Genomic DNA, 108,351 nt, shown 5'->3' on the forward strand with positions numbered 1-108,351 from the left:
CTACATCGATTTCTCGAAGATGACCCTGAGCCTCGTGGCGGTGGTCACCGACGTGATCCGCGACGGCAGGCCCGTCGTCGGCTACGGCTTCAATTCCAATGGCCGCTACGGCCAGGGCGGGTTGATCCGCGAGCGCTTTTTGCCGCGCCTGCTGGAGGCCGACCCGGCCTCGCTGCTCGACGAGACCGGCGACAACCTCGATCCGCACAAGATCTGGGCCCGCATGATGATCAACGAGAAGCCCGGCGGCCATGGCGAGCGCTCGGTGGCCGTGGGCACCATCGACATGGCCGTGTGGGACGCCACCGCCAAGATCGCGGGCAAGCCGCTCTACCAACTGCTGGCCGAGCGCTACGGCACCGGCAAGCCGGACCCGCGCGTGTTCGTCTACGCGGCGGGGGGCTACTACTACCCCGGCAAGGGCCTCGAAGGCCTGCAGCGCGAGATGACCAGCTACCTGGAGCGCGGCTACTCGGTGGTGAAGATGAAGATCGGCGGCGCCACGCTGGCCGAGGACTGCGAGCGCATCGAGTCGGTGCTGAAGATCCTCGGCCCCGGCCAGCAGCTCGCGGTGGACGCCAACGGCCGCTTCGACCTGCCCACCGCCATCGACTACGGCCGCGCGCTCTCGCAGTACCCGCTCTTCTGGTACGAGGAAGCGGGCGATCCGCTCGACTACGAACTGCAGGCCAAGCTGGGCGAGGTGTATGCCGGCCCGATGGCCACGGGCGAGAACCTGTTCTCGATGCAGGACGCGCGCAACCTCATCCGCCACGGCGGCATGCGCCCCGACCGCGACTGGCTGCAGTTCGACTGCGCGCTGAGCTACGGCCTCGTCGAGTACCTGCGCACGCTCGACATGCTGAAGGAAAACGGCTGGTCGCCCTCGCGCTGCATCCCGCACGGCGGCCACCAGATGTCGCTGGCCATTGCCGCCGGCCTCGGCCTGGGTGGCAACGAGAGCTACCCCGACCTGTTCCAGCCCTACGGCGGCTTCCCCGACGGCGTGAAGGTGGACAACGGCTACGTCACCCTGCCGCCGCTGCCGGGCATCGGCTTCGAGGGCAAGGCCGATCTGATCTCCGAGATGCGGGCGCTCGCCAGCTGACGAGTCGAAGGGAACGCCCTCCGGGGCGTTCGGTCCTCAGGGGTGGAAACCGGAGCGGCGCACGACCGGCTCCCACTGTGCGCGGTAGGCCTTCAGCATCTGCGTCGTTTCCGCCGCGTTGCTGGAAACGGGCGTGATGAAGAGCGCGTCGGCCGCCTTGTGCAGGCCCGGGTCCTTCATCACGTCGCGGATCGAATTGGCCAGCAGCTGCACCTTGGCGGGCGGCATGGCCGCTGGCGCGAAAAAGGTGTTCCAGCCGTCGGCGTCGATCTTCATGCCGGCCTCGCTGAAGGTCGGGATGTTGGGCGCGAAGCTCGCGCGCTTCTTGCCCGAGGTGGCCAGGATGCGGATCTTGCCGGCCACGTGCTGCGGATAGAGCGAGTCGAGCGTGTCGATGGCAATCGGCAGGCTGCCGTTGACCAGGTCGGCCGCCAGCGGCGCCGAGCCGCCGTAACCCTTGATCTGCGGCTGCACGCTCAGCGCGTCGCCCACCATCAGGCCGAAGAAGTGCGGCAGGCTACCGGTGGCGGGCACGCCGAAGATGGCTTCCTCGGGGTGCGCCCACAGCCGGCCCACGAGGAACATCGCGCGGTCGAGCTGGAGCTTGCTGCCGACGGCCAGCGCGAAGTCGTAGCTGCTCACCTGCGAAACGGGCACGAAGTCCTTGTCGGGGTCGTAGCCCGCGTCCTTGATGACCAGCGGCGCAACCACCATCACGGCGGGGTTGCCCAGCATCAGCACGTTTTGCGTGGCGGGCGCGCGCTTCACTTCCTTGGCCGCGAGACGGCCGCCCTCACCCGGACGGTTTTCCACGCTCACCTGCACGCCCAGCTTCGGCGTGAGCCGCTCGGCGATCAGCCGCGCGATGCGGTCGGTGCTGCCGCCCGGGGCATAGCCGACCACGAGGGTGAGCGGCCCACCGTCCAGCGCGGCGGGCGCCTGGGCCTGGGCCAGGGGAGCGCAGGCGGCCAGGGCGACGCCCCATGCCATGATGAGCTTGCGCCGGGAAAGGAATGCGGGCATCGGATCGGGTCTCCTGCGGAGGTGGGCACGAACGGAAGGACGGGCAGGCGCGGTTTCGCGGCGAAAATCGCGCACCAAGACTGTTTCCGGTCGTTCAAATTTGTTACTGGTTTATACGTACAGGGAAACAGTTGATCTAATCAATCAAGTGCCTGCCGAGGCGGGCGAACCACACTTCAACCGCTCGCGCCCTTCACGTTCCGTCACCTGTATGCAACAAGCTTTCCCCAATGCAGGAGCGTTGCGCGCGCCCCATTCACTGGACGACCTGCTGCTCTACCGCATGGCGCGCGCCGTGCGCGCGGGCAGCGGCATGGCGACGCGGCTGGTCGAGGGCGGCTTCGGCATCACGCGCCGCGAGTGGGGAATGATCGCCACGCTCGCCCAGGAGGGCGAGATGACGTCATCGGCGCTGGCCACCCAGCTGCACCTGGACCGTGTGCGCACCTCGCGCGGACTGCGCAGCCTGGTCGAGAAGAAGCTGGTGCAGCGCCGGCAGAACGCGGAAGACCGGCGCGAAGTGCATGTGCGGCTGAGCGCCTCGGGCCAGCAGCTCTTCGGCAGGCTCTTTCCGCGCATCGCGGGGCTGAACACGGAACTGTTGGAAGGCGTGGCGCCCGCGGACCTGGACGCCCTCCTGCGCTGCCTGCACCACCTGGAGCAGCGCGGCGAGGAACTGCTCGCGCAGGGCGTGGTGGCGGAAAAGGCAGACCGGCGCTCTGGCGGAACGCGGCACCGCTGGCCCGAGCGCGGCGGCTGACCCCGCGGGCGATCAAGCGGACAGTCAGGCCTGCACGTCCACCACGCTGCCGAGCGTGCCCGACGCACCGCGACTGGCGCGCTGCGTGCCCGCGGCGCTTTCCTCCAGCGAGGCCATCGCGCTCTGCTGGACGCCGGCGTTGCGCAGCGCATTCATCTGCTGCTGCAGCATCGCGAGCTTCGCCGCGAGCGCCTCGAGCTGCATCCGGATCGCATCGCGGGCATCCTCGGGCGCGGCGAGCAGCTGGGCCTGCGTCTCGCCGATCTGTTTCTGCGTGGCGGTGATCTGCCGCTGGATCTTCGCGATCTCGGCGTTCACGTTGACCCCGCTGCCTGTTGCGCCGCCGCTCGCGCCGATGGTATTGAGCATCTCTGTCCTCCTCTGGTTGTCCGCAAGGGAAAGAAGCTATATCGGCAGCCGGCGCGAAAAATAGAGGGCCGCCTCTGATCGCGCCGCAATTGCCCGCGACCGCTTGCACCGCCGCCATGGCCGACTAGACTGGAATTCGAGGGCACCCGCGGTGCCGGGGGCCAAGGAGCCTGCCATGTACAAGCGTGTTCTCGTGGCAACCGACGGCTCTGCGCTGTCGGAGCAGGCGGTCAATGCCGCCATCGATCTGGCCCTGCTCTGCAACGCCGAACTGGTGAGCGTCACCGTCGCGCACATCGAGCCCGTCGGCTACTTCGAAGGATCGCTGATGCTGAGCCAGCGCGACATCGAGGCCGCGCAGGAGCAGTCGGACCATGCCGCGCGCCGGCTGGTCGACAAGTCGGTCGCCGCCGCCACCGCCAGGGGCGTGCGCAATCCGAGGGCGGTGGTCATGAAGTCGAACCAGGTGGCCGAGGCCATCATCGCGGCCGCGAAGAACCAGCAGTGCGACCTGATCGTGATGGCCTCTCACGGCCGGCGCAGCCTGGCGCGCCTGCTGATGGGCAGCGAGACGCTGCATGTGCTGACGCACTCTCACATCCCGGTGCTGGTGCTGCGCTAGCGGCGCCAGCCCTTGTCCTGCCTTCTCCCGCCTTCTCCTGCTCAGCTCGCGTACCGCTTCTCCAGCGCGTCGAGTTCAGGCTTGCCCACCAGCCGCTGGCGTTCCGCGAAGGGCACGACCAGCGCCGGGTCTTCGTCCACGCGCTTCGTGTCGCGCAGCACCGTCAGCGCCTTCTGCATGCCGGCGACTGCCCCCTGCAGCGCCGCGTTGGCATACAGCACGATGCCGTAGCCCAGCCCGGCGAGTTCCTCGGCGCCGAAGATCGGCGTCCTGCCGCCGATCACCATGTTCATGAGCTGCGGCTTCTTCAGCCGCTGCGGCAGCGCGCGGATCTCGTCGGCCGTGGTCACGGCCTCCACGAAGAGGATGTCTGCACCCGCCTCGCTGAACTTCTGCGCGCGCTCGATGGCGGCCTCGAAGCCCAGCGTGGCGGCGGCGTCGGTGCGGGCCATCACGAGCAGATCGGGGTCGGTGCGCGCATCGACGGCAGCCTTGATCTTGTTGACTGCCTCCTCGGTGGAGATCACGTCCTTGCCCGAGAAGTGGCCGCAGCGCTTGGGTGCGATCTGGTCCTCGAACTGGATGCAGTCGGCACCCGCGCGCTCCAGCACGCGCACCGTGTGGCGCACGTTGAGCGCGTTGCCGAAGCCGGTGTCGGCGTCCACGATCAGCGGCAGGCCCACCGCGTCGCGGATGCGCGCCGTGTGGTCGGCGATCTCGTGCAGGCCCATGAAGCCCTGGTCGGGCAGGCCGAACCACATGTTGGTGACGCCTGCGCCGGTGACGTAGATGGCCTCGAAGCCCAGGTCCTCGATCACGCGCGCCGACAGCGCGTTGAAGGCACCCGGCACCAGCATGCCCCGGCGCGCTTCGGCCAGGGCTCGGAGGGTCTTGCGAGTCGACATCGGTTCTTCCTTGTTGTCTGGTTGTCTTGTGATTCTGGAAAGTCAGAGGGTATCGCCGGGCACGCGCACCCAGCCTTCCATCAGCACGCGGGCGCTGCGGCTCATCACGGCCCTGGTCACGCGCCATTCGCCATCGACCCGGCTGGCCTGCGCGCCCACGCGCAGCGTGCCCGAGGGATGGCCGAAGCGCACCGCCGAGCGCTCGCCGCCGCCGGCCGCGAGGTTGACCAGCGTGCCCGGAATGGCCGCCGCCGTGCCGATGGCCACCGCCGCCGTGCCCATCATGGCGTGGTGCAGCTTGCCCATGGACAGCGCGCGCGCCAGCAGGTCGACATCGCCCGCCGCGACCGGCTTGCCGCTGGAAGCCGTGTAGCTCGCTGGCCTCGCGACGAACGCGACCTTGGGCGTGTGCTGGCGCCCTGCCGCTTCGCCGATGTGCCTGATGAGCCCCATGCGCACCGCGCCGTGCGCGCGGATGGCTTCGAACTTCGCGAGCGCGGCGACGTCGCCGTTGATCGCGTCCTGCAGCTCGGTGCCCGTGTAGCCGATGGCCTCGGCCTCCACGAAGATGGTCGGGATGCCGGCGTTGATCATCGTCGCGCGCAGCCTGCCGACGCCCGGCACTTCGAGTTCGTCGACCAGATTGCCGGTCGGAAACATCGCGCCGCCCGCGCCCTCTTCTTCCGCCGCCGGGTCCATGAATTCGAGCTGCACCTCGGCGGCCGGGAAGGTCACGCCGTCGAGCTCGAAGTCGCCGGTCTCCTGCACCGCGCCGTCGCTGATGGGCACGCGCGCGACGATGGTCTTGCCGATGTTGGCCTGCCAGATGCGCACCACCGCCACGCCGTCGCGCGGCACGCGGCTCGAGTCGACGAGGCCATTGGAAATCGCGAAGGGCCCGACCGCCGCCGACAGGTTGCCGCAATTACCGCTCCAGTCGACGAAGGGCTGGTCGATCGACACCTGGCCGAAGAGGTAGTCCACGTCGTGGCCGGGCCTGTCGCTCTTCGAAAGAATCACCGCCTTGCTGGTGCTCGAGGTGGCGGCGCCCATGCCGTCGATCTGCTTGCCGTAGGGGTCGGGGCTGCCGATGACGCGCAGCAGCAGCGCATCGCGCGCCTTGCCGGGCACCTGCGCGGCCCTGGGCAGGTCCTGCAGGCGGAAGAACACGCCCTTGCTGGTGCCGCCGCGCATGTAGGTGGCGGGAATCCTGATCTGTGGTGCGAAGGAAGCCATGGGCTGCGATTCTCGGTTCATGCGGCCACGGGCGCGGCCGAGGCAAGGAAATCCTGTGCGAAGCGCTGCAGCACGCCGCCCGCTTCGTAGATCGACACCTCCTCGGCGGTGTCGAGGCGGCAGGTCATCGGCACTTCGAGCCGTTCACCGTTGCAGCGGCGGACCACCAGCGTGAGGTCGGCGCGCGGCTCGCGCGCGCCGGTCACGTCGTAGGTCTCGGTGCCGTCCAGGCCCAGCGTGAGGCGACTGGTGCCGGGCTTGAATTCGAGCGGCAGCACGCCCATGCCGATCAGGTTGGTGCGGTGGATGCGCTCGAAGCCCTCGGCCGCGATGGCCTCCACGCCCGCGAGGCGCACGCCCTTGGCGGCCCAGTCGCGCGAGGAGCCCTGGCCGTAGTCGGCGCCCGCCACGATGATCAGCGGCTGCCCGCGCAGCATGTAGGTTTCGATGGCCTCCCACATGCGCATGACCTGCCCTTCAGGCTCCACGCGCGCCAGCGAACCGACGCGCACGCTGCCGTCTTCCTTGCGCACCATCTCGTTCCTGAGCGTCGGGTTGGCGAAGGTGGCGCGCTGCGCAGTGAGGTGGTCGCCGCGATGGGTGGCGTAGGAATTGAAGTCCTCCTCGGGCAGGCCCATTTTGTGGAGGTACTCGCCGGCGGCGCTGTCCATCAGGATCGCGTTGGAGGGCGAGAGGTGGTCGGTGGTGATGTTGTCCGGCAGGATCGCCAGCGGCCGCATGCCCCTGAGCGTGCGCTCGCCGGCCAGCGCGCCTTCCCAGTAGGGTGGGCGGCGGATGTAGGTGGAGGCGGGGCGCCAGTCGTACAGCGGCGCCACCTTGTCGCCCGCATCGGGCCGGATCGCGAACATCGGCTCGTACACCTCGCGGAAGTGCGCGGGCTTCACGCTGGACTTCACGATGGCGTCGATCTCCGCGTCGTCGGGCCAGATGTCCTTCAGCCGCACTTCCCTGCCCTCGACCACGGCGAGCACGTCGCGCTCGATGTCGAAGCGCACGGTGCCGGCGATGGCGTAGGCCACCACCAGCGGCGGCGAGGCCAGGAAGGCCTGCCGCGCATACGGATGGATGCGGCCGTCGAAGTTGCGGTTGCCCGAGAGCACCGCCGTCGCGTAGAGGTCGCGTTCGACGATCTCCTGCTGTATCGCCGGATCGAGCGCGCCCGACATGCCGTTGCACGAGGTGCAGGCATAGGCCACCACGCCGAAGCCGAGCTTTTCGAGCTCGCCCATCAGGCCTGCTTCCTGCAGGTAGAGCGTCACGGCCTTGGAGCCCGGCGCCAGCGAAGACTTGACCCAGGGCTTGCGCACGAGCCCCAGCCGGTTGGCATTGCGCGCAAGCAGGCCGGCGGCGATCACGTTGCGCGGGTTGCTGGTGTTGGTGCAGCTGGTGATGGCCGCGATGATCACGGCGCCGTCGGGCATGCGGCCCGGTTCGTCGCGCCACGGCGCCGCGATGCCGCGCGCCGCGAGATCAGCGGTGGCCACGCGCGCATGCGGATTCGACGGGCCCGCCATGTTGCGTACCACCGTCGAGAGGTCGAAGTGCAGCACGCGCTCGTACACCGCGTCCTTCAGCGCATCGGCCCACAGGCCGGTGTGCTTCGCATAGGTTTCCACCAGCCGCACCTGCTCGTCGCTGCGGCCGGTGAGGCGCAGGTAGTCGATGGTCTGCTGGTCGATCGCGAACATCGCGGCCGTGGCGCCGTATTCGGGCGCCATGTTGGAAATGGTCGCGCGGTCGCCCAGCGTGAGGCTCGCGGCGCCTTCGCCATGGAACTCCAGGTACGCGCCCACCACCTTCGACTGGCGCAGGAACTCGGTGAGCGCCAGCACCACGTCGGTGGCGGTGATGCCCGGCCGCGGCCGGCCCGAGAGCTTCACGCCGACGATGACGGGCAGGCGCATCCACGAGGCCCGGCCCAGCATCACGTTCTCGGCCTCCAGCCCGCCCACGCCGATGGCGATGACGCCCAGCGCGTCGACGTGCGGCGTGTGGCTGTCTGTGCCGACCAGCGTGTCGGGGTAGGCCACGCCGTCCTGCGCGTGCACCACGGGCGACATCCGCTCCAGGTTGATCTGATGCATGATCCCGTTGCCCGGCGGTATCACCTCCACATTCCTGAAGGCCCGCTTCGTCCAGTCGATGAAGTGGAAGCGGTCTTCGTTGCGCCTGTCTTCTATGGCGCGGTTCTTGGCGAAGGCATCGGGATCGAAGCCGCCGCACTCCACCGCCAGCGAATGGTCGACGACGAGCTGCACCGGCACCACCGGGTTCACCTGCGCCGGGTCTCCTCCCTGCTCCGCGATGGCATCGCGCAGGCCGGCAAGGTCGACCAGCGCGGTCTGCCCCAGGATGTCGTGGCACACCACGCGCGCCGGAAACCACGGAAAGTCGTGCTCGCGCTTGCCTTCGACGATCTGCCGCAGGCTCTGTTCGAGGATGGCCGGATCGCAGCGGCGCACAAGATTCTCGGCGTGCACGCGCGAGGTGTAGGGTAGCGTGGCCCATGCGCCTGGACGCAGGGACTCGACGGCCTCGCGCGCGTCGAAATGGTCCAGCGAAGTGCCGGGAAGGTTCTTGCGGTACTGGGTGTTCATGGGGCGGCGCTCGGGCCTCTTGCCTTCTTGTCTTTTTACTTCCGATCCTGGATCGGCGCGAACTCCAGGTCTTCCGGCCCGGTGTAGTTGGCGCTGGGCCGGATGATCTTGTTGTCGACGCGCTGCTCGATGATGTGCGCCGCCCAGCCCGAGGTGCGCGCGATGACGAAGAGCGGCGTGAACATGGCCGTGGGCACGCCCATCATGTGATAGCTCACGGCGCTGAACCAGTCGAGGTTGGGAAACATCTTCTTGACTTCCCACATCACGCCTTCGAGCCGCTCGGCGATGTCGAACATCTTGGTCGAGCCCGCCTCCTGCGACAGCGACCTCGCCACGCCCTTGATGACCACGTTGCGTGGATCGCTCACCGTGTAGACCGGGTGGCCGAAGCCGATCACCACCTCCTTGGCCTCCACCCGGCGGCGGATGTCGGCCTCGGCTTCGCCGGGCGAGTCGTAGCGCTTCTGGATCTCGAAGGCCACCTCGTTGGCGCCGCCGTGCTTGGGCCCGCGCAGTGCGCCGATGGCGCCGGTGATGGCCGAGTACATGTCGGAGCCGGTGCCCGCCACCACGCGCGCGGTGAAGGTCGATGCGTTGAACTCGTGCTCGGCGTAGAGGTTGAGCGAGGTGTGCATCGCGCGCACCCAGGCCTCGGAGGGCTTGCGGCCATGCAGCAGGTGGAGGAAGTGGCCACCGATGGAGTCGTCGTCGGTTTCCACGTCGATGCGCTTGCCCTGCGTGGACCAGTGGTACCAGTACAGCAGCATCGAACCGAGCGAAGCCATCAGCCGGTCGGCAATGTCGCGCGCGCCGGGCAGGTTGTGGTCTTCCTTCTCGGGAAGCATGCAGCCCAGCGACGACACGCCGGTGCGCATCACGTCCATCGGATGCGCGCCGGCGGGCAGTTGCTCCAGCGCCTCTTTCAGGCTCGCGGGCAGGCCGCGCATCGACCTGAGCTTCGCCTTGTAGGCGCGCAACTCCGCCGCCGTGGGCAGCTTGCCGTGCACCAGCAGGTGCGCGATTTCCTCGAACTCGCAGACCTCGGCGATGTCGAGGATGTCGTAGCCGCGGTAGTGCAGGTCGTTGCCGGTGCGCCCGACGGTGCACAGCGCAGTGTTGCCGGCCGTCACGCCGGACAGGGCCACGGACTTCTTCGGCTTGAAGCCGGTGAGGGCTTCGGCAGGGGAGGCGGTGTCGTTCATGCTGCTTCCTTTTCTGGGTTCGGTTGTGCGTTGGGGATGCGCCTGGGCCGCCCGCTCTTGTCGACGGCGACCATCTCGAAGAAGGAGCGCAGCGCCTCGCGCGGCGCCTGCCCCAGTTGCTCGAAGCTGCCGGTGACGCTGACGGTGAGCGAGCTGCGGCCCCGCCGGCTGATCCATGCGCGCAGCCGCAGCACGCTGCCGACCGGCACGGGCGCGAGGAACTGCGCGTCGCCGCAACCGGCCATGACCACGTCGGCCTGCGCGAAGTCGCGCGCCGCCAGGAAGGCTGCCTTGGACATCAGCATCAGCGCGTTGCCGCCGAACAGCGTGCCGTAGTGGTTCGCATGCTCCGGAAACACGATTTCCGTGAGTTCGAGCGCCGTGTTCCGGTTTGTCATGATTCGCAATTTACGCAAATGCGTACCCATAATGAAGGACTGAATTTGCCAATCATTGCGAATAGAAAACGCCAGATTTGCAAATATTGCGAATACCACAGATGCAGCAAGGAGCCGCACGATGAGCAAGACCTTCATGGGCGTGCGCCTGCGCAAGCTGCGCGCCGAGCGCGGCATGACGCAGGTGGCGCTGGCGCAGGCGCTGGGCCTGTCGCCCAGCTACCTGAACCAGCTTGAGCAGAACCAGCGGCCGCTCACCGTGGCCGTGCTGCTCAGGATCAGCCGCACGCTCGGCGTCGACGTGCAGCAGTTCTCGGAAGACGAGGAAGCCCGCCTGGTCTCTGGCATGCGCGACGCTCTGGCCGACAACCCCGGCGGTGAACCCGTCGCCCTGCCCGAGCTGCGCGAGGTGGCCTCGCAGATGCCGGCCGTTGCGCGCGCGCTGCTCGCGCTGCACCGCCGCCACCAGGAAGCGATGGAGCGGCTGGAGATCATGGCCGCCGAGCTGGGCGACGGACGCGGCGAACTCACCAACGCGCGGCCCATGCCCTTCGAGGCGGTGCGCGACTTCTTCTTCGCCCACCAGAACCATTTCGAGGAGCTGGACCTGCAGGCGGAAAAGCTCGCCGACGAAGCGCGCGCCCGCGGTGGTCCGCTGTCGGAATGGCTGCAGCAGCGCCTTTCGAAGCAGCACGGCGTGCATGTGGTTCCCACCGATGACGACGCCATCGACAGCCAGCGCCGCTACGACCCCGCCAGCCGCGTGCTGCACCTGTCGGCCGGCCTGGAGCCCGGCCAGCAGGCCTTCCAGCTCGCGACCCAGCTGGCGCTGCTGGAGCAGGCGCGGCTCATCGAGTTGCTGCTGCAGGGCGCCGACTTCAACGACGACGCGCCCACGCATGCGCTGGCCCGCATCGGCCTGGCGAACTATTTCGCCAGCGCCATGCTGCTGCCCTACGGCCTGTTCCTGAAGACGGCGGAATCCCTGCGCTACGACATCGACCTGCTGGCGCGCCGCTTCGGCGTGGGCTTCGAAACCGTCTGCCACCGCCTGAGCTCGATGCAGCGGCCCGGCGCGCCCGGCGTGCCCTTCTTCTTCATCCGCGTGGACCGCGCGGGCAACATCTCGAAGCGGCAGTCGGCCACGCACTTCCACTTCTCGAAGACCGGCGGCACCTGCCCGCTGTGGAACGTGTACGAAGCCTTCGCGCAGCCCGGGCGGGTGCTGCGGCAACTCGCGCGCATGCCCGACGGGCGCACCTACCTGTGGGTGGCGCGCACCGTGTCGCACGGACAGCGCGGCTTCGGCTCACCGAGCAAGACCTTCGCGATCGGCCTGGGCTGCGACATCCGGCATGCGCCGAGGCTGGTCTATTCCAAGGGCCTCGACCTCGCGGACCAGGAAGCGCCCACGCCCATCGGCATGGGCTGCAAGGTGTGCGAGCGCACGGCCTGCCCGCAGCGGGCGTTCCCGTTCATCGGGCGGGCGCTGGACGTGAACGAGAACGAAAGCCGGTTCACGCCCTACGCGGTGGCGAATTCCTAGACGGCCGACATGGCGGCCGGGGCCTAGACCGCCGATACGGCGGCCGATGCCGCAGCGCTGCCGTCGCCATAGACCGGTGGCGCCTTGACGATCGAAGTCAGCGCCGGCTCGGCCGCGCGCAAAGCGGTGAGATCGGGACGCGGCCTGCGCAGCTGCGCGCTGGACGAGAACGCCGCCTCCATCGCATGGGCTGCACCCAGCACCTGGTGGTCGGCCCTGAAGCCGCCCACCACCTGCAGCCCGAAGGGCATGCCCGCATGGTCGAGGCCGCAGGGCAGCGTGATCGCGGGGTGCGTGGTCAGCGTGACCACGTAGGTCAGCGCCAGCCAGCGGTAGTAGTTGGCCTGCGGCTCGCCGTTGATGGCGGCTGCGTACAGTTGCGTCCACGGGAAGGGCGAGACCGGCGTGGTCGGCGACAGCACGAGGTCGTAGTCGGCGAAGGTGGCCTGGAAGCGCTTCAGCAGCCGGGTCTGCTCGGCCTGCGCCCAGGCACTGTCGAGCAGGCTCATCTTCGCGCCCATCTCGTAGTTGGCGCGCGGGTTGGGGCCGAGGCTGTCGGGGTCGCGCTCGTAGGCCGCCTGCACGCCGGCCACGAAGGCCTCGGCGCGCAGCACGTCGAAGCAGCGGTGCGCCTCGCCCATGTCGAACTCGACCCTGTCGCAGCGGCCGAACAGGTGCCGCATCGCTTCGATCTTGCGGCGGAAGGTGGCGCGGATGCCGTCGTCCACGGCGCAAGTGCCGAAGTCTTCGGTCCATGCCACGCGCAGCCGGCCCAGGTCGACGGGCGGCGGCGTGAGGAACGACATCGGGTCGAGCGGATAGCTCAGCGGATCGCCCGCGCACATGCCGGCCGATGCCGCCAGCTGCAGGCAGGCTTCTTCCACGGTGCGGCCCATGGGGCCGACGACAGAGATCGGCGTCCAGCCCAGCGGCTTGCGCACGCTGGGCACCACGCCGGGCGATGGCCTGAAGCCGACCACGCCGCACTTCGCGGCGGGAATGCGCAGCGAGCCACCGGTGTCGGAGCCAGTGCACACGGGCAGCATGTCGCAGGCCAGCGCGGCCGCCGAGCCGCCCGAGGAGCCGCCCGCGTTGAGGTTCGGATTGAAGGGGTTGCCGGTGGCGCCCCAGACGTCGTTGCGCGAGTTGGCGCCCGCGCCCATCTCCGGCACGTTGGTCTTGCCCGCGACAACGGCGCCCGCGCGGCGCAGGCGCGCTACGAGCTCGATGTCTTCCGTCGGCACATGGTCGCGGTAGATCGGCGAGCCCCAGGTGGTGAGCAGGCCCTCGGTGGGCTCCAGGTCCTTCACGCCCATCGGCAGGCCGTGCAGCAGGCCCAGCCTGTCGCCGCGCATCACGGCGCCTTCGGCCGCCTTCGCTTCAGCGCGCGCGCGCTCGAAGCAGGTGGCTGTGACTGCATTGACGAAAGGGTTCACGCGCTCGATGCGCGCGATGCATGCCTCCAGCAGCTCGACGGGCGAGACCTGCTTGCTGCCGATGAGGCGGCGCAGTTCGACGGCGGATTTTTCGACGAGTTCGCTGGCGGAATCGTGGGTTGTCTTGGCAGAGGTCATGGATGTCTCTTGTTCTGGGCATGGCGCTGCGAATTCGCGGGACACCACGGAACCGGCTTCGCCGGGCCGTGGGTGTCGCCCCGGCGAGGGGGTTGGCGCAGCAACACGAAGTGCGCGAAGCCTGGTGGAGTGCCAAGTCAATCTGCAGTGATGTTGGCTCTTGCGGCGACGGCCCGCATGATGGGCAGTTCGCGGTTGATGAGCTCCACGCCCGCCGCGGCGCTGCTGTAGCTCGGCTCGAGCCCCGCGGCCAGCAGCTTGCTCTTCGTTTCCGGGTCGGCGATGGTCGCGGCCAGGGCCTTCTCCAGCTTCGCCTTCACGTCGGCGGGCACGCCCTTCGGCGCGGCCAGCATGAGCCAGGAATCCATCTCGACCTCGGGGTATCCGCTCTCGGCGAAGGTGGGCACATCGGGCAGCAGCGCCGAGCGCTTCGCGGTGGTCAGCGCGATGGCCTTGATCTTTCCGCTCTTGAGCTGCGGGACAGCCGCGCTCACGGTGTCGATGCTGAACGGGATCTGGCCGCCCATCAGGTCGGTCATGGCCGGTGCGCTGCCCTTGTAGGGCACATGCGTCATCTTCAGGCCGGTGGCATGCAGCACGGTTTCGCCCGCGAACTGCGCGGTGGTGCCGGTGCCGAAGGAGCCGTACGAGTATTTGCCCGGCGCGGCTTTCACGTAGTCGACGAACTGCTTCACCGTCTGCACCGGCACTTCGCTGTTCGCCAGAAGGATCAGCGCGACGCGCCCGGCGATGCCGATGGGCTCGAAGCTCTTCACCGGATCGTAGGGCAGGTTGCTGCGGATCGCGGGGTTGACGGTGAAGGTGGAGCCCGAGCTCAGCAGCAGCGTGTAGCCATCGGGCGCGGACTTGGCCACGTAGCTCGCGCCGACCACCGTGCCGGCGCCGCCGCGGTTCTCGATCACCACCGGCTGGCCCAGTTCCTTGCCCAGGCGCTGCGCGATCACGCGGCCGTTGACGTCGGTGGCTCCGCCGGGCGGGAAAGGAATCACCAGCGTGACCGGCCGTACGGGAAACCCCGTCTCGGCAGCGAGCGACGCCAGCGGTACGGCGCCAAGTCCAAGGCTGCAGCAAAGCAATGCGATGCGCGCCACGAGCGGGAGACGGTTCATCGGGACTCCTGGAATATCGACTGGAAGACGAGGTTCAGCGGGGTTCAGGGTGCAGACGGGCCGATCCTAGGAGCGTCATGACGGTGTCACAAGCGCAATGTTTAGAATTCTGCGTTGCCGAATCGGCAATCGACAGCATCCATCCAGACCACGTGCAGGAGCAAATCCATGGCGCCTCGTGCCTTGCAGGAAACCGCGGTGCGCTACTTTCTCGAGGTCGTGAAGACCGGCTCGGTGAAGGAAGCCGCGGTCAAGCTCAACGTCGCGCCCTCGGCCGTGAGCCGGCAGGTGGCGCGGCTCGAACGCGAGCTCGACACCCTGCTCTTCGAGCGCCATGCGCGCGGCATGGTGCCCAACGCTGCGGGCGAGCTGCTGGCGGCGCACGCCAAGCGCGCGCAGCAGGACATCGAGCGCGTCGCCAACGAGATCGCCGGCCTGCGCGGACTACGCAGCGGCCATGTGCGCGTGGCGAGCACCGAGGGCTTCGCCTTCGACTTCATTCCCCGGCTGATCGCGCAGTTCCGCCTCAAGCACGCGGGCATCCGCTTTCACCTGGAGGTGTGTGCGCCCGCCGACATCTCGCGGCTGGTGCGCGATGGCGAAACCGACGTGGGTATCACCCTCAGCGCCCTGCCCGAGCCAGGCATCGAGGTCGAGCTGCGGCACCCGAGCCCCATCCTTGCGGTGATGGCGATGGACCATCCGCTCGCGCAGCAGCGGCAGCTGTCGCTTCGCCAGGTGGTGGCCTATCCGCTGGGGCTGCCGCAGGAAGACAGCTCCATCCGCCGGCTGCTCGATGCCAGCTGCTCGCGGCAGGAGCTGCGCTACGAGCTGGCCATGTCCAGCAACCATGCGAACTCGCTGCTGAGCTTCGCGGCCGCGGGCGGCGGCAGCATCGCCTTCTACGGGCCGCTGTCGATCCGCACGCTGCTGCAGAGCAAGGCGCTGGTCGCCATTGCGCTGAAGGACCGCGAGATGCACGAGCGGCATCTCGCCATCGAGACCATGGCGGGCCGCTCGCTGCCCGATGCAGCGAAGGCCTTCGTGCGCTTCCTGGTGGATGCGGTGAAGGCCTCGGGCTGAGCGTTCAGCGCTCAGCGCTCAGCGCTCAGCGCTCAGCGCTCAGCGCTCCATCAGCGTATTCGACGGCAGCGTCTCGTCGAGCAGCTTGCGCGCCGTCTCGATGCCGGCCACCGGCAGCAGCTTCGGGTCGAGCAAGCCCACCTGCACCAGCACGCTGGCCTGGTCCCAGTAGATGTGCTCGTGATAGAGCTTGTCGCCGCGGAACTTGATGACCGCGAGCAGCGGAATCTCCACGCGCTTGCCGGTGGGCGCCACGCCCGGCAGCATCCACGGGATCTCGGTGGTGTGGGTGAAGCAGAACAGCATCTCGTCGACCACCTGCGTGGCGCCGATGGTGCGCGAGATCGGCACCAGCGAGGTGTCGGGCGGGTTGCTGTTGACGAAGTGGTTCGAATAGAAGGCGTGCAGGTTCCTGTAGCCCACGCCGCCGGTCATGGTCGGGATGTGGTTGACGTAGGGCTCGGCCACCATGGTGCTCATGGTGTCGTCGACGTTGCGCGTGCCGAACTCGTACTCGCAGTGCTTGTCCCAAAGCGCCGAAAGGTCGTAGTGCGGGCCGATGGCGTCCTTCAGCGTGGCGATGCTGCGCTCGTGCGCCATCAGCGCCGAGGGCTTGTGGTAGTGCTCGCCGCCCAGGCGAGCGAAGGCGTGGTCCATGCCCGGGTACACGTGCAGCGAGACGCCGGGGCGGCCCTTGAGCGCCGCGACGATGCGGTCGCGCGCCTCGGGCGGGCAGAACTTGTCGAGCTCTGCGATGTGCAGCGTGAGCGGGCGCCTGATCTTGTCGGCCTCGTCGAGCGCGGCATCGATGCCCACGCCGTAGTAGCCCACGGCCACGTCCGCGTCGGTGCGGCAGGCCGCGAGGTAGGCCAGCTTGCCGCCGAGGCAGAAACCGAGCACGCCGACCTTGGCACCCTGCACTTCGGGGCGCTGGCGCAGGGCGGTGATGGCAGCCTGCATGTCCTCCATGCCCTTGGCCTCGTCGAAGCCCTGGTAGAAGCCGAAGGCGCGCTGCCAGTCCTCGGGCGAGTAGCCCAGCTCCACGTCGGGCTGCTGGCGCCAGAACAGGTCGGGCACGAGCACCACGTAGCCTTCTTCCGCGTAGTAGTCGGCCACCTCGCGCATCGTGGAGTTCACGCCGAAGATTTCCTGCGCGATGACCAGGCCAGGGCCGGTACCCGAGGCCGGCAGTGCGAGGTAGCCGCTGAAACTGCCGCTCGCGTCGGTGGCCTCGATGCGGATGCGTTGTGGTGCCGCTGCTTGAGGTGCTTTCTGCTGCATGTGTTTTGCTCCGTTCATGGGATGGTGGTTGATGCGGGCCGCGCGCTCATTGCATGCATTCCGGATGTCTTGTGGTCACCTGGTAGTAGCCCGAATGAAAGACCAGCGGCTCGCCGTCGAAGCGGTCGTAGCGCTCGACCTCGCCGATGAAGATGAGGTGGTCGCCGCCATCGTACTGCCTGACGTTGCGGCACACGAATCGCGCGATCACGCCGTTGAGCAGCGGCACGCCGGACGTGCCCTCGCAGCACTCCACGCCGCCGAACTTGTCCGCCTGCGGCGTCGAGAACTGCCGCGACAGGTGATGCTGGTTCGCCGCCAGCACGTTGATCGCGAAATGGCTCGCGCCGGTGAAGTCGGCCAGGCTCGGTGCCTGCCGCGCGAGGCTCCAGAGCACCAGCGGCGGATCGAGCGAGACCGAGGAGAACGAGTTGGCGGTCATGCCCACTCGGCGGCCGTCCATCGCGCGGGTGGTGATCACAGTGACGCCGGTGCTGAACTGCCCCAGCGCCTTGCGGAAGTCGCGCCGGTCGAAGCGGTCCACCACGGCCTCGCGCGCCCGATCTTCGAGAAAGCGATCCGCCTCGGCGGCATCGAACCACCAGGGCGCGAAGGCGCGCGGGTCGTCGAAGCCGTTGACCACGATGCTCGCGACCGCGGGCATGCTGGCGGCGCTCTGCAGCAGCTTCTGCAGATGAGGTTGGGGCGGCGCGAGCAGGCTGTTGGTCCAGCCTGTGGCCCAGCGGGCATAGCCTTCCCAGTAGCGGTCGAAGGTCTGCTGCATCCATGCGGCGTCGAAGGGCGCGTCACCGTGTTCGAGAATGCGCTTGAGGTAGATGTCGGCGCACTTGGCCGCGTTGTTGGAGCCCTGTCCGGTGATCGGATCGTTGAGCACCACCGCGTCGGCCAGGCCCAGAACCTTGCGGCCCGACGGCAGCCGCGCCACCGGCTTGCGCACCGTGGGCGTGAAGCGGCCCGAGAGGATGCCGTTGTCGTCGGTCAGCTCGATGTCGCGGCAACGCTCGGCCTCCCAGGGCAGGAAGGTTTCCAGGATCCACTTGCTGCGGGCAAGGTGCTGCTGCGGTGTCTTCACGTCGGCCCAGCAGTCCATCGGGCCGCCAGGCACGCCTTCGAACACCATGATCTCGCACGGCCCCGTGGTCGTCAGCGCCGGAAACACGAAGTACTCGCCCACGCCGGGAATCAGGTTGAAGCACACCGCCGATTGCGACGCGCGCGGCTTCATGCCCTTCACGTAGGTCAGCGCCAATGCGCGCTGCGGCTGCTCGTACGGGGAGCGCTCGTCGTCGCGCTCGAAGAGCCTGGAGATCTCGCCCTTGCCGCTCGCGACGACCACGAGGTCGTTCATCCGCGCGCAGGTCTCCAGGTCGTCGATGCCCATGTCCTGCAGCACCAGCCGGCCGCCGCGCCTCTCGAACTCGGCCATCCACGCGGGAATCTTGAGCCGCTGGTCGACCGACTGCGCGGGGCCGTCGAGCTTCGCGCTCCATTCGATGGCCTTGCCGCCCTCCGGATTGCGCACCGCGATGCCGATGCCCTCCACCGGCGGACACTCGTCCGCCCACCAGTCCAGTCCCAACTCGCGCTCGGTCTGCAGCGCGGTCTCGAACATGCACTGGCTGGACATCACCGGCCCTTCGCCGATCTCCTGCGCGCTGCGGTTGGAGAAGACCGTCACCTCGAACCCCGAGCGCTGCAGGCCCAGGGCGAGCTGCATGCCGGACTGGCCGGCGCCGACGATGGCCACGCGTCGCTTCATGATGGGCTCCGCTCCAGGCTATGCGACGGCGGCGCAGGTGTCGATGAAGCGCTGCGCCTCGGTCGGGTCCGCGAACCAAGGGAAGTAGGTGCGCGGATCGTCGAAGCCGTTGGCGAATGCGCTGGCCAGCGGCGGCATCGCACCGGCCGCGCCGAGCAGGTTGAGCACGTGGGGCGGCGGCGGTGCCAGCAGCATGTTGGTCCACTGCGAGACCCATTGCGCGTAGCCGAACCAGTAGCGGTCGAAGGTCTGCTGCATCCAGGCCGCGTCGGCCGGGCCGTCGCCGCGCGCGAGGATGCTCCTGAGGTAGGTGTCCGCGCACTTGGCCGCGTTGTTCGAGCCCTGCCCCGTGATCGGATCGTTGAGCACCACCACGTCGGCCAGGCCCAGGACCTTGCGCCCCGATGGCAGGGTTGCCACCGGCTTGCGCACCGTGGGCGCGAAGCGGCCCGCGAGGATGCCGTTGTCGTCGGTCAGCTCGATGTCGTGGCAGCGCTCGGCCTCCCACGGCGTGAAGGTGTCGAGGATCCACTTGCTGCGCGCCAGATGTTCCTCGGGCGTCTTCACGTCGGCCCAGCAGTCCATCGGGCCGCCGGGCACGCCTTCGAACACCATGATCTCGCACGGGCCCGTGGTCGTCAGTGCCGGGAACACGAAGTACTCGCCCACGCCGGGAATCAGGTTGAAGCACACCGCCGAGTGCGGCTCGCGCGGCTTCATGCCCTTCACGTAGGTCAGCGCCAGTGCACGCTGCGGCTTGTCGTAGGTGGATTTGTGAGCGTCGCGCTCGAAGAGCTTGGAGATTTCGCCCTTGCCGCTGGCCACCAGCGTGAGGTCGTGCGTCTGCGTGCAGGTCTCGAGCTCGTCGATGCCCGCATCCTTGAAGACGAGCTCGCCGCCCTTCTTCCGGAATTCGTCCATCCACGCCGGAATCTTCACGCGCTGGTCGACCGACTGTGCGCTCGAATTCAGCCGTGCCACCCAGTCGATGGCCTTGGAGCCCTTCTGCTCGGGATGCGGCACGGCCAGGCCGATGCCTTCCACCGTGGGGCACACGCTGCCCCAGTGGTCGAGCCCCAGGTCGCGCTCGATCTGCAGCGAGGTGTGGAACATGCACTGGCTCGACATGACCTTGCCCTGGCGGATGTCCTCGCCCGTGCGGTTGCTGAACATCGTGACCTCGTAGCCCGCGGCAAGCAGGCCCAGCCCCAGTTGCAGGCCCGACTGGCCCGCGCCGACGATTGCGATTCGCTTCATTGCCTTGCTCCTTGCTTGGTTGCTTGCTAGTCCATCAACTTGGGAATGGCCGGCACGGCCTGCTCGGGGCCCATGGCGGAGTAACCGCCGTCCACCGCATAGTCGGCGCCGGTCACGAAGCTCGCGTGGTCGGAGCACAGGAACAGCACCACCTGCGCCACCTCATCGGGGTCGCCGACGCGGCCCAGCAGGTGGAAGGGCGCGGCCACGCGGTCGGTCTTGGCGCGGTCGCCATTCGTGAGCTGGTTCATCACGGCCGACCAGGTCCAGCCCGGCGACACGCTGTTCACGCGGATGCGGTCGGGCGCGAGGTCCATCGCCATGTTGCGCGTGAGCTGCGCCATCGCGGCCTTGCTCACCGGATAGAGCCAGCGGCCCGTCTGCGCCACGCTCGACGAAATGCTCGTGAAATTGACCACCGCTCCGCCACCGGCCGCCACCATGTGCGGATGCACGGCCTGCAGCATCGCCACCGCGCTGGCCACGTTCACGTTGAACGAGGTGAGCCAGTCGGCGCGGGGCGACTTGAAGCCATCGTCCACGTAGGAGCACGCCAGGTTGACGAGAAAGTGCACGCCGCCGTGCCGCTCGGCTGCCTCAGCCACGCAGGCCTTCACCTGCGCGTCGTCCGTGATGTCGGTGCGCACGAAGCGCACGCCGGTGCCCAGCGAATCGGCCAGGGCCTGGCCGTTGCCGGCGTCGATGTCGGCGATGACGACCTTCACGCCCGCCGCATGCAGGGCGCGCACCACGCCCGCGCCTATCAGTGTGGAGCCACCGGTGACGATGGCGCTCTTGCCTTCGAGTCCCTTGAACATGACGCTTGCTCTCCTCGGTTGATCGGGCAGGCCCGGCTGGTGCCTGTGAAGCGAACGTTAGGGGCAAGGGTTGCCAGGACGAGTCCCGCAAACGCAGGCGCTGTCCCTGGCGCGCAGATTTCTGGGGAGACGGCTCTCGCGGGCTCCCGAGGGGAGGCCCGAATTGTGGGTAGGGATGGTTTTTGCTACGGTGCCCTGGCCCTGTACTCGCCCCATGGAAACCCTCACGACCCCACCGTTGCCGTTGCAGCGCTACCGGCTTTTCGAGAGCCACGACGTGGACGAGGCTCGTGAAAGCGTGGCCCGCATCTTCTGTCCGCACGGCCTCGTCATGCTCAGGCCGCGCACCACGCTGGACGCCTGCCACCACAGCGCGCGGCTGCACCGGGACGTGAGCCTCAACTACGTGCAGTACGGCCCCGGCGTGCAGATCGACCCGGGCTACCTGCAGGATTTCTTCCTGTTGCAGATTCCGTTGCGCGGCGGCGCCGAAATCCGCTGCGGCGCGCAGCAGATCGACGCCACGCCCCGCCTCGCATCGCTGCCCTCGCCCACCGAGCCGCTGTCGATGCGCTGGGCCGACGGCAGCCCGCACCTCATCGTGCGGCTGGCCCGTTCGGCGCTGCATTCGCGGCTGGAGTCGCTGCTGCAGGCGCCCCTCGGACGGCCGCTGGTGTTCGACCTCGGCGTGCCGCTGGACAGCCCCACGCTCGCGCCGCTGGTGCATTTCATCGACTACCTGCGGCTCACGCTCGACGCCGGCAACGGGCTGGAGGCCGGCGGCCCGCTGGCCGAGCATGCGGAGGCGTACCTGATCTCCAGCCTGCTGATGTCTGCCGGGCACAACCACTCGAAGGCCCTCGCCGGGGACAACCAGCGGCGCCTGCTGCCGCGCGTGGTCAGAAAGGCGCAGGAATACATGTCGGCGCATGCGGACCAGCCCCTGTCGCTCGCCGACGTCTGCCGCGAGGTCGGCTGCAGCGCACGCGCCCTGCAGCTGGCGTTTCGCCAGCATGCGGGTCAGGGGCCGATGGAGTTCCTGCGCGAGACGAGGCTCGACAGGGTGCGCACCGAGTTGCAGCGCACATCGGGCGGCGCCGCCGGAGCCGGCGTGCGCGAGGTGGCGCAGAAGTACGGCTTTCTCCACCTGGGGCACTTCGCGGCGCAGTACCGCGCGCGCTTCGGGGAGCGGCCCTCGGAGACGCGGGCTCCGCGCCCCTGCTGACCGCGCGCCCCCTGGGCGTGGATCAGACCGCCAGCGTCTGCTCCACGTCCTGCGTCTTGCGGCGCGCGAGCGCGAGGTTCGACTTCGACTTGTCGAGCACCAGGTAGATAAACAGGCCTTCGTGCTTCTGCAGCGGGCGAATGATGTGGTACTGGCGCCCCAGGGTGATCAGGATGTCCTCGATCACGTCGTTCAGGCCCAGTGCACGCATCGTCTTGTGCTTGGCGCGCACCACTTCGGTATTGCCGGCGGCGGCGACTTCCAGGTCGACGCCCGAACCGATCTGCCCAAGGATCATGCCGCTGCCCGAATCGACCAGTGCCGCGCACAGTGCACCGTCGATCGTCATGAGTTCGTCCATGGATTGCTTGATGTTTGCCATCGGAGTCTTTCGTAGGTAGTCCATCGCCCTGATGATCGGCCGCCGCCCGGGCGAATGATGAGCGGCGGCCGCTTGTAAAAAGGCTGGGTGCTCAGGCTCGCTGTAGCGCGAGCGTGGCCTGCTTGGAGAAGTACAGCGCCTGGCCGATGACGGCGTCCTTGCCCGTCACCACGCTCACGATCAAACCCGCTTCCTCGTGGCGGGCCTGCAGCATCAGGATGTGGCCCAGCGCGGTTTCGATGGCGACGTTCTCGCACTGGCCGAGGCCGCTCTCCTCGCCCGCCACCGCGCCGAGCGCGGCCAGCGAGCTCGCGATGGCCGACATGCGCGCGACCTGCGCGGTGTTCTCGGCGCGCGCGGCGAGCTCCATGCCGTCCTCGGTGGCGATCACCACGGCCTTCACGCCCTTGATCTCGCGCATGAGCGTGTCCACGACGGTCTCGGCGGCGTCCTTGATGCGGGGTGCGATGTTCATGTGGGTGGGGTCCGGCGTTGCGGCAGGAAGAGAAGAAAAGGGAAGAACAGGAAAAAAGAAAGCAGTCCGGTGCTCGCTCAGGCTTCGAGCTGGATCAGCAGCAGATCTAGCAACTGCACCACCTGCTGCGGATCGGTCACGTTGGCGGGCAGCACGGGGCACAGCACGCCCTTGTCCTGCATGCGCTGGGAGTAGGCCTCCAGCCCGGGCTCGGGGTGCGTCTCCATGCGGCCCACCGCGACCACGCAGGCGGTCTTCTCGATGAGTTCGGCGAAGCCATCGAGATACACCTCGAGATCGGCCAGCGGATCGGGACGGCTGTTGTCGACCAGGACCACGAGGCCCAGCGCGCCGCGCGCCAGGATGCGCCACATGAAGTCGAAGCGCATCTGCCCGGGCGTGCCGTACAGGCGCAGCCTCTCGCCGTTGTCGAGCGTGAGCTCGCCGTAGTCCAGGCCGACGGTGGTGGTGGCCTTGGCGACCGAGGCGTCGTTGTTGCGCACCTCGGTGCGCACCGGTGGAATCTCGCTCACCGCGGCGATGGCGGTGGTCTTGCCCGCACCCATGGTGCCGGTGAAAAGAATCTTGTGCTCCACGCTGTTCAGGCCCTCGGTCCGGATGACAGCAGCCCCAGGCGGCTGCGGATGCGCGCGAGCAGTCCCGGCTCCACGGTGGCTCGCGGCGCGGAAGGTGCGGCGTGAGGCGCCTCGTTGCCGGTCGCGATGTGCGAATCGGGCCAGATCGACTCGGGCGCGCGGCTATTGGCGAAGCCGGTGGCCCCATGACCACCACCACTGCTCGCGACGAAGCCCGCGCGCTCGAGCGCGGAAATGAAATCCGCGCACTCCTGCGCGCTGGCGTTCGAGCGCTGCTGCAGCGCCTGCAGCGAGGCCGGACGACTCGCGAGCAGCGTGGCGAGCTTCATGCGCATGGTGGTGTCGAGCAGCGTCGACGAAGGCCAGCGCAGCAGCCGGTATTCCTCGCTGCGCGCGGCCTGCTCGTTGCGGCTGCGCGAAGCCGCGGCCAGCCCGAGTTCGCGGGCATGGACCACCATCGCGCCGAGGCGGTTGAGCATGGCCTCGAGCGCATCTGCATGCAGCGGCAGGCGCAGGAACGGGCCGCGCGAGGGGGGTGTGTCGCCGATGGTCAGCAACGGCACCGGGCGGTCGGCCGGGTCTACTTCAGGCGGCGCCGCAGCGAGCTTGTCGCCCACCACGCGGAGGTCGGCGTCCTCGACCTGCCAGGCCCAATGCTGATGGGTGCGATGGTCCAGCAGCCGAACCAGGGACTTGAAGAGCAGTTCGTCGCGGGCCGGCAGGCCCTCTACGCTGAAGCTCAACAGCGGCCGGCGGGCACGCGAGGCGGCGACCGGCGTGTTCATGGACAGCCCCGGGACAGGCATGCGACGGCCGAAGCTGGCCGCACCAAATTGGGGCTTTCTTGCGGCTTGAACTGCAATTCCGGAGCTCCCCATGATGAACATTCACAGGGCGACGCGACGTCTGCCCTGGACTGAATGCCTAAGTGTTATGAGAATGTTTCTGGGAAAATATAACATTCGTTGCAAATAAAAACACTAGATTACAGAACCCGACTGCGGCCTACGGGAATCGGTGGGGGAGAGAGGGTGTGATGAGAGGGCGACGGGATGCTCCCTCCGCGCGCAAGAGTCAGGACGCCGCGTCGATGCGGGAGCCTCGAAGCCAGCGACCGAGGGCGTTCGCATTGCCATGAGCACGAGCAAAAGGACGGCTGCGAGCTTCTCTCGACGACTCCGCAGTTCACGACCAGCGGGCTGTCGGTGGCCCTGATCTACGACGACGGCCAGCGGAATCTGCTGAACGAACAAGATCGTCGCCGACCAGAAACAGCGCGACCTGATTCGGCGCCGCTGAGGTCTCGCAACATGAAGCGCTCGGGCTGGAGGAGCGCGAAGACAGATGCCTCTTGCGGTGAAAAGACATCTGCCAATGAAAAAGTCCCGTCGCAGGAACTGCGCGGGACTTTTAAAAACTGCCAGAGATTGATCCTGGCGGAGAGTGTGTCCCCCAGTTAACTAAGACTGATGCGGGTTTTGAGACCTTCATTGCTTCTACCGGCCATCCTACCGGCCATTACGCTACTGCCGCGCCGCTAGAACTGGCCTGCACTGAACTCAGACCTCTACCAGTTCCTCTTCAGCTTCTGGCGCCCCATCATCAGAGGCCGGGCCGGCGTCGATCACGCCCACCGAGGGCAGCACTAGCATTTCGCGCGCCTCTTCAACGGTGCAGGTCAACCAACGATCGAAGTCGTGCTCTTCGAGCGGCACCACCGAACGCTTGTCGAAGATCTCCAGCCCAGTCGCTTTGTCAATCTCGATCCTGTGCATGCGCGACATCAGCGGGTGCAGGTTCGCGTTGATGGTCAGCATGGTGTAGCTGTCCCAGACCTCGCCGGTTTTCAGGTCGGTCCAGGTGTCCCACAGGCCTGCGATGCCCCAGGGCCTGCCGTCGGCGCGCTTGAAGCGCCACCACTGGTTCTTCCCGGACTCCCAGTTCGGCTCGTCGAAGCTGCTGGCCGGGATGATGCAGCGCTGGCCCTTCTTCCAGGCGCTGCCGTAGGTCGGCGATTTCTCCATGCGGTCGGTGCGCGCGTTGACCGTGCTCAGGCGCTTGCCCTTCACCTCGCCCTTGCGCGGCTTCGTCTGAGGGATGTTGGAGGTTGACCAGGGCGGAATCATCCCCCACTGCCCAACCGCCAGTTCCCGCTCGTACTCGGTCACGTCCCGCGCGCGGCGAATGAAAGGTCCCTTGCGAAGCGGATTCATGCTGCGCAGCCAACGCTCGGCGCTGCGGGCTCCGATGTACCAGGCCGCCTCGATCTCGCGGTCTTCGGGGGATATGTAACGAGTACACATGACTGACATTCTGCGTCGGGAAATCTGTTGACGGTCATAAACCCTGGGAAGATACTGTAAATCCATACAGTATTTTTAGGAGCTTGAAATGCCTGAAATCACCCCGCAGCCGGACTACGTCGCCTGGGCCTCACTCTTCGCCTCTGAGTGGCTGCTCCTGGCCAAAGGCCATGGCGACTACGAAGACCTGTTCTCCCAAGGCCTCGCGCTGTACCGGGTCGTCGGTGGCCAGCCTGCCCAAGAGATTGCCGCCGTCCACTTCAAGAGCTGCAGCTCCGATCACGAAGACCTCGTTCGCGACCCTGCGGGCGAGTTCGAGAAGCTGGCGACGCGCGCCGAGATCATCATGAATGGCGACAAGCTGGATCCTGCCCTGCAGGAATTCGCTTTCAATGTCGTCGAGCTGTGCGCCTCGACGGCCGACGGGTTCGGGCACCCGAAAAAGGGCAACGCTGGCGACCGCATCAGAGCGCTCTATGGACGCCTGCCCTTCTAGCCCTGCCCAGTGAGTACGTGATGGAAATTGAGGTTGAGCTGGTGGAAATGGCACGCAGGGCCGGTGAACTCGGCCCTGACGATCCGATGCGCCCCACCCTGCGTGATTTCGCCGATGAGGTCGCCGGGCGCTGTGCGCGCATCGGCGACCTGTATGGCGACTGGGACCGCAACGCCGGTGACCACATCCGCGCTGTGATGCATGAGCTGCCTGGGCTCATGCCCAGGCCTGCTGAGAAGCTTTGAGGCCAGCATGCGAGTGAAGATGCGCCGCCGTTATCGAGGCGGCACCAGACTCAGCAAGCGCGAATTCGTAGATCAGGAGTGGGTCTGCGGCATGCTGTTGCTGCAATCGGTGGAGGGCCGTTTGCAACTCGGGCTCTGGCACGCCCGACCAGGCGACCCCGTGCCGCCATTGGGAATCTTGTGGCGCCCCGAGATTGTTGCTTGCGCGAACGACACGATTAGCTTCGCCGGCGCAGAACATGTCTCAGGGCGCTGGTGCTATCAAGTGTGGTTTTGCGAATGTCATAACCTGCCCAGCTCGCTCTCCTTGGAGTTGTTAGCGCACGCGGCTGGAGAACATCATGATCCAGGTTGAAATCGCAAGATCTCAGGTACTCGTTTGCAATTCAAGTGACACCCGACGCGCGCCCCTCGACCAAGGCCTATTCAATTAGTACGACACGCAGCCACGACTTATTAAACGTGGTACTTCGCAGAAATAGTCTGAAGAGTCACAATCGCCAAAAAGCTCAAAATAACAGGATTTATCTTTCCAAAATACTCATCGGAATCAAGCATCTCATTGGCTGTTATATTTTCCCTCCCATCACCGGTACGCAGATGGAAGAACCTATTTCTTATGGTTATTAGGAATTCAGGAATATCAGAGAATTTAATCTCAACCTGATGAATTGCAGGATCTTTGCTCGAAAAATTGGAAAATCTATTGCAAGTCAAGTCGTAGTACGCAGCACCTCCTACGGCCGTCGAAAGTGAAACCTTTTGAACAACCTGCAATTTAAGGGGATCAATAAATTTACCCTTGCCAAGAAACTTTTTAAATAACCCAAGCTCGCCCTCGACATCGGCATTAAGAATCGCTTTGAGATCCTTAAATGTGCCTCGAAAATCGCTTTGCGTAGATGTGTAGAGCAAGGGGACCGAATAGGAGATTCTTTCTAGAATTCTATAAAGAAAGACGAAAGCACTTGTATTATTCCCTCGTGCCGCCTGAATATAGTAATTGAGAAATTCAGAAAGTATGTCTCTATAGAAATCTCGGTTGTCTGCGCGAGTCAGCTTTACAAAGCGAGCAACACTGCCGCCGACCGCATAACTCACAAGGAAATCTTTTACTGCGACCGCTGGGGTCTTAGTTTGGGTAGATGCCGGGAGCGAGGAATAATCCATAGACTGCTTAGCACGCGTACTCCCTCTAGACGCTGTTGCAGTTCCCAGAAGAAGTCGGACTAGCAAGTACTGGAATGAATGCTCGGCGTTTTTCGGAATATTTCCCAGGGCTCCGACGCTGGTACCGGATACTTGAACAAGCACGCTCAGATCCGATCAGAGATTCTATCCAGAAGTTCGAATTCATCCAGTTTACTTAGTGTCGCGTAATTTTGGAAAAAATAGGCAACTAATTCGCGACGAACCTTGCCAAGGTTAACTTTACTAACGTTGATCGAAGAGAACGCTTGCTCGAAGTTATTAAGAGACTCCGCAATACTGTTAACTTTTACGGACTTCAGACCGGCGGCCGATGATTTTGCACCAACACAAAATCCGATAAAATTATTCTGAACTCTAATCCAATCACGCAAATCGTCCGACTTGCTGAACTTGTTGACCAGTTCAACGACATCCATGAACTCAACATTACTAGTAGGGATGTCTGAATCAATGATTTTCGAGGCGATCAGCTCGTCCATCTTTTCTTCAATAATTTTTTGATTGTCAATATTGACTGATCCACTCAAATAGGCAACATAGCCTTTTACGAAATCAGCCTTCTTGAACGACTCTGGCGCGCGAACCCGGCCCTTGCCCTTTTCGGCAACAAGTTTTAAATCGATTCCATCAAAATCAAAAAATGCATCGGCCAACACATCAATTTGATGCCGCGCCGACATTGGCTTCTGCCCGTTGTTGAGCGTTATCATCCGATAAAGCAACCTGTCTCGGGAGCTTGCGATGACGAAGTTCACATGTATGGCCCGATTAAAATCAAAGCCATCTCGCTCACAAGCGCGACGCAAAGTGTTCAAGCGCTGTATGCCATCCAAAACGAATGCATTCTCGATATTCTTGGAGATAAATTCCTCGATATCGGAGGGACTTCTTTTTTTGGCGGGAAACGAATGAATCAGCGCAATGGTGATCGGCGGCATCACGCAGCCTCGCACGATGTCATCCTCGAGACGATTATAAAATTTTGTATTTAATGCATCTCGCTGAATATCCAAACGGCCGATTAGCGGAACAAAATTATCAAGCGCGAATTGATATTGAGTCGATGCGGTAACAACAAAACCATCAATTACGGTATCTGTGTCTAACCTATAAAAATCAAGACTCATATGCTTTTTGATTAACTTTCAACAATTTTCTGATGTTAGCGGCCATGGCATACATGGTCAAAGCACGAAAGTAGACGGCTGCCAGCGGGTCGCCGTATACGACAAAGCTGGCTGATCAGTGCGGCTACGGGTAGCGCGTGAGCGTGATGATGCCTCGTGCTGCGGATACATACACCCGAATCGGCATCGCAAGATGATCCGCTGCTCCCCGAGAGCGTTGATTCGCCTGAGGCAACTCCCATGGGCCTCAGGGGTCCCTCTTCCCCGCACATACAAGCCCAGAACACGTAAAAACGGGAAACCGTAAGGGGGCCCCACATCATCATGGGGCCCATGCAGGCACAGGATCAGTATCAAGGAACATGAGCTCGTAAAAACCGCTACCCAAAGCGCGCGGGCTCGGTGGGGGCTAGACCGCGCGCCAGGGGGCACGGGTGGCCCGCGGACCGCGGCCGGCGGAGGTCGAGGCAGGAAGGCTGCGCCAAGGCGCCAGGAAGGGCCGCAATGGGCCGAAGCGGCGCGCGGCAGGGCACGGAGACACCGGGACGAAAAAAAGGGCGCTATGCGCGCCCTTGGGTCTGTGTGATGAGGGTTCAGGCTGCCGCGGCAGTCCCCGGCGTGTCGATGAACCGCACCAGTTCCTCCCCTGCCCACTCGTTGAGTTCGCGAAAGCGCTGCATCAGAGGCCGGATCTCGTTGTCGATGAACACCCCCAGAGCTTCCGGCGCATTGCCGAACCCACCGGCGTTAGTCGGCACGATGCCCAGCAAGCCCGGCGGCACGCGGTGGGCGGCGAGCACGTCGTCCTTGCTCACATTCTTGATAGCCGCGAAGTCGTCCTTTGCTGCCACCTCGCTGACCGGAATCAGCTTCAAGCCATCGGACTTGCCACCAGGCGCATGCAGGAACAGATTCCGGAAGTTGCCCGGCCCCTTCGCTCCCTTCAGCGCCTCACGCAACGCGTCCGCATCGGTGGTGCTGACCTGGGCATCCGACAGGTACAGGATGAAGCCCGCGTGCGAGCCGTTCGCGTAGTACTTGCGCCGGAACATCGTGGCTGACTCGTTGAGCCAGGCCGACTGCAGCGCGCTGATGTACTCGGGCAGACCATAGACCTCCTGATTGACGTCGTCCTCGCGAAGATGGAAGACCGAACCGGCGGGGAACTCATGCTCCTGATGCCAGCCACGCACGAAAAAGTAGCGGCCCGCCTCTTCCCCGCGCCGCGTGAATTTGGCCAGCGCATGCTGCAGCGCCAGAGGCCGGCCGGTGACGGCACGCGGCTGCTCGACGTAGGCATTGCCGAACACCAGAAAATCCAGCGCCATCGCGCCGAACGTCGCGCTCGACAGCCGCGGGTGCGGGATGAACATCGTCTTCAGCAGGTTGCGCTTCAGGAAGATCGCGGAGCCATGGTGCGGCGACGCCCGGAACGCGCTCGCCAGCCCTTCCCATGGAAGCGGTGGCTCGTACCAACGGCCGTTGAACATGCTCTCGACATAGTCGAGCAACTGGATGCGACTCACCGGCTCGGGATCGCCGAAGCTGAAGGCCGCGACGGCACCACCGCCAGGCTGTGTCATCAGGTCTGCACCAGCGTCGGCCAGCGGCACGGCGTGCGTCGATCGATGGGCCAGGTTGCCCTTGCGTTTGCTCATCCAAAAATCTCCATGCGAGAGCCGCCGCCGACGACGTCGCCGGCGAGTGTTTCGTTATCGAGCGCGTGCATCGTTGCCCACGCAAGATCCGCGTGTCCTGTCTCTTCCGAGCGGCCCGAGTCGTAGGTCACATTCCGGCCGCTGGCCGTGAGCACGCGTTTGATGGCCATGAACGACGCCGCGATGTCAGTCCACCCTGCATCGAATTCGAGCCTGCCCTTGTGAATCACCTGCTGCGCCTTCAGCACGAGGCGTTGCTTCACCTCGATGCTGTACTGGTAGCCCTTCACCTGGGGGAAGAACTTCTCCACGATCTGGAACACGCCGGCGCCAAGGCCCGTCTTGTCGATCCCGATATGCACGACGTTGTATTGCTGGGTGACACGCCGGATCGCCTCGGCCTGGGCCTCGAAGTCCGAGCCCTTGAACTGCTCGCGGTGCAGGATGCGGAACTTGCCGCCGGGCACTCGCGGCGGCGCGACAACCACCAGCGCAGCCGCATCACCCTTGTCCGAAGGGTCATAGCCAAGCCACACAGGGTGATGCGCATAGGGCCGAAGCCATAGTGGCTTGACGTCGCTCCACGTCTCCCAGCTGTCGACCATGCAGGCCTGCATCTGTGCCAGCGTGAACAGCGAAAGACTGTCGTCGATGAATTGGCACATGAACAGGTTCGCGAACTCGTCGACGCTGTATTCCTCGCGCAGCTCGGCAATGTCGAAGAGATCGAAGCCCAGCGCGACCGCGTCTTCCACCGTGACGATGTCGCGCCACTTCCGGTCGAGGCCCAGCGCGCCGCCGCGCAGCGCCCTGTGCGTCGTGTCGATGCGGACATGGTCTTTCTTCGCGCGGCCCTTGTTCCTGTCGTCGCCGGTCCAGAAGCCATAGGCCTCGTGCGACATCGCCGACGGCGTCGAAAAATACGTCTTGCGCCAGTGCTTGTGCGAGGCCATCGCGCTCGCCAGCTTGTTGATCGTGCGAAAGCGCGGAACCCAGAAGAACTCGTCGAAGTAGAAGTCGCCGTGATACGACTGGGCCGTCATCGCGTTCGTGCCCAGGAAGATCAGCTCGGCGCCGTTCCAAAGCTTGATGTTCTCGCCCTTCAGCTCGACGTCGACCTCCTTGGCGAAGTCCACGATGTAGCTGCGGAACTGATGCGCCTGCGCCTTCGAGGCTGACAGAAAGAGCTTGTTGCGCCCCTCCTTCGCGGCCGACAGCAGCGCCTCGCGCGAGAAATAGAACGTCGCACCGATCTGCCGCGACTTGAGAATCGCGCGCAGCCGCTGGTACTGCTGATCGAACCACGTCTGATGGAACGGGAAGTTCGATTCGCGCAGCTTCGATTCGAGCAGTGCGATCTGGTCCTCGCTGAACTCGTTGCGTTTGGGCTTGCGCTTCGGCGCTGCGTTGCGCGCCGCAATGTTCGGATTCAGGTCGCCTTCGCGCCCGGTCTGCTGGTACTTCTCGACGCGGGCCGTGCGCTCCAGCTGACGGCCCAGCAGGTCGATCTCCTTGTAGTCGCCGCCGGTCTTCTCGGTCTTCAGGATCAGCTGGATGAGCCGCACTTCGAGCGCGCCGTTCACTCGGTCGAGCGGCTGCGCGTCATCCCACTTGTCGGCCTCCTTCCAGCCGTAGACCGTCGACGCCGGCACGCCCAGGTGCTCGGCGATCTGCTTGACCTTCCAGCCCGTCCACGCGAGGAACCGGGCCGCGGTGCGGGGTTGCGCCTGCGGCGTCAACGTGGCAATCTGGCCCGTCGCAGTGCTTGCAACGCTGCCGACATCGGCGACAGGCGCCGCCGCTTTGGCGACGTTCGAAGCCCGTCCACGCTTGTGCGACGCGGACTTCTTCGCAGCGACAGAAATAGTCCGGCGAGTGCGGCCGGACGCAGCGGATTTCAGGGGCATGCCGCCGAGATTGCCCGCGCGCGCGAAGCATCGCCACCACGTCCAACAGTGCCCGCCACTGCCACATGCGCAGCGGCTTGAGAGCGGACGTACGCGCCGACACCATTGGCTCACCGCATCGCGAACACCACGCGATTCCCCGTTCAACCAGCAGTGAGCCTCCCCATGTCCACACCCGCAAAGAAGCCGGTCTCCAAGTTCTTCCGCGTAGCTGTCGAAGGCGCGACCAGCGACGGCCGTGTCATCGACCGCGCAATGCTGGAACAGATCGCCGCCAGCTACGACCCGAACCTCTATGGCGCCCGCGTCAACATCGAGCACATGCGCGGCTACAGCCCGAACAGCGACTTTCGCGCTTATGGTGATGTCACCGCTGTAAAGACGGGCGAGGTCGAGATCGGCGGCGTCAAGAAGCTCGCCCTCTTCGCGCAGATCTCCCCCACCGATGAGCTGGTCGACCTCAACAAGAAGCGCCAGAAGATCTATTCATCGATGGAAGTCCGGCCGCGCTTCGCCGACAGCGAAAAGGCCTATCTCGTCGGCCTGGCCGTCACCGACAACCCCGCCAGCCTCGGCACCGAAATGCTGGAGTTCGCGGCCAAGAACCCGAACTCCAACCCCTTCGCCGCGCGCAAGGAAAAGCCCGACGACCTCTTCACGGCCGCCGAAGAGTTCACCCTCGAACTCGAGGACGCACCCGACGAAGGCGCCCTGGCCAAGTTCCGCGCGGCCGTCGCGGGCGCCCTGGCGAAGTTCGGCGCGAAGACCGCCACCGACGACGCGCGCTTCGCCGCCATCGCGGAAGGCTTCGAGCAGATCGGCGACGCCTTCGCGGCCCACGTCACCGCCACCGAACAGAAGCTGTCCGCTCGCGACAAGACCATCGGCGACCTGCAGGCCACCGTGGCCGACCTGAAGGCCAAGTACTCGGTCCTCGACACCACGCCCAGCGGCACCACTCGCCCGCTGGCCACCGGCGGCCACGGCACCACGAAGACCGACTGCTGAGCCACGTCGACCCACCGCAAGCACCTCATCCGCAACACCACACAGGCAGCACACACCATGCGCAAAGAAACCCGCCAGGCCCTCGACGCCTACTTCGGCCAGCTGGCCACCCTCAACGAAGTCGCCAGCGTCGTTCAGAAATTCAATGTCGTGCCGCGCGTGCAGCAGACCCTTGAAGCGAAGATGCAGGAGTCGAGTGCGTTTCTGCAGCGCATCAACATCATCGGCGTCACCGAGCAGATCGCCGCAAAGGTCGGCGTCGGCGTCACCGGCCCGGTGGCCAGCCGCACCGACACCAGCGGCAATCTCACGCGCAAGCCGCGCAACGTCGCGGCGCTCGACGACAACCAATACCGTTGCGTGCAGACCAACTTCGACACGGCCATCCGCTATGCGCAGCTTGACGCCTGGGCCGGCTTCCCCAACTTCCAGACGCTGCTGCGCGACGCGATCCTGCGGCGTCAGGCGCTGGACCGCATCTGCATCGGCTTCAACGGCACCAGCATCGCCGCCACCACGGACCTCGCCGCAAACCCGCTGCTGCAGGACGTGAACAAGGGCTGGCTGCAGCAGATGCGTGAGCACGCCCCGGAGAACGTGCTCGCCGCGGGCGGCAAGCAGGCCGGCAAGGTCATCGTCGGCCCCGACAAGGCGACCAGCGACTACGCCAACCTCGACGCCGTGGTCTACGACGCCGTCACGATGCTCGACCCGTGGAATCAGGAAGACCCGGACCTCGTGGCCGTGGTCGGTCGCGGCCTGATGCACGACAAGTACTTCCCGCTCGTCAACAAGGACCAGCCGCCGACCGAATCGCTCGCGGCCGACATCGTCATCAGCCAGAAGCGCGTGGGCGGCCTGCAGGCCGTCACCGTGCCATTCTTCCCGGCAGGCACGGTGCTGGTTACCAAGCTGAGCAACCTGTCGATGTACTGGCAGCGCGATGCGCGCCGCCGCAACATCAAGGACGTGCCCGAGCGCGACCAGATCGAGAACTACGAGTCTTCCAACGACGCCTATGTCGTCGAGGACTACGGCAGCGCCGCCCTCGTGGAACACATCGAGATCGTCGACTAAGCCCGCGCCAAAAGTCTGACGAAAGACCGCGCGGGCCCGCCCGGCCCGCGCCCTCCTCCACCAGCCCGGAACATCACCATGCGCCCACTCAGCCCCGCACAGCGTCACCGCGCGCGCGTCCTGCAAGAACAGGCCCAGGCCGCCAGCCCCTACGGCGTCGAGCTGCAGGGCGACGCCTACGGCCTCATGCGCGTCAAGCTCTCGCAGGACAAGACACGCCTGTCGCAGATCCAGTCGCACGAGCGACGCGCCGAAATGAAGGCCCGGCTGCTGCCGGAGTACTTCGACTGGATCTATACATCGATCGACACAGGCAAGGGCGCGGTGGATCAGGTGCTCACCACTGTGATGGTGTGGGCGTTCGACGCTGGCGCCTACCGCCTGGGCCTGGACATCGCGGCCTATGTCATCCGCCATCGCATGGCCATGGCCGACGACTACAGGCGCAGCCCGGCCGCCATCGTGATCGACGAACTGGCCAATGCCTACCTGAAGGGCCAATGGTCGCCCCTGTTCGTGCTGCTCGATGCCGAGAACGTGCGGCATCTGGCGCCCGTGCCACTCGACGATGACCCCGCCCGCGCACGGGCGCAAGCGGCAGCGCTGCTCATCGAGGCCGACACCTTGACGGCCGAGCAGGACGCGCCCGATCAGGCGCGCGCCAAGCTGCACAAGGCCATCGCCTACGCGGCGCTCGGCAAGGTGCAAACGGCAGAAGAGCCCGACCTGTCCGCAATCGAACCGGGGGCGCTGTCGCTGGCCCTCGCGCGCCTGCAGCGCGCCCTGGAGCTGGACAGCAATGCCGGCGTGAAAAAGGACATCGAGCGCGTCGAGCGAGCGCTCAACAAGGCCGGCGCGAACGTCGACCCGAAAGCCGAGGCGGCGACCACCGCCCCACCCGAACAACCCGCTACGGCCTCGCTGGCCAGCAGCCGCAAGAACGCGGCGCCGGCGAGGAAGTCGACGGCGCCCGCGCGCAAGCGCGCCGCCGCGAAGTAGCGCAACCGAGCACCCCCGCGTGCCGGGCGGCCCGTGGCGCTGCGTGAAAGGCTGATTCCTCACCACAACGCGCCACGGCCACCGCCCACCTATTCCAAGCCAGACCTCAAGCCCGAGACCGACCATGTCCCTCATCGCGGCAGCCCCGCCCCTCGTGCGCACCACGCCGCCCAGCGACCCCGCGCCGCTGGGCAAGGTCTCCGCGGGCGCATGGTGGCCCGAGATCGACCTCGCGGCCCTGCGCGACGCCATGCGCCTCGACGGCACCATCACGCCCCAACGCCTGCTGCCGGCCGTGCAGGAAGCGGTCGCGGCCACCATCGGCCAGCTCGCCGACTGGGCGAAGAGTCGCGAGGAAGATGGCCACGCCTCGCTGGCCGCCGTACCCGCCCTGAAGGTCGATGGCGAGTCGATCAACGTGCAGCGCTTCCGCCGCGCCGTGCACTGCCATGCGAAGGCCAATCTGATCGAGCGCTACAGCGACTACGACACCACGGGACGCGAGCGCCGCAAGGATCAGGACGAAGCGCGCGAAGACCAGGCCGAACATCACCGCCGGGATGCCACATGGGCCGTGCGCGACATCCTGGGCGTCTCGCGTACCACCGTCGAGCTGATCTAGCCATGCCCCGAACCGTTGTCACCCAGCAGCACGACACGGTGGATCTGCTGTGCCTGCGCCACCTCGGCGCAACCGCGGGCGTCACCGAGGCAACGTACCGAATGAATCCCGGCCTCGCGGACCTGGGGCCGATCTTGCCGATCGGCCTCGCCGTCGTGCTGCCGGACCTCCCCGCCAATGCTGCTCGCGTCGACACCGTGCAGCTCTGGGACTAGGAGACATCACCATGCCCACTTCAACCCTACGACACCACACCATGACCGAGCCCACCACCACCGCCGCAGCTGCCGGCACCGCTGCAGGCTACAAGCTGGCCTTGCTTTCGCTGCCCGTCATTGCCAGCCTGATCGCCTTCTGGCTCGGCATCCGCTTCGTGCCACTGCGTCCCGGCCAGGCGTGGGACGACCTCATCAATCGCGTCATGGGTTGCCTGGCCAGCTCCTTCATCCTGGGCACCATCGCCCTCGTGCTGCTCATGCAGCACAAGCCCGACGTCTTCACCGCCGGCGCCGCGCTCGCCCGGCTCGCCACCTTCCCGCCCGAGGCCGGCTTCTTCGTCATCACGGGCTGCGTGTTCGTGCTCTGCAGCATCCCCGGTCCGTGGATCGTGGCCGCGGTCTTCCTCTGGCTGGAGCGCCGCAAGGATCGCGACATCGGCGAACTCGCCGCCGAGATCCGCGCCGGGATCGGCGCCCCGCGCGTGCCGGCTCCCGTGGTCGCCACGCCAGAGCAATCGGCCACCGCTGACACCATCGCCAAGACCTGAAGTCGCCATGCTCACCCTGCCACAGCTCATTGCCGCCGGCATCACACCGACCGTCGCGCGCGTCCTGCTTCCACACCTGATCGTCGCGTTCGATCGCTTCGAGATCGACACGCCTCGGCGAATGGCCGCCTTCGTCGGCCAGTACAGCCACGAAACCAGCGGTTTCACCCGCCTGGAAGAAAACCTCTACTACAGCGACCCGGCACGCATCGCGCAGATGTTCTCCGCGCTGCGCGAGGTGGAGAAGGCGCGAGCTTTCACGCGCCAGCCCAAGGCGCTCGCGAACAGGGTCTATGCCAACCGGAACGGCAACGGCAGCGAGGCCAGCGGCGACGGGTGGAACTACCGCGGCCGCGGCCTCCCGCACCTGACCGGCCGCGGCAACTATCGGGCGGCAGGATCTGCCATGGGCCTGCCGCTCGAACAGAACCCGGACCGAGTCGCAGAGCCGGAAGCCGCTGTGCTGGTCGGTGCGTGGTACTGGAAGGCCAATGGCCTCAACGCCCTCGCCGACCGATGGCAGCTCGATGCCATCACGCGCGGGATCAACGGCGCGGCGATGGCCGGCCGCGCCGACCGCGTCGAGCGGTGCAACCGAGCGCTCGACGCCATGCTGTCCACGTCATGAAAGCCGCGCTGATCGCCATCGCCGCCGCGGTGCTGATCGCCGCCGCCTCGGCCCTGCCCGCCTACTGGTTAGGAGACAGCCACGGCGCAGCGCGTGTGCAGCAGGCCTGGGACAACGACACCAAGGGCCGAGCCACTGCCGCTCTCGAAGAGACCAACACCTCCCGAACCAAGGAACAAGGCCATGCCAACAGCGTCACCCGCGCCGTCGACGACTTCCAAGCCGCGCAAGCGCCTGCTGCTGCCTACGGCGCTGCTCGCATCGCTGATGCTGAGCGCCTGCAGCGCGCCGCCGAAGGGCGTGCCGCTCAGTACCTCGCTATGTCCAAGGCCGGCGCAGCTGAGCGCGACCGTCTTGCAAGCCATGCGGCCCGACTCGACGCCAGCCTTGCAGAGGGTCGACGCGTGGCTGAACAGCTCCGCGCTGATCTTGTCGACCGCGACCAGCGAATCGGGCTCCTGGCCGACATCATCCGTGCCGATCGCTCCCTCTTCGAGCCCGGCGAGTCCGCCAAGCACTGACCCATGAAGAAGCCGCAGCTGCTGCGCGACCACATCACCCGCGCCTGCCCAGAGCTGGCCACCAACCCGGAAAAGCTCACGGTCTTCATCGAGCGCGGCAACGTCGTCCACACGGGCACGCCGGCCCTTTCCTTCGAGTACCGGTACACGCTGAATATCGTCGTGACAGACTGGAACGGCAGCACCGACGTGATCGTCGTACCTGTCGTAGCGTGGCTCAAGCGCAATCAGCCCGACATCTTCGAGAACCCCGAGCGGCGCGCGAAGGCCTTCCGCTTCGAGGTCGAGATCATCGATCACGCCACGTCCGACATCGGCTTCGAGATCGACCTGACCGAGACCGTCGCCGTCCAAGGCGGCACCGTCGACGGCATCAACCGGCTCACGACCCGACACATCGGCGAGCCCGTGCTCGCGGGTGCCGAGCCCGTCGAATCGCTTCTCGACCTCCAGGCGGAGTGGCGCATCCACCCGCTGGACGAAGGCTGATCGTGGCCGACGCGCTCAACCGCCTGGCGAACTGGGCTGCTCCGCTGATGGCCGGGCTTTCGCCCGAGCGCCGGCGCGCGGCCATGGTGCAGATCTCGACCTACCTGCGCCGCAGCCAGGCGGAACGCATCGGAGCGCAGCTCAACGCAGACGGCACGCCCTACGAGCCCAGGAAGCCGCGCAAGCAGCTGCGCAACAAGAAAGGCGAGATCCGCCGCAAGATGTTCGAAAGGCTGCGCACCGCGCAGTACCTGCGCAAGGCTGCGACGGCCGAGAGCGCCACGGTCACCATCGGCGGGAAGTCCGCGCGCATCGCGCGCGTGCACCAGCGCGGCCTGCGCGACAAGGTCGATTGGCGCAAGCCGAACAGCCCTACCGTGCAGTATCCGAAGCGCGAGCTGCTGGGCTTCACACCCGCGGACGAAGACGCCGTGACCGAGATCCTGCTGCACCACGTCACCGCCAGCGGCTGACGCTTGAGGGCGCCGCGCAACGCCCTTCAGTGCCCACCGCATGCACCGTCGCGTTCGCTCGCGCACGCGAGAGCATTTCGGCACATTGGGCGCATGCCCGGACCAACCGAATCGCCGCAACTCTTTGCCGACCTGCAACGCCAGATGGCGAACGTCGTGCGCATGGGCACCATCGCCGATGTTGACCACAGCGCCACCCCGCCGCTCGTGCGCGTACAGCTCACCGAGAAGGGCAGCACCGACTGGCGGCCCTACGTCGAGCTGCGCGCAGGCAAGACCGGCACATGGAACCCGCCGACCGTTGGCGAGTGCGTCCTGTTCCTCTCCCCCAACGGAATGACCGAGGGCGGCTACGCGCTGCCGGGCCTGCCCACCGAGAGCCACCCGGCGCCCAGCTCCGACCCAAACAAGACCGTCACGAAGTACCCCGACGGCGCTGTCGTGGAGTACGACCACGCCGCCCACAAGCTCAAGGTCACGCTGCCCGCCGCCGGCACCGCTGATATCGAGGTTCCCGACGCGATCACCGTGAAATGCAAGACGGCCGACGTGACGGCCAGTGAGAGCGCAAAAGTGCACTCGCAGGAGATCACCCTCGACGCACCGAAGACCATCACCACGGGCGAGCTCGTCGTACAGGGCCTGCTGACCTGGCTGTCCGGGATGGAAGGCTACGGCGTCGGCCCAAGCGGCCGGGGCGCACAGATCGACTGCGACGTCGAGTTCATCAATGGCCACGGCGTGAAGACCGATGGCGGCGACATCGTCGCCGGCGACATCAGCCTGCTGGAACACCGCACATCCGGTGTGCACGGCGGCGATGAGATCAGCGGGAAGCCCGTGCCATGAGCGGAATCTCCAAGACCACCGGCAAAGTGCTCTCGCGCCGGGATCACATCGCGCAGTCCATCAATGACATCCTGACGACGCCCATCCGCACGCGCCTGATGCGCCGCAACTACGGCAGCTACCTGCCGCAGATGGTCGACCACCCAGCCACCGCGGCGAATCGCCTTCGCCTCATCGCGGCGACCGCCCAGGCCATCATGAAGTGGGAACCACGCACCCGGCTGCTGAGCGTGCACGTCGGGTTCACCGCACAGGGCAAGTGCCAGCTGCACATCGTGCGTCGCGATACCAACAGCATCGACAGCACCACTTTCACCGTCACCGTTGCGGGAGGCGCATGAGCCTGGACATGTCCCTGCTGCCGGCGCCGGCCGTCATCGAGACGCTGGACTACGAAGCCATCCTCGCCAGGCGCGTTGCGCTCTTTCAGGATGAGTGCAGAAAGGTCGGCTTCGACTACACGCTGCTGCTCGAATCCGATCCGGCGATGAAGCTGCTGCAGGTGCAGGCCTACCAAGAGCTGGAGATGCGCCAGCGCATCAATGATGCGGCCAAGGCCTGCATGCTGGCCTACGCCACGAAGTCGGACCTCGACAACCTCGGCGCGAACTATCGGGTTTCCCGGCTGCTGGTCACGCCCGCTGACCCGGACGCGGTGCCCCCGGTCGAGGCCGTCTATGAAGACGACGAACGCTTCCGCGAGCGCATCCAGCTCGCGCCCGAAGGCATCACGACGGCAGGCCCGACGGAAAGCTATCGCTACCACGCCCTCACGGCCAGTGCCGAGGTGGCGGACGCGCAGGTCGACAGCCCGCTGCCCGGCACCGTGCGCGTCACGGTGCTTTCAGCGTCCGCGAGCGGCATTCCTTCCGAAGCGCTGCTCAACACCGTGAGCGCCGCACTCAACGCCGAGAAGATCCGCCCGCTTTGCGACAGCGTGCCCGTGCAAGGGCCGGAGATCTTCGAGACCGCCATCACGGCGAAGGTGTACCGCTACGAAGGGCCTGCGGGCGAGGTGGCCATACAGAACGGCGAGACAGCGCTGGCAAAGTGGCTCAAGCAGATCCGCAAGCTCGGCAAAGGGTTGCCTCACTCCGGCATCGACGCCGCGCTCCATCAGCCAGGCGTCGACCGTGTCGAGATCACGCAGCCGCCCACGGACATCCTGTGCACGAAGACCCAGTGGGTCCGCGTGACTGCCGTCAACGTCCTCGAAGAGGTAGTCCGTGTCTAGCCTCGCCCCGTCGCAGCGACTGCTGCCGCCCAACCGCACACCGCTGGAGCTGGCGCTCGCGGGTGCGTCGCCGCTGGATCTGGACACCGATGGTCTGCGGCACCTGTGGACGGCCATGCTTTGCCTCGCGCCGCTGCTCCCATGGCTCTCGTGGACGCTCTCCGTAGAGGCTTGGCAGGACGCCAGGTCCGACGACGCCAAGCGTGCGCTGATCCTGAACTCCATCGAGATCCATCGGCACAAGGGCACGCCCTGGGCGATCCGGCTGCTGATCCGCTCGCTGGGCTTCGGCGAGGTGGACATCATCGAGCGCGTCGGTGGGCGAACTCACAACGGAACCATCCGGCGCGACGGAATCTATCCGCACGCCTCGTTGGCCAGCACCTGGGCGACCTACATGGTCGCGCTGCAGCGGCCTATCACCAATGCGCAGGCCGAGCGCCTGCGCAAGCTCCTGCCGTCCGTCGCGCCCGCACGCTGCCATCTGGTCGCGCTGCGCTATGCCTCGGTCGCCAACAGCCACAACGGCGCCACCCGACGCGACGGCGCCTACAACCAGGGAAGCGCCTGATGGCAAACCTCAACGAATCCGATCAGTGGGAAACCGGGATCTACCAGCTCGAAGAAGATGACCCGGTCCTGGGCGGTCCCACCGGCATCGATAACCGCCCACCGCGCGAGCTGGCGAATCGCACCCGCTATCAGCGCCTGCGCAACGTCACGCCGTGGGATGCCACGTTCACGTATCCCGCCAACGTCGCCTATGTGAGCTACGGCGGCACCACTTGGAAGAGCGTGGGCGAGAGCCTCAACGTCGCGCCCGGAACGGATACGGCAAAGTGGGTCCGCTGGGCCTTTACCGCGGGTGAGCTCAGCTCCGCCCTCGGCGATGCCGTGGCCGCGCACGAAGCCAGGGTCAATCCACACCCGCAGTACGCCACAGATGAAGATTTGTCGGCGCACGCGGCCGACCCGAATCCCCACCCCCAGTACGCCACGGACGCCGATCTCGCTGCGCACCTTGCAGCTGCAGATCCGCACTCCCAGTACATCCTGGCCACCGGTGATGCGATGACCGGCCCCCTCGCCCTCATGGATGCCGGTCAATTCGACAGCAGCGCCAAGGCGGCCAGCACCGCTCACGTGCAGCGGGCGCTTGGCAACTACAGCGGCGCACGGGATATCTCGGTCACGGGCAGCACCAACCTCACTGCGGCCGACATGGGCCGGTACATCAGCGTCTCTGCTTCCGGTGTGAACTTGACCTTGCCTGCAGGCAGCGCGGTAGCAGGCGGCTCGACCTTCGTGCTGGGGCCGTCTCAACGCTGCGTCATCACCCGCAGCGGCGCGGACGGGATCATGACGCCTGCAGGCTCCGTAGTGACCAGCATGGCGCTTTTCTCTCCGGCCATCGTGACATGGCGTGGTGACATCTGGCACGTCCTCGAACTCCCCATGGGAGGCGATGCCAGCGCGGGGGAGGTGTTCTACACCGCGCGCGCGACCCCGCCGCCAGGCTCAATCAAAGCGAATGGCGCAGCGGTGTCCCGCACCACGTACAGCCGACTTTTTGCGGCCATCGGAACCACCTTCGGCATTGGCGATGGCGCGACCACTTTCAACGTGCCTAACGCTCGTGGGCTGGTGCTTCGAGGTTTCGATGATGGACGCGGACTTGATACGGGCCGCGTCCTGGGCACCGAACAAGAAGGCACCTGGCTACGCACGATGTCGCAGGAGTGGACAGGTGCCGATGCCGTGCAAGGCGGGCCGTATGGATTCGGCAATCCCTTCGCGAACGCAGACGCAGTCATTTCCAACAGTGGAGGCCCGGGTCTCGCCGTGCCCAGCGGCGCCAAGGGGCCTGCGGGTGGCGCATGGCAATCGGCCGCAAGCGACAACTTCATGTTTGCGACTGCAGTAGTAGATGCGGCGGTCGCAAACACATGGATTCGCTTCCGCATGTCCAACCTCGCGCTGCTGGCCTGCATCAAGTACTGAGAGCACCCCGATGAACATCAAGACGGTCTATTCGTTCGATCCTGATACGCGGTTCTACAAGGGTCCGGTCTACCTCGACGATGGCGACCTCTCGCCGCTGGAACCCGGCGTCTATCTGACGCCGGGGGACTGCCTCGAAGAGAGCCCGCCGCACGTTCCCGAAGGTTTCCGTGCCGTGGCGCAGGGCAATACCTGGGCGCTGATCGCGATCCCCGTTGTCGCGCCGCCGGCGCTACCGTCGCTCGACGATCTGCGCGCCGCCCTGATGGAACAGGCCACCGCTCGCCGCTGGGACGTCGAAACCGGCGGCGTCACTCTGCCCAACGGCGTCAAGGTGCGCACGGGCATCGACGATCAGACCCGCATCAACTCTGTCATCACTGGCATGCGATCCGAAGGCTACGAGACCGTCGATTTCAAGGCGGCTTCGGGCTGGGTCGAGCTATCGCTCGAAGAACTGCGCGTCATTCGCGGATTCATCGCGGGCCATGTGCGTGCCTGCTATGCGGCGGAGCGTGCCCACCACAACGCAATTGCGGCCCTCCCCACCGTGGAAGCCGCTCAGACCTACGACATCGGCGCAGGCTGGCCCAGCCCAGTCATCACCGCTTCGCCTCAAGCCTGAACCACTTTTCCTAGGAGCACTCCACCATGCCCACCGAATACCACCACGGCGTACGCGTCTTCGAAGTCGAGGAAGGCGGCGCCACCATCCGCGTCGTCAGCACGGCCATCATCGGCCTCGTGGCCACCGCGCCGCAGGCCGATCCGGCGGCCTTCCCGCTCAACACTCCGGTGCTGCTCACCAACCCCGGCGGCAGCGTCGGCAAGGCGGGCGCAACCGGCACGCTGGCGAAAGCGCTGAAGGCGATCAGCCAGCAGGCGCAGGCCGTCACCATCGTGGTTCGCGTCGAGCCCGGCGCCGACGACGCCGCGACCACCAGCAACGTCATCGGCACCACCACCGCCACCGGCCAGAAGACCGGCCTGCAGGCGCTGCTCGCCGCCCAGGGCCAGCTCGGCTACAAGCCGCGCATCATCGGCGCGCCCGGCCTGGACACCGAGGCCGTCGCGGTAGAGATCGGCGTCGTCGCCGAGGCGCTGCGCGGCTTCGGCTACATCGCGGCGCGCAAGGCTGACGGCATGGCCTACGCCACCACGAAGGAAGAAGCCACGCTGTATCGCGCCAAGTTCGGCAAGCGCGAACTGATGGTCATCTGGCCCAGCTTCCTCGCGTGGGACACCGTCACCAACGACGTCGAGACCGTGCCGGCCATCGGCTATGCCCTAGGCCTGCGCGCCAAGCTCGACCAGCAGATCGGCTGGCACAAGACCCTGTCGAACATCGTGGTCAACGGCCCGCAAGGGATCAGTGCCGACGTGTTCTTCGACCTGCAGAGCCCGAGCAGCGATACGACGTACCTCAACGCGCTCGAAGTCACGACCATCATCAACCGCAGCGGCTATCGCTTCTGGGGCAACCGCACCACCGAGGCCCAGGGCGGAAAGTTCTTCTTCGAGAACTACACCCGCACCGCTCAGGTGCTGGCGGACACGATGGCCGAGGCGCATTTCACGTTCGTGGACAAGCCCATGCATCCCACGCTCGTGAAGGACATGCTCGAAAACATCAACGCCAAGGGCAAGGACCTCGTGACGGGCGGCTACCTGATCGGCTTCGAGGCCTTCATCAATCCCGACCTCAACCCGAAAGAAGAGCTCTTCGTCGGCCGCCTGCGCATCAGCTACCGCTACACGCCGGTGCCGCCGCTCGAAGACCTGGGCTTCCGCCAGACCATCACCGACGACTTTCTCGCCAACTTCGCCGCGGCCGTGCAGGCCGCCTGAACGGCGTCAACGCATCACGCATAGGAGCACACCACCATGGCACTGCCTAAGAAACTCAAGAACTTCGCAATGTTCGGCGACGGCGAAAGCTGGGTCGGCGAGATCCCCAGCGTCACCCTTCCCAAGATCACGAAGAAGACCGAGGAATACCGCGCAGGCGGCATGCATGGCCCAGTCGAGATCGACCTCGGCCACGAAAAGCTCGAGCTGGGCATCAAGGCCGGCGGCCTGAAGACCCAGCTCATCGCCATGCTCGGCGCGCAGACCGTCGGCGCCAACATCTTCCGCTTCGCCGGCGCTTATCAGGACGAAGCCACCGGCCAAGTGACCGCGGCCGAAGTCGTCATCCGCGGGCGCCTGCGCGAGTGGAACCCCAACGAGGCCAAGGCCGGCGAAGACAACGACCACGAGTTCACCATCGCCGCGAGCTACTACAAGCTGACAGTCAACGCCCAGGAACTGCTGGAGATCGACGTGCCCGGCATGGTGTTCCGCGTCGGCGGCACCGACCAGTACGACGCCATCCGCGCCGCCATCGGCATGGCCTTCGGCGTCAACTGACGCCAATCCGAAACCTCGCCCCCCGCCCTTCCCCTTCGAACTGAGCCACCACCATGAACGACGACGCCCAACAGCCCACCGCCACCCTCGCGCCCAGCGTGCCCAACACCATCACCCTCGACACGCCCATCCAGCGCGGCAGCACCACCATCGCCGAGATCGTCCTGCGCAAGCCCAACGCCGGCGAGCTGCGCGGCCTCTCGCTGCAGCGGCTGCACGCGGCCGATGCCGACGAACTGCTCAAGCTGCTGCCGCGCATCACCTCCCCCAGCCTCACGCCGCCCGAGTGCGCGCAGCTCGACCCCGCCGACCTGTCCGAAGCGGGAGGCGTCGTCATCAGTTTTTTGTTGAAGAAAGCAGTTCGGGACGCGGTCTTGCAGAGCGCGTAGAGGACGCCATGGCGGATCTGGCGCTCGTCTTCCACTGGCGCCCGCAGGACATGAACGGCCTTCCGCTGGCCGAGCTGATGGACTGGCGCGAGGCCGCCCGCAAGCGCTACGCCCCCAGCAAGCACGACGACGACTGACCGCACCCCCTTCGAACCACCATGGCCACCGCGCTAACTCTCAAGCTGATCCTGGCCGGCGCGGCCAAGGCGGTCAACGAACTCAAGCCGCTCGACGCGCAGAGCAAGGCCACGGCCGCGAGCTTGAAACAGTCGCGCGACGCCCTCAAGCTGCTGAACGGCCAGCTCGGCCAGGTCGCCGCCATCCGGAAATACCAGGCCGAGCTGTCCAAGCAGGGCAACAGCCTCAAGGTGCTGCGCGCCAACCTCGACAGCGTCACCCGCACCTACGGCGCGAACAGCGATCAGGCCCGCACCCTGCAGGGCCAGGTCGACCGCGCGACGGCCGCGTACGACAAGCAGCGCCATGCCCTCGTGCAGCTCCGCACCGCGGCCACCGCCAGCGGCATCGGCAAGCTGTCGGCAGACCAGCACCGCCTGCAGGCCGATATCACGTCCACCAACACCGCCATCGCCCAGCAGAAGGCACGACTCGAAGCGCTGGCCAACGCTGGCAACCGCAAGGCGCAGTTGCAGAAGAGCTTCAACAGCACCCGCGCCACCGCTGGACACCTTGCCATGGCCGGCGCCGCCGGCGTTGGCACCGCCTACGGCATCCGCCGTGCCGTCACCGAGCCGCTGCACCAGATTCGCGCATACGAAACAGCGACGGCGCGCATCGAGTCGCTGGGCCTCGGCAAGGAAGAGTCCGACAAGGCCATCGACTATGCGAAGCGGATGAAGACCTACGGCACCAGCATGAACGACAACCTCGGGTTGATGCTGGACGCGACCACCGCCTTTGCCGACGTGCATCACGCCGAAATGGTCATGCCGGCAATGGCGAAGATGAAGTTCGCGAACAAGGCCATGTTCGGGGAGGAACAAGGCACCGAGAACGAACGCAAGTTCATGGACATGCTCAAGGTCATCGAGGCACGCAACGGCCTGAGCAGCAAGGAAGAATTCACCAAGCAGGCCGACATGGTGCAGCGCGTCATCACCGCCACCGGTGGCCGCGTGGACTCCACCCAATGGCTGGATTTCGTCAAGCGCGGCGGCATCGCCGCCAAAGGCCTCTCCAGCGAGGCGATGTACTACCAGCTTGAGCCCATCGTGCAGATCATGGGTGGCGCAAGCGCCGGCGTGGCCACCATGTCCGCCTACCAGAACCTCTACCAGGGGCGTACCACCAAGCGCGCCGCGCAGAACCTGATGAAGTACGACCTGATCGGCGACCCGTCGAAGGTGAAGCACGACAAGACGGGGCAGGTCTCGTTCCTCGATCCCGGCGCGCTGAAGGGCAGCGACCTCTTCCGCACCAACCAGTTCGAATGGATGGAAAAGGTGCTCCTGCCGGCACTAGCCGCCAAGGGCCTCACCACCCAGGACCAAGTGAACGATGCCATTGGCTCCATCTTCAGCAACCGCACGGCATCGAGCCTGTTCTCTCAGATGTACATGATGAGAGACCAGATCCACAAGAACGCCAAGCTCAACGCCGGCGCCTTCGGAATTGACGAACTGGACGCCAGGGCGCGAGACAGCCTGAGCGGGAAGGAACTCGAAGCGCAGGCCCGATTTCACGACGCCATGCAAGAGGCCGGGCGCGCTCTGCTCCCGGCCTACATCAGCCTGCTCAACACCGCGGGCAGCGCGCTGCAGCGCATTACCCAGTTCGCGCAGGAAAACCCGGTGCTCGCCTCCTACATCGGCAAGGCTGTCCTGTGGGTCGGCCTGCTCGCCGCAGGCTTCGGCGCGCTGAGCCTGGGCGCGGCTGCACTGCTGGGGCCGTTTGCAGTGGTGCGCTATGGCCTGGGCCTCTTCGGCTTCCAGATGCTTCGCGTCGGCCCGCTGCTGAGTTCCGGCGCCGGGCTGCTCGTGCGCCTTGGGTCGGCGTTCCTGAGTGTCGGCATGGCCGTCGCGCGCGTGGGCCTGCTGCTGCTGGCCAACCCCTTGGGAATCGCCATCGCGCTGCTCGCCGGCGCGGCGTACCTGATCTATCGGAACTGGAGCGGGATCGTCGGCGGGCTGAAGACCATCTGGGACCAGCTCGGCGGATCGTTCTCGGGCGTGGTGACCACCATCACCCAGACCATCGTCAACTGGTCGCCCCTTGGTCTGTTCTACCAAGCCTTCGCTGGCGTCCTGCAGTGGTTCGGCATCGACCTGCCGTCTAGGTTCACCACCTTCGGCGCCCAGATGATGCAGGGCTTGGTGAGCGGCATCACCGGCATGCTGGGCACCGTGCAAGACGCCATCGCTGGCGTCGCAGAATCGACCCTCATCCGGTTCAAGGAAAAGCTTGGCATTCGCAGCCCGTCGCGCGTGTTCATGCAGGCCGGGGAGAACATCGTCGAAGGCGCCGCCATCGGCATCGACCGCACCCGGCCGCTGCTCCGCGCCGCAGCGCTGGGCATGGCCGGCGCAACGGCCGTGGCCATGCCTGCCATGGCGGCAGAGTTCCCCCGCGCCCCCGGCAACTTCGACACCCGTGCGCCACTCGCGGCCGCGCCGGCCGGCCGCGGAGCCGGCGGAGTCGTCGTGCAGGGCGACACCATCACCATCCACATCACCGCAGCGCCGGGCGCAGATGCGGCGCAGCTCGCCCGCGCCATTCGCGCCGAGCTGGACAAGCGCGACGCCGACAAGCGCGCCCGCGCCCGAGGCGCCTTCATCGACTACGACAACTGACACCCGCCATGCTCTGCCTCGGCCTCTTCGTCTTCATGCTCGACACAATGAGCTATCAAGAGCTTCAGCGGCGCAGCAGCTGGAAGCACGCCTCGCAGCCACTGGTGGGCGCGCGCAACGCCTCGCAGTACCTCGGGCCGGGCGACGACATCATCACGCTCAATGGCATCGTGGTGCCCGAGTTCGCCGGCACTGCGGCCAGCCTGTCGGTGCTGCGCCTCATGGCCGACCAGGGCGCCGCGTGGGTGCTGGTGGAAGGCACCGGCACCATCTACGGCGCCTTCGTCATCACCGAGCTACAGGAAACCCGAACCCTCTTCTTCGAGACCGGCGAGGCGCGCCGCATCGATTTCACCCTCACGCTGCAGCGCGTCGACCAAGATGCGCAGGAAGTCGCCGAGCAGCTCATCGCCGACAGCATGGGCGACCTGGGCGCCCTGCTGCAAGACGCGGCGGACAACATGGGCCTGTCGCTGGGCGTGGGCGCCAGCGCGGTTTGAACAGACCATGTCCGACGTAGACGCCATCACCGCCACGCTGCCGACGGTCAATGTCAGCGCCAACAGCTGCAGACGCGACACCCGGCGCGCCGCGGCGCACCTCACGCCTATCTGGCGCATTACCGTGAACGGCGCCAACGTGTCCGATCGCATCCTGCCGCGCTTCGTGCGCCTCACCATCACCGATGACCGGCAGAACGATGCCGATGAGGTCGAGCTCGTCGTGAGCGACCACGACGGCGCCGTCGAGCTGCCGGAAACCGGCGACACCGTCGAGGTGGCCATCGGCTGGCTCGCCGAGCCCAACGCGGCGCCCTATCGCCAGCTGACCACCGAGGAAATGGGCTTCCCCGTCGGCTTGGTCGAGAAAGGCGCGTACACCGTGCAGGCGGTGGAGTACGCCGGCACGCCCGACGAGATCACCATCCGCGCCCGCGCCGCCAACCTGCTCGACAGCCTGCGCACCCTGCGCGATGAGTCATGGCACAAGACCACCGTCGGCGCCATCGTCAACAGCGTGGCCAAGCGCAACCGCATCGAGGCGGTCGTCGCCAAGGAAATCGCCTCGCGCAAGGTCAAGCATGCGGACCAGCTCGGCGAATCGGATGCGTCCTTTCTTCGCCGGCTCGCGCAGACCTACGACTGCCTGTGCACTGTGAAGAACGGCAAGCTCCTGTTCAGCCAGGCGCGCGCCGCGCGCACGCCGAGCGGCAAGGTGCTGCCGCCCGTAGTCATCACGCGGCAAGACGGCGACAGGCACCGCTGGAGCCGCGCCGACCGGGACGCGTACAGTGGCGTGAAGGCATGGTGGAACAACATCAAGACCGGGCGTCGCAGCAGCGTCATCGCCGGCCTGAGTGGTCGCGCGAAGGAACTACGCACGACCTTCGCGAGCGAAGCGGACGCCCTGGCCGCAGCCCGCGCGGAGTGGCTGCGCATTCAGCGCGGGATCTTCGATTTCGAGATCACCCTCGCCTACGGCCGCGCTGACATCACGCCTCAACGGCCCGCCCGCGTTGTTGGCTACAAGCGAAAGATCGACGAGACGCCATGGATCGTCGCCAGCGTGCGCCACACGCTCGACGGAAGCGGCTACGTCAGCCAACTCACCCTCGAAACCGAGCAGGCTGAGGGCGTTGAAGGGCAGGAAGGCTCGCCCGACGAAGACTGAGCCGTTGGGGCGGCCGGCACAAGCTCTCAGGCCACTGAGACTGGGCGGTGGCCCGGACGCCTCGCCGTTGCCCAGGGTTGACACACCTATATCGGTTCGGATATAATCACGTTGCCGTCAATTCTGGCGGTCTTTACTGAAAGAGAAAGAGGAGCACCAACTTATGGGCATAATTTTTAAGAGGAAACCATCATCATGGAAGAAGACAATGAGCCTCCAAAGCAAGTAATCTTTATTGGGCGTTCGCTTGAAGAGATAAAAGCTTTTCCCGGCGATGTTAAGAGTGACGCGGGATATAACATCGATCTGGTGCAACGGGGCAAAGAGCCTTCTGATTGGAAACCGTTTCGAGGCGTGGGGCGCGGCGGCGTTAAGGAAATAAGGCTTTGGGACGACAGCGGAACTTATCGCGTGATCTATGTAGTCGATTTGGAAGATACAGTTTTTGTACTGTGTGGTTTTAAAAAGACTTCAGAAAAGACAGAAAAGGCTCACATCGAATTGATTAAGAAACGAATCAAAATGATGGATGAGTAAAGAACTAGGGAGGCCCAAATTGGGCCTCCTTTTACTCTCTCGCAGAGTAGTCAATCAATTTGATTGTTTTAAACTTTGAATATTAACTTTTAAAGAAATTTGTCTTCGCAGCAATTCGGAGACTCACCATGAAAACTAAGGAAAACCAAAGCCTTGCCAATGGAAATAGGCGAGCTTTTACCTCCGTCTGGGATGCGCTCTCGGACACCACTGACGAAGCCGAGAACATGAAGATTCGCTCGGCTTTGATGATGAGTATTAGGTCGTATATAAACGCACAGAAACTAACCCAAGCTGAGGCGGCAAAGGCTTGCCAAATTACTCAGCCGCGGATGAACGACCTACTAAACGGGAAAATTTCGAAGTTCTCGCTCGATGCCCTCATCAATATCGCGACGGCTGCAGGCCTGCGAATTGATCTCATCGTTAGAGAACCAGAGCCGGCCTGAATAACCGGAGACAGCCTTTCGGCACGAAGGCAACCAGCACTGCAGGACCGTGCCGGACGCGACGCACGCAATGTGCGTGCGAGACATAAAAAATCACAGACCGGAACCGCAGCTCTCTCGCTGAAAGCCTTAAAGGCCGGGCGAGGGAGTGCTAAGCACGCGGCGTCCCGGCGCCCTCGCCTATGGGCGCGCCGACATCACCCGCAGCGCCCCCGCGCGTCAAAGGCCAAGAAGGCGCAAGCAGCGAAGAGTGAGCTGCCTTCCGATCCCTGGGCTACGGCTGATCGTCAGCAGGTTCGAAAGTCTCGATAGGTGCCCACATGCCGTCGCTCGCCGTCTTGTTCGATACGTGCGTGAATTCAACTCTGCTGACCCCCACAGAAAGCAACCTGTACTTCTGATCGCTCGGGAGCTGCATGCAGTTGAATTCGCTGAACATGGCCGCGAACTTTGATTTCTCCCCTCGCACCGAATGCTCAAGTGCCTTGGTCAGCGCCGCGTCGCTCACGCATCCCATCTGGACGCCGGGAGCTAACTTCACCACCATCTCGGGGCGAAGAGGCTTCTTTTTGCTTTTGATGGCCGCCTGGGAAGGGGCATCCGAATCGCCGCAACCCGCAAGCATTCCACCGGCGAACGCCAGGGCCAGGAACATACCTCGCATCGATCCCCCTACTCTGCTGCGTCGACGGCAGCATCCTCCATCACCATCAACACCCAACGGATCAGCGTTCCGACGATCAGTCCAAACCTACCCGTTGGCTCTCTTCGGCTGCGATTGCGTGAGCGCATTAAGAACGCTGCGTGCCGCGGCGCGACCTCGCTCATCCGCAGCTTCGTAGTTGTCCAAAAGCGCAGCTTCCTCACGCGTTACCGAGCGCATCACTGAATCACCGGTTGCGTCGGACGAATCGCTTGCTCCTGGCGCGCTCAACGGCAGCGCGCGGACACCGGTCAGCAAGTAGGTGACGTCAACACCGATGGTCGCCACTCGCGCCAGGTACTCAGCATCCGGCGACCTGTGGCCGTTTTCGTAGTTCGACTGCGAATTCAGGCCGACACCTCCCGCCTCGGCCATGGCGGCCTGGGAAAGCCGCAGACGACTGCGCTCAGCTTTCAAGCGTTCAGAAAAATCAGGCATTCGCCCCTCAAGAACGGCGCGTCGGCACACCCCCGACACACACAAAACCGCAGATGGACATCCACAAAATCACATGTTTCGTTTGACACATGCGGTTTTGTGGGTGTAAATTCCGCCGCACACACACATTTAACCGTTCGGATATTAATCGCATGGCCCATACCGCCCGCCGCCGTGGTCGCCCCGAGCTTCCGCCGGAGATCCGCCTCGTCAACGAAGCGCCGATTGCCATGCGCTTGGCCCCGTCCGAAAAAGAACGAACACAGCAGTACGCAGCACGTGAAGGCCGGTCGCTCGGCAACTTCGCACGCCGCGTCTACCTCAAGGGCCTCGCGCAATACGAGGCCGAGCAGGCCGGCGCCGGCACCACCGCCGCCTGACCTCACAGCACCAGTCATACCCCTCCTTTGCCCGAAGGACTTTCGACGATGTACCCAGATCCCAAGCGCGTGCGCGACAACCGCCAGACCGTCCGGTTTGACGACTACGAGGACGAGCTGCTGCGCATCCTGTCCAAGATGACCGGCGCTCAGACCTCGACGCTCATCCGCGAGCTGGCCATGCGCCAGGCCGAAGAAATGCTGGCCGACGCCTTCTTCGGCCAGGAACCCAAGGCCGACGCCAGTCTGCCCCGCGCCGCGGGCTAAGCCCAGCCGCATCAACGCGGCCTGAAGCCAGCGCAACAAACGCCGAATGTCTGACGAAAAGATGACGTCCACAGAGATCGAACTCACCGACGCCGAGCACGACGTGTTCGACCGGGTGCGCCGGGAGCAAGGTCTGGCGGACGTTGCCGAGGCCATCGAATGGCTGGTGCGGACCCGGCTGCGCAAGGGCATCGAACACATCACCGGCCGCCGTCGCGGCCCGCGTCTAGTTACCTCGGGAGGAAAGCGGCAATGAGCGAGAGCCTTCACGAGCAGGCGGCTGAGGCCGGCAACCGCTACATGCGCATCACCATCGAGTGCCCGCACTGTGGCACCCGCTGCGTGGCCTGCGACAGCCGCGCAATGAGCAAGACCATGCGCGAGATCACCTACCGCTGCCGCAACTGGCGGTGCGGCTTCACGGGCGTGGCCACGCTGGAGTTTCAGCGCGTGCTGGTGCTCTCCAGCATTCCGGCAGCTGACGTTTCGCTGCCGCTTTCGCGCCACATCCGCCGCGGCCAGCTCGCATTGGCGCTGGCGGACGAAGACAACGTCGCCGACGACGAAGCCACCTACGTCGCGAACCTGCATACGCCCACCAACGACTGGGGCACGGGCGGCGCCATGAGTGGCGCCCCGCCCGACTGATCTAGTCCGCGCCCCCGCGGCGCTTCCCTTCCGCCCAACCCCTGCCACGCGCCTTTTTCAAGGCGTGCGGCCCTTCTCACGCCTTTTTTCAGCACAGGAGCCGAAGTCATGTCTCTCAACGCCCGCCGCTTCACCGACAAGCCTGCCCAGCGCATCGAGGTGCCCAAGATGTCCAAGGTTACGCACGAAGAGGCTGCGCGCCTGCCGCTGCTGGACCGCGTGCTGCTGCAGGAGCACCAACGCCATGCGGCCAGGCTGGCGGACCTTCGGTGCGTGGCCGACAAGCTCTCGGCACTCGATGCCATCGTGCGTGCCGCCCAGGCCGACGGCGCCTACATCGATATCGCCGACGTGCGGCAGAGCTACATGAGCCACCGCATCAGCGGCTACGGCCGGCGCGTGAATGCCGTGGTGCTGCGACCCGCGGACACGATTTCGAGCTGGCGCGACCCCAAGACACAGAACGCGGTCGCGAATGCATTGCTGGCGGCCGGCTGGCGCTTGGTCAACGTCGAAGCCGCCGGCTCGGAGATCTCCCGCGATGTCCTGATCTTCATGCACGGCATGCGCGCCGTCGAGACAACGTGCATGCGGCAGTGGGTCATCGACGCCATCGAGGCCGGCCACATCACGGCCGCGACCGAGGGCCGGCACCCGGCCACGGACACCGGCAAGCCGCTGAACGCCGGCAACGCAGCGGCCGAGCACGCCGAGTGCGAACGCTGACCGCATGCACCCCCACGAGCCCACAGAACCACCAGCGTTCCCAGGCCCGGCCAAACCGACACCCATCGCAGATGGCATCCCCAACCCGTTCTATGCCCGTCACGCGGCCCGCCTGGCCGAGCTGCGCGAGGAGTTCGCCCAAGGCACGAGCCATGCCCGAAACATCACCGCAGCGGAGCGGGAATGGGAAGGCATCTCGAAGCGCTCGCGCGCAATGCTGCTGTTCTGGGCGGGCTACGACATCAACAGCATCGCCTTCGCCGTCGAGCGCGCATGGCGCGAGCTGCCACCGCTGGAGCGCACCGCGGTCGGCGAAGCCATCCGCGAGCTGCAGAACGACCTGCGCACGGTCTTCGCGCTGACCTTGTAGGCCCGCCATGCGCATCGTCGCCAAACGCCACGCCAAGCCGGATCCGGTCTTCTGGATGCGGCAGCGCTCCAACCTCCCGCACGACCAGCACGTCGCGCGGGTGGCGCGAGAAATGGACGCGCGCATGCGCGGCGAGCTGCCGCCGCAGTGGGGGCCGGCGTTCGACACCATCATGCCGCTCAAGCCCACGGTGCGCGCCGTGGGCGGCGACTGGCTGAGCTGGAACCTCGCGCGTGTCGACGCGATGCGCGCTTTCGAGCACGAGCACAAGGACATCCTGCATTGGGCCGTGGGCGACTCCGAGGTGTGCGCCCGCGCGCGGCGCTGCGCCAGCGCGCTCGACGACATGCTCAACGGCCACCCGCTGCCGATGAGCCTGCAGGACAAGCTGGACACGGTGCTCGACTACTGCGAGCGCCTGGGCGTCGACAAACCCAACTCCAAGACGCCCGAGGGCCTGATCGCCCGCGCCATCACAGAGCAATGGTGGCGCCGCGCGCTGCGGCGCAAGGTGGCGCGCACGGTTGAGCATGCGGCCATCAAGCTGGGCGTGGTGCACCACCGCAACGGCGGGTACGCCAGCGATGAGGCCTGCCGCCGGCGCGCCGACCAGAACAAGCGCAACGCCGATCTGCTGGCACGCGTGAAGATGCGCAACGAGGCCGGCCAGGTCTACAGCCTGGCCGAGCTGGCCGCGCTCTCGCCGAGCAATCGCGACATCCGCCGCGGCGAGCTGATGACGCGCATTCGCGGCTGCGAAGAGTTCGCGGACGCCAACGAGCACCACGGCCTGTTTCTCACGCTCACGTGCCCAAGCCGCTTCCACGCGGTGCTGTCGGGCGGCAAGTCGCGCTGGGCGAAGCCGAGCCGCAACAACAAGTACGAGGGCGACTCGCCACGCGATGCGCAGCAGTGGCTTTGCCGCATGTGGGCGAAGGCCCGCGCGAAGATGGCGCGCAAGGGCATCGCGGCCTATGGCTTTCGCGTGGCCGAGCCGCATCACGATGGGTGCCCGCATTGGCATGCCCTGCTGTGGTTCCACACGCCAGAGCAGGCCCAGTCAGCGCGGGAAATCATCACCGGCTACTGGCTCAGCGACGCGGGCGATGAGCCCGGCGCGCTGCGCAACCGCTGCGACTTCAAGCCCATGGAGCGCGGCGGCGCCGCGGGCTACGTCGCGAAGTACGTGTCCAAGAACATTGGCGCCGAAGACGGCGGCGACGCCGGCGTCGGTGAGCACACCGACACCCTCGACGGTGTCGAGCAGATCATGGACACCCGCGAATTCAAGGGCTGGCAGCGCGTCGACGCCTGGGCCAGCACCTGGGGCATTCGCCAGTTCCAAGCCATCGGACAGCCCAGCGTGACGGTGTGGCGCGAAATGCGCCGCGTCACCAAAGACCAGATCGACCACGCGCAGATGCGCCTCGACCTGGGCGACGCCGCCGCAGTGAAGGCATGGTGGGCCTGCCACAAGCAAGGCGCAATTCAGGCCTCGTGGGAGGGCTACGTCCGCGCCCAGGGCGGCATGTGCCGCAGGCGGCGCGAATGGGCACTTCGCACCGCCGTGCGCGTCACCGAGGACACGACCAACTGCTACGGCGAGAGCATCGACCGCAAGGCTGTCGTCGGCATCGAGACACGCGTCGGGCACTGGCTCGTGAGCCGCCGGCAGGCGTGGCGCTCCTGCGCGAGCGAAGCCGCGCAGGACAAGGGCCAGCGCGAAGCGCTGGGCCGCCCTTGGACTCGTTTCAATAACTGTACGGTCCGGCTCAACGATGAGCCGCAGCGCCTGCTGATGCGCGGCGATCTGTCGTGGCCAAAGGCCCACGACACCGACGAAATCGAGCCGCCGGCGCCCCGAAAGCCCACCCCGGCCGCCCCGATCGAGCAAGTCAACCACATCGCCGGCGAGCGAACCACGTTCCGCATGCCCCAGTGCGTCCGGATCGCACCCGCGGCGCCCCCTGCCAACGACCTCGACGCCCTGCTCGCCCGCATGAAGGCCTTCGCGCCGGTCATGCGCGAGCTGGCCGCGGCCGGGCGATGAGTTTCCCCATGCATCCCACCACTTCAACCACCAACCGGAGCCGCATCACCATGCCACGCACCAGCACCGCTGCCGTCGTCCAGATCGCGCAGCACAAACCCTACGCACCGCCGATGGCGCACAAGGTGCACATCACCGCGCCCTACCTGCCCGCCTGCGCCACCGACGTGCGCGCCACCATCGAGCGCGTGCGCGGCCTGCTCGAAGCCCAGGCCACCGGCCGGCGCAAGCCGCGCCGCGTCGACGCGCGGCCGGTGCAGCAGGCCGACATGTTCCCCTCGACCGTCGTGCGCCTCGCCGCCGTGCAGCAACGGAGGGCCGCATGAACGCGCATCGCCTCAACCACCACGACATCCAGGCCGTGAAGACCATCGAGGAGCGAGCCAGGCGCAAGGCGCGCGCGGCGCGCATCGCCGATCGCATCACGCTGGTGGGCTGCGCGCTGGCCACGCTGGCACTGCTCGCCCTGGGCCTGACGGGAGGCCTCGCGCATTGACCGCCGCACCCAACTCCCTGCGCGCCGGCCGCGTCTACATCGCAGGCCCAATGACCGGCTACGCTGAACTCAACTTCCCGGCGTTCCATGCCGAGGCCAGGGCCCTGCGAGTCGCCGGCCTCGAAGTCATCAACCCAGCCGAGATCAACGTCGACCCGAACATGGGCTGGAGCGCCTGCATGCGTGCCGACATCGCGCAACTGGTGACGTGCGACCGGATCCACCTCTTGCCCGGCTGGTCGAAAAGCAAGGGCGCATTGCTCGAGCACCACGTCGCGAGCGCGCTGGGACTGCTGGTCACGCTGGCGGAAGGTGCCGAGAGCATGCCGGAGCAATTCAGCTTCAAGGGCAGTGCCGACGAGTTCGTAAGCCAGTTCCTCAACCGCGTAGTGCTGGCCGCCGATGAGGCTGACGCCTGGGCCTCGTGCGCCGTGACAAGTGTCAGCCACGAAGCCGCGCTGGCCATCTGCGAGAACGTCGCGAACTACCACCAGACCCAGCTGCGGGCGGGGCTTCATGCCAACGGCTATCACACGGTGGTGACGCAGGCCCACGGGTACCAGTACCTCGGCGCACGCCGGTGCATCGAGGCGATTCGAATCGCGGCTCGGGCGGAGGGCTGAACGATGCGGAAGAAGTCTCCCAAGCTGTGCCCGCTCGCGCAGCACATCGTGAAGATGCTGGCCGAGTCCGACCGTCCAGGCCATGGCCCCAGCTATGCCACCGGCAAGGCGTTCGAACTGAAAGACCTGTCGACCAGCGACGCGCTGATGTGGGCGGGTCGCAACCTCGACAGTCGCAACCAGGGCGAGCTGGTCGACGTCATCAGGAAAGCGTCCGGTCGCGACCTCGACGCCGCAGATTTGGCCGCTGCGGCACGGGTCGGACAGGCTGTCGCCGCCCTGCCGACCATCGATCTGCTGGAGCTGCTGCTGTGAGGCGCGCGAGGAACCGCCTTCGCCGCAACAGTGGCGAACCGTGCCACAGCCATCCGGTCGCAACCGCGGTCGCGAAAGCGAGGATGGCCAGTCACATGACCACCGTCAGCATCGCCGTCTACATGACGGCCGACGGCGAGCCGGCGCGCGATCTTCTCTCGCACCTGGGATGGGTGATCGGCATTGGAGCCGAGATCGCCGCCGCGGTCGCACCCGGTCTCCCGCAGGCGAAGCGGCTGCACGCCGCGCTGCGCACGGTGATCCAGCTCGGCATCGACGACGCATGGCAGGCGGCGCAAGCCGGCGTGCTGTCTGACGCGGCCAACGAGGCGAGCGCCCTGCTGATCGCGAATCCCGGCATCGGGGTGGAGCACATCTCCAGCGGCGACTACATTGCGGCGCGGATACGCGATGGCGTGGCGCGACTCACCGACGTGGCCGGCGCAGAGATCTACGCAGACGCCGGCATCGCCGAGAAAGGCGGTGCTTGATGCGCGTCGAAACCATCGGCGGCGCCACGCTGTACCACGGCGAAGCCCTCGAAGTACTGCAGGCTCTCATGCCTGGAACGGCCGACGCCGTCATCACCGATCCGCCTTACTCCAGCGGCGGCGCCTTCCGTGGCGATCGCGCGCTGGACACGAAAGCCAAGTACCTCAGCACCGGATCCGGCAACCATGAGAAGACGTCGGACTTTGGTGGCGACAACCGCGATCAACGGTCATTCCATTTCTGGTCGACGCTCTGGTCAGCGGCTGCGCTTCGTGCATCGAAGCCCGGCGCCCCTGCGGCGTTCTTCTCGGACTGGCGGCAATTGCCTGTCTCGTCCGACTACCTGCAGGCCGGTGGGTGGGTGTGGCGCGGAGTGGTGCCATGGGTGAAGAAGTCGCCGCGGCCGCAGATGGGGCGCTTCACCTCAGCCGCCGAGTACGTAGTCTGGGGTTCAGCGGGGCCGATGCCAGTCGATCGCGGCGTCGGGTGCCTGCCTGGCTTCTACGAATACCACGCCCCAACCGATCGCGAGCACGTGACGCAGAAGCCGGTAGCGCTGATGGCCGACATGGTCGAGATCTGTGAGCCGGGCGGTTTGGTTCTGGATCCGTTCATGGGCTCGGGCACCACCGGCGTGGCCGCACTCAAGCTGGGCCGCCGGTTCATCGGGTGCGAGCAGAGCCTGCAGTACTTCGACATCGCGTGCCGGCGCATCGAGGAAGCGCTCGAGAGCATCTTCGCTCAAGAGCGAAGCCGCCCCGTACAGCTCGATTTGGGAGGGCAGACATGAGCACAAAGCAGGTTCTTTCCGCATCTAGCAGTCAGAGTTCGCGTACGACCGCAGGAGCCGCCCCGCTGATCTATCGCAAGAACATCGTGCTTGCGAAGTTCGGGATCTCAGAAACCACGCTGCGGCGCTGGATGTCCAGCGAGAGGTTTCCACGCCCGCGGCAACTCGGCCCGCGTGCCGTTGGCTGGGTCGCGGCCGAGGTCGACTCTTGGCTTGAAGAACGGCCGGTGGCGTCCACCACCAGCTCTTCCAGCGACGACTAGGACCTCCGGCGCTTCCGCTTCGGCGGGGGCGCCGGCATGCAGTAGTCGGCCCAGTCTTGCATCATCGCAAGGCGCTTGGCGAGCATGTCGCCGCGGCGGTAGGCCGCTTCCACCTTGCTTTCGATAGCGTGCGCCAAGGCCATCTCGGCCATCTCAGGCGGATAGTGGGTGTGCTCTGCGGCCCAATCTCGAAAGGTCGACCGAAGGCCGTGCGGCACACAAACCCGGCCGGCTGCATCCAGAAAGTTCAGCCGCCGCATGCACGCGGTCAGCGACATATCCGATAGCGGCTGCATCTTCCGGCCGGGAAACACCAGATCGCACTGCTCGTAGCGGGGCATCGATTTAAGCAGTTCGATGGCCTGCGTGGAGAGCGGCACCCGGTGCGGCCTCTTTCCCTTCATCCGTTCGGCTGGCACATCCCATTGCCCGGCCTCAAGGTCGAACTCTGGCCAGCGCGCGCCCCTGATTTCCCCAGAACGGCCTGCCGTCAGCACCTGAAAGAGAAGGGCCTGCGCGCTCACCCCTTCGACCGCCCGGAGTGCCGCAACCGCGTCGGCCACCTTCGCGACCGGCACCGCCGGGTGATGCTTCACCTTCGCGATCTTCTCTGGCTTGGGCAGCAGCTTGTCCAGGTGCCCGCGCCATGCGGCCGGGTTCTCTCCCTGCCGATGGCCACGCGTCTTCGCCCAGTCGAGCACCTGCTCTATCCGGCCTCGCAGACGGCTGGCTGTTTCGGTCTTGGTGCGCCAGATCGGATCGAGCACGCGCAAAACCTCATCCTGGCCGATAGCCGAAACGTCGAGCTGTCCGATCACGGGCTCAGCGTATGTCTCTAGCGTGTTTTCCCACTGCTGCCGATGCTTTGGGTTACGCCATTCGGACTCTTTCGCTGCAATGAAGCGCTCGCAGGCGACCTTGAAGGTCAACGCCCGAGCTTGAGAAGCCAAGGCAGCCTTTTTGACGGCGTCGCGCGCTTCGATGGGGTCCACCCCTTCATCGAGCAGCTTGTGGGCCTCCCGTGCCCGCTCTCGCGCCTGCGCGAGCGGCACCGCCGGAAAGCTGCCAAGGCCCATGCGCCGCCGTCGTGCCCCGAACTTGAAGCGAAGAATCCACGAGCGCGAGCCGTCGATGATCTGAAGGTACAGGCCTGGGATGCCGCCGACGTTGTGATCGCCCTCTTCCCTCAGGCGCCCCACTTCCAGCGCAGACAGTTCACGAGATCGCTTGGGCATTGCTTCCTACCGGCCATCCAACAGGCCATCCCCGTAGCACTTTCACGGCGTGTTACGGTCGCTTGGGGCGGCCAAGTATAGGCATTCCCCCAATGAAAAACGCGCCCTGAGGCGCGTTTCGGTGCGTGAAAAAAGTTATTCCTGGCGGAGAGTGTGAGATTCGAACTCACGGACGCTTTCACGTCGGCAGTTTTCAAGACTGCTGGTTTAAACCACTCACCCAACTCTCCGGAGCCGGCGATTTTATGCCGACCGTGGCGCCCTACTCCTCGTCGGGCAGGAACATGGCCTGCAGGTCGCTCAGGAAGTCGAGGCCGCGCTCGGTCGGCCATACGCGGAACAGGTCTCGGGCAATGAGGCCCTTGCGCTCGGCCTCTTCGAGGCCGCGCTGGATCGACGTCATCGCCAGCCCGGTGCGTTCGCTGAACTGCGGCAGCGTGAAGCCCTGTTTCAGCCGCAGCGCATTCAGCATGAATTCGAACGGCAGGTCTGCCAGCGCCACTTCGTCGCTCTGCGACACGGCGGCGCCGGCGCGTGCGTTATCCATATACAGGCGCGGTTCGCGAAAACGCACCTGCCGCACTATGCGGTGCGCGAAGCTCAGCTTGCTGTGCGCGCCGGCGCCGATGCCGAGATAGTCGCCGAACTGCCAGTAGTTGAGGTTGTGCGCGCACTGGTGCCCCTCGCGCGCATAGGCCGAGATCTCGTAGCGCGACATGCCGCTGGCACTGGTGCGCTCGGTGATGCGGTCGAGCATGGCGTAGGCGATGTCGTCCTCGGGCAGCGTCGGCGGAAACTTGGCGAACCAGGTGTTGGGCTCGATGGTCAGGTGGTAGACCGAGAGGTGCGGCGGCGCGAGCGACAGGGCCTGCGAGAGGTCGGTCTCGAGGTCTTCGAGGGTCTGGCCCGGCAGCGCGTACATCAGGTCGAGATTGAAGGTGTCGAAGGCGCTCGCGGCTTCCTCGAGCGCGGCGATGGCCTGCGCGCGGTCGTGCACGCGGCCCAGCGCCTTCAGGTGCTCGTCGTTGAAGCTCTGCACGCCCACCGACAGGCGCGTGACGCCGGCCGAGCGGTACGCACGGAAGCGGTTGCGCTCGAAGGTGCCGGGGTTGGCCTCGAGCGTGATCTCGCAATCGGGCGTGAGCTTCAGGCGTGCGCGCACGTCGCTCAGCAGGCGGTCGATGGCCTGCGGCGAGAACAGGCTGGGCGTGCCGCCGCCGATAAAGATGGTGTGGACGCTGCGGCCCCAGATGAGCGGCAAGGCGGCATCGAGGTCCGCCACCAGCGCGTCGATGTAGGCGGCTTCGGGAATGCCGTCGATGTCGGCCGCGCTGGCGGCGCGCCATTCGTGCGAATTGAAGTCGCAGTACGGGCACTTGCGCAGGCACCACGGCAGGTGGATGTACAGCGACAGCGGCGGCAGCGCGCTGAGCTGCAGCGGGCCGGGGCGCATCCAGTGCAGGACGTCGTTGGCGTGCTGCGCGCCGGCGGGCTGCGCCGGCTGAATCGGGAAGGTGGTAGCCATCTATCGACCGCCGGTCAGAACCAGCGCTCGCGCATCAGCACCAGCATGGCCTGTGCCGCGCGGCCGCGGTGGCTGTTGGCATTCTTCACCTCGGACGTCAGCTGCGCGAAGGTCTTGCCGAAGGACGGCAGGTACATGACGGGGTCGAAGCCGAAGCCGTTGTCGCCGATGGGCGCGGGAGCGATCTCGCCGACCACGCGGCCCACGGCGACGAGCGGCTCGGGGTCGTCGTGGCTGCGCAGCGCGACCAGCGTGCTGACGAGCGCGGCGCGGCGGTTGGCGACGCCGTCGAGCTGCTCGAGCAGGGCCTTCACGTTGTTGGCGTCGCCCTTGGCGTAGCCGAACTGCGTGGCGTAGTAGGCGGTATCGACGCCCGGCAGGCCGCCGAAGGCATCGACGCACAGGCCGGCGTCGTCGGCGATGGCCGGCAGGCCGGTGGCGGCGCTGGCATGGCGCGCCTTGGTCAGCGCGTTCTCGACGAAGGTACGGAAGGGTTCTTCAGCCTCGCTCACCCCCAGCGCCGACTGCGGCACGAGGGTGACGGCGAGCTCCGCGAACAGTTGCTGGAGTTCGGCGAGCTTGCCCGCGTTGTTGGAAGCCAGAACCAGTTTCATGAATTCGCCAGTGGATGCGTCAGTTGGAGAGCAGTGCCTGCTTCTGCAGTTCCACGAGTTCGCCGATGCCCTTCTCGGCCAGGCCGAGCAGGATGTTCATTTCTTCGCGCGTGAAGGCCACGCCTTCGGCCGTGCCCTGCACTTCGACGAAATGGCCGGCGCCCGTCATGACGACGTTCATGTCGGTGTCGCAGGCCGAGTCTTCGGTGTATTCCAGGTCGAGCAGCGGCGTACCGCCGACGATGCCGACCGAGATGGCCGCCACGTGCCCCTTGACGGGCGATGCGGCAATGGCGCCCGAGGCCAGCAGCTTGTTGACGGCATCCTGCGCCGCGACGAAGGCGCCCGTGATGGCCGCGGTGCGCGTGCCGCCGTCGGCCTGCAGCACGTCGCAGTCGAGGTGGATGGTGCGTTCGCCGAGCGCGGCGAGATCGAACACGGCGCGCATCGAGCGGCCGATGAGACGCTGGATTTCCTGCGTGCGGCCGGTCTGCTTGCCCTTGGCGGCCTCGCGGCTGCTGCGGGTGTGGGTGGCGCGCGGCAGCATGCCGTATTCGGCCGTAACCCAGCCTTCGCCGCTGCCCTTCTTGTGCGGCGGCACTTTTTCCTCGACGGAGGCGGTGCACAGCACGCGGGTCTGGCCGAACTCGATGAGCACGGAGCCTTCGGCGTGGATGGTGAAACCGCGGGTGATGCGCACCGGGCGCAGCTGGTCGGCGGCGCGGCCGCCGCTTCGTGTGAAAGCAGTCATTGTTCGGGAACCGGAAAAGAAAAAAGAAAGAAGGCCGCGCTCAGGTCTTGCGCGCCGCCGATCTGCGGATGGCTTCGTTGATCTCGGCGATGGAGCGCTCGATGGCGTCCTCGTCGAGGTCGTCGATCTCGTTGTCGGAGGGCATGCCGGCCTGGATGGTCGAGGCGAAGACGCCGTCCTCGATGGTCTCGGTGGAAACGCCGCTGCGGTCGTCCGCGCTGTCGGGCATTTCCCATTCGAGCGCGATGAGCGTGACGTTGTCGCTGTGGGAGCCGCCCTTGCGCAGGGCCATCTCGGCGAGGTCGGGGGCAGCGTCGGACACGGGCTTGCCGGAGGAAAGCGTGTGCACGATGAGTTCGTCGTCGAGCACGCCCCAGACGCCGTCCGAGCACAGCATGATGCGGTCGCCGCGCTGCAGCTGCAGCGGCGCCGAAACGTCGAAGAGCGGCGTGGTCGGCGAGCCCAGGCAGGTCAGCAGCAGGTTGCGGTTGACGGGCATGTCGGAGCCATGCGGCTTCGGGCGTTCGGCGTGCGAATGGTCGCGCGTGCGCACCAGCAGGCGGCCGTCGCGCACGACGTACAGGCGCGAATCGCCGCAGTGCATCCAGGTGGCGGCGTTGTTCTGGAGCACGGCCGCCACGACGGTGGTGCGCGGCGTGTCGAGCATGGCCTTGTGGCTCGCGTAGCGCATGATCTGCTGATGCGCAGCCATGGCCGATTCGGCGAGGAAGGATTTCACGTCCTTCACCATCGGGCGCGCCTCGCGCTGGTAGAGCGCGGCAATGGTCTGCAGCGCGAGCTGCGCCGCCACTTCGCCTTCCGGGTGGCCTCCCATGCCGTCGGCCAGCACGAACAACCCCGATTCCCGCGTGTAGCAATAGCCCATGCGGTCTTCGTTCTTGAGACGCCCGCCCTTGCGGCTGACCTGGAAGACGGAGAATTTCATGATGTCATGCAGGGCGCGTGGTCGGCGCGGCAGCCTTGGGCAGGGCCTTCTTGTCGAAGGAGCGGATGTTGTCGATCGACAGGCGCACTTTCTCGCCCACCGTGAGCTTGGTGTAGCGGCGCTCGCCCTCGCGGCTGAGCTCCTTCTGCAGCGCGAAGACCGACTGCGGGCGCGACAGCGGGTCGAGCGACATGCACCACTCGACCACTTCGATCAGGTTGTCGGAGTAGACGCCGCGCAGCCGCGAGAGCGACAGGCTGAGGCGGTCTTTTTCGATGCGACGGGGCGCGTCGTTGGGCGGATAGCCCTGCATGCAGGCGTAGATGCAGGCGCCGATGGCGTAGATGTCGGTCCAGGGGCCCATGGACGAATCGCGCCGGTACATCTCGGGGGCGGCGAAGCCTGGGGTGTACATCGGGCGGATGAAGATGCCTTCCTTGCTGAGCACTTCGCGCGCGGCGCCGAAGTCGATGAGCACGGCGCGGTCGTCGTCGGTGACGAAGATGTTGGCCGGCTTGATGTCCAGGTGCAGCATCTTGTACTGGTGGACGATGCGCAGGCCGCGCAGGATCTCGTCGAAGAGCGAACGGATGGTCGACTCGCGGAACACCTTCTGCTTCTTCAGGTCACGCGCCGTGACCACGAAATCCTGCAGGGTCGCGCCCTCCAGGTAATTCATGACCATGTAGACGGTCTCGTTCTCGCGGAAGAAATTGAGCACGCTGACCACCGACGCGTGCGAGATCTGCGCCAGCGAGCGCCCTTCCTCGAAGAAGCTCTTCAGGCCCAGCCGGTACAGCGACAGTTTCTCCGGCGGCACCTGTGGCGCAAGCTCGCCCGGACCCCGCGTGGCCAGCGACGACGGCAGATATTCCTTGATGGCCACCTGCTGGCCGCTGGAATCGATGGCGAGGTAGACGACCCCGAAACCGCCCGCGGAAAGCCGGCGTACAACGCGGTAACCACCAATGACCGTATCGGGCGGCAGGGGCGTAGGCTTGACCTTTGACATAATCCGGGAGTTTCGCCCGAAGGCGATGGTGCGGCAAGCGAACGCCGTGCCGGCGCCTCGGAGCATGCAAGCAAAACCACAGTGAGGCGCAATGCCAGTTTACAGCATGACCGGCTACGCCAGCGGCCAGAACGGGCCCGCAGGCAGCCACTCCGAAGCCGAAGCACGGCCTTCCGCCGCGGGCCGGCTCGGGGTTGAAATCCGCTCGGTCAACAGCCGCTTCCTCGATCTCACCTTCAAGCTGCCGGAAGAACTCCGCCAGCACGAAACCGCCCTGCGCGAACTGCTCACGGCCAAGCTCAAGCGCGGCAAGGTCGAAGTGCGCGCCGCCATCGAAAGCACCTCTTCCTCGGGCGTGGTCGAACCCTCCGTCAAGCTGCTGCAGCGGCTCAATGGCGTGCAGGACAGCATCAAGGCATGGCTGCCGGGCGCACGCGAACTCAGCGTGGCCGACGTGCTGCGCCTGGCCGGCGGCGACAGCGCCACGCGCGGCGATTGGGGCCCCGACCTGCTCGACGTGACAGGCAAGGCGCTCGAAGGCCTGATCTCGGCCCGCCAGCGCGAAGGCGCCCGGCTGGCCAAGATGCTCGAAGCCCACCTCGCGCAACTGCGCACCCTGGTGCAGCAGGCCGGTCCGCTGGTTCCGCAATTGGTCGAACAGCAACGCACCCGGTTCCTGGAGCGCTGGCAGGAAGCCATGGGCCTGAGCGCCGGAACGGGCGGCACGCCGCCCGAGGCTGCTCAAGACCGTGCACTGACCGAAGCGACCGCGTTCGCCATCCGCATCGACGTGGCGGAAGAGCTCACCCGGCTGAACTCGCATCTCGACGAGATCGAGCGCCTGCTCAAGAAGGGCGGCGAGATCGGCAAGCGCCTCGACTTCCTGATCCAGGAGCTGCACCGCGAGGCCAACACCCTGGGCTCGAAGTCTGCGGCGCTGGAACTCACGCGCATCGGCGTGGACATGAAGGTCCTGATCGAGCAGATGCGCGAGCAGGTCCAGAACATCGAATGACGACGAAGACGAGCGAGAGAATGGACTACCCCGGCAATATCTTCGTGGTGGCGGCGCCCAGCGGCGCGGGCAAGTCGAGCCTGGTGAAGGCGCTGATGGAACTCGATTCGGCGGTGCAGCCTTCGGTGTCGCACACGACCCGGTCGCCGCGCGGACAGGAAAAGCACGGCCGCGAATACTTTTTTGCCTCGCCGACGGAGTTCGACGCCATGATCGCGGCCGACGGCTTCGTGGAATGGGCCCATGTGCACGGCCACCGCTACGGCACGTCGAAGAAGGCCGTCGAGGACCGCATCGCCCAGGGGGCCGACGTGATCCTGGAAATCGACTTCCAGGGCGCGTTGCAGATCCGCAAGACCTTCGCCAATGCGGTCATGATCTTCATCCTGCCGCCCAGCTGGGAAGAACTGCGCTCCCGGCTCGAACGGCGCGGGGAAGACAGCGCCTCGGTCATCGAATTGCGCCTGAAGAACGCCGCCGAAGAGATGGCCCAGGCCGGGCAATTCGACTTCGTTATAATCAACGAGTTATTTGAGCGGGCACTTTTCGATCTCAAGGCGATCGTCCACGCTCAGCGGCTTCGGTATTCCGCACAACGCCGAGCGCGTGCCGACACCTTCGCCGCACTGAACATCCCCTGATTTCCGAGCCCGCCGCTCACCAGACCGACCGAAAGATCCTCATCATGGCCCGCATCACCGTCGAAGATTGTCTCGTCAACATTCCGAACCGCTTCCAGCTCGTCCTGGCCGCCACCTACCGTGCGCGCATGCTGAGCCAGGGCCACGCACCCAAGATCGAGAGCAAGAACAAGCCGGCAGTGACCGCCCTGCGCGAGATCGCCGAAGGCAAGATCGGCCTCGAAATGCTCAAGAAGGTGCCGGGCTGATCTGACGCAGCCCTGCAACGAAAAGGCACCGCAAAGCGGTGCTTTTTTTATGTCCGGACGCGTGCACACATCGGTCACGCTAAAGTGGTAGGCATGAGCGCGGTCGCCAAATCTCAGTCCCATGCCCCCAAAGGCACGCCGAAGCCGAGCCCGGCGGCGCTGAACGCGGCCGCAGCGAGCTTCGCCGCACTCACCGCTCGCCTGGACTACCTGAGCCCCGAAGACACCGAACTGGTCCGCCGCGCCTACCGCTTCGCGGACGAGGCGCACCTGGGGCAGCTGCGCAACAGCGGCGAGCCGTACATCACCCACCCCATCGCCGTGGCGGCGCAGTGCGCCGAATGGAAGCTCGACGCCCAGGCACTGATGGCCGCCCTGCTGCACGACGCCATCGAAGACTGCGGCGTCACCAAGCCTGAGCTCATCGAGCGCTTCGGCGCCCCGGTCGCCGAACTGGTCGACGGGCTCACCAAGCTCGACAAGCTGCAGTTCAACACCCGCGAGGAAAACCAGGCCGAGTCCTTCCGCAAGATGCTTCTGGCCATGGCGCGCGATGTGCGCGTCATCCTGGTCAAGCTGGCGGACCGCACGCACAACATGCGCACGCTGGCCGATGCACCGCGTGAGAAATGGGGCCGGATCTCGCGCGAAACGCTCGACATCTACGCGCCCATCGCGCACCGACTGGGGCTGAACCAGACCTACCGCGAGCTGCAGGAGCTGTCGTTCCGGCATCTGAAACCGTGGCGTTATGCAACGCTGTCCAAGGCCGTCGCCAAGGCCCGCGGGCGCCGGCGAGACCTGATCCAGAAAGTGCAGAAGGAGGTCGAGGCCGCCTTTTCCGCCGCCGGGATGATGCTGCGGATCGCCGGCCGCGAGAAGACGCTCTATTCCATCTACCGCAAGATGGAAGAAAAGCACCTGAGCTTCGCCCAGGTGACCGACATCTACGGCTTCCGCCTGATCGTGCCGAACGTGATCGCCTGCTACACCGGGCTCGGCATCCTGCACCAGATGTACAAGCCCCTGCCGGGCAAGTTCAAGGACCACATCGCGATCGCCAAGCTCAACGGCTACCAGTCGCTGCACACCACGCTCGTGGGTCCGGCCGGCGTGAGCGTCGAGTTCCAGCTGCGCACCGAGGCCATGCACGTGGTGGCCGAATCGGGCGTGGCCGCCCACTGGCTCTACAAGGCGGCCGAGCCGAATGCGGCCAGCAACGACCGGCTGGGCACCAAGTGGCTGCAGTCGCTGCTCGACATCCAGGACGAGACGCGCGATGCGGCCGAGTTCTGGGACCATGTCAAGGTCGACCTGTTTCCCGACGCGGTCTACGTCTTCACGCCCAAGAGCCAGATCATGGCGCTGCCGCGCGGGGCGACGGTGGTTGATTTCGCCTACGCCATCCACAGCAACATCGGCGACCACACCTCGGCCGCGCGCATCAACGGCGACCAGGTGCCCCTGCGCACCGAGCTCAAGAACGGCGACGTGGTCGAAGTGATCACCGCGCCGGTTTCCACGCCCAATCCGGCCTGGCTGGGCTTCGTGCGCACCGGCCGCGCGCGCTCGAAGATCCGCCACTACCTGAAGACGCTGGCGCATGCCGAGTCCGAAGGGCTGGGTGAAAAGCTGCTCGCTCAAGCGCTGCGCGCCGAGGGGCTGAGCAAGCTGCCCGAGGAAGACGAAGAGCACCAGGCGCTGTGGGAGAAGCTGCTGCGCTTCACCGGCAACCGCACGCGCTCCGAGTTGCTGACCGATATCGGCCTGGGCAAGCGCATTGCAAGCATCGTCGCCAAGCGGCTGGTAGCGATGCTGACCGAACTGGGCGAGCGGCCCGACGCGCTGCTGCTGAGCCGCGAGCGCTTCATCTCGCACGAAACGGTGTCGCAGGGCGCGGTCACGCTGGACGGCAGCGAGAACTCGTCGGTGCGCTTTGCGCTGTGCTGCAGGCCGATTCCCGGCGACTCGATCGTCGGGTATCTCGGCCATGGCGAAGGCCTGGTGGTGCACACGGAAGAATGCGGCGTCGGCCAGCGGCTGCGCCACAAGGACAGCGAACGCTTCTTCGCCGTCGAGTGGGCGGACGAGCCCACGCGTGCGTTCGAGACCGGGGTTGTCATCACCGTGCGCAACGACAAGGGCGTGCTGGCGCGCGTCGCGGCGACGCTGGCCGATGCGGAAGCCGACATCACGCACGTGGAAATGGCCGACGAGACTCCACAGGATTCGACGGATCTGCGCTTCGTGATCGCGGTGCGCGACCGTGCGCATCTGGATGCGGTGCTGCGGGCGGCGCGGCGCACGGCATCGGTGCTGACCGCTTCCAGGACGATTCCCGCGCCCTGACCCGATGGCCCTGCCGGGCCGGGCTACGAAGCTCCGGCCGGGCGCGGCGCCGGGTAGCTCACGGACAGGATCTCTACATCGTGCGCCCCGCCGGGCGTGACCAGCTTCACGACATCGCCTTCGCGCGACTTCAGCAGCGCCCGGGCGATCGGCGAGATCCAGCTGACCTGCGACTTCGCGCTTTCCGCTTCGTCGATGCCGAGGATCGTCACGCTGCGTTCATCGCCGGTCTCGTCGGCATAGAGGACGGTGGCGCCGAAGAAGACCTGATCGCGGCCATGGTGCACCGACGGATCGGTGACCTCCGCGATTTCGAGGCGCTTGGTGAGGAAGCGGATGCGCCGGTCGATCTCGCGCAGGCGCTTCTTGCCGTAGAGGTAGTCGCCGTTCTCCGAGCGGTCGCCGTTCTTGGCGGCCCAATGGACGGTCTCGACGATCTTCGGGCGCTCCTCGTCCATCAGCTGCAGCAGCTCGTCGCGCAGGCGCGCGTAGCCTTCGGGGGTGATGTAGTTCTTGCCGCCCGCAGGAAGCGGAGGCGAGGCACCGTCGGCGCCGTCGTCGTCTGCGTCGGAATCCGTTTCCTTGGTGAATGCCTTGTTCACGCCAAACCTCCAAAAGAAAAAAGCCCGCAACTCGCGTTGCGGGCTTTCTTTATAGTGGTGCGGCTGGCAGGAATCGAACCCACGACCCCTTGGTTCGTAGCCAAGTACTCTATCCAGCTGAGCTACAGCCGCACAGCTTGCGATTATAGCCCGCTTTAATGGCCATTCCCGAACTATTCGGGTTAATTGGAGCGAAAGACTAAAAAAGAAAAATGCCCGGAAGACGAATCTTCCGGGCATTTTCAAGATGGTGCGGCTGGCAGGAATCGAACCCACGACCCCTTGGTTCGTAGCCAAGTACTCTATCCAGCTGAGCTACAGCCGCGAAGCTTTCGATTATAGCCTGATTTTTGGCTGCTCCCCGAAAGCATGGCAAGACGTTGCAATATCGAATCGCCGAAGGGAGGGTGGTAGGCCGTGCTGGGCTTGAACCAGCGACCAACGGATTATGAGTCCGCTGCTCTAACCAACTGAGCTAACGGCCCACGCGGCACGATTCTATTCGCGCAACCGGGCCTACTTGCGATGGCTCAGCGCATTGGTCACCAGGCGCGACGTGATGTCGACAATCTGGATCATGCGCTCATACGGCATGCGAGTCGGTCCGATCACGCCGAGCGTACCCACGACTTCCCCGTCGACCTCGTAGTTGGCGCTGACGATGGAGAGCTCCTCGAACGGCACCACCTGGCTCTCGCCGCCGATGAAGATGCGCACGCCCTCGGCCTTGCTGGATACGTCGAGCAACCGCATCAGCTGGGCCTTCTGCTCGAAGAGTTCGAAGGCGCGGCGCAGTTGCCCCATGTCGCTGGAGAAATCGCTCACCGCCAGCAGGTTGCGCTCGCCGGAGATGACGACGTCGTCCTCCTGCGCCTCGGTCAGCACTTCCGAGCTGACCTGCACTGCCGCCTGCATCAGAGTGGCGATCTCGCCGCGCAGCTTTTCTATCTCGGACTGCAGCCGGTCGCGCACCTGTTCGATGGTCAGCCCGGCATAGTTCGCATTGATGTAGTTCGAGGCCTCGACCAACTGCGACTGCGAGTAATCGGCCTCCGGAAAGATCACCCTGTTCTGCACGTCGCCATCGGGCGAGACGATGATCACCAGCAGTCGCTTCTCCGACAGCCGCAGGAACTCGATCTGCTTGAACACCGACGCACGCCGCGGCGCCATCACCACGCCCACGAACTGCGACATGTTCGACAGCAGGTGCGCCGCATTGGCGATCACCTTCTGCGGCTGGTCGGGCGCGAGGCTGGGCGCGGTCATCTGCTCGCGCTGTGCCGTCAGCATGGTGTCGACGAAGAGGCGATAGCCGCGGTGCGTGGGAATGCGCCCGGCCGAGGTGTGCGGGCTGGCGATCAGCCCCAGCGCCTCCAGGTCGGACATGACGTTGCGGATGGTCGCCGGCGACAGATCGAGCCCCGAGGAGCGCGACAACGTACGCGACCCGACGGGCTGCCCATCGGCTATGTAGCGCTCGACGAGCGTCTTGAGCAGCAACTTGGCACGGTCGTCCAGCATTGCAAGATTTTAGTGTTGTAATTTGTGAGATATGACCTCACGCTTTCGTCACGTCGCCCTGATCGGCAAATACCAGGCTTCCGGCGCCCGGGCGCAGGCGGATGCGCGCGACAGCGTCATGGAAGGCATCGGAGCCTTTCTGGAATCGCAGGGTTGCACGGTCTATGTCGAGCGGCCGACGTGCGAGGAAGCCGATGCCGGCGCCCCCGCCCATCCGCGCTACGCCGCCCTCACCGTCGAGGAAATCGGCCAGCGCTGCGACCTCGGCCTGGTGGTCGGCGGCGACGGCACCATGCTGGGCATCGGCCGGCAGCTCGCGAGCTACGGCATTCCGCTGATCGGCATCAACCGCGGCCGGCTGGGCTTCATCACCGACATCCCGCTCGACAACTACCAGGCCACGCTGATTCCGATGCTGGCCGGCGAGTACGAGGAAGACCACCGCAGCCTGATGCAGGCCAAGGTCGTGCGCGACGGCGCCTCGGTGTTCGATGCCTTCGCCATGAACGACGTGGTCGTCAACCGCGGCGCCACCTCCGGAATGGTCGAGCTGCGCGTGTCGGTGGGCCGCCATTTCGTGGCCAACCAGCGCGCCGATGGCCTGATCATCGCCACGCCGACGGGCTCGACCGCCTACGCGCTATCGGCCGGCGGCCCGCTGCTGCACCCCGCGGTGCCGGGCTGGGTGCTGGTGCCGATCGCGCCGCACACGCTTTCCAACCGGCCCGTGCTGCTGCCCGACGCCGACGAGATCGTCATCGAGCTGGTCGGCGGGCGCGACGCCAGCGCCAATTTCGACATGCAGTCGCTCGCCTCGCTCGCCATCGGCGACCGCGTGGTGGTGCGCCGCTCCGATTTCCGCGTGCGCTTCCTGCATCCGCGCGGCTGGAGCTATTTCGACACGCTGCGCAAGAAACTTCATTGGAACGAGGGAGGCTCCTGAATGAAGCACACCCCCAGGCTGCGCGCACTTCGTGTCGCTTCGCCAACCCCCTTGCAGGGGGCAACACCGGCGGCCCGGCAAAGCCGGTTCCGCGGTGTTTCACAGCTCGAACCCTACAAATTCGCACAACGCCCCCTGCCCGGAACCTGGAGGAACAACTGAGATGGCATTGCGACGCATCGCACTGCGCGACTTCGTGATCGTGCGATCACTCGAACTCGACCTGTCCGGCGGCTTCACCGTGCTGACCGGTGAAACAGGCGCGGGCAAATCCATCCTGATCGACGCGCTGCAACTGGCGCTGGGCAACCGGGCCGATGCCGGCGCGGTGCGCGAAGGCGCCGAGCGCCTGGACGTGAGCGCCGAATTCGACGCCGACCCGGCCCTGGACAGCTGGCTCGACGAAGGCGGCTTCGAGCGCGGTGACGCACTGCTGCTGCGCCGCACCGTCGACCTGCAGGGCCGCAGCCGAGGCTGGATCAACGGCAGCCCCGCCACCGCCACGCAACTGCGCGAACTGGGTGATCGCCTGCTCGACATCCACGGCCAGCACGCCTGGCAGAGCCTGACACGGCCCGAGGCGGTGCGCGGCCTGCTCGACGCCTACGCGGGCGCGCGCACCGATGCGCTGGACGCCGCATGGCAGGCCTGGCGGCAGGCGCTCTCCACGCTCGAACACGCCCGCTCGGCGCAGGACTCGCTGCAGCGCGAACGTGAGCGGCTGCAATGGCAGATTTCCGAAGTCGCCAAGCTCGCACCGGGTGCCGACGAGTGGGAAGAGCTCTCCACCAATCACTCGCGCATCTCCAACGCGCAGGCGCTGATCGACGCGGCCCAGGGCGCCAGCCAGGCGCTGGAAGACGACGACAACGGCGCCCTCTCCGCGCTGCAGCGCGCGGCCACGCTGCTGCAGAACTGCGAGCACATCGAGCCCGAGTTCCGCGCGCTGGGCGAAGTGCTCGCCTCGTGCGTGGCCCAGGCCTCCGACGCCGCTCACACGCTGCACGGCTACCTGCGCGATGCCGACGCCGATCCGCAGAGCCTCGCCGAGCTCGACGAGCGCATGGGCCTGTGGATGTCGCTCGCGCGCCGCTACAAGCGCCCGCCGGCCGAGCTGCCGGCGCTGCTGGCCGGCTGGCAGGCCGAGTTGCAGGCGCTCGACGCGCAAAGCGATCTCGAAGGCCTGGAGCGTACCGAAGAGGCCGCGCAGCAGGCCTACATGAAGGAAGCCAAGGCGCTGGGCAAGATCCGCAAGCAGGCGGCACCCCGCCTCTCGCAGGCCGTCACCGACGCGATGCAGGGCCTGGGCATGCAGGGCGGGCGCTTCGAGGTCGAGCTGCAGCCACTCGCGCAGCCGGGCCGCGCCGGCCTCGAAGAGGTGGCCTTCCTCGTGGCGGGCCACACCGGCAGCACGCCGCGCGCCATCGGCAAGGTGGCTTCGGGCGGCGAGCTTTCGCGCATCGCGCTGGCCATTGCGGTCACCACCAGCCAGCTCGGCGCGGCGCAGACGCTGATCTTCGACGAGGTCGATTCCGGCGTGGGCGGCGCGGTCGCCGAGACCGTCGGCCGACTGATGAAGCAACTCGGCCGCGACCGCCAGGTGCTCGCCGTGACCCACCTGCCGCAGGTGGCAGCCTGCGCCGACCATCACCTGGTGGTGGCCAAGCGCCAGACAGCGGCCACCGGCGGCGACGGACCGCGCACCGAGAGCGGCGTATCTCGCCTCGACGACGACAACCGCGCCAGGGAAATCGCCCGCATGCTGGGCGGCGAAAAAGTCTCGCAGACCTCGCTCGCGCACGCGCGCGAGATGCTCGGCCACAAGACCTCGGCGACGGTGCAATGAGCCTCGCCCTCGTGCTCATCACGGGCATGTCGGGCTCCGGCAAGTCGGTCGCCCTGCATGCACTGGAAGACGCGAGCTACTACTGCGTCGACAACCTGCCGCCCGAGCTGCTGACCTCGTTCATCGCGCTGCAGCACGAGCAGCAGGCCACGCGCGTGGCGATTGCCATGGACGTGCGCAGCGGCGTCTCGCTGCCCATCGTTCCACAGCAGCTCGAGGCGCTGCGCCGCGACGGCGGCATCTCGCTGCGCTCGCTTTTCCTCGACGCGACCACCGATGCGCTGCTGCGCCGCTATTCCGAAACCCGCCGCCGCCATCCGCTCTCGCGCCAGGAAGGCCGCACCGACGTGCCCGAGCAGCACCGGGTGTTGACCCAGGCCATCGAGCTCGAACGCGAACTGCTGGCCGACCTGCGCGACGGCGCCGACGTGATCGACACCAGCCTGATCCGGCCGGCGCAGCTGCAGAGCTACATCAAGTCGCTGATCTCCGCGCCGCAGACGCCGCTCACGCTGGTGTTCGAATCCTTCGCCTTCAAGCGCGGCGTGCCGCTGGATGCCGACTACGTATTCGACGTGCGCATGCTGCCCAACCCGCACTACGTGCCCGCGCTGCGCCCGCTCACCGGCCGCGACGAGCCGGTGATCGAATGGCTGCGCGAGCACGACGACGTGGCGCGCATGTACGACGACATCGAGCAGTTCCTGGCGCACTGGCTCGACGCGCTGGCGCGCGACCATCGCAGCTACGTGACGGTGGCCATCGGGTGCACCGGCGGGCAGCACCGCTCGGTGTTCCTGGTCGAGCAACTGGCGCGTTCGTTCGGCGCGCGCTGGGGTGCGTTGAAGAGGCACCGCGAACTCGACGCGGGCTGACCAGCCAGGGGCGGGTTGGCTGGCTGGCTAAGCCTCGCCGCCTTCCAGCAGCTTGCGCATCGGAGCCGGCAGGCCCAGCCGGCTCCATTCATCCGCTTCGAACCAGCGCGCGGCCTCGCCCTGTGGCTGGCCGCCGTCGATCCGCACAGGGTGCAGGTGCAGGTCCTTGTGGGTCAGCACGTGCACGAAGGCCGGCAAGTCATGCACTCCGCGCCTTGCGGCCGGCAAGGCAGCAAGAAGTTCTTCGCGGCTGTCGAACACCGGCAGGCAGTAGAGCCCGGCCCAGATGCCCTTCGCCGGCCGCTTCTCCAGCCACACGCGCCCTTGCTCATCGCGCGCCAGCAGCACCCACAGCGACTGCGCGCTGCGCTTGAGCTTGCGCGTCTTGACCGGGTAACGCTCCGGCGCGCCTTCGCGCAAGGCCACGCAACTCTTCTGCACAGGGCAGATCATGCAGCTCGGCTTGCGCGGCAGGCAGACCGTGGCGCCCATGTCCATCACGCCCTGCGTGTAAGACGCGATGGCTTCCCTGTCATTCGCAGGCGGGAGCAGTTGCGTCGCCAGATCCCACAGCGCGCGCTCCTGCGCCGCCGAGGACATGTCGCCCGCGAAGCCGAGCACGCGCGTGAGCACGCGCTTGACGTTGCCGTCGAGGATCGCCACTCGCTCGCCGAAGCAGAAGGCCGCGATGGCCGCCGAGGTGGAGCGCCCGATGCCCGGCAGCGTGACGAGTTCTGCAGCGGTGCGCGGAAACTCCCCGCCGAATCGCGCGACGACTTCCTGCGCGCAGCGGTGCATGTTGCGCGCGCGGCTGTAGTAGCCCAGCCCGCTCCACAGGCCGAACACCTCGTCCTCGGTGCCCGCGGCGAGAGCCTTCACGTCGGGAAAGCGTTCGAGAAAGCGCGCGAAATAACCGAGCACCGTCGACACCTGCGTCTGCTGCAGCATCACTTCCGACAGCCACACGCGATACGGGTCGCGCGTGTTCTGCCACGGCAGTTGGCTGCGCCCGTGGCTGCGCTGCCAGCTCACGATCCGCGCGGCGAAATCCGGAGGCAATGGCTGGGTCGCGGTCGCCGCCGTGGAGGCGGTTTTCTCAGGCCGCACGCAGCTCGCCGATGGTGGCCGCGGGCTGCGGCTTTCCGTGCTGCGCGATCAGCGAAGTGAACTCGCGCAGCTGCACATGGAGTTCGGTGAGGTTGCTCTCCTGCGCGGCCAGCTCGACCAGCCGCTCGTCGAGGCTGCCCGCCGCGCTCTGGATGCGCTCGATCGCCTCGATGCGCTTGCTGAAGTTGCGGCGGCGCTCCTTGAGCTGCGCATCGATCTGCGCGCTCGCGCCCTTGCTCCAGCGCTCGACCTCGGTCATGGCCGCCTCGTTCACCAGCCGCAGCCGGCTGGCGAGCGCGCGCACCAGCTTGTCGCAGAAATCGGCCTGCGCGAGCTTCAGCAGGTTGCCCACGCCCAGGTAGTGGATGTGGCTGCGCTCGATCTGCGCGAGCTCCTGCTCGAAGCCGGTGAGGTCGGGCTCGGCCGGCGCCTGCAGGGTGAAGCCCTGCTCGGCGTTGAGCTGGCGGAAGGTGGCGTGCAGCATCGACTGGATCTCGGCCGTGGTCGCCTGCACCTCGCGCAGGTTGTTGCGCAGCGAGTCGAAGGTCTCGGCGTACACCTTGCGCACGTTGAACTTGACGCCGGGGCGCTTGAGCGCGGCCGACAGCTTCACCATGTCGGCCTTCAGCGCGGTGCGCCCGAGCACGGCATACACCTCGCGCAGCAGCTTGCCCTGCACCGATCGCAGCGCCAGGATGCGCGTGTTGCTGCCCTCGAACTCGGCATGTTCCTGGTCGATGCGCGCGCGCATGTGGCGGATCACCGAAACGTTCTTGCCGCGCAGGCCCTGCAGTTCGAGCGCCTGCTCCGCCAGGTCGCGCTGGCGCACCTTCAGGATGCGCTCGGCCTCGGCGCGCAGCGCGGTCATGCCCGCATCGACCGCGAGCCGCAGCATGGTTTCGCGCTTGCCCAGAACGCCTTCGGCCAGCAGCGTTTCGAGCGCCGGCAGGCGGCTGGCCTGCAGCAGCTGGCCGTCGTGCTGGATCTTGGCCTGCAGGCCCTTCTGCGCCGACACGGGCAGCACCTGCGCCAGCGGCACCTCGAGCAATCGGGCCGCGCCTTCGCGCTGGCGCTCGATCTGCTGCTCGATCTGCGCGGGCGTGCTGAGCGTGTCCCACATGGTGTCGATCTTGTTGAGCACCACGAAGCGCGTGTCGTTGCTTTCGTCCTCGGTGATCAGGTGCTCGCGCCAGATGGAAAGATCGGAGCGGGTCACGCCGGTTTCGGCGCCGAGGATGAAGACCACCGCGTGCGCCTGCGGGATCAGGCTCACTGTCAGTTCGGGTTCGGCGCCGATCGCGTTCAGGCCCGGCGTGTCCAGAATTACCAGCCCCTGCTCCAGCAGCGGATGCGGCATGTTCAGCACCGCATGGCGCCAGCGCGGAATCTCGACGCGGCCTTCGGCGTCCTGCACCGGGTTGTCGTCGGGCGTCTCGTCGTTCCAGAAGCCCAGCGTGCGGGCTTCGTCCTTGCTTACCCAGCGCACCTCGGCCACCTTGCCCATGGCCTGCGCCAGGTGCTCGGCGTTGCCCACGTCGATGGCGATCTCGGTCCAGCGCGTGGGCTTGTCGCGCCAGTGGGCCAGCGAATGGGGCTCCAGCCGGGTCTCGATGGGCAGCAGCCGCAGCTTGGGCGCGATCGCGGCGTCGTAGCCCAGCTCGGTCGGGCACATCGTGGTGCGGCCTGCGCTGGCGGGCATGATGCGCCGCCCGTAGCCGGCGAAGAAGATGGCGTTGATCAGCTCCGACTTGCCGCGCGAGAACTCGGCGACGAAGGCGACCATGACCTTGCTGGTGCGGATCTGCGTTTCCAGCCCGCGCAGGCGCTCCGCCACCGCCTGGTCGAGCAGCTCGTTCTCGGTCAGCCAGCGGGACAGCCACTGCAGCCGGTGGGCGAAGTTGCTCCGCCACGCACCGTGCTGATCGAGTTGTTGATTGAAGGAGCGGCTCAAGGGGAATGTGTAAGAAACAATTTACAAATATACATCGGCGGGCGGGGCACCACCGTTTCTAGATTGTTTCTATTTTTCTGTTTCCATCGCGCGAGCCCGCGCCTACTTCTGGCAATTGGGGCAGTAATAGGTGGAGCGCTGCCCCTGGCGCAACAGCCGGATCGGCGTTGCGCAAACCCGACAGGGCTCGCCCGCCCGGCCGTAGACGGTCGCTTCGAGCTGGAAATAGCCGTTCTGCCCGTCGATGTTGGAGAAATCACGCAGCGTGCTGCCGCCCTTCTCCACCGCCCGCGCCAGGATCTCGCGCACCGCCGCATGCAGCCTGGCCGCCCGTGGCCGGCTGATGCGCGCCGCCGACAGCGTCGGCCGGATGCCCGCCTGGAACAGCGCCTCCGACGCGTAGATGTTGCCCACGCCCACCACCACGTCGCCCGCCAGCAGCACCTGCTTGACCGCCGTCTTGCGCTTCTTGAGGCCGGCGTGGAAGGCGTCGAGGTCGAATCCTTCGTCCAGCGGCTCCATGCCAAGGCCGCCCAGCAGTTTGATCGCCCACGGGGCGGACTCGTCTTCCACGTAAACAACTGCGCCGAAGCGGCGCGGATCGTTGAGCCTGAGCGTGCCGAGGTTGGTAACAAGATCGAAGTGATCGTGCGGTCCGGGCGGCGGCAGCGCGGCATCGAAGCGCAGGCTGCCCGACATGCCCAGGTGCAGCAGCAGGATGCCGCGATCAAGATCGATCAGCAGGTACTTGCCGCGCCGGCGCACCTCGCGCACCTGCCGGCCGACCAGCGCCTCGGGCAGCACCATCAGCGCCCATCGCAGCGGCTTGCCGATGCGCACCGCCTCGATGCGCCCGCCTGCGATGCGGTCAGCGAACCCACGGCGGGTGACTTCGACTTCGGGTAGCTCGGGCATGAAAGGTAAATCTTCGGCAAACGCCCGCGGCGGCGAAGCCCCACGGCGATGCTCGTACAAAAGGCTGGATTATTATGGTTGCATGAACCTTTCGCCCCGCCGACACCGCCTTGCGGCGGCCGCGTCTCTCGCCTTGATGGCTTGCGCCGTCAATGCGCAATCTTCCGATCCCGCAGCCCCTTTCAGCCCCACACCTGTCATCGAACGGCCGGCGCAGACGAGGCCCATAGTCAGGCCGCGACCGGCCGCAGCCAAGGAAGCAGCCGAACCCGCGCCGCTGCAGTCCGCGCTGACGGCCGACCTGTTCTACGAGATCCTGATGGGCGAAATGACCGCCCGTTCCGGCGACCCCGGCTCCGGCTATGCGCTCGTGCTCGATGCGGCCCGCCGGCTGCGCGACGGCAAGCTGTTCCAGCGCGCGGTCGAGATCGCGCTGCAGTCGCGCTCCGGCGACGCGGCGCTCGCCGCGGCACGTGCCTGGCAGGAAACCCTGCCGAATTCGCGCGACGCGCGCCGCATCGAGTTGCAGATCCTGATCGCGCTGAACCGCATCAGCGAAACCGTCGAGCCGCTGCGCGCCGAGGTGGCGGCCACCTCGCAGATCGAGCGCCCGCTGCTGATGGCCGTGATCGCGCGCAACTACTCGCGCGCATCGGACAAGAAGCTGGCCGCCTCGGTGGTCGAGCAGGCGCTGGTCGACGAGCTGAAGAGCCCCACCACCGGCGGGCTTGCCTGGGCCACGGTCGGCCGGCTGCGCCTGAACGCGGGCGATGCCTCGGGCGCGCTGGAAGCCGCGCGCAAGGGCCAGGAGATCGACCCGGCCTCCGAAGCCCCCGCCGCGCTGGCGCTCGAGATGATCGACCCGGGCCAGCCGCTGGCCGAGCCGATCGTCACGCGCTTCCTGAACAGCAACCCGAAGGCCTCGGCCGAGCTGCGCGTGGCCTACGCCCGCGTGCTGGTCGAGAACCGCCGCTACAGCGACGCCTCCGCGCAGCTGCAGACGCTGACCACCTCGCGCCCCGAACTCGCCGAGCCCTGGCTGCTGCTGGGCAGCCTGCAGATGCAGGCGCGGCAGGACGCCGCGGCCGAAGCCTCGATCAAGCGCTTCATCGAGCTGTCGGGCAATCCGAAGAGCGGCGCCGGCAACAAGGATGCCGACGACGCCACCGACCGCAAGCGCGGCATCTCGCAGGCCTACTTCGCGCTGTCGCAGCTGGCCGAGCGGCGCAAGGACTATGCGGCCGCCGAACGCTGGCTCTCGCGCATCGACGGCGCCGACGAGCTGGTGGCCGCGCAGACCCGCCGCGCGACGCTGCTGGCGCGCCAGGGCAAGCTGCCGCAGGCACGCGAGATCATCCGGGGCCTGCCCGAGCGCACAGCCGACGACAAGAAGCAGAAGTTCCTCGCCGAAGTGCAGCTGCTGCGCGACGCGAAGCAGTACCAGGCGGCCTACGACATGCTCGCCCAGGCTTCGGCGGCATCGCCGGACGACGGCGACCTCGTCTACGACCAGGCCATGGTCGCCGAGAAGCTCAACCGTCTCGACGACATGGAGCGCCTGCTGCGCCGCCTCATCGAGCTCAAGCCCGAGAACCAGAACGCATACAACGCGCTGGGCTACTCGCTGGCCGATCGCAAGATCAGGCTCGAGGAGGCACGCACGCTGATCCAGAAGGCGGTGCAGCTGGCGCCGGAAGACCCGTTCATCGCCGACAGCCTGGGCTGGGTCGAATTCCGGCTCGGCAACACGGCGGAGGCCATCCGCATCCTCGAGGCGGCCTACAAGACGCGGCCCGACCCCGAGATCGGCGCGCACTTCGGCGAAGTCCTGTGGACCTCCGGCCAGAAGGACCGCGCGGTCACGATCTGGAAGGAAGCCCTGCTGAGCGACGCCGAGAACGAAACGCTGCAGGAAACGCTCAAGCGCCTGCGAGTGAAGCCCTGACATGGCGCAGGCAGAGGCATTCGCGCCGGTGCAGGGCGGCCGTCGCGCTTTTCTCGCGGCCGGCGGTGCAGCAGCCTTGCTGGCGACCGGTTGCGCGCAGCTGTCCGGCGGTTCGTCGGCACCGAAGCCGACGGACAGCTGGAGCGGACGCATGTCGCTGCGCATCGAGAGCGAGCCGGTGCAGACCTTCGCGGCACTGTTCGAACTTCGCGGCTCGGCCGAGGCGGGCGACCTGACGCTCACGACACCCATCGGCAGCACCCTGGCCCAGTTGCATTGGGCGCCGGGCGAAGCGCTGCTGAAGGACGGCAACCGGACACGCCGGTTCGACTCGGTCGATGAGCTCATCGAGGCGGCTACCGGCGCGGCCATTCCGGTCGGAGCTCTTTTCGGCTGGCTGGCGGGCCGCAACGAACCCGTGCTCGGCTGGAAGCCCGATCTCGCGCAGCTCGGCAGCGGACGGCTGCAGGCGGTGCGCGAGTCGCCGAGTCCGAGGGCCGATCTGCGCATCGTGTTCGAGCAGCCATGAAGGCGATCTACGACCTCCCCGCGCCGGCCAAGCTCAATCTCTTTCTCCACATCACCGGCAGGCGCGACGACGGGTATCACCTGCTGCAGTCGGTGTTCATGCTGATCGACTGGTGTGACACGCTGCACGTCGAACTGCGGCGCGATGGCCAGCTCAGCCGGGAGGATCTGACGACGGAACTGCCGGCGGACGACCTGATCCTGCGTGCCGCGCGTGCGCTGCAGCCCTTCGCCGCGCCAGGCCAGGGTGCGCACATCGGCGTCGCCAAGCATGTGCCGGCGCAGGCGGGGATGGGTGGTGGCTCGTCGGATGCCGCCACCTGCCTGCTCGCGCTGAACCGCCTGTGGGGCCTGAACCTGCCGTTGTCGCGGCTGGCCCACATTGGCCTGAAGCTGGGCGCCGACGTGCCTTTCTTCCTCGGCGGGCTCAACGCGTGGGTGGAAGGCATCGGGGAGGAAATCACACCGGTTACACTCCCTTCCGCGCGCTTCGTGGTGGTCAAACCACCCGAAGGACTCGATACCCGATTAATTTTTTCGGATTCGAACCTTCAACGTGCCACGCCTGTTGCTATAATCTCAGGCTTTGCTGCAGACAGCGAATCGTCGGAAGCGACAAACTTGGGAAACCGGGTTTTCGAGTTCGGCCACAACGACCTGCAGCCGGTTGCCCAGCGACTTTGTCCCGCGGTCACCGACGCCATCGAATGGCTCGGTACCCAAGGATTGAAGGCCCGGATGACCGGCTCCGGAAGCTCGGTGTTCGCGAAGCTGCCGCAATCGCCGCAGGAAGCGGAACTGCTCGAGGCCCCCGAAGGCTGGCAGGTTCGTCAATGCAGCAATCTGGAAGTTCATCCGCTCTGGGGATGGGCAACCTGAAGATAATCGGATCGTTCGTTCGGTTCGATGCGACATATATCGGTTGATGGCGAAAGCCGTGGACCCGTGTAGGGGAGTCGCCAAGCTGGTTAAGGCACTGGATTTTGATTCCAGCATGCAAAGGTTCGAATCCTTTCTCCCCTGCCAAATCTTCACGACTGCGGCCCGAGGGCCGCAGTCTTCATTTGCAGCCCACCCGCTGCAATAATCGGCGGCTCACCGGCCGCCATGCATACGAACCTTTTGGCGGCTTCCTAAGCCCACTTGCACTGCCGGGACGCGCTCATGCAGGCTAATCACCCTGATTTCATGGTTTTCACCGGCAATGCCAATCCGGGCCTTGCCGCAGAAATCGCGCACAACCTCGGCACCTCGCTGGGCGCTGCCCGCGTGGGCCGCTTCTCCGACGGCGAAGTCACTGTCGAGATCAACCAGAACGTCCGCGCACGCGACGTGTTCGTGGTGCAGTCGACCTGCGCTCCGACGAACGAAAACCTGATGGAACTGCTGATCATGGTCGACGCGCTCAAGCGCGCTTCGGCCGAACGTATCAGCGCCGTGATCCCCTACTTCGGCTATGCCCGCCAGGACCGCCGCCCGCGCTCGAGCCGCGTGCCGATCTCGGCGAAGGTCGTCGCCAACCTGCTGGAAACCGTCGGCGTCGAGCGCGTGCTCACCATGGACCTGCACGCAGACCAGATCCAGGGCTTCTTCGACATCCCCGTCGACAACATCTACGCCTCGCCGGTGCTGCTGGGCGACCTGCGCGCCAAGAACTACGAAGACCTGATCGTGGTCTCGCCGGACGTCGGCGGCGTGGTTCGCGCCCGCGCGCTGGCCAAGCAGTTGAACTGCGACCTCGCCATCATCGACAAGCGCCGCCCGAAGGCCAACGTCAGCGAAGTCATGAACGTGATCGGCGAGATCGACGGCCGCAACTGCGTGATCATGGACGACATGATCGACACCGCCGGCACGCTGGTCAAAGCGGCGGAGGTGCTCAAGGAGCGCGGCGCCAAGAGCGTGTACGCCTACTGCACGCACCCGATCTTCTCGGGCCCGGCCATCGAGCGCATCACCAAGGGCTCGGCCCTCGACGAAGTGGTCGTGACCAACACCATCCCCCTCTCCGACGGCGCCAATGCCTGCGGAAAGATCCGCCAGCTCTCCGTGGCACCGCTGATCGCCGAAACGATCCAGCGCATTGCCAAGGGCGAGTCGGTGATGAGTTTGTTCTCGGATCAGGACAACCTGTTCTGACCTGGGCAAAGAGCGGGCTTCACCCCTGAAGCCTTTTTGAACCGGAGTCGCACTGGTCGCGGTGGACTCTTACAGGAGCTAGTTATGAAATTCGTCGCTTTTGAGCGCGCAAAGCAGGGCACGGGTGCGAGCCGCCGTCTCCGCATCACGGGCAAGACCCCCGGCATCGTCTACGGCGGTGGCGCCGAGCCCCAACTGATCGAGCTCGATCACAACGCACTGTGGCACGCCCTGAAGAAGGAAGCCTTCCACTCCAGCGTTCTCGAGATGGAACTGGGCGGCAACGTCAGCAAGGTTCTGCTGCGTGACGTGCAATACCACCCCTTCCGCCAGCTGGTGCAGCACATCGACTTCCAGCGCGTGGACGCCAAGACCCGCATGACCCTGAAGGTGCCCGTGCACTTCAAGGGCGAGGAAGAGTCCGACGCCGTCAAGCTCGACCACAACCTGGTCAACCACGTCACGACCGAACTGGAAGTGAACTGCCTGCCGACCGACCTGCCCGAGTTCATCGAAGTCGACCTGTCGGGCCTGAAGAAGAACGGCACCGTCACGCTGAAGGACATCAAGCTGCCCCGCGGCGTGAAGTGGGTCAGCCACGGCAAGGCCAACCCGGTGCTGGCTTCGGCCGTGACCCCGGCTGCCGAAGAAGAAGCTCCCGCCGAAGGCGCAGCAGCTGCCGACGCAGCAGCCGCTCCGGCAGGCAAGGGTGGTAAGGCCGCGGCCAAGACGCCCGCTGCCAAGGCACCTGCCAAGAAGTAATCCGCTTCTTCGCACTCGTTGCTTCCCGATGAAGGCCCGCCTCGTGCGGGCCTTTTTGCTTTTACGGCGACCGGATAATCCACGACCATGATCAAGCTGTTTGTCGGCCTCGGAAACCCGGGCCCCGAGTACGAAGCCACGCGGCACAACGCCGGCTTCTGGTGGATCGACGCCCTCGCGCGTGAATGGAAGCTCAACCTCGTGCCCGAGCGCAGCTACCACGGCCTCGCCGCGCGCACGAGCATCGGCGGCCAGAGCATCTGGCTGCTGGAGCCGCAGACCTTCATGAACCTGTCGGGCAAATCGGTGGCCGCCTTGGCGCGCTTCTTCAAGATCGCGCCGGAAGAAATCCTCGTGGTGCACGACGAGCTTGACGTGGTCCCTGGCCAGGTCAAGCTCAAGTTCGGCGGCAGCCATGCCGGCCACAACGGACTGCGCGACATCCACGCGCAACTGGGCACCGGCGACTACTGGCGGCTGCGCCTGGGCATAGGCCACCCCGGCGTGAAGTCGGAGGTCGTCAACTGGGTGCTCAAGAAGCCACTCAAGGAACAGCGCGAAGCGATCGAGGACGCCATCACCCGCACGCTGCACGCGATTCCCGCGCTGGTGGCAGGCGAGATGGAAAAGGCGACCCTGGTCATTCACACGAGCAAACCGCCCCGGCCCAAGCCGCCGCGGAGGGAGCCCGGCGAAGGGGGCACGCCTGCCGCCACCTAGCCGGCCATTGAAGTGCAGGAGGGAGAGAAATAAAAAATGAGCGAAAAAAAAGAGAAGAACGGAAAGACGGTTTCGAAAACCGCAATCGCTATCTTTTCAATAGCAATCGGCATCTGCTCCGCAGGCGCTGCCGCCCAAGGGGCGAACACCTGGCGCTGCGGCAACACATATTCCGACCAGCCCTGTGAAGGCGGCAGGACGGTGAAGGTGGACGACCGCCGCAGCGACGAAGACCGCCGCGCCGCCGATGCCGGCACCCGCAGCGCCCAGACCCAGGCCGACCGCATGGAGCGCAACCGCCTGTCGCTGGAAAAGGCCGCTCATGACCGCGACCAGCGCGCCGCGCGGGAGGCAAGAAGCGCGGCCCTGGCGGAAAGGCGGCTCGCCATGGCCGAGCAGAGGGAGCGCGACCGCGCTCGCAAGGAAGCCAATGCGCCCCGCAAATCGAGCCTGAGCTTCAGCAGCAGCCCAGGCGCTGACGCACCGGAGCGCAAGAAAAAGAAACGGAAATCGGCCGATTAAGCGCCGGACGAAGCTGCCGCTGCAGTCACCTTGATCGCCGTGAGACGCTGGTATTTCTGCATCAGCGTCTCGCGGCTTTCCACATGCTCGGGGTTCACGGGAATACAGGCCACGGGGCAGATCTGCACGCACTGCGGCTCATCGAAATGGCCCACGCACTCGGTGCACTTGTGCGGATCGATCTCGTAGAACGCCTCGCCCATGTAGATCGCGTCGTTCGGGCACTCGGGCTCGCAGACATCGCAATTGATGCATTCGTCGGTGATCATGAGGGCCATGGCCCCGATTATCGCGGCTCGGGCCGGGCCGGCAGCCGGTGAATGACAAAGGCCACATTCGCGGCACATTTGTTGCGGGAGTCAGTTATGCTGCGCCCCGCCCCATGAGTCTGTTCCTAGTCAAGCGCCTCGCCACGCTGATCGGCACCCTGATCGGCGCCTCGGTCATCGTCTTCCTCGTGCTCGAGATCCTGCCCGGCAACGCCGCGCAGATGCTCATGGGCCCCGACGCCTCCCCCGAGGCCGTGGCCGCCCTGGCCACCAAGCTCGGCCTCGATCAGCCCGCGTGGACGCGCTACTGGCACTGGATCGGCGGCCTGCTCACCGGCAGCCTCGGCGACAGCTACGCCTACAGCTCGCCCGTGCTCGATCTCATCCTCGAACGCCTCGCGCTCACCGTGCCCCTGGCCGTGCTCGCCATGGCGCTCACCGTCGTGATCGCCCTGCTCGTGGGCGTGACCGCCGCGGCCCGCCACAACAAGCTCGGCGACGTCGGCCTCATGGGCATGGCCCAGGTCGGCATCGCCATTCCGAACTTCTGGTTCGCCATCCTGCTGATCCTGGTGTTCTCGGTGCAGCTGCAGTGGTTCTCCGCTGGCGGCTTCGAGGGATGGGGCGAAGGTATCTTTGCCGGCATCAAGTCGCTGCTGCTGCCTGCCCTTTCGCTGGCTGTGGTCCAGGCGGCGATCCTCGCGCGCATCACGCGCTCGGCAGTGCTGGAAGTGATGCGCGAAGACTTCGTTCGCACCGCACGCGCCAAGGGCGTGTCGCAGCGCATGGTGCTTTGGACTCATGTGCTGCGCAACGCGATGATCCCCGTCATCACGGTCATGGGCATGCAGTTCTCGGAGCTCTTGGCCGGCACCATCGTGGTGGAGAACGTGTTCTATCTTCCCGGCCTGGGGCGGCTGATCTTCCAGGCCATCAGCAACCGCGACCTGATCGTGGTGCGCAACTGCGTGATGCTGCTGGCGGCCATGGTGGTCATCGTGAACTTCGTGGTCGACGTGCTCTATGCCGTCATCGACCCGCGCATCAAGGCCAGCGACATATGAGCACAGCAGCAGTTCCCAACGCCGCCGCGCTCAAGGTGCCGGGCTTCTGGCGCCGCGCATTGCATCACCGCAGCTTCGTCATCGGCGGCGCGCTCACGCTGCTCCTGCTGCTGGCCGCGGCCGTCTCGCTGGTGTGGACGCCATGGTCGCCCTACGAGATGGACATGGCCAGCAAGCTGAAGCCGCCGACGGGTTCGCACTGGCTGGGCACCGACACCTACGGACGCGACGTGGCCTCGTTGCTGCTCGTGGGCGCGCGCGCGTCCATCCTCGTGGGCGTGATCGCGGTCGGCATCGGCCTCGTGGTCGGCACCGCGCTGGGCCTGCTCGCGGCAGCGAAGCGCGGCTGGGTGGAAGAAGCCATCATGCGGCTCACCGACTTCTCGCTGGCTTTCCCCGCGATCCTCTCGGCCATCATGATGACGGCCGTGTTCGGCGCGGGCATCGTCAACGCGATCATCGCGATCGGCATCTACAACATCCCGACCTTCGCGCGCATCACGCGCGCATCGGCCAACGCCATCTGGTCGCGCGAATACGTGGCCGCCGCACGCGCCTGCGGCAAGGGCAGCTTCGCGATCACCATGCAGCACGTGCTGCCGAACATCTCGGCGGTGCTGATCGTGCAGATCACCATCCGCTTCGCCATTGCGATCCTGGCCGAGGCCGCCCTCTCCTATCTCGGACTCGGCACGCAGCCGCCGCAGCCTTCTTGGGGCCGCATGCTCAGCGAAGCGCAGACGATGATGTTCCAGGCGCCTCTGCTCGCGGTGTTCCCCGGCATGGCCATCGCCTTCGCGGTGCTGGGCCTGAACCTGCTCGGCGACGGTCTGCGCGACCTGCTCGATCCGCGCCTGGCGAGAGCAAGGTAAGCAAGATGCCCCTGCTCGAAGTCAAGGACCTCCACATCGGCCTGCAGACGCAACGCGGCCCCGCGGAGGCGGTGCGCGGCATCGGTTTCTCGCTGGAACGCGGCGAAACCCTGGGCATCGTCGGCGAATCGGGCTGCGGCAAGTCGATCACGGTGATGTCGCTCATGGGCCTGCTGCCCTCCACCGCGAAGGTCGGCGGCAGCATCCGCTTCGACGGCACCGAGCTCGTCGGGTTGCCCGAGAAGCGGATGTGCGAGATCCGCGGCAACCGCATCGGCATGATCTTCCAGGAGCCGATGACGGCGCTGAACCCGGTACACACCATCGCGCGCCAGGTCGGCGAGCCGCTGCGGCTGCATCGCGGGCTCTCGAAGGCCGACGCGCGCAAGGAGGTGCTCGCGCTGCTGGAGCGCGTGGGCATTCCGGATGCGGCTTCGCGCCTCGACGCGTATCCGCACCAGTTCTCCGGCGGCCAGCGGCAGCGCATCGGTATCGCCATGGCGCTCGCGTGCGGGCCCGACCTGTTGATCGCCGACGAGCCCACCACCGCGCTCGACGTGACCATCCAGAAGCAGATCCTCGAGTTGATCAAGAGCCTCGTGGCCGAGCGCGGCATGGCGCTGATCCTGATCTCGCACGACCTCGGCGTGATCGCGCAGACGGTCTCGAAGATGCTCGTGATGTATGGCGGCAGCGTGGTCGAGAGCGGGCCGACCGAAGCCGTGTTCGCCCGGCGCGCCCACCCGTACACGCAAGGCCTGTTCGCCGCGCGCCCCGTCATCGGCGCGCCGCGCGGCGTGCGGCTGGCCACCATCAAGGGCAGCGTGCCCGAGCTGGTCGACCTGCCCAAGGGCTGCCCCTTCGCGGGACGGTGCAGCTACACCGTCGACGCCTGCATGACCACGCGGCCGCCGGCCACGATGCTGCCGCAGGACCATGCGGTGCGCTGCATCCGCCTCGAAGAGATCGCCGCTGAAGGAGCCATCGCACCATGAGCGCGACCGCCGCCGCTTCTTCGCCGCTGCTGCGGGTCACCGACCTCGTCCGCCACTACGCGCTGCCGCGCGAGAAGCTCTTCGGCCCGCCGCCGACCGTGAAGGCGCTCAACGGCGTGAGCTTCGAAGTGCAGGCCGGCCAAAGCGTGGGCATCGTCGGCGAATCGGGCTCGGGCAAGTCGACCATCGCGCGTCTGGTGATGGCACTCGACACTCCGACCTCGGGCACCGTCTCGCTCGAAGGCCGCAATCTGCACGCGCTCTCCAAGGAAGAGCTGCGCGTGGCGCGCCGCGACTTCCAGATGGTGTTCCAGGACCCGTACGGCTCGCTCGATCCGCGCCAGACGGTCGCGCGCATCGTCGCCGAGCCGCTCGAAGCGCTCGCGGCCACCACTCGCGCCGAGCAGCGCGAACGCGCCGCCGAAACACTCGCCGCCGTGGGCCTGCGCGCCACCGACCTCGACAAGTACCCGCACGAGTTCTCGGGTGGGCAGCGCCAGCGCATCGCCATCGCACGCGCCCTCATCACGCGCCCCAAGCTCATCGTGGCCGACGAACCCGTGAGCGCGCTCGACGTGTCGGTGCAGGCGCAGGTGCTCAACCTCATGCAGGACCTTCAGCAGCAGTTCGGCATCAGCTACCTGCTCATCAGCCATGACCTCGCGGTGGTCAACCACCTCTGCGACAACGTGTGCGTGGTCTTCAAGGGCCGCATCGTGGAGCAGGGAGCGCCTGCCGAACTCTTCCAGCACGCGCAGCACGAATACACGCGCACGCTGCTCGACGCCGTGCCGCGCACGCCTGCCGGCGGCACGCTGCTGCCCGGCTGACATCGAAGCGTCGTCCCGCCTCCCTAGGATGAGTGGGTCATAAGCATCTGGTTGCGCACGCGCGCGCCGTCGCGGATGATGCCTGCCCCTGTTTCGAGGACACCGCTCCATGCTCAAACGACGCACCCTGCTCGCCACCGGCGCCGCAGCCCTGACCCCGCTGACACTGCCGACCCTCGCGCTGGCACAGAAAAAGAAGGATGCGCTGGTCATCGGCCTCACGCTGGAGCCCACGGGGTTGGACCCCACGGCCAAGGCCGGCGCGGAGATTGCAGAAGTGGTGCTCTACACCGTCTTTGAAACCCTCACCAAGATCAACTCCGACGGCAGCGTCACGTCGCTCCTGGCCGAGAGCTGGGAAGTCTCGCCCGACCTGAAGACGCTCACCTTCAAGCTGCGGCGCGGCGTGAGGTTCCAGAACGGCGAGCCCTTCAACGCGCAGAGCGTGAAGTTCTCGTTCGACCGCGCGGCCGCCGCCAACAGCACCAACAAGGACAAGCGCACCTTCACCAACATCGCGACGCAGGTAGTCGACGATCACACGGTGGTGCTGATCACCAAGGAGATCGAGCCCGACCTGCTGTTCCTCCTCGGGCAGGCCTCGGCCATCATCGTCGAGCCCAAGACAGCGGAGACCAACGCCACCAGGCCTGTCGGCACCGGCCCCTACAGGCTCGACAACTGGGCCAAGGGTTCGAGCATCGTGCTCGCCAAGTGGGACGGCTGGCGCGGCGCCGACACGGTGCAGATCCGCAAGGCCAGCTTCCGCTTCATCTCCGAACCGGCCGCGCAGACCACGGCGCTGCTCTCGGGCGACGTCGACCTGTTCCCGCATGCCTCGGTGTCGCGCAGCCTGCCGCAGTTCCAGAACGACAAGCGCTTCCAGGTGGTGTTCAACGCATCGCGCGGCAAGACCATCCTCGCCATCAACAACAGGCGCAAGCCGCTGGACGACGTGCGCGTTCGCCGCGCCATCTCGGCGGCCATCGACCGCAAGGCGGTGATCGAAGCCGCGGCCGACGGCCGGGGCGTGCCCATCGGCAGCCACTACGTGCCGGGCGCGCCGGGCTACGTCGACACCACGGGCATCAACGACTACGACGTGGAGAAGGCGAAGAAGCTGCTGGCCGAGGCCGGCGTGAAGACACCGCTCGAACTCGAACTGGTGCTGCCTCCACCGCCCTACGCGCGCCAGGGCGGCGAACTCATCGCCGCGCAGCTCGCCAAGGTGGGGATCGTCGCGAAGATCCAGAACGTCGAATGGGCGCAGTGGATCAGCGGCACCTACGGCAACAAGAACTACGACCTCTCGCTGATCCTGCACGTCGAGCCCTTCGACCTCGTCAACTACACCAAGCCCGACTACTACTGGGGCTACCAGTCGGCGAAGTTCAACGAGGTCTTCGAGAAGGCCCGCAATGCGGCGCGCCCCGCCGACCGCCAGCGCTACCTGGGCGACGCCCAGCGGCTGCTGGCGGAGGACGCGGCCAACGTGTTCCTGTACCAGCCGCAGTTCATCACCGTGGCAGCGCGCAACCTGCGCGGGCTGTGGAAGGACACGCCGATCTTCGTGAACGACATCGCGGCACTGTCCTGGGCCTGAGTCACCGGGTCCGAGCCCGGCCGGGGCCCCCGCATACGGGAACGTCCCGAGGAAAAACCGGCCCGAGGGCCGCGCACCGGCGTGCCCTCTGCATCAAAATGACCGCTCGCGCAGGTGGCATCCTTCGTGCTGCTTGCCGTGTCTTTCGCGGCGCCGCGCCTCCCTTCGGGGCACGGCGTGCGCCGCAGCAGTCATCCGCCCTTCGAACCTGGCATGTTTTTCCGGAGATCACACGTATGTTGAACCGTCGCACCCTCCTTACCACCGCCGGCGCCACCGTGGCGCTGGCCAGCCCGCTCGCCGGCATGGCGCAGGGCAGGAAGGACGCCATCGTGATCGGCATGGCGCTCGAGCCGCCGGGGCTCGACCCGACCACGGGCGCGGCGGCCGCCATCGCCGAAGTGGTGCAGTACAACATCCTGGAGACGCTCACCAAGATCAACTCCGACGGCAGCGTCACCCCGCTGCTGGCCGAGAGCTGGGAGATCTCCCCCGACCTCAAGACCTACACCTTCAAGCTGAAGCGCGGCGTGAAGTACCAGAACGGCGAGCCCTTCAACGCGGCGGCCGTCAAGTTCTCGTTCGACCGCGCCGGCAGCGAGAAGAGCACCAACAAGGACAAGCGCACCTTCGCCAACCTGAGCACGCAGGTGGTCGACGACTACACGGTGGTCATCATCAACAAGGAGATCGACCCCGACCTGCCCTTCGTGCTGGGCCAGGCCACGGCAGTGATCGTCGAGCCCAAGAGCGCCGAGGGCAACGCCACCAAGCCGGTGGGCACCGGCCCCTACAAGCTCGACAACTGGGCCAAGGGGTCGTCGATCACGCTGAGCAAGTGGGAAGGCTTTCGCAGCCCCGCCACCGCGAAGATCAACAAGGTCACTTTCCGCTTCATCTCCGACACGGCCGCGCAGGCCGCGGCCATGCTCTCGGGCGACATCGACGTGTTCCCGCGCATCGGCACGCGCGTGGTGCAGCAGTTCAAGATGAATCCGCAGTTCCAGGTGATCCTGGCCGGTTCTCGCGCCAAGACCATCCTGTCGATCAACAACAGGAAGAAGCCGCTGGACGACGTGCGCGTGCGCCGCGCCATCCTCGCGGCCATAGACCGCAAGGCCGTCATCGAGGGCGCTGCCGACGGCTTCGGCGTGCCTATCGGCAGCCACTACGTGCCGGGCGCGGCGGGCTATGTCGACACCACCGGCATCAACCCCTTCGACGTCGAGAAGGCCAAGAAGCTGCTGGCCGAGGCCGGCGTGAAGACGCCGCTCGAGCTGAAGATGACGCTGCCCCCGCCGCCCTACGCACGCCAGGGCGGCGAGGTGATCGTGGCGCAGCTGGCCAAGATCGGCATCGTGGTGAAGGTTCAGAACGTCGAGTGGGCGCAGTGGCTCAGCGGCACCTACGGCAACAAGGACTACGACCTGTCGATCGTGTCGCATGTGGAGCCCTTCGACCTGGGCAACTACGCCAAGGCCGACTACTACTGGGGCTACCAGTCGAAGGCCTTCGACGCGCTGTTCGACAAGATCAAGACCACCGCCAACGCCACCGAGCGCAACAAGCTGCTGGGCGACGCGCAGAAGATGCTGGCCACCGACGCGGCCAACGGCTTCCTGTACCAGCCGCAGTTCCCGACGGTCGCGAAGAAGAGCGTGAAGGGCATCTGGAAAGAGAACCCCATCTTCGTGAACGATCTCTCCGCGCTCTCGTGGGGGTGATGAGGCTCGCCCCCAGGCTTCGCGCGCTTCGTGTCGCTTCGCCAACCCCCTACCGGGGGCAACACCAGTGGCCCGGCAAAGCCGGTTCCACGGTGTTCCCCGAAGGGGCCGTGGGCGTCTCGTGCGCTGTGAATCATGATGAATGCGGAGCTTGAGTGAGTGACGCAATGTCCGATGTCGCCTTGCTGAGCAGTCTTTCCGCGCAGGAGCTTGCCGCCGCCTACCGCGACCGCAAGCTCTCGCCGGTCGAGGTCACGCAGGCCGTGATCGCGCAGGTGGAGCGCTGGGAGCCCCACCTGCAGGCCACCTGGCTCTTCAGGCCCGAGGCTGCGCTCGAACAGGCGCGGGCCTCGGAGGCGCGCTGGCTGCGCGGCGACGCGCGCGGGCCGCTGGATGGCGTGCCGGCCACCATCAAGGAAAACATCGCGACGCGCGGCGACCCGATGCCCGCAGGCACCGCCGCCGTCGACCTGAAGCCCGCGGCTGCGGATGCACCGCCTGCCGCGCGCCTGAAGGAAGCCGGCGCGGTGATCGTGAGCAAGACCACGATGCCGGACTACGGCATGTTGTCTTCGGGGCTGTCGAGCTTCCACACGCTGGCGCGCAATCCGTGGGACCTGAGCCTGACACCGGGCGGCTCCAGCGCGGGTGCCGCAGCTGCCACAGCGGCGGGCTACGGCCCCCTGCACCTGGGCACAGACATCGGCGGCTCGCTGCGCCTGCCCGCGAGCTGGTGCGGCATCTTCACGCTCAAGCCCAGCCTGGGGCGCGTTCCCATCGACCCGCCCTACATGGGCCGCGCCGCAGGGCCGATGACCCGCGCCGTGGGCGACGCCGCGCTGCTGATGCAGGTGCTGTCCAAACCCGACGCACGCGACAGCATGAGCTTGCCGCCGCAGGACATGGCCTGGGCGAGCTTCGACGTTGCGCCCGACCATCTGCGCGGCCTGCGCTTCGGGCTGCTGCTCGATGCGGGCTGCGGCCTGGCGGTGGAGCCCGAGATTCAGGCGGCGGTCGAGCAGGCGGCGCGCCTGCTGGAGAAGGCCGGCGCCGTCATCGAGCCGATGCGACCCTTCATGTCGCAGGCCATGCTCGACGGCATGGACCACTTCTGGCGCATGCGCTCGCTGGTGGACATGAAGAGCCTGCGCGCCGACCAGCGCTCGAAGGTGCTGCCCTACATCCGCGAATGGGCCGAGAGCGCGGCGGAGTTCAGCGGCGAGCATGTGTTCCGCGGCTTCAGCCAGTTCCATGCGACGCGGGTGGCCGCCGTGAGCGCCTGCGCGCGCTTCGACTACGTGATCTCGCCCGTGTCGCCCAACATGCCGGCGGCGGCCGAGGCGCCCTCGCCCACCAACGACCCGCTGCGGCCGCTGGAGCACATCGGGTTCACCGTGCCGTTCAACATGTCGGAGCAGCCTGCGGCCTCGGTGAACTGCGGGTACTCGGCTGCGGGCCTGCCGATCGGGCTGCAGATCGCCGGCCAGCGCTTCGATGATCTCGGCGTACTGCGCGTGTCGCGCGCCTTCGAGCAGATCCGCGAACCGCAGCGCCCCTGGCCCTCGCCGCCCGGCCGCTAGCGAGGCACCTCAGGTCGCGGCATAGCGCCCGGGCTTGTGGTTGATCCAGAGGAAGAGTCCCATCACCACCGCGGCCAGCACCGACCAACCCACCCGCTGCGGCGGGATCACGAACAGCGCCAGCAGCACTACGGTGCAGTCGATGCCGATCTGCACCTTGCCGGCGGGCCAGCCGCGCTTTTCCTGCAGGTAGAGCGTGAGCACCGTCGCGCCGCCCAGGCTGGCGCGATGGCGGGCGAGGAACAGGCAGCCGGTGCCCAGCATCAGGCCGCCGAGCACGGCCGCGAAGGCCGGGTGCAGCGAACCGATCGACAGGTAGCGCGGCGCCAGGTCGGTCATCACCGAGAGCAGCGCGATGGCCGAGAAGGTCTTGAGCGTGAACGCCCGGCCCATGTGGTGCCAGGCGAACCAGTAGAACGGCAGGTTGACCAGGAAGAACAGCTTGCCGAAGCTCGCGCCGGTGGCGTAATGCAGCAGGAACGCGATGCCGGCCGTGCCGCCGGTGAGCAGGCCTGCCTGGCCGAACAGCATCATCGCGATGGCGACGAAGAGCGTGCCCGAGAAGATGGCCTGCGCGTCGTCGAAGCGGGTGTGGCGCAGCAGGCTGGGCGAGGAGGTCGTGGGAGGTGGCGCATCCATGGCCGGGGCTGACGCAAATCCCGCGCCACCCCTGGCGAGATCCGTCACATCAGGTGAGTGGCCAGCATCTCCCTCGCCCGGGTCACGAACGCGGTCTCGCCCTTGCGCCCCGCCAGGAACTGGAAGGCAACGCGCGGCAGCGCCGGCAGGCCGTGAGGCGGCGCCAGCCGTGTCACGCCGTCGCTGATCGATGACTCGTTGAGGCAGGCAACGCCCAGGCCCGCCGCCAGCGCCGACTGCAGCCCCGCCACGCCCGACGCGACGTGCGCCAGCGCATACGGTATGCGCCGGCGCCGCAGCAGCGAAACGGTGAACTGGTGCAGCGAGCAGGTGTCCGGCAGGGCCAGCAGCCGCAGCGGCTCCCCGCGCACGAGCCGCATGCCCTCCGCGCCGAGCCACACCAGCGACTCGCGCCGCAGCACCGAGCCCCGGGCCTCGGGCGCGGAAGCTCCGGCGATGTTCATCGCGATGGCCACGTCGAAATCGCCTTGGGCATAGGCCGAACGCAGCGCGTCGCTCTTCAGGATGGTGACGTGCAGCCGCACCTGCGGATAGCTCTCGCCGAGCCGCCCCAGCAGCCGCGTCAGGTCGCCCGGGCGGAAGTAGTCGGTGACCGCGAGACGCAGCTCCCCCTGCAACGTCTCGCCGTGCAGGTCGCGGAATGCCTCGTCGCTCAGCGCGAGGATGCGCCGCGCATAGCCCAGCAGCCGCACCCCCGCCTCGGTGGGCGCGACGCCAGCCTTGCTGCGCGTGAGCAGCGACTGCCCTGCCCGCTCCTCCAGCTTGCGGATCTGCTCGCTCACCGACGACTGCGAGAGAAAAACACGCGGCGCGGCCGCCGTGAGGCTGCCCGCGTCGACGACGGCGGCCAGCGTGCGCAGTTGCTCCAGGTCGAACCCTTGCATGGTCAATCCATCCGTTTATCCGATGGAATGCATCATATATTCCCGCTTTTCCGATGACCAGCAGGCTCCCACAATCACCCCATCGACAACCCATTCATCCAAGGAGCCAGCCATGCCCCACATCGTCGTCCACCTCTCCGGCCAACCCGACGCCGACCTCACCCGCAAGACCGTCGACGCCGTCGCCGAGCTCACGCAGAGCGTGCTCGGCAAGCAGCTGCCGGTCATCGCCGTCACCGTGCAGTACATCGCCGCCGACGCCTGGTTCATCGGCGGGCAGTCGCTCGCCTCGCTGGGCAAGTCGGCCTTCCACCTCGACATCAGCATCACCGACGAGACCAACACCAAGGCCGAGAAGGCGCGCTACCTGCGCGAGGTGCATGCGGCCATGGCGAAGATCAGGCCGGACCTGCACGAGGTGTCGTACATCCATGTGATCGACGCGCGCGGCGCAGCCTACGGCTATGGCGGCAAGACGCAGGAGTACCGGCACCAGCAGGCCGGGGTATAGGTTCACCCCCAGGCTGCGCGCACTTCGTGTCGCTGCGCCAACCCCCTTCCGGGGGCAACACCTGCGGCCCGGCAAAGCCGGTTCCGCGGTGTTCCTGGCCTTGGCAGTTGCAATCCGGCGTTGCGCGCCCGGCAATGGCACGGCAGAAAAACTATGCGACGCTGAAGCATTCCTGCCGTGGCACCATGCCGCCATGCCTTCCGCAAATCCCCTCGCCGACAGCCTCGGCAACCCGCTCACCCTCGACGATGCCGCAAGCCTGCCGCTGGTCGACGACTTCGTCATGGGCTTCATCTCCAGCGAGGCGCGCGCGGTCAACCTGCTAGCTGCCGCCGGCAACGACGCGAGCCCCGTCGTCCAGGCCTACTGCGCCACGCTGCACCTGTTCGCCGAATCGCGGGAAGCCGTGGCCAATGCACGGCCGTTCCTCGCGAAGGCTCGCGCCGGCGCCTCGCGCGCCACGCCGCGCGAGCAGCGCTACATCGCGGCCATCGAAGCCTGGGCCGAGGGCGACATCGCCCGCGCCATCGCGCTGCACGCCGAGCAGGCGCGCGAGCATCCGCGCGACCTGGTGTCGGTCAAGCTCGGCCAGTACCACTGCTTCAACACCGGCGACTGCCCCGGCATGCTGAAGCTCGCGCTGGCGGTGCTGCCGCACGCGGCAGACGTGCCCTACGTGCACGGCATGGCGGCCTTCGGCTACGAGCAATGCCATCTGATGCGCGAAGCCGAGGCAAGCGCGCGCTGCGCCATCGCGATGTGCCGCAAGGAGCCTTGGGCGCACCATGCGCTGGCGCACGTGATGCTCACCGAGGGCCGGCTTGCCGAGGGGCTGGCGTTCATGGAGAGCGTGAGCGACACCTGGATCGGCCTCAACTCGTTCATGGTCACGCACAACTGGTGGCACGTGGCGCTGTTCCTCATCGACCTCGGGCGCGATGCCGAGGCGCTCGCGGTGTACGACGAGCACGCCTGGGGTGTGGTGAAGGACTACTCGCAGGACCAGATCGGTGCGGTCTCGCTGCTCGCGCGGCTTGAGCTTGCCGGCATCGACGTGGGCAGGCGCTGGGACGACGTGGCCGACCACCTGCGGCAGCGGCAGGCCGACCACGTGCTGCCCTTTCTCGACCTGCAGTACCTCTACGGCCTGGCGCGCGCCGGCCGCCCCGAGGCGGGGGTTCTGTTGCGCAACATCTTGGCCTTCGCACCGGATGCGCCGGCGTCGACGCGCGCGGCATGGCAGCGCGTCTGCGTCCCCGCCGCGCACGGGCTGGTGGCCTACGCGCAGGGCAATCTTCCGGCAGCCATCGAAGGCCTGGGCACGGCGCTGCCGCGCATGATCGAGATCGGCGGCAGCCACGCGCAGCGCGACCTGTTCGAGCAGGTGTATCTCGATGCGCTGGTGCGCAGCGGCACGGCGTCTTCGCTGGGGGTTGCCCAGGGCATCCTGCAGCAGCAGCTCAACGGCCAGCCCGAGTCGCTGCGCCTGCGCAGGCAGGCGGCCGCGGTGTATGCCCGGCTCGGCCTCGGGCAGTTGACCGGTGGAACCGCGGCGCACGCCTGAGCAGGTCCGGCCCGAGCGTTGAGGCAGACCCAAACTCCATGCCTTCAGGTCATGGGGCATGGTGCAAAAGGAATTGGCGACAGCATGCGAGCGGCTCCTAGACTGGCCGCTCCCTCAGACACCACGCCCTCGCGGGCAGGCCTTCCATGCACAAGTCGCTCGTCACTCTGGCCGTTCTCTCGGCACTCGCGCCCTTCTCACCCGCTCTCCATGCCGCCGATGGCGCCCCGGTCGCCCTCGACCTGCTGCTGCGCGGCGGCACCGTGTACACGGGCGACTCCGACATGCCGGTGGTGGGCGACGTCGGCATCGCTGGCGACCGCATCGTGTTCGCGGGCAAGGCGGCGCCGGCGCAGTTCACGGCAAGGCGCGTCATCGACGCCACGGGCATGGTGGTGGCGCCGGGCTTCATCGACGCCCATACGCACGCGGATGCCGACCTGCACTCGAACGACCCGAAGAAGCGGCTGAACATCCCGTTCATCACGCAGGGCGTGACCACCGCGGTGATCGGCAACGACGGCTTCGGTGGCTTCGACATCGCGGCACAGGCGCAGAAGCTGCGCGCCGCGCCGGTGGGCACCAACGTTGCCATGTACGTGGGTTTCGGCCCGGTGCGCATGAGCGAACTGGGCGAGGCCAACCGGGCGCCCACGCCCGAACAGCTGGAGGCGATGAAGAAGCTCGTGAGCCAGGGCATGTGCGAGGGCGCGCTGGGCCTTTCCACCGGCCTCTTCTACACGCCGCAGAACTTCTCGAAGACCGAGGAGGTCATCGAGCTCGCGAAAGTGGCGGCACGGCACGGCGGCCTGTACGACAGCCACATCCGCGACGAGTCCATGTACAACATCGGCCTGAAGGGCTCCATCGACGAGGTGATCCGCATCGGCCACGAGGCGAAGCTGCCGGTGCACGTGGCGCACATCAAGGCGCTGGGCGTCGACGTGCAGGGCCAGAGCGGCGACATCATCGGGCGCATCGAGAAGGAGCGCGCGGGCGGGCTGGACATCACGGCCGACCACTATCCGTGGACCGCGTCGAGCACGCGTTTCTCGGCCGCGCTGCTGCCGCCCTGGGCCAACGAGGGCGGCCGTGCGGCGACGCTGCACCGCTTCGACGACGCCTCGCAGCAGGAGCGCCTGCGCAAGGACATGCGCGAGAACCTGCGGCTGCGCGGCGGCCCCGAGGCCATCCTGTTCTCGGCCGGCAGCACGAAGTACGTGGGCAAGACGCTGGCCGACGTGGCCAAGGCATCGAACGCCGATCCGGTGGACGCCGCCATCGCGGTGCTGCGCGACGGCGACCTGATGATCGCCTCGTTCAACCAGAGCGACGACGACGTGCGCGCCTTCATGAAGCGGCCGTGGGTCATGACCTCGTCGGACTCCTCGCTCGGCCATCCGCGCGCCTACGGCACCTTCGCGCGCAAGTACGACCAGTACGTGGTGAAGGAGCACACGATCTCGCTGGCGCAGTTCATCCGCAGCAGCTCGTCGCTTACGGCCGACACGCTGGGGCTGAAGCAGCGCGGCCATCTGCGCCCGGGCTACTACGCGGACGTGGTGGTGTTCGACCCCACCCGTTATGCGGCGAAGGCCACCTATACGCAGCCGACGCTGCTCTCCGAAGGGGTGAGCACTGTGCTGGTGAACGGCCAGCTCGCCGTCGACGGCGGCAAGCCCACGGGTGTGGGCGCGGGCCAGCCGCTGCTGCGCACGCCGAAGGCCGGCAGCTGCGTCTGAGCGTGCCCGCTCAGTCCTTGTTCTTCAGGTGCCGCGTCTGGTCGTAGGTCGGCTGCGGCGGCAGGTCGGCCAGGTGGCGCGTGTCGGCCCATTCGACGATCTCGATGTCGTCGGGCCGCTGCGGATCGGCGATGCGGATGCGGTTGAAGCCTGCGTTGGGAATGTCGCTGCGGCGCGGGCCGCTCAGGCTCAGGCCCCTGGCGGTGCGCCACACCATGTCGAGCACGCCGCCATGCGTGACGACGATCAGGTGCCGGCCCCGGTGCTCCGAGGCGATGCCGCCCAGCGCCGCGATGATGCGCGCGTGGAACTCGCGTGCCGTCTCGCCCTCGGGCATGGCGTGGTCTTCACGGAACTCCAGCCACTCTTCCCAGGCACGCGGATGCAGGCTCTGGATCTCGTCGGAGCGCATGCCCTCGACCACGCCGAAGAACTGCTCGCGCAGCGCCGCCGAGGTGACCACCGGCAGCGACAGCTGCTGCGCCCCGGGCGCGGCGGTCTGCTGCGCGCGCATGAGGTCGCTGCTGATGATGTGCCGCACCGCCGTCTCGCTGGCCAACCTCAGTCCGATGCGGCGGGCCTGCTCGTGGCCGATGTCGTTGAGCGGAACGTCGGCATGCCCCTGGAAGCGGAGTTCGCGGTTCCAGGCGGTCTCGCCGTGGCGGATCAGGATCAGGTCGGTGGTGGTTTCGGGCTTGGGCGTTGGCATTGCCGCCCATTTTCCACCGTGCGCATGACGCTCAGGTATTCGCCCGCGCCGCCTGTTGCAGCACCGCCACCACGGCGTCGGCCGCGGGCGCCGCGCCCAGTCGCATCGGCGACGGCGTGAGCAGCGCCAGCACCCAGGCGATCACCACGCCGCCGACGATGGCGCAGACCACCACCACGGCGGTGTACGCGACGGCCTTGTCGGGCGGGCATTTCATGAGCACCGGCAGGCCGGTGTAGAGCAGGTAGACGCCATAGAGCGCCGCCAGCGCCCCCAGCACCGAAAGCGAAGGCAGCAGGCTGAACACGCCGCCGACGAAGGCGGCGGTGCTCGCATAGGACGAAAGCTTGAGCGCGCCGATCTGGCTCCTGGTGCCCTCGAAAGTGGGCGCCATCGCGTCGATGATCAGCGCGAGCACGAACACCATCACCAGCGACAGCACGTAGCCCACGATCATGTTCGCGAGCCCCGAGGCCAGCGGCACGCGGAAGCTCACGCCAAAGGCACCTACGCCGATCAGCGACAGGCCGATGAAGCTGGCGAGCGCCGGGATCAGCGCGAGGATCATCACGTAGTTCCTGTAGAGCGATGCGGCGTCGGCCGGCTCGGCGTCGATCTCGGGCCAGGTGGCCTTCGGCTTGAGAAGGATGGCCTGGACGCGTTCTACAAGATTCATTGCGGGATTCCTCTGCACGGGCTGTCGAGTATGTCGGCGCCGCCGCGCGACGGCTGCTGGCCATGAGGCCTATGCCACGACCTATGCCGCTGCGTCCTCTGCCGCAATCGCGCAGAATCCGTGGCCATGCCCAATCTGATCCTGCTGCCCGGCCTCGCCTGCGACGAGCGCATCTGGGAAGCCCAGCTGCCCGCCCTTCCCTCCGCCTTCGGCGCCCGCGTGAGCGACGTCCAGCGGCACAACGACACCATCGAGGGCATGGCCGCAGCCGTGCTGCGCGACAACGAGGGGCCGCTGGTGCTGTGCGGCGCCTCGATGGGCGGCATGGTCGCCATGGAGGCTGCCCGCCAGGCGCCCGAACGCATCGCGGGGCTCGTGCTGCTCGGCACCAGCGCACGGCCCGAGACGCCGGAGATGTTCACGCTGCGCGAAGGCGCCATCGAGTACTTCGAGCGCGGCGAGCTGCGCGACGTGATCGAACCGAACGTCTACTTCGCTTTCCACCCCATGCAGGCCGCCGACGAGGCGCTGGTGCAGCGCTACCTCGACATCGTGCTGGGCGCGGGCGCGCAGCAGCTCATCAGCCAGAACCGCGCGGTGATGCGCCGGCCCGACGCGCGCCTGCACCTCGCGTCGGTGCGCGCGCCCGTGCTGCTGATGTGCGGCAACGAGGACAAGCTCGCGCCTCCCGAGTGCACCACCGAGATGGCGGCACTGCTGCCGCAGGCCGAGGTGGTGTGGTTGCCCGACTGCGGCCACATGCTGACGATGGAGAAGCCCGACCTCGTCAACACCGCGCTCAACCGCTGGCTGGCGAAGAACTTTCCCGCCTGAGCCCGGACTCCCGCGGCCGCTCAGTGCAGCTGGCCGCCTGTCTCGGCGATGTCGTGCTCCACGGCCAGCGATGTGCTCACCGCGATGCGCAGCGCCTTGACCATGGTCTCCAGCGACATGCTCGGCGCCCCCGGAAACCGCGCCGCCTGCTCCGGCAGGTAGGGAATGTGGATGAAGCCGCCGCGCAGTCCCGGCACCGCCACCGGCTGCGTCGCGATGCGGTGCATCAGCCCGTAGAAGATGTGGTTGCACACGAAGGTGCCCGCGCTGTTCGACACCGAGGCCGGCACGCCGGCCGCGCGCAGCTCGCGCACCATCGCCTTGATCGGCAGCGTCGAGAAGTACGCGGCGGGCCCGCCCGGCACCACCGGCACGTCGATGGGCTCCTGCCCCTTGTTGTCGGCCGTGCGCGCGTCGTCGATGTTGATGGCGATGCGCTCCGGCGTGAACTCCGTGCGGCCGCCGGCCTGGCCGATGCACAGCACCAGTTGGGGCTGCAGCTCGTCCATGGCCGCCAGCAAGGCGTCGATGGCATCGCCGAAGACACAGGGCACCAGTCGCGCATGGACCGTCGCTCGGCCCACCTTCCAGCCGTCGAGCGCGCGCACGGCGTCCCACGAGGGGTTGAGCACCTCCTGCTCGAAGGGCTCGAAGCCGGTGAGCAGGACCTTGATGGGCTTGGCTGCCACGGTCTGCCTTGCTCGTTCAGGCGTTCCGGCGGTCAGGCCGTCGCCCGGACGGCGATGCCCTCGGCCTCCAGCCGCTCGCGGATGCGGCGCGCAAAGGCCAGCGCATGGGCGCCGTCGCCATGCAGGCAGACGGTCTGCGCATTGACCGGCACGACACTGCCGTCGATGGCGGTCACGCGGCGGTCGCGCACCAGCGAGAGGGTCTGCGCGAGCGACTGCTCCTCGCTCTCGATCAGCGCGCCGGGCTGGCTGCGCGGCACGAGGCTGCCGTCGGGCATGTAGCCGCGGTCGGCGAACACTTCCTCCACGGGCTCGAGGCCGGCGCGGCGGGCCGCGTCGATCATGTTGCTGCCCGCCAGGCCGAAGAACCTGAGCGAGGGATCGAAGCGGCGCACGGCCTCGCACAGCGCGTCGGCGAGTTCGGGCTCCTTCACGGCCTGGTTGTAGAGCTGGCCGTGGGCCTTCACGTGCGAGAGCCTGCCCCCCTCGGCCTTCACGATGGCCGCCAGCGCGCCCACCTGGTAGAGCACGTTGGCCACGATCTCCTCGGGCGGCAGGTGCATGGTGCTGCGGCCGAAGTTCTCGCGGTCGGGAAAGCTGGGATGCGCGCCGATGGCCACGCCGTTGCGCATGGCCCAGCGCACGCACTGCTGCATGGTCTTCGCGTCGCCGGCGTGCCAGCCGCAGGCGATGTTGGCGGAACTCACCAGCGCGAGCAGCGCTTCGTCGTTGCCGGCGCCTTCGCCGAGGTCGGCATTCAGATCGATTTGCATCGTGGGCTTCCTTTTTCTCTCTCGCGATTTCCGGGCAGTCTATGCCGCGCCCGGCCAACCCGCAGCCGCAAGGCCTTGAGCCACCTGCGCGAGGTAGCGCTGCTGGCCGGCCCACGCGGCCAGCGCCTGCGGCTGGTCGACCTGCACGAGGCGCAGCCTGCCGTTGAGCGGCGCCTGCGCGAGCTTCCAGAGGTCGGCGCGGATGACCACGCCGATGCGCGGATAGCCGCCGGTGGTCTGCGCATCGCCCATCAGGATGATCGGCTGGCCCGAGGGCGGCACCTGGATCGTGCCGGGGATCACGCCAGAGGAAAGCATGTCGCCGCTGCGCTTGCGCCTGAGCTCGGCGCCTTCGAGGCGGCTGCCCATGCGGTTGCTCTGCGGGGTGATGCGCCAGCGCTCGCCCCAGAGTTGCTCGCGCGCGGCCAGCGTGAACAGTTCGAACTCGGGGCCTGGCAGCACGCGCAGCGCGATGGCGCCGTCGTCCTCGGCCGGTCCCCAGTCAGGACCGCGGATGCCGAAGGGCCGGCGTTCGCGCTGCGCGGCATCGAGCATCGCAACACCCGTCGGCAAGCGGTCTCCCTTGCGCAGCGCACGGCCTTGAAGCCCGCCGAAGCCGGCCTTGAGATCGGTGCTGCGCGAGTCGAGGACCGGCGGCACGTCGATGCCGCCCGCCACCGCGAGCCAGCTGCGCACGCCGGGCTTCTTCGTGCCGCCGGCGTTGGCGCCTGCGAGCCTGAGCGTCTGGCCGGCAGCGACCGGCACGCTCCAGCAGGGCCACAGCGGCACGCCGTCGAGGCTGGCGCCGAAGTCGTCGCCCGCGAGCGCGATGCGCGTGTCGGCCTCGAACTGCAGCTCGCAGCCGCCCATGGTGAGCTCCAGCCCCGCCGCGCGATCGGCATTGCCCACCAGCCGGTTGGCCAGCGTGAGGGCCAGCACGTCGAGCGCGCCGCCCGGGCAGATGCCGAGCTGGCGATGGCCATGGCGGCCCAGGTCCTGCACCGAGGCGAGCACGCCGGGCTTGCGCACGACGATCATGTCTGCACGCTCTCGGCCACGAAGCGCACGCGGTCGCCAGGTCGCAGCAGCGTAGGCGGCTCGGCGGCAGGGTCGAACATCTCCAGCGGCGTGCGGCCGATCAGCTGCCAGCCGCCCGGCGACACCAGCGGATAGATGCCGGTCTGCTCGCCGCCGATGCCGACCGAGCGCGCGGGCACCGCGAGGCGCGGCTCCGCCCGGCGTGGCGTGGCGAGTTCGGGCGGCAGTCCGCCCATGAAACTGAAGCCGGGCAGGAAGCCCAGCAGGTAGACGACGTACTCGGCGGCGGTGTGGCGCCGCACCACCTCGGCCGGTGTGAAGCCGGTGTGGGCCGCGACGTCGGCCAGATCGGGCCCGTGCTCGCCGCCATAGGCCACCGGGATCTCGACCAGTCGGCCCTCGACAGCGCCAGCCGACAGCTTCGGCCAGGCTTCGAGCACCCGCGCGGTGAGCGTGTCGAGGTCGATCGCGGTCGGATCGAAGGTGAGCGTGAGGTTGTTCATGCCCGGCAGCGTCTCGCCGACGCCGGGCCACTCCCGCGCATGCTCGGCCAGCGCCCAGATGCGCTGCTGCTGCGCGAGCGTGGCGGGTGCGGGCAGGTCGCACAGCAGTGCTGCGTCGCCCAGCAGATGCAGGCGGGGCAGGGGCACGTCGTTCACTTCACGCCGGCCCGTGGTCAAGGCCGGGCTCTTCGCGCGACACCGTGGAACCGGCTTTGCCGGGCCACCGGTGTCGCCCCCGGAGTGGGGGTTGGCGAAGCGACACGAAGTGCGCGCAGCCTGGGGGAGAACTTACTCACGTCCGAGGCTGCGGACTTTTGCAGCCAGCTGCTGCTCCACGTTCGGGGAGACGAACTTGTGGACTTCGCCGCCGAGCATCGCGATCTCGCGCACGAAGGTGCTGGAGATGAACTGGTACTTGTCGCTCGGGGTCAGGAAGACGGTCTCGACGTCGGGCATCAGGGAGCGGTTCATGCCCGCGAGCTGGAACTCGTAGTCGAAGTCGGTCACGGCGCGCAGGCCGCGCACCATGGCCTTGCCGCCGCGCGCGACGACGAAGTCGCGCAACAGGCCCGAGAAGCTTTCGACGGAGACCTGGTCGCTGTAGGGCTTGACGGCCTCGCGGGCCATGTCCATGCGTTCGGAGAGGGTGAACAGCGCCTTCTTGTGATGGCCCGCCGCGACCGCGACGATCACCTTGGAAAAGAGCTGGGTGGCACGGCGCACCACGTCCTCGTGACCGAGGGTGATGGGGTCGAAAGTGCCGGGATAAACCGCGATGACGTTGCTGGCCATGGTTGCTTCTTCCTCATGCTGCCGGTGCGGCTTGTCCGGCGGATTATGCAGTCCCCTGCGCGGCGGGCCTCAGCAGATGTGCATGCACGGCGCCGGCCTTCAGGTAGCGGAACTCGGCGAGGCCCAGGGCCGCGAGTTCTCCGCCGCTCCAGCGGCGCGGGGCCTCGAGGTACACCGAGCCTTCGGCGCGCAGCGAACGTGCGGCGGCACGAAGCGCGGGCTCGTAGAGCGCGGCGTTGTCGAAGGGCGGATCGAGGAAGACGACGTCGAGGCTGCCCGCGGGCGCTCGTTCGAGCGCGGTGACGCCGTTGCCGCGCTCGATGCGAACGGCCTCGGCTTCGAGCTTGGTCTTGACGGCCTGCAGCTGGGCGACGAGCGCGGCGTCCTGCTCGCACAGCAGCACGCTGGCCGCGCCGCGCGAAGCGGCCTCGAGGCCGAGCGCGCCGGTGCCCGCGAAGGCATCCACGCACCGCCAGCCGGGAAGCTCCCCGCCACCGGCGCCGGCCAGGCTCGCGAGCCAGTTGAAGAGGGTCTCGCGCACGCGGTCGGGTGTGGGGCGCAGGCCGGGCTTGTCGGCCACGGCGAGGCGGGTGCGCTTCCATTCGCCGCCGATGATGCGCACCTCGCTGGGCTTCGAGGGGCGCTTGACCGCCGGCTTGGACCTGTTGCCGGCAGGTGCGGATCGGGAGGGTGAGGCGGCTTTCTTCTGGTGCTGGGGCATGCGACGAGCTTAACGCCGCCGAATCCGCCGGACTCTCAAGCCCCTGCCAACGCGCGGCGCAGAAGCATTGCCGCGAGCACGAGCATGGTGCCGCCGATCAGCGCGTCGAGCATCTGCCAGGCGCGGGGCTTGGCGAAAACAGGCGCGAGCAGCCGCGCTCCGAAGCCCAGCGAGGTGAACCACAGCGCGCTCGCCGTGGCGGCGCCCGCCACGAACCAGACCTTCAGCAGTCCCGCCTGCTGCGCACCCGCGCTGCCCACGAGCAGCACCGTGTCGAGGTAGACGTGCGGATTCAGCAGCGTGAAGCCGGCCGCCTGCGCCACCACCGCCGCGCGCGACAGCGACGAGGCGCCCTGCGCCGTGGCCTGCAGTGCCGCCGGCTGCCGCGAGCGCCACAGCGCCCTGAGCCCGTAGGCGCACAGGAAGGCGGCGCCCAGCCCCGCGAGCGCGGTGGCCAGCATCGGCCGCCCCTTCAGCGCCTGCGCCATGCCGGCCACGCCGGCGCCGATCAGCACCGCGTCGCTGGCGGCGCAGAACAGCACCACCGCGCCGACGTGCTCGCGCCGCAGGCCCTGGCGCAGCACATAGGCGTTCTGAGCACCGATGGCGACGATGAGGACCAGGCTCATGAAGAGCCCGTTGGCGAAGGCGGTGGTGACTTGTACGGCTTGCATCCGTCGGAGGATGCCGGCCGCCGCGCATTAACTCAAACTAAACTTTCTTAAGCAGATTCAGTTTTTCTTCATTACTCGAGGACCGCCCATGCTCGAC

At 66.7% G+C, this 108,351-nt stretch carries 121 protein-coding genes, 5 tRNA genes and 1 pseudogene (2 of these 127 running past the window's edge); 75 read left to right on the forward strand and 52 right to left on the reverse strand.

Features of this window, described 5'->3' with window-relative positions; all coding sequences use genetic code 11:
- A protein-coding gene (locus ABL838_RS25560; RefSeq protein ID WP_418122489.1) for a mandelate racemase/muconate lactonizing enzyme family protein crosses the window boundary here: on the forward strand, positions 1–1,108 show its 3' portion. 59 nt of this gene lie to the left of the window's left edge; 1,108 of the gene's 1,167 nt are visible here — the last part of the coding sequence; its start codon lies beyond the left edge, outside the window; it ends in the stop codon at positions 1,106–1,108.
- A 36-nt stretch (positions 1,109–1,144) separates the two neighbouring features.
- Here the strand turns inward: ABL838_RS25560 and ABL838_RS25565 are convergent, their stop codons facing one another.
- Positions 1,145–2,131: a tripartite tricarboxylate transporter substrate-binding protein gene (locus ABL838_RS25565; protein ID WP_369660930.1), complete on the reverse strand. Its 987-nt coding sequence runs from the start codon at positions 2,129–2,131 to the stop codon at positions 1,145–1,147.
- A gap of 211 nt (positions 2,132–2,342) precedes the next feature.
- Here ABL838_RS25565 and ABL838_RS25570 point away from each other — a divergent pair, with 211 nt between their 5' ends.
- Entirely contained in the window at positions 2,343–2,891 is a 549-nt protein-coding gene (locus tag ABL838_RS25570; protein ID WP_418122491.1) for a MarR family winged helix-turn-helix transcriptional regulator, read from the forward strand.
- A 24-nt stretch (positions 2,892–2,915) separates the two neighbouring features.
- Here the strand turns inward: ABL838_RS25570 and ABL838_RS25575 are convergent, their stop codons facing one another.
- Positions 2,916–3,260: a FlxA-like family protein gene (locus ABL838_RS25575; RefSeq protein WP_418117751.1), complete on the reverse strand. Its 345-nt coding sequence runs from the start codon at positions 3,258–3,260 to the stop codon at positions 2,916–2,918.
- A 175-nt stretch (positions 3,261–3,435) separates the two neighbouring features.
- Here ABL838_RS25575 and ABL838_RS25580 point away from each other — a divergent pair, with 175 nt between their 5' ends.
- A complete protein-coding gene (locus ABL838_RS25580) occupies positions 3,436–3,882 on the forward strand; it encodes a universal stress protein (RefSeq protein ID WP_126025001.1) in 447 nt (148 codons plus the stop codon).
- 41 nt (positions 3,883–3,923) lie between these two features.
- Here the strand turns inward: ABL838_RS25580 and ABL838_RS25585 are convergent, their stop codons facing one another.
- From ABL838_RS25585 to ABL838_RS25605, 5 genes are read right to left on the reverse strand one after another with little or no spacing between them, the layout of a single operon-like run.
- The gene (locus ABL838_RS25585) at positions 3,924–4,787 is read right to left on the reverse strand and encodes an isocitrate lyase/PEP mutase family protein (RefSeq protein ID WP_418122493.1); all 864 of its coding nucleotides are present in this window, start codon (positions 4,785–4,787) and stop codon (positions 3,924–3,926) included.
- A 42-nt stretch (positions 4,788–4,829) separates the two neighbouring features.
- A complete protein-coding gene (gene prpF, locus ABL838_RS25590; protein WP_418122494.1) occupies positions 4,830–6,023 on the reverse strand; it encodes a 2-methylaconitate cis-trans isomerase PrpF in 1,194 nt (397 codons plus the stop codon).
- Positions 6,024–6,040: 17 nt separating this feature from the next.
- Positions 6,041–8,641 carry a Fe/S-dependent 2-methylisocitrate dehydratase AcnD gene (acnD, locus tag ABL838_RS25595; protein ID WP_418122495.1) on the reverse strand — a complete coding sequence of 867 codons (2,601 nt, stop codon included), beginning with the start codon at positions 8,639–8,641 and terminating at the stop codon, positions 6,041–6,043.
- 35 nt (positions 8,642–8,676) lie between these two features.
- The gene (gene prpC, locus ABL838_RS25600) at positions 8,677–9,846 is read right to left on the reverse strand and encodes a bifunctional 2-methylcitrate synthase/citrate synthase (protein ID WP_418122496.1); all 1,170 of its coding nucleotides are present in this window, start codon (positions 9,844–9,846) and stop codon (positions 8,677–8,679) included.
- Positions 9,843–10,244 (reverse strand): acyl-CoA thioesterase, encoded by a 402-nt coding sequence (locus tag ABL838_RS25605; protein ID WP_418117755.1) that lies wholly within the window; start codon positions 10,242–10,244, stop codon positions 9,843–9,845. The genes prpC and ABL838_RS25605 overlap by 4 nt, the downstream gene beginning before the upstream one ends.
- 121 nt (positions 10,245–10,365) lie before the next feature.
- Here ABL838_RS25605 and ABL838_RS25610 point away from each other — a divergent pair, with 121 nt between their 5' ends.
- A complete protein-coding gene (locus ABL838_RS25610) occupies positions 10,366–11,790 on the forward strand; it encodes a short-chain fatty acyl-CoA regulator family protein (protein ID WP_418122497.1) in 1,425 nt (474 codons plus the stop codon).
- A 23-nt stretch (positions 11,791–11,813) separates the two neighbouring features.
- Here the strand turns inward: ABL838_RS25610 and ABL838_RS25615 are convergent, their stop codons facing one another.
- Both ABL838_RS25615 and ABL838_RS25620 read right to left on the reverse strand, forming a co-directional pair.
- Entirely contained in the window at positions 11,814–13,364 is a 1,551-nt protein-coding gene (locus ABL838_RS25615; RefSeq protein WP_418122498.1) for an amidase, read from the reverse strand.
- A gap of 137 nt (positions 13,365–13,501) precedes the next feature.
- Complete coding sequence (locus ABL838_RS25620) at positions 13,502–14,494, reverse strand: Bug family tripartite tricarboxylate transporter substrate binding protein (RefSeq protein WP_418122500.1); 993 nt, start codon at positions 14,492–14,494, stop codon at positions 13,502–13,504.
- Positions 14,495–14,662: 168 nt separating this feature from the next.
- Here ABL838_RS25620 and ABL838_RS25625 point away from each other — a divergent pair, with 168 nt between their 5' ends.
- Positions 14,663–15,577, forward strand: a complete 915-nt coding sequence (locus tag ABL838_RS25625) for a LysR family transcriptional regulator (protein ID WP_126025010.1) — start codon at positions 14,663–14,665, stop codon at positions 15,575–15,577.
- Positions 15,578–15,616: 39 nt separating this feature from the next.
- On the opposite strand, the gene ABL838_RS25630 is transcribed toward ABL838_RS25625, so the two are convergent.
- The 5 genes and pseudogenes from ABL838_RS25630 to ABL838_RS25650 all read right to left on the reverse strand — a co-directional run bounded on the left by ABL838_RS25630 (position 15,617) and on the right by ABL838_RS25650 (position 20,713).
- Positions 15,617–16,858: a dienelactone hydrolase family protein gene (locus ABL838_RS25630; RefSeq protein ID WP_418122502.1), complete on the reverse strand. Its 1,242-nt coding sequence runs from the start codon at positions 16,856–16,858 to the stop codon at positions 15,617–15,619.
- 46 nt (positions 16,859–16,904) lie between these two features.
- Complete coding sequence (locus tag ABL838_RS25635; RefSeq protein ID WP_311737081.1) at positions 16,905–17,405, reverse strand: flavin reductase family protein; 501 nt, start codon at positions 17,403–17,405, stop codon at positions 16,905–16,907.
- Positions 17,400–18,638 (reverse strand): annotated as a pseudogene (locus tag ABL838_RS25640) (styrene monooxygenase/indole monooxygenase family protein); the annotation flags it as partial. The pseudogene ABL838_RS25640 and the gene ABL838_RS25635, both read right to left, overlap by 6 nt.
- Before the next feature lie 18 nt (positions 18,639–18,656).
- Positions 18,657–19,895 carry a styrene monooxygenase/indole monooxygenase family protein gene (locus ABL838_RS25645; protein WP_418122504.1) on the reverse strand — a complete coding sequence of 413 codons (1,239 nt, stop codon included), beginning with the start codon at positions 19,893–19,895 and terminating at the stop codon, positions 18,657–18,659.
- 26 nt (positions 19,896–19,921) lie between these two features.
- Complete coding sequence (locus tag ABL838_RS25650) at positions 19,922–20,713, reverse strand: SDR family oxidoreductase (protein WP_184642248.1); 792 nt, start codon at positions 20,711–20,713, stop codon at positions 19,922–19,924.
- A 214-nt stretch (positions 20,714–20,927) separates the two neighbouring features.
- Here ABL838_RS25650 and ABL838_RS25655 point away from each other — a divergent pair, with 214 nt between their 5' ends.
- Positions 20,928–21,938 carry an AraC family transcriptional regulator gene (locus ABL838_RS25655; RefSeq protein WP_418122506.1) on the forward strand — a complete coding sequence of 337 codons (1,011 nt, stop codon included), beginning with the start codon at positions 20,928–20,930 and terminating at the stop codon, positions 21,936–21,938.
- A gap of 22 nt (positions 21,939–21,960) precedes the next feature.
- On the opposite strand, the gene ABL838_RS25660 is transcribed toward ABL838_RS25655, so the two are convergent.
- The 5 genes from ABL838_RS25660 to ABL838_RS25680 all read right to left on the reverse strand — a co-directional run bounded on the left by ABL838_RS25660 (position 21,961) and on the right by ABL838_RS25680 (position 25,694).
- A complete protein-coding gene (locus tag ABL838_RS25660; RefSeq protein ID WP_019656468.1) occupies positions 21,961–22,320 on the reverse strand; it encodes a hypothetical protein in 360 nt (119 codons plus the stop codon).
- Between the two features lie 91 nt (positions 22,321–22,411).
- Positions 22,412–22,795 (reverse strand): roadblock/LC7 domain-containing protein, encoded by a 384-nt coding sequence (locus ABL838_RS25665; protein ID WP_126025016.1) that lies wholly within the window; start codon positions 22,793–22,795, stop codon positions 22,412–22,414.
- 77 nt (positions 22,796–22,872) lie between these two features.
- Positions 22,873–23,391: a GTP-binding protein gene (locus ABL838_RS25670; protein WP_418122508.1), complete on the reverse strand. Its 519-nt coding sequence runs from the start codon at positions 23,389–23,391 to the stop codon at positions 22,873–22,875.
- 5 nt (positions 23,392–23,396) lie between these two features.
- Positions 23,397–24,176, reverse strand: a complete 780-nt coding sequence (locus ABL838_RS25675) for a hypothetical protein (protein ID WP_418122509.1) — start codon at positions 24,174–24,176, stop codon at positions 23,397–23,399.
- A 774-nt stretch (positions 24,177–24,950) separates the two neighbouring features.
- Positions 24,951–25,694, reverse strand: a complete 744-nt coding sequence (locus tag ABL838_RS25680) for an SOS response-associated peptidase (RefSeq protein WP_418122511.1) — start codon at positions 25,692–25,694, stop codon at positions 24,951–24,953.
- 88 nt (positions 25,695–25,782) lie between these two features.
- On the opposite strand from ABL838_RS25680, the gene ABL838_RS25685 reads away from it, so the two are divergent.
- Genes ABL838_RS25685 through ABL838_RS25695 form a run of 3 tightly spaced genes read left to right on the forward strand, consistent with a single transcriptional unit; the run spans position 25,783 to position 26,790 of the window.
- Positions 25,783–26,190 (forward strand): hypothetical protein, encoded by a 408-nt coding sequence (locus tag ABL838_RS25685; RefSeq protein ID WP_418122513.1) that lies wholly within the window; start codon positions 25,783–25,785, stop codon positions 26,188–26,190.
- A gap of 20 nt (positions 26,191–26,210) precedes the next feature.
- Positions 26,211–26,435, forward strand: coding sequence for a hypothetical protein (locus ABL838_RS25690; protein WP_418122514.1), 225 nt, complete (start codon positions 26,211–26,213; stop codon positions 26,433–26,435).
- Positions 26,436–26,442: 7 nt separating this feature from the next.
- Positions 26,443–26,790 carry a hypothetical protein gene (locus ABL838_RS25695; protein ID WP_418122516.1) on the forward strand — a complete coding sequence of 116 codons (348 nt, stop codon included), beginning with the start codon at positions 26,443–26,445 and terminating at the stop codon, positions 26,788–26,790.
- A gap of 101 nt (positions 26,791–26,891) precedes the next feature.
- On the opposite strand, the gene ABL838_RS25700 is transcribed toward ABL838_RS25695, so the two are convergent.
- The 4 genes from ABL838_RS25700 to ABL838_RS25715 all read right to left on the reverse strand — a co-directional run bounded on the left by ABL838_RS25700 (position 26,892) and on the right by ABL838_RS25715 (position 32,180).
- Complete coding sequence (locus ABL838_RS25700; protein WP_418122517.1) at positions 26,892–27,605, reverse strand: hypothetical protein; 714 nt, start codon at positions 27,603–27,605, stop codon at positions 26,892–26,894.
- A gap of 146 nt (positions 27,606–27,751) precedes the next feature.
- Positions 27,752–28,774 carry a hypothetical protein gene (locus ABL838_RS25705; protein ID WP_418122519.1) on the reverse strand — a complete coding sequence of 341 codons (1,023 nt, stop codon included), beginning with the start codon at positions 28,772–28,774 and terminating at the stop codon, positions 27,752–27,754.
- A gap of 593 nt (positions 28,775–29,367) precedes the next feature.
- On the reverse strand, positions 29,368–30,432 hold the full coding sequence (locus ABL838_RS25710) for a phage portal protein (protein ID WP_418122520.1): 1,065 nt from the start codon (positions 30,430–30,432) through the stop codon (positions 29,368–29,370).
- Positions 30,429–32,180 carry a terminase large subunit domain-containing protein gene (locus tag ABL838_RS25715; RefSeq protein WP_418125912.1) on the reverse strand — a complete coding sequence of 584 codons (1,752 nt, stop codon included), beginning with the start codon at positions 32,178–32,180 and terminating at the stop codon, positions 30,429–30,431. The genes ABL838_RS25710 and ABL838_RS25715 overlap by 4 nt, the downstream gene beginning before the upstream one ends.
- A gap of 324 nt (positions 32,181–32,504) precedes the next feature.
- Here ABL838_RS25715 and ABL838_RS25720 point away from each other — a divergent pair, with 324 nt between their 5' ends.
- From ABL838_RS25720 to ABL838_RS25840, 25 genes are all read left to right on the forward strand, one after another.
- Positions 32,505–33,347, forward strand: a complete 843-nt coding sequence (locus ABL838_RS25720) for a GPO family capsid scaffolding protein (RefSeq protein ID WP_418122522.1) — start codon at positions 32,505–32,507, stop codon at positions 33,345–33,347.
- 57 nt (positions 33,348–33,404) lie between these two features.
- Positions 33,405–34,424, forward strand: a complete 1,020-nt coding sequence (locus tag ABL838_RS25725; RefSeq protein ID WP_418122523.1) for a phage major capsid protein, P2 family — start codon at positions 33,405–33,407, stop codon at positions 34,422–34,424.
- A 78-nt stretch (positions 34,425–34,502) separates the two neighbouring features.
- Positions 34,503–35,423, forward strand: a complete 921-nt coding sequence (gene gpM / locus ABL838_RS25730) for a phage terminase small subunit (RefSeq protein ID WP_418122525.1) — start codon at positions 34,503–34,505, stop codon at positions 35,421–35,423.
- A gap of 124 nt (positions 35,424–35,547) precedes the next feature.
- Positions 35,548–36,045 (forward strand): head completion/stabilization protein, encoded by a 498-nt coding sequence (locus ABL838_RS25735; protein ID WP_418122526.1) that lies wholly within the window; start codon positions 35,548–35,550, stop codon positions 36,043–36,045.
- Positions 36,046–36,047: 2 nt separating this feature from the next.
- The gene (locus ABL838_RS25740) at positions 36,048–36,260 is read left to right on the forward strand and encodes a tail protein X (protein WP_418122528.1); all 213 of its coding nucleotides are present in this window, start codon (positions 36,048–36,050) and stop codon (positions 36,258–36,260) included.
- Positions 36,261–36,301: 41 nt separating this feature from the next.
- A complete protein-coding gene (locus ABL838_RS25745; protein WP_418122529.1) occupies positions 36,302–36,811 on the forward strand; it encodes a hypothetical protein in 510 nt (169 codons plus the stop codon).
- Positions 36,812–36,818: 7 nt separating this feature from the next.
- The gene (locus ABL838_RS25750) at positions 36,819–37,439 is read left to right on the forward strand and encodes a glycoside hydrolase family 19 protein (protein ID WP_418122531.1); all 621 of its coding nucleotides are present in this window, start codon (positions 36,819–36,821) and stop codon (positions 37,437–37,439) included.
- Entirely contained in the window at positions 37,436–37,960 is a 525-nt protein-coding gene (locus ABL838_RS25755; RefSeq protein WP_418122533.1) for a hypothetical protein, read from the forward strand. Before ABL838_RS25750 ends, ABL838_RS25755 begins: the two co-directional genes overlap by 4 nt.
- 3 nt (positions 37,961–37,963) lie before the next feature.
- On the forward strand, positions 37,964–38,449 hold the full coding sequence (locus ABL838_RS25760) for a phage tail protein (protein WP_418122536.1): 486 nt from the start codon (positions 37,964–37,966) through the stop codon (positions 38,447–38,449).
- Between the two features lie 2 nt (positions 38,450–38,451).
- Positions 38,452–38,922 (forward strand): phage virion morphogenesis protein, encoded by a 471-nt coding sequence (locus ABL838_RS25765; RefSeq protein WP_418122537.1) that lies wholly within the window; start codon positions 38,452–38,454, stop codon positions 38,920–38,922.
- 93 nt (positions 38,923–39,015) lie between these two features.
- Positions 39,016–39,771 (forward strand): phage baseplate assembly protein V, encoded by a 756-nt coding sequence (locus ABL838_RS25770; protein WP_418122539.1) that lies wholly within the window; start codon positions 39,016–39,018, stop codon positions 39,769–39,771.
- Positions 39,768–40,112 carry a GPW/gp25 family protein gene (locus ABL838_RS25775; RefSeq protein WP_418122542.1) on the forward strand — a complete coding sequence of 115 codons (345 nt, stop codon included), beginning with the start codon at positions 39,768–39,770 and terminating at the stop codon, positions 40,110–40,112. The genes ABL838_RS25770 and ABL838_RS25775 overlap by 4 nt, the downstream gene beginning before the upstream one ends.
- Positions 40,113–40,120: 8 nt before the next feature.
- Positions 40,121–41,005, forward strand: a complete 885-nt coding sequence (locus ABL838_RS25780) for a baseplate assembly protein (RefSeq protein WP_418122544.1) — start codon at positions 40,121–40,123, stop codon at positions 41,003–41,005.
- Positions 40,998–41,576, forward strand: a complete 579-nt coding sequence (locus ABL838_RS25785) for a phage tail protein I (protein WP_418122546.1) — start codon at positions 40,998–41,000, stop codon at positions 41,574–41,576. Before ABL838_RS25780 ends, ABL838_RS25785 begins: the two co-directional genes overlap by 8 nt.
- Entirely contained in the window at positions 41,576–43,006 is a 1,431-nt protein-coding gene (locus tag ABL838_RS25790) for a phage tail protein (protein ID WP_418122549.1), read from the forward strand. The genes ABL838_RS25785 and ABL838_RS25790 overlap by 1 nt, the downstream gene beginning before the upstream one ends.
- A gap of 10 nt (positions 43,007–43,016) precedes the next feature.
- The gene (locus ABL838_RS25795; protein WP_418122550.1) at positions 43,017–43,631 is read left to right on the forward strand and encodes a DUF4376 domain-containing protein; all 615 of its coding nucleotides are present in this window, start codon (positions 43,017–43,019) and stop codon (positions 43,629–43,631) included.
- A gap of 26 nt (positions 43,632–43,657) precedes the next feature.
- A complete protein-coding gene (locus ABL838_RS25800; RefSeq protein ID WP_418122552.1) occupies positions 43,658–44,854 on the forward strand; it encodes a phage tail sheath protein in 1,197 nt (398 codons plus the stop codon).
- Positions 44,855–44,890: 36 nt separating this feature from the next.
- Positions 44,891–45,415 carry a phage major tail tube protein gene (locus ABL838_RS25805; RefSeq protein WP_418122554.1) on the forward strand — a complete coding sequence of 175 codons (525 nt, stop codon included), beginning with the start codon at positions 44,891–44,893 and terminating at the stop codon, positions 45,413–45,415.
- A 53-nt stretch (positions 45,416–45,468) separates the two neighbouring features.
- Positions 45,469–45,804 (forward strand): phage tail assembly protein, encoded by a 336-nt coding sequence (locus ABL838_RS25810; RefSeq protein ID WP_418122557.1) that lies wholly within the window; start codon positions 45,469–45,471, stop codon positions 45,802–45,804.
- A gap of 8 nt (positions 45,805–45,812) precedes the next feature.
- Positions 45,813–45,941, forward strand: coding sequence for a GpE family phage tail protein (locus tag ABL838_RS25815; protein ID WP_418122559.1), 129 nt, complete (start codon positions 45,813–45,815; stop codon positions 45,939–45,941).
- A gap of 21 nt (positions 45,942–45,962) precedes the next feature.
- On the forward strand, positions 45,963–48,614 hold the full coding sequence (locus tag ABL838_RS25820) for a phage tail protein (RefSeq protein WP_418122561.1): 2,652 nt from the start codon (positions 45,963–45,965) through the stop codon (positions 48,612–48,614).
- An 8-nt stretch (positions 48,615–48,622) separates the two neighbouring features.
- On the forward strand, positions 48,623–49,114 hold the full coding sequence (locus ABL838_RS25825; protein ID WP_418122563.1) for a phage tail protein: 492 nt from the start codon (positions 48,623–48,625) through the stop codon (positions 49,112–49,114).
- Between the two features lie 7 nt (positions 49,115–49,121).
- Positions 49,122–50,285, forward strand: coding sequence for a contractile injection system protein, VgrG/Pvc8 family (locus ABL838_RS25830; RefSeq protein WP_418122565.1), 1,164 nt, complete (start codon positions 49,122–49,124; stop codon positions 50,283–50,285).
- A 195-nt stretch (positions 50,286–50,480) separates the two neighbouring features.
- Complete coding sequence (locus ABL838_RS25835) at positions 50,481–50,822, forward strand: type II toxin-antitoxin system RelE/ParE family toxin (RefSeq protein WP_418122566.1); 342 nt, start codon at positions 50,481–50,483, stop codon at positions 50,820–50,822.
- A 128-nt stretch (positions 50,823–50,950) separates the two neighbouring features.
- The gene (locus ABL838_RS25840; protein ID WP_418122568.1) at positions 50,951–51,271 is read left to right on the forward strand and encodes a helix-turn-helix domain-containing protein; all 321 of its coding nucleotides are present in this window, start codon (positions 50,951–50,953) and stop codon (positions 51,269–51,271) included.
- A 274-nt stretch (positions 51,272–51,545) separates the two neighbouring features.
- Here the strand turns inward: ABL838_RS25840 and ABL838_RS25845 are convergent, their stop codons facing one another.
- Both ABL838_RS25845 and ABL838_RS25850 read right to left on the reverse strand, forming a co-directional pair.
- Positions 51,546–51,926: a hypothetical protein gene (locus tag ABL838_RS25845; RefSeq protein WP_418122569.1), complete on the reverse strand. Its 381-nt coding sequence runs from the start codon at positions 51,924–51,926 to the stop codon at positions 51,546–51,548.
- A 96-nt stretch (positions 51,927–52,022) separates the two neighbouring features.
- On the reverse strand, positions 52,023–52,412 hold the full coding sequence (locus ABL838_RS25850; RefSeq protein WP_418122570.1) for a helix-turn-helix domain-containing protein: 390 nt from the start codon (positions 52,410–52,412) through the stop codon (positions 52,023–52,025).
- 152 nt (positions 52,413–52,564) lie between these two features.
- On the opposite strand from ABL838_RS25850, the gene ABL838_RS25855 reads away from it, so the two are divergent.
- The 14 genes from ABL838_RS25855 (at position 52,565) to ABL838_RS25920 (ending at position 59,832) form a co-directional block, all read left to right on the forward strand.
- Positions 52,565–52,792, forward strand: coding sequence for a hypothetical protein (locus ABL838_RS25855; RefSeq protein ID WP_418122572.1), 228 nt, complete (start codon positions 52,565–52,567; stop codon positions 52,790–52,792).
- Positions 52,793–52,840: 48 nt separating this feature from the next.
- A complete protein-coding gene (locus ABL838_RS25860; RefSeq protein ID WP_126182919.1) occupies positions 52,841–53,059 on the forward strand; it encodes a hypothetical protein in 219 nt (72 codons plus the stop codon).
- A gap of 46 nt (positions 53,060–53,105) precedes the next feature.
- Positions 53,106–53,315 (forward strand): hypothetical protein, encoded by a 210-nt coding sequence (locus ABL838_RS25865; RefSeq protein WP_418122574.1) that lies wholly within the window; start codon positions 53,106–53,108, stop codon positions 53,313–53,315.
- Positions 53,312–53,707, forward strand: a complete 396-nt coding sequence (locus ABL838_RS25870; RefSeq protein ID WP_418122575.1) for an ogr/Delta-like zinc finger family protein — start codon at positions 53,312–53,314, stop codon at positions 53,705–53,707. The genes ABL838_RS25865 and ABL838_RS25870 overlap by 4 nt, the downstream gene beginning before the upstream one ends.
- A 108-nt stretch (positions 53,708–53,815) precedes the next feature.
- Entirely contained in the window at positions 53,816–54,433 is a 618-nt protein-coding gene (locus ABL838_RS25875) for a hypothetical protein (protein WP_418122576.1), read from the forward strand.
- 4 nt (positions 54,434–54,437) lie between these two features.
- Positions 54,438–54,803: a hypothetical protein gene (locus ABL838_RS25880; RefSeq protein ID WP_418122577.1), complete on the forward strand. Its 366-nt coding sequence runs from the start codon at positions 54,438–54,440 to the stop codon at positions 54,801–54,803.
- A 7-nt stretch (positions 54,804–54,810) separates the two neighbouring features.
- A complete protein-coding gene (locus ABL838_RS25885; RefSeq protein WP_418122578.1) occupies positions 54,811–56,853 on the forward strand; it encodes a replication endonuclease in 2,043 nt (680 codons plus the stop codon).
- Positions 56,854–56,903: 50 nt separating this feature from the next.
- On the forward strand, positions 56,904–57,179 hold the full coding sequence (locus ABL838_RS25890; protein ID WP_418122579.1) for a hypothetical protein: 276 nt from the start codon (positions 56,904–56,906) through the stop codon (positions 57,177–57,179).
- A complete protein-coding gene (locus ABL838_RS25895) occupies positions 57,176–57,349 on the forward strand; it encodes a hypothetical protein (protein WP_418122581.1) in 174 nt (57 codons plus the stop codon). Before ABL838_RS25890 ends, ABL838_RS25895 begins: the two co-directional genes overlap by 4 nt.
- On the forward strand, positions 57,346–57,972 hold the full coding sequence (locus ABL838_RS25900) for a DUF4406 domain-containing protein (RefSeq protein WP_418122583.1): 627 nt from the start codon (positions 57,346–57,348) through the stop codon (positions 57,970–57,972). The genes ABL838_RS25895 and ABL838_RS25900 overlap by 4 nt, the downstream gene beginning before the upstream one ends.
- Before the next feature lie 3 nt (positions 57,973–57,975).
- On the forward strand, positions 57,976–58,287 hold the full coding sequence (locus ABL838_RS25905) for a hypothetical protein (protein WP_418122585.1): 312 nt from the start codon (positions 57,976–57,978) through the stop codon (positions 58,285–58,287).
- A gap of 95 nt (positions 58,288–58,382) precedes the next feature.
- On the forward strand, positions 58,383–58,778 hold the full coding sequence (locus ABL838_RS25910; protein WP_418122587.1) for a hypothetical protein: 396 nt from the start codon (positions 58,383–58,385) through the stop codon (positions 58,776–58,778).
- Positions 58,778–59,569, forward strand: coding sequence for a DNA-methyltransferase (locus tag ABL838_RS25915; protein ID WP_418122588.1), 792 nt, complete (start codon positions 58,778–58,780; stop codon positions 59,567–59,569). Before ABL838_RS25910 ends, ABL838_RS25915 begins: the two co-directional genes overlap by 1 nt.
- On the forward strand, positions 59,566–59,832 hold the full coding sequence (locus ABL838_RS25920) for a helix-turn-helix transcriptional regulator (RefSeq protein WP_418122590.1): 267 nt from the start codon (positions 59,566–59,568) through the stop codon (positions 59,830–59,832). The genes ABL838_RS25915 and ABL838_RS25920 overlap by 4 nt, the downstream gene beginning before the upstream one ends.
- Here the strand turns inward: ABL838_RS25920 and ABL838_RS25925 are convergent.
- The 7 genes from ABL838_RS25925 to ABL838_RS25955 form a co-directional block, all read right to left on the reverse strand.
- Positions 59,829–61,067: a tyrosine-type recombinase/integrase gene (locus ABL838_RS25925; protein WP_418122592.1), complete on the reverse strand. Its 1,239-nt coding sequence runs from the start codon at positions 61,065–61,067 to the stop codon at positions 59,829–59,831. The two genes, ABL838_RS25920 and ABL838_RS25925, sit on opposite strands and share 4 nt — an antisense overlap.
- Positions 61,068–61,209: 142 nt before the next feature.
- A tRNA-Ser gene (locus tag ABL838_RS25930) sits at positions 61,210–61,297 on the reverse strand.
- 32 nt (positions 61,298–61,329) lie between these two features.
- Positions 61,330–62,592, reverse strand: a complete 1,263-nt coding sequence (gene hemW / locus ABL838_RS25935; RefSeq protein ID WP_418122594.1) for a radical SAM family heme chaperone HemW — start codon at positions 62,590–62,592, stop codon at positions 61,330–61,332.
- A gap of 14 nt (positions 62,593–62,606) precedes the next feature.
- Positions 62,607–63,206 (reverse strand): RdgB/HAM1 family non-canonical purine NTP pyrophosphatase, encoded by a 600-nt coding sequence (gene rdgB, locus ABL838_RS25940; RefSeq protein ID WP_418122596.1) that lies wholly within the window; start codon positions 63,204–63,206, stop codon positions 62,607–62,609.
- A 19-nt stretch (positions 63,207–63,225) separates the two neighbouring features.
- Positions 63,226–63,957, reverse strand: a complete 732-nt coding sequence (rph, locus tag ABL838_RS25945; protein WP_418122599.1) for a ribonuclease PH — start codon at positions 63,955–63,957, stop codon at positions 63,226–63,228.
- Between the two features lie 40 nt (positions 63,958–63,997).
- Positions 63,998–64,903, reverse strand: coding sequence for a PP2C family protein-serine/threonine phosphatase (locus ABL838_RS25950; RefSeq protein ID WP_126025048.1), 906 nt, complete (start codon positions 64,901–64,903; stop codon positions 63,998–64,000).
- A 4-nt stretch (positions 64,904–64,907) separates the two neighbouring features.
- Positions 64,908–65,915, reverse strand: a complete 1,008-nt coding sequence (locus tag ABL838_RS25955) for a serine/threonine protein kinase (protein ID WP_126025049.1) — start codon at positions 65,913–65,915, stop codon at positions 64,908–64,910.
- A 91-nt stretch (positions 65,916–66,006) separates the two neighbouring features.
- Between ABL838_RS25955 and ABL838_RS25960 the strand changes: the two genes are divergently transcribed.
- The 4 genes from ABL838_RS25960 to ABL838_RS25975 all read left to right on the forward strand — a co-directional run bounded on the left by ABL838_RS25960 (position 66,007) and on the right by ABL838_RS25975 (position 70,168).
- The gene (locus tag ABL838_RS25960) at positions 66,007–66,930 is read left to right on the forward strand and encodes a YicC/YloC family endoribonuclease (RefSeq protein ID WP_126025050.1); all 924 of its coding nucleotides are present in this window, start codon (positions 66,007–66,009) and stop codon (positions 66,928–66,930) included.
- Positions 66,931–66,950: 20 nt separating this feature from the next.
- Positions 66,951–67,571: a guanylate kinase gene (gene gmk, locus ABL838_RS25965; protein ID WP_093209718.1), complete on the forward strand. Its 621-nt coding sequence runs from the start codon at positions 66,951–66,953 to the stop codon at positions 67,569–67,571.
- A gap of 44 nt (positions 67,572–67,615) precedes the next feature.
- Positions 67,616–67,819 carry a DNA-directed RNA polymerase subunit omega gene (rpoZ, locus tag ABL838_RS25970; RefSeq protein WP_007835875.1) on the forward strand — a complete coding sequence of 68 codons (204 nt, stop codon included), beginning with the start codon at positions 67,616–67,618 and terminating at the stop codon, positions 67,817–67,819.
- 93 nt (positions 67,820–67,912) lie between these two features.
- Positions 67,913–70,168 carry a RelA/SpoT family protein gene (locus ABL838_RS25975; RefSeq protein WP_418122600.1) on the forward strand — a complete coding sequence of 752 codons (2,256 nt, stop codon included), beginning with the start codon at positions 67,913–67,915 and terminating at the stop codon, positions 70,166–70,168.
- A gap of 23 nt (positions 70,169–70,191) precedes the next feature.
- On the opposite strand, the gene greB is transcribed toward ABL838_RS25975, so the two are convergent.
- The 5 genes from greB to hrcA all read right to left on the reverse strand — a co-directional run bounded on the left by greB (position 70,192) and on the right by hrcA (position 72,294).
- On the reverse strand, positions 70,192–70,770 hold the full coding sequence (gene greB / locus ABL838_RS25980) for a transcription elongation factor GreB (RefSeq protein ID WP_369660915.1): 579 nt from the start codon (positions 70,768–70,770) through the stop codon (positions 70,192–70,194).
- A 55-nt stretch (positions 70,771–70,825) separates the two neighbouring features.
- Positions 70,826–70,902, reverse strand: a tRNA-Arg gene (locus ABL838_RS25985).
- Between the two features lie 116 nt (positions 70,903–71,018).
- Positions 71,019–71,095: transfer RNA gene (locus ABL838_RS25990), tRNA-Arg, on the reverse strand.
- Between the two features lie 83 nt (positions 71,096–71,178).
- Positions 71,179–71,255 (reverse strand) — tRNA-Ile (locus ABL838_RS25995).
- 31 nt (positions 71,256–71,286) lie between these two features.
- Positions 71,287–72,294 carry a heat-inducible transcriptional repressor HrcA gene (gene hrcA, locus ABL838_RS26000; protein WP_126025053.1) on the reverse strand — a complete coding sequence of 336 codons (1,008 nt, stop codon included), beginning with the start codon at positions 72,292–72,294 and terminating at the stop codon, positions 71,287–71,289.
- Positions 72,295–72,325: 31 nt separating this feature from the next.
- On the opposite strand from hrcA, the gene ABL838_RS26005 reads away from it, so the two are divergent.
- From ABL838_RS26005 to rapZ, 3 genes are all read left to right on the forward strand, one after another.
- Entirely contained in the window at positions 72,326–73,237 is a 912-nt protein-coding gene (locus ABL838_RS26005; RefSeq protein WP_126025054.1) for an NAD kinase, read from the forward strand.
- A 163-nt stretch (positions 73,238–73,400) separates the two neighbouring features.
- Positions 73,401–75,083, forward strand: coding sequence for a DNA repair protein RecN (recN, locus tag ABL838_RS26010; RefSeq protein WP_418122601.1), 1,683 nt, complete (start codon positions 73,401–73,403; stop codon positions 75,081–75,083).
- Entirely contained in the window at positions 75,080–75,958 is an 879-nt protein-coding gene (gene rapZ / locus ABL838_RS26015; RefSeq protein WP_418122604.1) for an RNase adapter RapZ, read from the forward strand. The genes recN and rapZ overlap by 4 nt, the downstream gene beginning before the upstream one ends.
- Positions 75,959–75,985: 27 nt before the next feature.
- Here rapZ and mutY read toward each other — a convergent pair whose 3' ends face one another.
- The 3 genes from mutY to mutM all read right to left on the reverse strand — a co-directional run bounded on the left by mutY (position 75,986) and on the right by mutM (position 79,931).
- Positions 75,986–77,017, reverse strand: a complete 1,032-nt coding sequence (gene mutY / locus ABL838_RS26020) for an A/G-specific adenine glycosylase (protein WP_418125913.1) — start codon at positions 77,015–77,017, stop codon at positions 75,986–75,988.
- A gap of 37 nt (positions 77,018–77,054) precedes the next feature.
- Positions 77,055–79,016 (reverse strand): dynamin family protein, encoded by a 1,962-nt coding sequence (locus ABL838_RS26025; protein ID WP_126025058.1) that lies wholly within the window; start codon positions 79,014–79,016, stop codon positions 77,055–77,057.
- A gap of 102 nt (positions 79,017–79,118) precedes the next feature.
- Positions 79,119–79,931, reverse strand: coding sequence for a bifunctional DNA-formamidopyrimidine glycosylase/DNA-(apurinic or apyrimidinic site) lyase (gene mutM / locus ABL838_RS26030; RefSeq protein ID WP_418122605.1), 813 nt, complete (start codon positions 79,929–79,931; stop codon positions 79,119–79,121).
- An 82-nt stretch (positions 79,932–80,013) separates the two neighbouring features.
- Between mutM and ABL838_RS26035 the strand changes: the two genes are divergently transcribed.
- The 8 genes from ABL838_RS26035 to ABL838_RS26070 all read left to right on the forward strand — a co-directional run bounded on the left by ABL838_RS26035 (position 80,014) and on the right by ABL838_RS26070 (position 86,547).
- Positions 80,014–81,876, forward strand: a complete 1,863-nt coding sequence (locus ABL838_RS26035) for a tetratricopeptide repeat protein (RefSeq protein WP_369660911.1) — start codon at positions 80,014–80,016, stop codon at positions 81,874–81,876.
- A 1-nt stretch (position 81,877) separates the two neighbouring features.
- Entirely contained in the window at positions 81,878–82,405 is a 528-nt protein-coding gene (locus ABL838_RS26040; protein WP_418122606.1) for a lipoprotein insertase outer membrane protein LolB, read from the forward strand.
- Entirely contained in the window at positions 82,402–83,283 is an 882-nt protein-coding gene (gene ispE / locus ABL838_RS26045; RefSeq protein ID WP_418122607.1) for a 4-(cytidine 5'-diphospho)-2-C-methyl-D-erythritol kinase, read from the forward strand. The genes ABL838_RS26040 and ispE overlap by 4 nt, the downstream gene beginning before the upstream one ends.
- 70 nt (positions 83,284–83,353) lie before the next feature.
- Positions 83,354–83,430, forward strand: a tRNA-Gln gene (locus ABL838_RS26050).
- Positions 83,431–83,568: 138 nt separating this feature from the next.
- A complete protein-coding gene (locus tag ABL838_RS26055; RefSeq protein WP_019656422.1) occupies positions 83,569–84,543 on the forward strand; it encodes a ribose-phosphate pyrophosphokinase in 975 nt (324 codons plus the stop codon).
- A gap of 84 nt (positions 84,544–84,627) precedes the next feature.
- Positions 84,628–85,305, forward strand: a complete 678-nt coding sequence (locus ABL838_RS26060; protein WP_126025063.1) for a 50S ribosomal protein L25/general stress protein Ctc — start codon at positions 84,628–84,630, stop codon at positions 85,303–85,305.
- An 87-nt stretch (positions 85,306–85,392) separates the two neighbouring features.
- Positions 85,393–86,025 (forward strand): aminoacyl-tRNA hydrolase, encoded by a 633-nt coding sequence (gene pth / locus ABL838_RS26065; protein ID WP_184640656.1) that lies wholly within the window; start codon positions 85,393–85,395, stop codon positions 86,023–86,025.
- A 36-nt stretch (positions 86,026–86,061) separates the two neighbouring features.
- Positions 86,062–86,547, forward strand: a complete 486-nt coding sequence (locus tag ABL838_RS26070) for a hypothetical protein (protein ID WP_418122609.1) — start codon at positions 86,062–86,064, stop codon at positions 86,545–86,547.
- On the opposite strand, the gene ABL838_RS26075 is transcribed toward ABL838_RS26070, so the two are convergent.
- On the reverse strand, positions 86,544–86,825 hold the full coding sequence (locus tag ABL838_RS26075) for a YfhL family 4Fe-4S dicluster ferredoxin (RefSeq protein ID WP_126025066.1): 282 nt from the start codon (positions 86,823–86,825) through the stop codon (positions 86,544–86,546). The two genes, ABL838_RS26070 and ABL838_RS26075, sit on opposite strands and share 4 nt — an antisense overlap.
- A 104-nt stretch (positions 86,826–86,929) precedes the next feature.
- Between ABL838_RS26075 and ABL838_RS26080 the strand changes: the two genes are divergently transcribed.
- From ABL838_RS26080 to ABL838_RS26110, 7 genes are all read left to right on the forward strand, one after another.
- A complete protein-coding gene (locus ABL838_RS26080) occupies positions 86,930–87,880 on the forward strand; it encodes an ABC transporter permease (RefSeq protein ID WP_184640660.1) in 951 nt (316 codons plus the stop codon).
- Entirely contained in the window at positions 87,877–88,752 is an 876-nt protein-coding gene (locus ABL838_RS26085; protein WP_418122610.1) for an ABC transporter permease, read from the forward strand. The genes ABL838_RS26080 and ABL838_RS26085 overlap by 4 nt, the downstream gene beginning before the upstream one ends.
- Before the next feature lie 5 nt (positions 88,753–88,757).
- The gene (locus ABL838_RS26090; RefSeq protein WP_418122611.1) at positions 88,758–89,747 is read left to right on the forward strand and encodes an ABC transporter ATP-binding protein; all 990 of its coding nucleotides are present in this window, start codon (positions 88,758–88,760) and stop codon (positions 89,745–89,747) included.
- Positions 89,744–90,577, forward strand: a complete 834-nt coding sequence (locus tag ABL838_RS26095; protein ID WP_418122613.1) for an ATP-binding cassette domain-containing protein — start codon at positions 89,744–89,746, stop codon at positions 90,575–90,577. The genes ABL838_RS26090 and ABL838_RS26095 overlap by 4 nt, the downstream gene beginning before the upstream one ends.
- A gap of 109 nt (positions 90,578–90,686) precedes the next feature.
- Positions 90,687–92,180 (forward strand): ABC transporter substrate-binding protein, encoded by a 1,494-nt coding sequence (locus tag ABL838_RS26100; RefSeq protein ID WP_418122615.1) that lies wholly within the window; start codon positions 90,687–90,689, stop codon positions 92,178–92,180.
- A 236-nt stretch (positions 92,181–92,416) separates the two neighbouring features.
- Positions 92,417–93,904 (forward strand): ABC transporter substrate-binding protein, encoded by a 1,488-nt coding sequence (locus ABL838_RS26105; RefSeq protein WP_418122616.1) that lies wholly within the window; start codon positions 92,417–92,419, stop codon positions 93,902–93,904.
- A 167-nt stretch (positions 93,905–94,071) separates the two neighbouring features.
- Positions 94,072–95,484: an amidase gene (locus tag ABL838_RS26110; RefSeq protein WP_418122618.1), complete on the forward strand. Its 1,413-nt coding sequence runs from the start codon at positions 94,072–94,074 to the stop codon at positions 95,482–95,484.
- Positions 95,485–95,493: 9 nt separating this feature from the next.
- On the opposite strand, the gene ABL838_RS26115 is transcribed toward ABL838_RS26110, so the two are convergent.
- Entirely contained in the window at positions 95,494–96,123 is a 630-nt protein-coding gene (locus tag ABL838_RS26115) for a YitT family protein (RefSeq protein ID WP_126025530.1), read from the reverse strand.
- A gap of 44 nt (positions 96,124–96,167) precedes the next feature.
- Positions 96,168–97,028 (reverse strand): LysR family transcriptional regulator, encoded by an 861-nt coding sequence (locus tag ABL838_RS26120; protein WP_418122619.1) that lies wholly within the window; start codon positions 97,026–97,028, stop codon positions 96,168–96,170.
- 112 nt (positions 97,029–97,140) lie between these two features.
- On the opposite strand from ABL838_RS26120, the gene ABL838_RS26125 reads away from it, so the two are divergent.
- From ABL838_RS26125 to ABL838_RS26135, 3 genes are all read left to right on the forward strand, one after another.
- A complete protein-coding gene (locus ABL838_RS26125; RefSeq protein ID WP_126025532.1) occupies positions 97,141–97,539 on the forward strand; it encodes a tautomerase family protein in 399 nt (132 codons plus the stop codon).
- 193 nt (positions 97,540–97,732) lie between these two features.
- The gene (locus tag ABL838_RS26130; protein WP_418122620.1) at positions 97,733–99,103 is read left to right on the forward strand and encodes a tetratricopeptide repeat protein; all 1,371 of its coding nucleotides are present in this window, start codon (positions 97,733–97,735) and stop codon (positions 99,101–99,103) included.
- 146 nt (positions 99,104–99,249) lie between these two features.
- Positions 99,250–100,845: an N-acyl-D-amino-acid deacylase family protein gene (locus ABL838_RS26135; RefSeq protein ID WP_418122621.1), complete on the forward strand. Its 1,596-nt coding sequence runs from the start codon at positions 99,250–99,252 to the stop codon at positions 100,843–100,845.
- Positions 100,846–100,855: 10 nt separating this feature from the next.
- Here the strand turns inward: ABL838_RS26135 and ABL838_RS26140 are convergent, their stop codons facing one another.
- Positions 100,856–101,554, reverse strand: coding sequence for a histidine phosphatase family protein (locus ABL838_RS26140; protein ID WP_126025535.1), 699 nt, complete (start codon positions 101,552–101,554; stop codon positions 100,856–100,858).
- 31 nt (positions 101,555–101,585) lie between these two features.
- Entirely contained in the window at positions 101,586–102,230 is a 645-nt protein-coding gene (locus ABL838_RS26145; protein WP_418122622.1) for a Yip1 family protein, read from the reverse strand.
- 126 nt (positions 102,231–102,356) lie between these two features.
- On the opposite strand from ABL838_RS26145, the gene ABL838_RS26150 reads away from it, so the two are divergent.
- Positions 102,357–103,064 carry an alpha/beta fold hydrolase gene (locus tag ABL838_RS26150; RefSeq protein ID WP_418122623.1) on the forward strand — a complete coding sequence of 236 codons (708 nt, stop codon included), beginning with the start codon at positions 102,357–102,359 and terminating at the stop codon, positions 103,062–103,064.
- 20 nt (positions 103,065–103,084) lie between these two features.
- Here ABL838_RS26150 and pcp read toward each other — a convergent pair whose 3' ends face one another.
- The 7 genes from pcp to ABL838_RS26185 all read right to left on the reverse strand — a co-directional run bounded on the left by pcp (position 103,085) and on the right by ABL838_RS26185 (position 108,254).
- A complete protein-coding gene (gene pcp, locus ABL838_RS26155) occupies positions 103,085–103,753 on the reverse strand; it encodes a pyroglutamyl-peptidase I (protein WP_418122625.1) in 669 nt (222 codons plus the stop codon).
- 32 nt (positions 103,754–103,785) lie between these two features.
- Positions 103,786–104,526: a 5-oxoprolinase subunit PxpA gene (gene pxpA / locus ABL838_RS26160; protein ID WP_418117810.1), complete on the reverse strand. Its 741-nt coding sequence runs from the start codon at positions 104,524–104,526 to the stop codon at positions 103,786–103,788.
- Positions 104,527–104,565: 39 nt separating this feature from the next.
- Positions 104,566–105,564: a biotin-dependent carboxyltransferase family protein gene (locus ABL838_RS26165; RefSeq protein WP_418122626.1), complete on the reverse strand. Its 999-nt coding sequence runs from the start codon at positions 105,562–105,564 to the stop codon at positions 104,566–104,568.
- A complete protein-coding gene (gene pxpB, locus ABL838_RS26170) occupies positions 105,561–106,208 on the reverse strand; it encodes a 5-oxoprolinase subunit PxpB (RefSeq protein ID WP_126025541.1) in 648 nt (215 codons plus the stop codon). The genes ABL838_RS26165 and pxpB overlap by 4 nt, the downstream gene beginning before the upstream one ends.
- A gap of 147 nt (positions 106,209–106,355) precedes the next feature.
- On the reverse strand, positions 106,356–106,859 hold the full coding sequence (gene coaD / locus ABL838_RS26175; RefSeq protein ID WP_126025542.1) for a pantetheine-phosphate adenylyltransferase: 504 nt from the start codon (positions 106,857–106,859) through the stop codon (positions 106,356–106,358).
- A gap of 43 nt (positions 106,860–106,902) precedes the next feature.
- A complete protein-coding gene (locus tag ABL838_RS26180) occupies positions 106,903–107,580 on the reverse strand; it encodes an RsmD family RNA methyltransferase (RefSeq protein WP_418122628.1) in 678 nt (225 codons plus the stop codon).
- A gap of 35 nt (positions 107,581–107,615) precedes the next feature.
- Positions 107,616–108,254 carry a LysE/ArgO family amino acid transporter gene (locus tag ABL838_RS26185; protein WP_184640691.1) on the reverse strand — a complete coding sequence of 213 codons (639 nt, stop codon included), beginning with the start codon at positions 108,252–108,254 and terminating at the stop codon, positions 107,616–107,618.
- Between the two features lie 88 nt (positions 108,255–108,342).
- Between ABL838_RS26185 and ABL838_RS26190 the strand changes: the two genes are divergently transcribed.
- On the forward strand, positions 108,343–108,351 hold the 5' end (the start) of the coding sequence (locus tag ABL838_RS26190; protein WP_418122630.1) for a LysR family transcriptional regulator ArgP. 909 nt of this gene lie beyond the right edge of the window; 9 of the gene's 918 nt are visible here — the first part of the coding sequence; it begins with the start codon at positions 108,343–108,345; its stop codon lies off the right edge, out of view.

The sequence above is a fragment of the Variovorax sp. 160MFSha2.1 genome (genome assembly GCF_048305075.1).
In the GTDB taxonomy this organism is placed as follows: Bacteria; Pseudomonadota; Gammaproteobacteria; order Burkholderiales; family Burkholderiaceae_C; genus Variovorax; species Variovorax guangxiensis.

Excerpts from the sequence above, each read along its gene's own strand:
- acnD (WP_418122495.1), bottom strand. The coding sequence starts at position 8,641 with ATGAACACCCAGTACCGCAAGAACCTTCCCGGCACTTCGCTGGACCAT.
- ABL838_RS26185 (WP_184640691.1), bottom strand. The coding sequence starts at position 108,254 with ATGCAAGCCGTACAAGTCACCACCGCCTTCGCCAACGGGCTCTTCATG.
- ABL838_RS26075 (WP_126025066.1), bottom strand. The coding sequence starts at position 86,825 with ATGGCCCTCATGATCACCGACGAATGCATCAATTGCGATGTCTGCGAG.
- ABL838_RS25790 (WP_418122549.1), top strand. The coding sequence starts at position 41,576 with ATGGCAAACCTCAACGAATCCGATCAGTGGGAAACCGGGATCTACCAG.
- ABL838_RS25610 (WP_418122497.1), top strand. The coding sequence starts at position 10,366 with ATGAGCAAGACCTTCATGGGCGTGCGCCTGCGCAAGCTGCGCGCCGAG.
- ABL838_RS25575 (WP_418117751.1), bottom strand. The coding sequence starts at position 3,260 with ATGCTCAATACCATCGGCGCGAGCGGCGGCGCAACAGGCAGCGGGGTC.
- ABL838_RS26035 (WP_369660911.1), top strand. The coding sequence starts at position 80,014 with ATGAACCTTTCGCCCCGCCGACACCGCCTTGCGGCGGCCGCGTCTCTC.
- ABL838_RS25660 (WP_019656468.1), bottom strand. The coding sequence starts at position 22,320 with ATGGCAAACATCAAGCAATCCATGGACGAACTCATGACGATCGACGGT.
- ABL838_RS26135 (WP_418122621.1), top strand. The coding sequence starts at position 99,250 with ATGCACAAGTCGCTCGTCACTCTGGCCGTTCTCTCGGCACTCGCGCCC.
- ispE (WP_418122607.1), top strand. The coding sequence starts at position 82,402 with ATGAAGGCGATCTACGACCTCCCCGCGCCGGCCAAGCTCAATCTCTTT.
- ABL838_RS25735 (WP_418122526.1), top strand. The coding sequence starts at position 35,548 with ATGTCCCTCATCGCGGCAGCCCCGCCCCTCGTGCGCACCACGCCGCCC.
- ABL838_RS25755 (WP_418122533.1), top strand. The coding sequence starts at position 37,436 with ATGAAAGCCGCGCTGATCGCCATCGCCGCCGCGGTGCTGATCGCCGCC.
- ABL838_RS25955 (WP_126025049.1), bottom strand. The coding sequence starts at position 65,915 with ATGTCAAAGGTCAAGCCTACGCCCCTGCCGCCCGATACGGTCATTGGT.
- ABL838_RS25915 (WP_418122588.1), top strand. The coding sequence starts at position 58,778 with ATGCGCGTCGAAACCATCGGCGGCGCCACGCTGTACCACGGCGAAGCC.
- ABL838_RS26105 (WP_418122616.1), top strand. The coding sequence starts at position 92,417 with ATGTTGAACCGTCGCACCCTCCTTACCACCGCCGGCGCCACCGTGGCG.
- rapZ (WP_418122604.1), top strand. The coding sequence starts at position 75,080 with ATGAGCCTCGCCCTCGTGCTCATCACGGGCATGTCGGGCTCCGGCAAG.
- ABL838_RS25825 (WP_418122563.1), top strand. The coding sequence starts at position 48,623 with ATGCTCTGCCTCGGCCTCTTCGTCTTCATGCTCGACACAATGAGCTAT.
- ABL838_RS26090 (WP_418122611.1), top strand. The coding sequence starts at position 88,758 with ATGCCCCTGCTCGAAGTCAAGGACCTCCACATCGGCCTGCAGACGCAA.
- ABL838_RS25775 (WP_418122542.1), top strand. The coding sequence starts at position 39,768 with ATGAGCGGAATCTCCAAGACCACCGGCAAAGTGCTCTCGCGCCGGGAT.
- ABL838_RS25800 (WP_418122552.1), top strand. The coding sequence starts at position 43,658 with ATGCCCACCGAATACCACCACGGCGTACGCGTCTTCGAAGTCGAGGAA.
- ABL838_RS26060 (WP_126025063.1), top strand. The coding sequence starts at position 84,628 with ATGAAATTCGTCGCTTTTGAGCGCGCAAAGCAGGGCACGGGTGCGAGC.
- gmk (WP_093209718.1), top strand. The coding sequence starts at position 66,951 with ATGGACTACCCCGGCAATATCTTCGTGGTGGCGGCGCCCAGCGGCGCG.
- recN (WP_418122601.1), top strand. The coding sequence starts at position 73,401 with ATGGCATTGCGACGCATCGCACTGCGCGACTTCGTGATCGTGCGATCA.
- ABL838_RS25880 (WP_418122577.1), top strand. The coding sequence starts at position 54,438 with ATGCACCCCCACGAGCCCACAGAACCACCAGCGTTCCCAGGCCCGGCC.
- ABL838_RS25630 (WP_418122502.1), bottom strand. The coding sequence starts at position 16,858 with ATGCAGCAGAAAGCACCTCAAGCAGCGGCACCACAACGCATCCGCATC.
- mutM (WP_418122605.1), bottom strand. The coding sequence starts at position 79,931 with ATGCCCGAGCTACCCGAAGTCGAAGTCACCCGCCGTGGGTTCGCTGAC.
- ABL838_RS25905 (WP_418122585.1), top strand. The coding sequence starts at position 57,976 with ATGCGGAAGAAGTCTCCCAAGCTGTGCCCGCTCGCGCAGCACATCGTG.
- ABL838_RS25680 (WP_418122511.1), bottom strand. The coding sequence starts at position 25,694 with ATGTGTACTCGTTACATATCCCCCGAAGACCGCGAGATCGAGGCGGCC.
- ABL838_RS26085 (WP_418122610.1), top strand. The coding sequence starts at position 87,877 with ATGAGCACAGCAGCAGTTCCCAACGCCGCCGCGCTCAAGGTGCCGGGC.
- ABL838_RS25960 (WP_126025050.1), top strand. The coding sequence starts at position 66,007 with ATGCCAGTTTACAGCATGACCGGCTACGCCAGCGGCCAGAACGGGCCC.
- ABL838_RS25750 (WP_418122531.1), top strand. The coding sequence starts at position 36,819 with ATGCTCACCCTGCCACAGCTCATTGCCGCCGGCATCACACCGACCGTC.
- ABL838_RS25710 (WP_418122520.1), bottom strand. The coding sequence starts at position 30,432 with ATGAGCAAACGCAAGGGCAACCTGGCCCATCGATCGACGCACGCCGTG.
- prpC (WP_418122496.1), bottom strand. The coding sequence starts at position 9,846 with ATGAACGACACCGCCTCCCCTGCCGAAGCCCTCACCGGCTTCAAGCCG.
- prpF (WP_418122494.1), bottom strand. The coding sequence starts at position 6,023 with ATGGCTTCCTTCGCACCACAGATCAGGATTCCCGCCACCTACATGCGC.
- ABL838_RS25875 (WP_418122576.1), top strand. The coding sequence starts at position 53,816 with ATGTCTCTCAACGCCCGCCGCTTCACCGACAAGCCTGCCCAGCGCATC.
- ABL838_RS25675 (WP_418122509.1), bottom strand. The coding sequence starts at position 24,176 with ATGAACACGCCGGTCGCCGCCTCGCGTGCCCGCCGGCCGCTGTTGAGC.
- ABL838_RS26005 (WP_126025054.1), top strand. The coding sequence starts at position 72,326 with ATGACCTCACGCTTTCGTCACGTCGCCCTGATCGGCAAATACCAGGCT.
- ABL838_RS26070 (WP_418122609.1), top strand. The coding sequence starts at position 86,062 with ATGAGCGAAAAAAAAGAGAAGAACGGAAAGACGGTTTCGAAAACCGCA.
- ABL838_RS25705 (WP_418122519.1), bottom strand. The coding sequence starts at position 28,774 with ATGAGTCTTGATTTTTATAGGTTAGACACAGATACCGTAATTGATGGT.
- ABL838_RS26100 (WP_418122615.1), top strand. The coding sequence starts at position 90,687 with ATGCTCAAACGACGCACCCTGCTCGCCACCGGCGCCGCAGCCCTGACC.
- ABL838_RS25820 (WP_418122561.1), top strand. The coding sequence starts at position 45,963 with ATGGCCACCGCGCTAACTCTCAAGCTGATCCTGGCCGGCGCGGCCAAG.
- ABL838_RS25695 (WP_418122516.1), top strand. The coding sequence starts at position 26,443 with ATGCGAGTGAAGATGCGCCGCCGTTATCGAGGCGGCACCAGACTCAGC.
- ABL838_RS25885 (WP_418122578.1), top strand. The coding sequence starts at position 54,811 with ATGCGCATCGTCGCCAAACGCCACGCCAAGCCGGATCCGGTCTTCTGG.
- ABL838_RS25720 (WP_418122522.1), top strand. The coding sequence starts at position 32,505 with ATGTCCACACCCGCAAAGAAGCCGGTCTCCAAGTTCTTCCGCGTAGCT.
- rdgB (WP_418122596.1), bottom strand. The coding sequence starts at position 63,206 with ATGAAACTGGTTCTGGCTTCCAACAACGCGGGCAAGCTCGCCGAACTC.
- ABL838_RS26095 (WP_418122613.1), top strand. The coding sequence starts at position 89,744 with ATGAGCGCGACCGCCGCCGCTTCTTCGCCGCTGCTGCGGGTCACCGAC.
- ABL838_RS25855 (WP_418122572.1), top strand. The coding sequence starts at position 52,565 with ATGGCCCATACCGCCCGCCGCCGTGGTCGCCCCGAGCTTCCGCCGGAG.
- ABL838_RS25655 (WP_418122506.1), top strand. The coding sequence starts at position 20,928 with ATGGAAACCCTCACGACCCCACCGTTGCCGTTGCAGCGCTACCGGCTT.
- ABL838_RS25925 (WP_418122592.1), bottom strand. The coding sequence starts at position 61,067 with ATGCCCAAGCGATCTCGTGAACTGTCTGCGCTGGAAGTGGGGCGCCTG.
- coaD (WP_126025542.1), bottom strand. The coding sequence starts at position 106,859 with ATGGCCAGCAACGTCATCGCGGTTTATCCCGGCACTTTCGACCCCATC.
- ABL838_RS25890 (WP_418122579.1), top strand. The coding sequence starts at position 56,904 with ATGCCACGCACCAGCACCGCTGCCGTCGTCCAGATCGCGCAGCACAAA.
- ABL838_RS25625 (WP_126025010.1), top strand. The coding sequence starts at position 14,663 with ATGGCGCCTCGTGCCTTGCAGGAAACCGCGGTGCGCTACTTTCTCGAG.
- ABL838_RS26040 (WP_418122606.1), top strand. The coding sequence starts at position 81,878 with ATGGCGCAGGCAGAGGCATTCGCGCCGGTGCAGGGCGGCCGTCGCGCT.
- ABL838_RS26110 (WP_418122618.1), top strand. The coding sequence starts at position 94,072 with ATGTCCGATGTCGCCTTGCTGAGCAGTCTTTCCGCGCAGGAGCTTGCC.
- ABL838_RS25850 (WP_418122570.1), bottom strand. The coding sequence starts at position 52,412 with ATGCCTGATTTTTCTGAACGCTTGAAAGCTGAGCGCAGTCGTCTGCGG.
- ABL838_RS25805 (WP_418122554.1), top strand. The coding sequence starts at position 44,891 with ATGGCACTGCCTAAGAAACTCAAGAACTTCGCAATGTTCGGCGACGGC.
- ABL838_RS25975 (WP_418122600.1), top strand. The coding sequence starts at position 67,913 with ATGAGCGCGGTCGCCAAATCTCAGTCCCATGCCCCCAAAGGCACGCCG.
- ABL838_RS25815 (WP_418122559.1), top strand. The coding sequence starts at position 45,813 with ATGGCGGATCTGGCGCTCGTCTTCCACTGGCGCCCGCAGGACATGAAC.
- ABL838_RS25770 (WP_418122539.1), top strand. The coding sequence starts at position 39,016 with ATGCCCGGACCAACCGAATCGCCGCAACTCTTTGCCGACCTGCAACGC.
- ABL838_RS26125 (WP_126025532.1), top strand. The coding sequence starts at position 97,141 with ATGCCCCACATCGTCGTCCACCTCTCCGGCCAACCCGACGCCGACCTC.
- rph (WP_418122599.1), bottom strand. The coding sequence starts at position 63,957 with ATGACTGCTTTCACACGAAGCGGCGGCCGCGCCGCCGACCAGCTGCGC.
- ABL838_RS26120 (WP_418122619.1), bottom strand. The coding sequence starts at position 97,028 with ATGCAAGGGTTCGACCTGGAGCAACTGCGCACGCTGGCCGCCGTCGTC.
- ABL838_RS25745 (WP_418122529.1), top strand. The coding sequence starts at position 36,302 with ATGACCGAGCCCACCACCACCGCCGCAGCTGCCGGCACCGCTGCAGGC.
- ABL838_RS25760 (WP_418122536.1), top strand. The coding sequence starts at position 37,964 with ATGAAGAAGCCGCAGCTGCTGCGCGACCACATCACCCGCGCCTGCCCA.
- ABL838_RS25920 (WP_418122590.1), top strand. The coding sequence starts at position 59,566 with ATGAGCACAAAGCAGGTTCTTTCCGCATCTAGCAGTCAGAGTTCGCGT.
- ABL838_RS25690 (WP_418122514.1), top strand. The coding sequence starts at position 26,211 with ATGGAAATTGAGGTTGAGCTGGTGGAAATGGCACGCAGGGCCGGTGAA.
- ABL838_RS25585 (WP_418122493.1), bottom strand. The coding sequence starts at position 4,787 with ATGTCGACTCGCAAGACCCTCCGAGCCCTGGCCGAAGCGCGCCGGGGC.
- ABL838_RS25700 (WP_418122517.1), bottom strand. The coding sequence starts at position 27,605 with ATGGATTATTCCTCGCTCCCGGCATCTACCCAAACTAAGACCCCAGCG.
- ABL838_RS25740 (WP_418122528.1), top strand. The coding sequence starts at position 36,048 with ATGCCCCGAACCGTTGTCACCCAGCAGCACGACACGGTGGATCTGCTG.
- hrcA (WP_126025053.1), bottom strand. The coding sequence starts at position 72,294 with ATGCTGGACGACCGTGCCAAGTTGCTGCTCAAGACGCTCGTCGAGCGC.
- ABL838_RS25685 (WP_418122513.1), top strand. The coding sequence starts at position 25,783 with ATGCCTGAAATCACCCCGCAGCCGGACTACGTCGCCTGGGCCTCACTC.
- ABL838_RS25780 (WP_418122544.1), top strand. The coding sequence starts at position 40,121 with ATGTCCCTGCTGCCGGCGCCGGCCGTCATCGAGACGCTGGACTACGAA.
- ABL838_RS25845 (WP_418122569.1), bottom strand. The coding sequence starts at position 51,926 with ATGTTCCTGGCCCTGGCGTTCGCCGGTGGAATGCTTGCGGGTTGCGGC.
- ABL838_RS25565 (WP_369660930.1), bottom strand. The coding sequence starts at position 2,131 with ATGCCCGCATTCCTTTCCCGGCGCAAGCTCATCATGGCATGGGGCGTC.
- ABL838_RS25950 (WP_126025048.1), bottom strand. The coding sequence starts at position 64,903 with ATGAAATTCTCCGTCTTCCAGGTCAGCCGCAAGGGCGGGCGTCTCAAG.
- ABL838_RS25835 (WP_418122566.1), top strand. The coding sequence starts at position 50,481 with ATGGAAGAAGACAATGAGCCTCCAAAGCAAGTAATCTTTATTGGGCGT.
- ABL838_RS26180 (WP_418122628.1), bottom strand. The coding sequence starts at position 107,580 with ATGCCCCAGCACCAGAAGAAAGCCGCCTCACCCTCCCGATCCGCACCT.
- ABL838_RS26130 (WP_418122620.1), top strand. The coding sequence starts at position 97,733 with ATGCCTTCCGCAAATCCCCTCGCCGACAGCCTCGGCAACCCGCTCACC.
- ABL838_RS25725 (WP_418122523.1), top strand. The coding sequence starts at position 33,405 with ATGCGCAAAGAAACCCGCCAGGCCCTCGACGCCTACTTCGGCCAGCTG.
- ABL838_RS25650 (WP_184642248.1), bottom strand. The coding sequence starts at position 20,713 with ATGTTCAAGGGACTCGAAGGCAAGAGCGCCATCGTCACCGGTGGCTCC.
- ABL838_RS26165 (WP_418122626.1), bottom strand. The coding sequence starts at position 105,564 with ATGATCGTCGTGCGCAAGCCCGGCGTGCTCGCCTCGGTGCAGGACCTG.
- ABL838_RS25605 (WP_418117755.1), bottom strand. The coding sequence starts at position 10,244 with ATGACAAACCGGAACACGGCGCTCGAACTCACGGAAATCGTGTTTCCG.
- ABL838_RS25580 (WP_126025001.1), top strand. The coding sequence starts at position 3,436 with ATGTACAAGCGTGTTCTCGTGGCAACCGACGGCTCTGCGCTGTCGGAG.
- gpM (WP_418122525.1), top strand. The coding sequence starts at position 34,503 with ATGCGCCCACTCAGCCCCGCACAGCGTCACCGCGCGCGCGTCCTGCAA.
- ABL838_RS25840 (WP_418122568.1), top strand. The coding sequence starts at position 50,951 with ATGAAAACTAAGGAAAACCAAAGCCTTGCCAATGGAAATAGGCGAGCT.
- ABL838_RS25795 (WP_418122550.1), top strand. The coding sequence starts at position 43,017 with ATGAACATCAAGACGGTCTATTCGTTCGATCCTGATACGCGGTTCTAC.
- ABL838_RS25810 (WP_418122557.1), top strand. The coding sequence starts at position 45,469 with ATGAACGACGACGCCCAACAGCCCACCGCCACCCTCGCGCCCAGCGTG.
- pxpA (WP_418117810.1), bottom strand. The coding sequence starts at position 104,526 with ATGCAAATCGATCTGAATGCCGACCTCGGCGAAGGCGCCGGCAACGAC.
- ABL838_RS26140 (WP_126025535.1), bottom strand. The coding sequence starts at position 101,554 with ATGCCAACGCCCAAGCCCGAAACCACCACCGACCTGATCCTGATCCGC.
- ABL838_RS25570 (WP_418122491.1), top strand. The coding sequence starts at position 2,343 with ATGCAACAAGCTTTCCCCAATGCAGGAGCGTTGCGCGCGCCCCATTCA.
- ABL838_RS25870 (WP_418122575.1), top strand. The coding sequence starts at position 53,312 with ATGAGCGAGAGCCTTCACGAGCAGGCGGCTGAGGCCGGCAACCGCTAC.
- ABL838_RS25860 (WP_126182919.1), top strand. The coding sequence starts at position 52,841 with ATGTACCCAGATCCCAAGCGCGTGCGCGACAACCGCCAGACCGTCCGG.
- ABL838_RS26080 (WP_184640660.1), top strand. The coding sequence starts at position 86,930 with ATGAGTCTGTTCCTAGTCAAGCGCCTCGCCACGCTGATCGGCACCCTG.
- ABL838_RS25910 (WP_418122587.1), top strand. The coding sequence starts at position 58,383 with ATGACCACCGTCAGCATCGCCGTCTACATGACGGCCGACGGCGAGCCG.
- pth (WP_184640656.1), top strand. The coding sequence starts at position 85,393 with ATGATCAAGCTGTTTGTCGGCCTCGGAAACCCGGGCCCCGAGTACGAA.
- hemW (WP_418122594.1), bottom strand. The coding sequence starts at position 62,592 with ATGGCTACCACCTTCCCGATTCAGCCGGCGCAGCCCGCCGGCGCGCAG.
- ABL838_RS25615 (WP_418122498.1), bottom strand. The coding sequence starts at position 13,364 with ATGACCTCTGCCAAGACAACCCACGATTCCGCCAGCGAACTCGTCGAA.
- ABL838_RS25865 (WP_418122574.1), top strand. The coding sequence starts at position 53,106 with ATGTCTGACGAAAAGATGACGTCCACAGAGATCGAACTCACCGACGCC.
- ABL838_RS26115 (WP_126025530.1), bottom strand. The coding sequence starts at position 96,123 with ATGGATGCGCCACCTCCCACGACCTCCTCGCCCAGCCTGCTGCGCCAC.
- ABL838_RS26055 (WP_019656422.1), top strand. The coding sequence starts at position 83,569 with ATGCAGGCTAATCACCCTGATTTCATGGTTTTCACCGGCAATGCCAAT.
- ABL838_RS25830 (WP_418122565.1), top strand. The coding sequence starts at position 49,122 with ATGTCCGACGTAGACGCCATCACCGCCACGCTGCCGACGGTCAATGTC.
- ABL838_RS26145 (WP_418122622.1), bottom strand. The coding sequence starts at position 102,230 with ATGAATCTTGTAGAACGCGTCCAGGCCATCCTTCTCAAGCCGAAGGCC.
- ABL838_RS25620 (WP_418122500.1), bottom strand. The coding sequence starts at position 14,494 with ATGAACCGTCTCCCGCTCGTGGCGCGCATCGCATTGCTTTGCTGCAGC.
- ABL838_RS25895 (WP_418122581.1), top strand. The coding sequence starts at position 57,176 with ATGAACGCGCATCGCCTCAACCACCACGACATCCAGGCCGTGAAGACC.
- rpoZ (WP_007835875.1), top strand. The coding sequence starts at position 67,616 with ATGGCCCGCATCACCGTCGAAGATTGTCTCGTCAACATTCCGAACCGC.
- ABL838_RS25645 (WP_418122504.1), bottom strand. The coding sequence starts at position 19,895 with ATGAAGCGAATCGCAATCGTCGGCGCGGGCCAGTCGGGCCTGCAACTG.
- ABL838_RS26150 (WP_418122623.1), top strand. The coding sequence starts at position 102,357 with ATGCCCAATCTGATCCTGCTGCCCGGCCTCGCCTGCGACGAGCGCATC.
- ABL838_RS25665 (WP_126025016.1), bottom strand. The coding sequence starts at position 22,795 with ATGAACATCGCACCCCGCATCAAGGACGCCGCCGAGACCGTCGTGGAC.